The 115,343-nt window shown below is 60.8% G+C and carries 100 protein-coding genes (2 of these 100 cut by a window edge); 42 read left to right on the forward strand and 58 right to left on the reverse strand.

What is annotated here, in order from left to right; all coding sequences use genetic code 11:
- Both diaA and dolP read left to right on the forward strand, forming a co-directional pair.
- Positions 1-389, forward strand: partial view of a DnaA initiator-associating protein DiaA gene (gene diaA, locus ACJ8IL_RS08510; protein ID WP_004937103.1) — the 3' portion only. 202 nt of this gene lie to the left of the window's left edge; only the last 389 of its 591 coding nucleotides appear in the window; its start codon lies beyond the left edge, outside the window; it ends in the stop codon at positions 387-389.
- 9 nt (positions 390-398) lie between these two features.
- Positions 399-974, forward strand: a complete 576-nt coding sequence (gene dolP, locus ACJ8IL_RS08515) for a division/outer membrane stress-associated lipid-binding lipoprotein (protein WP_004937101.1) — start codon at positions 399-401, stop codon at positions 972-974.
- A 39-nt stretch (positions 975-1,013) separates the two neighbouring features.
- Here dolP and mtgA read toward each other — a convergent pair whose 3' ends face one another.
- From mtgA to ACJ8IL_RS08535, 4 genes are all read right to left on the reverse strand, one after another.
- The gene (gene mtgA, locus ACJ8IL_RS08520; protein ID WP_025304358.1) at positions 1,014-1,745 is read right to left on the reverse strand and encodes a monofunctional biosynthetic peptidoglycan transglycosylase; all 732 of its coding nucleotides are present in this window, start codon (positions 1,743-1,745) and stop codon (positions 1,014-1,016) included.
- Positions 1,742-2,395 carry an isoprenoid biosynthesis glyoxalase ElbB gene (elbB, locus tag ACJ8IL_RS08525; RefSeq protein WP_043141979.1) on the reverse strand — a complete coding sequence of 218 codons (654 nt, stop codon included), beginning with the start codon at positions 2,393-2,395 and terminating at the stop codon, positions 1,742-1,744. Before elbB ends, mtgA begins: the two co-directional genes overlap by 4 nt.
- Positions 2,396-2,632: 237 nt before the next feature.
- A complete protein-coding gene (gene arcB / locus ACJ8IL_RS08530; protein ID WP_025304360.1) occupies positions 2,633-4,972 on the reverse strand; it encodes an aerobic respiration two-component sensor histidine kinase ArcB in 2,340 nt (779 codons plus the stop codon).
- Between the two features lie 92 nt (positions 4,973-5,064).
- Positions 5,065-6,003 (reverse strand): TIGR01212 family radical SAM protein, encoded by a 939-nt coding sequence (locus tag ACJ8IL_RS08535; protein ID WP_197811450.1) that lies wholly within the window; start codon positions 6,001-6,003, stop codon positions 5,065-5,067.
- A 691-nt stretch (positions 6,004-6,694) separates the two neighbouring features.
- Here ACJ8IL_RS08535 and gltB point away from each other — a divergent pair.
- From gltB to ACJ8IL_RS08550, 3 genes are all read left to right on the forward strand, one after another.
- Positions 6,695-11,155 (forward strand): glutamate synthase large subunit, encoded by a 4,461-nt coding sequence (gene gltB, locus ACJ8IL_RS08540; protein ID WP_025304362.1) that lies wholly within the window; start codon positions 6,695-6,697, stop codon positions 11,153-11,155.
- 14 nt (positions 11,156-11,169) lie between these two features.
- Positions 11,170-12,588, forward strand: a complete 1,419-nt coding sequence (locus tag ACJ8IL_RS08545; RefSeq protein ID WP_043141970.1) for a glutamate synthase small subunit — start codon at positions 11,170-11,172, stop codon at positions 12,586-12,588.
- Positions 12,589-12,752: 164 nt separating this feature from the next.
- Positions 12,753-13,232: a hypothetical protein gene (locus ACJ8IL_RS08550; protein ID WP_025304364.1), complete on the forward strand. Its 480-nt coding sequence runs from the start codon at positions 12,753-12,755 to the stop codon at positions 13,230-13,232.
- A 62-nt stretch (positions 13,233-13,294) separates the two neighbouring features.
- On the opposite strand, the gene sspB is transcribed toward ACJ8IL_RS08550, so the two are convergent.
- The 5 genes from sspB to zapE form a co-directional block, all read right to left on the reverse strand.
- On the reverse strand, positions 13,295-13,795 hold the full coding sequence (gene sspB, locus ACJ8IL_RS08555; RefSeq protein ID WP_025304365.1) for a ClpXP protease specificity-enhancing factor: 501 nt from the start codon (positions 13,793-13,795) through the stop codon (positions 13,295-13,297).
- 5 nt (positions 13,796-13,800) lie between these two features.
- Positions 13,801-14,442, reverse strand: a complete 642-nt coding sequence (gene sspA / locus ACJ8IL_RS08560) for a stringent starvation protein SspA (RefSeq protein WP_025304366.1) — start codon at positions 14,440-14,442, stop codon at positions 13,801-13,803.
- A 325-nt stretch (positions 14,443-14,767) separates the two neighbouring features.
- Positions 14,768-15,160: a 30S ribosomal protein S9 gene (gene rpsI, locus ACJ8IL_RS08565; RefSeq protein WP_004937080.1), complete on the reverse strand. Its 393-nt coding sequence runs from the start codon at positions 15,158-15,160 to the stop codon at positions 14,768-14,770.
- A gap of 15 nt (positions 15,161-15,175) precedes the next feature.
- Positions 15,176-15,604: a 50S ribosomal protein L13 gene (gene rplM, locus ACJ8IL_RS08570; RefSeq protein ID WP_004937079.1), complete on the reverse strand. Its 429-nt coding sequence runs from the start codon at positions 15,602-15,604 to the stop codon at positions 15,176-15,178.
- A gap of 263 nt (positions 15,605-15,867) precedes the next feature.
- Positions 15,868-16,995: a cell division protein ZapE gene (gene zapE, locus ACJ8IL_RS08575; RefSeq protein WP_442516494.1), complete on the reverse strand. Its 1,128-nt coding sequence runs from the start codon at positions 16,993-16,995 to the stop codon at positions 15,868-15,870.
- Positions 16,996-17,226: 231 nt separating this feature from the next.
- Between zapE and zapG the strand changes: the two genes are divergently transcribed.
- The 3 genes from zapG to degS all read left to right on the forward strand — a co-directional run bounded on the left by zapG (position 17,227) and on the right by degS (position 20,321).
- Complete coding sequence (gene zapG / locus ACJ8IL_RS08580) at positions 17,227-17,628, forward strand: Z-ring associated protein ZapG (protein WP_004937074.1); 402 nt, start codon at positions 17,227-17,229, stop codon at positions 17,626-17,628.
- A 175-nt stretch (positions 17,629-17,803) separates the two neighbouring features.
- A complete protein-coding gene (gene degQ / locus ACJ8IL_RS08585) occupies positions 17,804-19,174 on the forward strand; it encodes a serine endoprotease DegQ (RefSeq protein ID WP_442516495.1) in 1,371 nt (456 codons plus the stop codon).
- An 88-nt stretch (positions 19,175-19,262) separates the two neighbouring features.
- A complete protein-coding gene (degS, locus tag ACJ8IL_RS08590) occupies positions 19,263-20,321 on the forward strand; it encodes an outer membrane-stress sensor serine endopeptidase DegS (RefSeq protein ID WP_442516496.1) in 1,059 nt (352 codons plus the stop codon).
- 71 nt (positions 20,322-20,392) lie between these two features.
- On the opposite strand, the gene murA is transcribed toward degS, so the two are convergent.
- The 7 genes from murA to mlaF all read right to left on the reverse strand — a co-directional run bounded on the left by murA (position 20,393) and on the right by mlaF (position 25,204).
- Positions 20,393-21,652, reverse strand: a complete 1,260-nt coding sequence (gene murA / locus ACJ8IL_RS08595; RefSeq protein WP_004937068.1) for a UDP-N-acetylglucosamine 1-carboxyvinyltransferase — start codon at positions 21,650-21,652, stop codon at positions 20,393-20,395.
- A 55-nt stretch (positions 21,653-21,707) separates the two neighbouring features.
- Complete coding sequence (ibaG, locus tag ACJ8IL_RS08600; RefSeq protein ID WP_025304370.1) at positions 21,708-21,962, reverse strand: BolA family iron metabolism protein IbaG; 255 nt, start codon at positions 21,960-21,962, stop codon at positions 21,708-21,710.
- A gap of 140 nt (positions 21,963-22,102) precedes the next feature.
- The gene (gene mlaB, locus ACJ8IL_RS08605) at positions 22,103-22,405 is read right to left on the reverse strand and encodes a lipid asymmetry maintenance protein MlaB (protein WP_173888535.1); all 303 of its coding nucleotides are present in this window, start codon (positions 22,403-22,405) and stop codon (positions 22,103-22,105) included.
- A complete protein-coding gene (mlaC, locus tag ACJ8IL_RS08610) occupies positions 22,405-23,034 on the reverse strand; it encodes a phospholipid-binding protein MlaC (RefSeq protein ID WP_025304372.1) in 630 nt (209 codons plus the stop codon). Before mlaC ends, mlaB begins: the two co-directional genes overlap by 1 nt.
- A 14-nt stretch (positions 23,035-23,048) precedes the next feature.
- Positions 23,049-23,597: an outer membrane lipid asymmetry maintenance protein MlaD gene (mlaD, locus tag ACJ8IL_RS08615; protein WP_025304373.1), complete on the reverse strand. Its 549-nt coding sequence runs from the start codon at positions 23,595-23,597 to the stop codon at positions 23,049-23,051.
- A gap of 4 nt (positions 23,598-23,601) precedes the next feature.
- Positions 23,602-24,384, reverse strand: coding sequence for a lipid asymmetry maintenance ABC transporter permease subunit MlaE (gene mlaE / locus ACJ8IL_RS08620; protein WP_004937059.1), 783 nt, complete (start codon positions 24,382-24,384; stop codon positions 23,602-23,604).
- A gap of 4 nt (positions 24,385-24,388) precedes the next feature.
- Positions 24,389-25,204: a phospholipid ABC transporter ATP-binding protein MlaF gene (gene mlaF / locus ACJ8IL_RS08625; protein WP_442516497.1), complete on the reverse strand. Its 816-nt coding sequence runs from the start codon at positions 25,202-25,204 to the stop codon at positions 24,389-24,391.
- Between the two features lie 303 nt (positions 25,205-25,507).
- Here mlaF and ACJ8IL_RS08630 point away from each other — a divergent pair, with 303 nt between their 5' ends.
- The 11 genes from ACJ8IL_RS08630 to npr all read left to right on the forward strand — a co-directional run bounded on the left by ACJ8IL_RS08630 (position 25,508) and on the right by npr (position 33,542).
- A complete protein-coding gene (locus ACJ8IL_RS08630; protein ID WP_025160120.1) occupies positions 25,508-26,485 on the forward strand; it encodes a calcium/sodium antiporter in 978 nt (325 codons plus the stop codon).
- Positions 26,486-26,501: 16 nt separating this feature from the next.
- A complete protein-coding gene (gene kdsD, locus ACJ8IL_RS08635; protein ID WP_442516498.1) occupies positions 26,502-27,488 on the forward strand; it encodes an arabinose-5-phosphate isomerase KdsD in 987 nt (328 codons plus the stop codon).
- A 17-nt stretch (positions 27,489-27,505) separates the two neighbouring features.
- Positions 27,506-28,060, forward strand: coding sequence for a 3-deoxy-manno-octulosonate-8-phosphatase KdsC (kdsC, locus tag ACJ8IL_RS08640; protein ID WP_021505108.1), 555 nt, complete (start codon positions 27,506-27,508; stop codon positions 28,058-28,060).
- On the forward strand, positions 28,057-28,635 hold the full coding sequence (gene lptC / locus ACJ8IL_RS08645) for an LPS export ABC transporter periplasmic protein LptC (protein WP_004937047.1): 579 nt from the start codon (positions 28,057-28,059) through the stop codon (positions 28,633-28,635). Before kdsC ends, lptC begins: the two co-directional genes overlap by 4 nt.
- Positions 28,604-29,143: a lipopolysaccharide ABC transporter substrate-binding protein LptA gene (gene lptA / locus ACJ8IL_RS08650; protein WP_025304377.1), complete on the forward strand. Its 540-nt coding sequence runs from the start codon at positions 28,604-28,606 to the stop codon at positions 29,141-29,143. Before lptC ends, lptA begins: the two co-directional genes overlap by 32 nt.
- Positions 29,144-29,149: 6 nt before the next feature.
- Entirely contained in the window at positions 29,150-29,875 is a 726-nt protein-coding gene (gene lptB, locus ACJ8IL_RS08655) for an LPS export ABC transporter ATP-binding protein (RefSeq protein WP_004937040.1), read from the forward strand.
- Positions 29,876-29,927: 52 nt separating this feature from the next.
- Positions 29,928-31,361, forward strand: coding sequence for an RNA polymerase factor sigma-54 (gene rpoN, locus ACJ8IL_RS08660; RefSeq protein WP_043141961.1), 1,434 nt, complete (start codon positions 29,928-29,930; stop codon positions 31,359-31,361).
- A gap of 23 nt (positions 31,362-31,384) precedes the next feature.
- Positions 31,385-31,672 (forward strand): ribosome hibernation promoting factor, encoded by a 288-nt coding sequence (gene hpf, locus ACJ8IL_RS08665; protein WP_004937038.1) that lies wholly within the window; start codon positions 31,385-31,387, stop codon positions 31,670-31,672.
- Positions 31,673-31,827: 155 nt separating this feature from the next.
- Positions 31,828-32,289, forward strand: a complete 462-nt coding sequence (gene ptsN, locus ACJ8IL_RS08670; RefSeq protein WP_016930212.1) for a PTS IIA-like nitrogen regulatory protein PtsN — start codon at positions 31,828-31,830, stop codon at positions 32,287-32,289.
- Positions 32,290-32,418: 129 nt separating this feature from the next.
- Complete coding sequence (rapZ, locus tag ACJ8IL_RS08675) at positions 32,419-33,273, forward strand: RNase adapter RapZ (protein WP_015379177.1); 855 nt, start codon at positions 32,419-32,421, stop codon at positions 33,271-33,273.
- The gene (gene npr, locus ACJ8IL_RS08680) at positions 33,270-33,542 is read left to right on the forward strand and encodes a PTS phosphocarrier protein NPr (RefSeq protein WP_004937034.1); all 273 of its coding nucleotides are present in this window, start codon (positions 33,270-33,272) and stop codon (positions 33,540-33,542) included. Before rapZ ends, npr begins: the two co-directional genes overlap by 4 nt.
- Positions 33,543-33,582: 40 nt before the next feature.
- On the opposite strand, the gene ACJ8IL_RS08685 is transcribed toward npr, so the two are convergent.
- The 10 genes from ACJ8IL_RS08685 to ACJ8IL_RS08730 all read right to left on the reverse strand — a co-directional run bounded on the left by ACJ8IL_RS08685 (position 33,583) and on the right by ACJ8IL_RS08730 (position 42,388).
- Positions 33,583-35,499, reverse strand: a complete 1,917-nt coding sequence (locus ACJ8IL_RS08685; RefSeq protein WP_049208316.1) for a BglG family transcription antiterminator — start codon at positions 35,497-35,499, stop codon at positions 33,583-33,585.
- Between the two features lie 51 nt (positions 35,500-35,550).
- Positions 35,551-36,765, reverse strand: a complete 1,215-nt coding sequence (locus ACJ8IL_RS08690) for a lactonase family protein (protein ID WP_404758768.1) — start codon at positions 36,763-36,765, stop codon at positions 35,551-35,553.
- 87 nt (positions 36,766-36,852) lie between these two features.
- Positions 36,853-37,593, reverse strand: coding sequence for a 2-dehydro-3-deoxy-phosphogluconate aldolase (gene dagF / locus ACJ8IL_RS08695; protein ID WP_016930215.1), 741 nt, complete (start codon positions 37,591-37,593; stop codon positions 36,853-36,855).
- Positions 37,590-38,708, reverse strand: coding sequence for a DgaE family pyridoxal phosphate-dependent ammonia lyase (locus ACJ8IL_RS08700; RefSeq protein ID WP_197769541.1), 1,119 nt, complete (start codon positions 38,706-38,708; stop codon positions 37,590-37,592). The genes dagF and ACJ8IL_RS08700 overlap by 4 nt, the downstream gene beginning before the upstream one ends.
- Positions 38,692-39,831, reverse strand: coding sequence for an amidohydrolase/deacetylase family metallohydrolase (locus ACJ8IL_RS08705; protein ID WP_049204365.1), 1,140 nt, complete (start codon positions 39,829-39,831; stop codon positions 38,692-38,694). Before ACJ8IL_RS08705 ends, ACJ8IL_RS08700 begins: the two co-directional genes overlap by 17 nt.
- A 63-nt stretch (positions 39,832-39,894) precedes the next feature.
- The gene (locus ACJ8IL_RS08710) at positions 39,895-40,545 is read right to left on the reverse strand and encodes a DUF4310 family protein (RefSeq protein WP_004937013.1); all 651 of its coding nucleotides are present in this window, start codon (positions 40,543-40,545) and stop codon (positions 39,895-39,897) included.
- A gap of 11 nt (positions 40,546-40,556) precedes the next feature.
- Entirely contained in the window at positions 40,557-41,333 is a 777-nt protein-coding gene (locus tag ACJ8IL_RS08715) for a DUF4311 domain-containing protein (RefSeq protein WP_004937006.1), read from the reverse strand.
- 30 nt (positions 41,334-41,363) lie between these two features.
- Positions 41,364-41,660, reverse strand: coding sequence for a DUF4312 family protein (locus ACJ8IL_RS08720; RefSeq protein WP_004937003.1), 297 nt, complete (start codon positions 41,658-41,660; stop codon positions 41,364-41,366).
- The gene (locus ACJ8IL_RS08725; RefSeq protein ID WP_004937000.1) at positions 41,660-42,025 is read right to left on the reverse strand and encodes a glycine-rich SFCGS family protein; all 366 of its coding nucleotides are present in this window, start codon (positions 42,023-42,025) and stop codon (positions 41,660-41,662) included. The genes ACJ8IL_RS08720 and ACJ8IL_RS08725 overlap by 1 nt, the downstream gene beginning before the upstream one ends.
- Positions 42,026-42,061: 36 nt before the next feature.
- Complete coding sequence (locus ACJ8IL_RS08730; protein ID WP_089180543.1) at positions 42,062-42,388, reverse strand: glycine dehydrogenase; 327 nt, start codon at positions 42,386-42,388, stop codon at positions 42,062-42,064.
- 444 nt (positions 42,389-42,832) lie between these two features.
- Here ACJ8IL_RS08730 and rnk point away from each other — a divergent pair, with 444 nt between their 5' ends.
- Complete coding sequence (gene rnk / locus ACJ8IL_RS08735; RefSeq protein ID WP_004936993.1) at positions 42,833-43,243, forward strand: nucleoside diphosphate kinase regulator; 411 nt, start codon at positions 42,833-42,835, stop codon at positions 43,241-43,243.
- Positions 43,244-43,280: 37 nt separating this feature from the next.
- Here the strand turns inward: rnk and ACJ8IL_RS08740 are convergent, their stop codons facing one another.
- Genes ACJ8IL_RS08740 through ACJ8IL_RS08750 form a run of 3 tightly spaced genes read right to left on the reverse strand, consistent with a single transcriptional unit; the run spans position 43,281 to position 46,394 of the window.
- Positions 43,281-44,069, reverse strand: coding sequence for a sulfite exporter TauE/SafE family protein (locus ACJ8IL_RS08740; protein WP_442516499.1), 789 nt, complete (start codon positions 44,067-44,069; stop codon positions 43,281-43,283).
- Complete coding sequence (locus ACJ8IL_RS08745) at positions 44,062-44,943, reverse strand: formyltransferase family protein (protein ID WP_230489668.1); 882 nt, start codon at positions 44,941-44,943, stop codon at positions 44,062-44,064. The genes ACJ8IL_RS08740 and ACJ8IL_RS08745 overlap by 8 nt, the downstream gene beginning before the upstream one ends.
- Positions 44,940-46,394, reverse strand: a complete 1,455-nt coding sequence (locus tag ACJ8IL_RS08750; RefSeq protein WP_442516500.1) for an FAD/NAD(P)-binding protein — start codon at positions 46,392-46,394, stop codon at positions 44,940-44,942. Before ACJ8IL_RS08750 ends, ACJ8IL_RS08745 begins: the two co-directional genes overlap by 4 nt.
- A gap of 282 nt (positions 46,395-46,676) precedes the next feature.
- Between ACJ8IL_RS08750 and ACJ8IL_RS08755 the strand changes: the two genes are divergently transcribed.
- Complete coding sequence (locus ACJ8IL_RS08755; RefSeq protein ID WP_025304388.1) at positions 46,677-47,459, forward strand: AraC family transcriptional regulator; 783 nt, start codon at positions 46,677-46,679, stop codon at positions 47,457-47,459.
- Between the two features lie 4 nt (positions 47,460-47,463).
- Here the strand turns inward: ACJ8IL_RS08755 and cybC are convergent, their stop codons facing one another.
- A complete protein-coding gene (cybC, locus tag ACJ8IL_RS08760; RefSeq protein WP_197811455.1) occupies positions 47,464-47,850 on the reverse strand; it encodes a cytochrome b562 in 387 nt (128 codons plus the stop codon).
- 138 nt (positions 47,851-47,988) lie between these two features.
- A complete protein-coding gene (pmbA, locus tag ACJ8IL_RS08765) occupies positions 47,989-49,329 on the reverse strand; it encodes a metalloprotease PmbA (RefSeq protein ID WP_261425094.1) in 1,341 nt (446 codons plus the stop codon).
- A 179-nt stretch (positions 49,330-49,508) separates the two neighbouring features.
- Here pmbA and yjgA point away from each other — a divergent pair, with 179 nt between their 5' ends.
- Complete coding sequence (gene yjgA, locus ACJ8IL_RS08770; protein ID WP_004936968.1) at positions 49,509-50,057, forward strand: ribosome biogenesis factor YjgA; 549 nt, start codon at positions 49,509-49,511, stop codon at positions 50,055-50,057.
- Positions 50,058-50,087: 30 nt separating this feature from the next.
- Here yjgA and ACJ8IL_RS08775 read toward each other — a convergent pair whose 3' ends face one another.
- From ACJ8IL_RS08775 to aaeX, 5 genes are all read right to left on the reverse strand, one after another.
- The gene (locus ACJ8IL_RS08775; RefSeq protein ID WP_004936963.1) at positions 50,088-50,387 is read right to left on the reverse strand and encodes a barstar family protein; all 300 of its coding nucleotides are present in this window, start codon (positions 50,385-50,387) and stop codon (positions 50,088-50,090) included.
- 5 nt (positions 50,388-50,392) lie between these two features.
- A complete protein-coding gene (locus tag ACJ8IL_RS08780; protein ID WP_025304391.1) occupies positions 50,393-50,860 on the reverse strand; it encodes a ribonuclease in 468 nt (155 codons plus the stop codon).
- A gap of 280 nt (positions 50,861-51,140) precedes the next feature.
- Positions 51,141-53,108: a p-hydroxybenzoic acid efflux pump subunit AaeB gene (gene aaeB, locus ACJ8IL_RS08785; RefSeq protein ID WP_197769543.1), complete on the reverse strand. Its 1,968-nt coding sequence runs from the start codon at positions 53,106-53,108 to the stop codon at positions 51,141-51,143.
- Complete coding sequence (gene aaeA, locus ACJ8IL_RS08790) at positions 53,108-54,043, reverse strand: p-hydroxybenzoic acid efflux pump subunit AaeA (RefSeq protein ID WP_033644462.1); 936 nt, start codon at positions 54,041-54,043, stop codon at positions 53,108-53,110. The genes aaeB and aaeA overlap by 1 nt, the downstream gene beginning before the upstream one ends.
- A 7-nt stretch (positions 54,044-54,050) precedes the next feature.
- Positions 54,051-54,254, reverse strand: coding sequence for a p-hydroxybenzoic acid efflux pump operon protein AaeX (gene aaeX, locus ACJ8IL_RS08795; protein WP_004936952.1), 204 nt, complete (start codon positions 54,252-54,254; stop codon positions 54,051-54,053).
- Between the two features lie 314 nt (positions 54,255-54,568).
- On the opposite strand from aaeX, the gene aaeR reads away from it, so the two are divergent.
- A complete protein-coding gene (gene aaeR, locus ACJ8IL_RS08800) occupies positions 54,569-55,480 on the forward strand; it encodes an HTH-type transcriptional activator AaeR (RefSeq protein WP_025304394.1) in 912 nt (303 codons plus the stop codon).
- On the opposite strand, the gene ACJ8IL_RS08805 is transcribed toward aaeR, so the two are convergent.
- Together ACJ8IL_RS08805 and ACJ8IL_RS08810 are read right to left on the reverse strand one after the other, a co-directional pair.
- Positions 55,471-55,815 (reverse strand): hypothetical protein, encoded by a 345-nt coding sequence (locus tag ACJ8IL_RS08805; RefSeq protein ID WP_442516501.1) that lies wholly within the window; start codon positions 55,813-55,815, stop codon positions 55,471-55,473. The two genes, aaeR and ACJ8IL_RS08805, sit on opposite strands and share 10 nt — an antisense overlap.
- Positions 55,812-56,087 (reverse strand): zinc ribbon domain-containing protein, encoded by a 276-nt coding sequence (locus ACJ8IL_RS08810; protein WP_442516502.1) that lies wholly within the window; start codon positions 56,085-56,087, stop codon positions 55,812-55,814. The genes ACJ8IL_RS08805 and ACJ8IL_RS08810 overlap by 4 nt, the downstream gene beginning before the upstream one ends.
- 207 nt (positions 56,088-56,294) lie before the next feature.
- Here ACJ8IL_RS08810 and uriH point away from each other — a divergent pair, with 207 nt between their 5' ends.
- Both uriH and ACJ8IL_RS08820 read left to right on the forward strand, forming a co-directional pair.
- Entirely contained in the window at positions 56,295-57,236 is a 942-nt protein-coding gene (gene uriH, locus ACJ8IL_RS08815; protein WP_060434673.1) for a uridine-preferring nucleoside hydrolase UriH, read from the forward strand.
- A gap of 693 nt (positions 57,237-57,929) precedes the next feature.
- Complete coding sequence (locus ACJ8IL_RS08820) at positions 57,930-59,612, forward strand: PglL family O-oligosaccharyltransferase (RefSeq protein ID WP_265536128.1); 1,683 nt, start codon at positions 57,930-57,932, stop codon at positions 59,610-59,612.
- A gap of 60 nt (positions 59,613-59,672) precedes the next feature.
- Here ACJ8IL_RS08820 and ACJ8IL_RS08825 read toward each other — a convergent pair whose 3' ends face one another.
- The 10 genes from ACJ8IL_RS08825 to csrD all read right to left on the reverse strand — a co-directional run bounded on the left by ACJ8IL_RS08825 (position 59,673) and on the right by csrD (position 73,835).
- Positions 59,673-60,437, reverse strand: coding sequence for a CDP-diacylglycerol diphosphatase (locus ACJ8IL_RS08825; RefSeq protein ID WP_049208419.1), 765 nt, complete (start codon positions 60,435-60,437; stop codon positions 59,673-59,675).
- Positions 60,438-60,542: 105 nt separating this feature from the next.
- Positions 60,543-61,988 carry a metalloprotease TldD gene (gene tldD, locus ACJ8IL_RS08830; RefSeq protein ID WP_442516503.1) on the reverse strand — a complete coding sequence of 482 codons (1,446 nt, stop codon included), beginning with the start codon at positions 61,986-61,988 and terminating at the stop codon, positions 60,543-60,545.
- A gap of 25 nt (positions 61,989-62,013) precedes the next feature.
- Entirely contained in the window at positions 62,014-62,856 is an 843-nt protein-coding gene (gene nit1 / locus ACJ8IL_RS08835) for a deaminated glutathione amidase (protein WP_038629939.1), read from the reverse strand.
- Positions 62,853-66,656, reverse strand: a complete 3,804-nt coding sequence (gene yhdP / locus ACJ8IL_RS08840; RefSeq protein ID WP_442516504.1) for an AsmA2 domain-containing protein YhdP — start codon at positions 66,654-66,656, stop codon at positions 62,853-62,855. The genes nit1 and yhdP overlap by 4 nt, the downstream gene beginning before the upstream one ends.
- A gap of 88 nt (positions 66,657-66,744) precedes the next feature.
- Complete coding sequence (gene rng, locus ACJ8IL_RS08845) at positions 66,745-68,214, reverse strand: ribonuclease G (RefSeq protein WP_025304418.1); 1,470 nt, start codon at positions 68,212-68,214, stop codon at positions 66,745-66,747.
- A 38-nt stretch (positions 68,215-68,252) separates the two neighbouring features.
- Positions 68,253-68,837, reverse strand: a complete 585-nt coding sequence (locus ACJ8IL_RS08850) for a Maf family protein (protein ID WP_004936921.1) — start codon at positions 68,835-68,837, stop codon at positions 68,253-68,255.
- Positions 68,838-68,847: 10 nt separating this feature from the next.
- On the reverse strand, positions 68,848-69,336 hold the full coding sequence (gene mreD, locus ACJ8IL_RS08855; RefSeq protein WP_004936918.1) for a rod shape-determining protein MreD: 489 nt from the start codon (positions 69,334-69,336) through the stop codon (positions 68,848-68,850).
- Positions 69,333-70,349, reverse strand: coding sequence for a rod shape-determining protein MreC (gene mreC, locus ACJ8IL_RS08860; RefSeq protein WP_025304420.1), 1,017 nt, complete (start codon positions 70,347-70,349; stop codon positions 69,333-69,335). Before mreC ends, mreD begins: the two co-directional genes overlap by 4 nt.
- Positions 70,350-70,443: 94 nt before the next feature.
- Positions 70,444-71,487, reverse strand: coding sequence for a rod shape-determining protein MreB (mreB, locus tag ACJ8IL_RS08865; protein ID WP_003855260.1), 1,044 nt, complete (start codon positions 71,485-71,487; stop codon positions 70,444-70,446).
- 413 nt (positions 71,488-71,900) lie between these two features.
- Positions 71,901-73,835 (reverse strand): RNase E specificity factor CsrD, encoded by a 1,935-nt coding sequence (gene csrD, locus ACJ8IL_RS08870; RefSeq protein ID WP_025304421.1) that lies wholly within the window; start codon positions 73,833-73,835, stop codon positions 71,901-71,903.
- 204 nt (positions 73,836-74,039) lie between these two features.
- On the opposite strand from csrD, the gene acuI reads away from it, so the two are divergent.
- The 11 genes from acuI (at position 74,040) to fis (ending at position 83,776) form a co-directional block, all read left to right on the forward strand.
- Positions 74,040-75,017 (forward strand): acrylyl-CoA reductase (NADPH), encoded by a 978-nt coding sequence (acuI, locus tag ACJ8IL_RS08875; RefSeq protein ID WP_260515755.1) that lies wholly within the window; start codon positions 74,040-74,042, stop codon positions 75,015-75,017.
- 156 nt (positions 75,018-75,173) lie between these two features.
- A complete protein-coding gene (gene msrP / locus ACJ8IL_RS08880) occupies positions 75,174-76,175 on the forward strand; it encodes a protein-methionine-sulfoxide reductase catalytic subunit MsrP (protein WP_442516505.1) in 1,002 nt (333 codons plus the stop codon).
- A complete protein-coding gene (gene msrQ, locus ACJ8IL_RS08885; RefSeq protein WP_060434680.1) occupies positions 76,176-76,775 on the forward strand; it encodes a protein-methionine-sulfoxide reductase heme-binding subunit MsrQ in 600 nt (199 codons plus the stop codon). It abuts the gene before it with no gap.
- A gap of 287 nt (positions 76,776-77,062) precedes the next feature.
- Positions 77,063-77,515: a type II 3-dehydroquinate dehydratase gene (gene aroQ, locus ACJ8IL_RS08890; protein ID WP_004936891.1), complete on the forward strand. Its 453-nt coding sequence runs from the start codon at positions 77,063-77,065 to the stop codon at positions 77,513-77,515.
- A gap of 32 nt (positions 77,516-77,547) precedes the next feature.
- Entirely contained in the window at positions 77,548-78,015 is a 468-nt protein-coding gene (gene accB / locus ACJ8IL_RS08895; RefSeq protein ID WP_004936889.1) for an acetyl-CoA carboxylase biotin carboxyl carrier protein, read from the forward strand.
- Positions 78,016-78,027: 12 nt separating this feature from the next.
- Complete coding sequence (gene accC / locus ACJ8IL_RS08900; RefSeq protein WP_019453177.1) at positions 78,028-79,377, forward strand: acetyl-CoA carboxylase biotin carboxylase subunit; 1,350 nt, start codon at positions 78,028-78,030, stop codon at positions 79,375-79,377.
- Positions 79,378-79,529: 152 nt separating this feature from the next.
- Positions 79,530-79,772 (forward strand): YhdT family protein, encoded by a 243-nt coding sequence (locus ACJ8IL_RS08905; RefSeq protein ID WP_025304424.1) that lies wholly within the window; start codon positions 79,530-79,532, stop codon positions 79,770-79,772.
- Complete coding sequence (gene panF, locus ACJ8IL_RS08910) at positions 79,762-81,207, forward strand: sodium/pantothenate symporter (RefSeq protein ID WP_049208301.1); 1,446 nt, start codon at positions 79,762-79,764, stop codon at positions 81,205-81,207. Before ACJ8IL_RS08905 ends, panF begins: the two co-directional genes overlap by 11 nt.
- Before the next feature lie 11 nt (positions 81,208-81,218).
- Positions 81,219-82,100 carry a 50S ribosomal protein L11 methyltransferase gene (gene prmA / locus ACJ8IL_RS08915; protein ID WP_016930246.1) on the forward strand — a complete coding sequence of 294 codons (882 nt, stop codon included), beginning with the start codon at positions 81,219-81,221 and terminating at the stop codon, positions 82,098-82,100.
- Between the two features lie 393 nt (positions 82,101-82,493).
- The gene (gene dusB / locus ACJ8IL_RS08920; RefSeq protein WP_025304426.1) at positions 82,494-83,498 is read left to right on the forward strand and encodes a tRNA dihydrouridine synthase DusB; all 1,005 of its coding nucleotides are present in this window, start codon (positions 82,494-82,496) and stop codon (positions 83,496-83,498) included.
- A complete protein-coding gene (gene fis / locus ACJ8IL_RS08925) occupies positions 83,480-83,776 on the forward strand; it encodes a DNA-binding transcriptional regulator Fis (RefSeq protein ID WP_000462905.1) in 297 nt (98 codons plus the stop codon). Before dusB ends, fis begins: the two co-directional genes overlap by 19 nt.
- Before the next feature lie 451 nt (positions 83,777-84,227).
- On the opposite strand, the gene ACJ8IL_RS08930 is transcribed toward fis, so the two are convergent.
- Entirely contained in the window at positions 84,228-84,569 is a 342-nt protein-coding gene (locus tag ACJ8IL_RS08930; RefSeq protein WP_016930249.1) for a hypothetical protein, read from the reverse strand.
- 249 nt (positions 84,570-84,818) lie between these two features.
- On the opposite strand from ACJ8IL_RS08930, the gene lpxO reads away from it, so the two are divergent.
- The 3 genes from lpxO to ACJ8IL_RS08945 all read left to right on the forward strand — a co-directional run bounded on the left by lpxO (position 84,819) and on the right by ACJ8IL_RS08945 (position 87,759).
- Positions 84,819-85,724, forward strand: a complete 906-nt coding sequence (gene lpxO / locus ACJ8IL_RS08935) for a lipid A hydroxylase LpxO (RefSeq protein ID WP_025304427.1) — start codon at positions 84,819-84,821, stop codon at positions 85,722-85,724.
- A 303-nt stretch (positions 85,725-86,027) separates the two neighbouring features.
- Positions 86,028-86,948, forward strand: a complete 921-nt coding sequence (lpxP, locus tag ACJ8IL_RS08940; protein ID WP_016930250.1) for a kdo(2)-lipid IV(A) palmitoleoyltransferase — start codon at positions 86,028-86,030, stop codon at positions 86,946-86,948.
- A gap of 112 nt (positions 86,949-87,060) precedes the next feature.
- Positions 87,061-87,759 carry a CTP synthase C-terminal region-related (seleno)protein gene (locus ACJ8IL_RS08945; RefSeq protein ID WP_169540440.1) on the forward strand — a complete coding sequence of 233 codons (699 nt, stop codon included), beginning with the start codon at positions 87,061-87,063 and terminating at the stop codon, positions 87,757-87,759.
- 42 nt (positions 87,760-87,801) lie between these two features.
- On the opposite strand, the gene ACJ8IL_RS08950 is transcribed toward ACJ8IL_RS08945, so the two are convergent.
- The 3 genes from ACJ8IL_RS08950 to ACJ8IL_RS08960 form a co-directional block, all read right to left on the reverse strand.
- Complete coding sequence (locus ACJ8IL_RS08950; protein ID WP_442516506.1) at positions 87,802-105,582, reverse strand: amino acid adenylation domain-containing protein; 17,781 nt, start codon at positions 105,580-105,582, stop codon at positions 87,802-87,804.
- 597 nt (positions 105,583-106,179) lie between these two features.
- A complete protein-coding gene (locus tag ACJ8IL_RS08955) occupies positions 106,180-106,869 on the reverse strand; it encodes an LrgB family protein (protein ID WP_004936833.1) in 690 nt (229 codons plus the stop codon).
- Positions 106,862-107,284, reverse strand: a complete 423-nt coding sequence (locus ACJ8IL_RS08960) for a CidA/LrgA family protein (RefSeq protein ID WP_004936830.1) — start codon at positions 107,282-107,284, stop codon at positions 106,862-106,864. The genes ACJ8IL_RS08955 and ACJ8IL_RS08960 overlap by 8 nt, the downstream gene beginning before the upstream one ends.
- Positions 107,285-107,424: 140 nt before the next feature.
- On the opposite strand from ACJ8IL_RS08960, the gene ACJ8IL_RS08965 reads away from it, so the two are divergent.
- Positions 107,425-108,312 carry a LysR family transcriptional regulator gene (locus tag ACJ8IL_RS08965; RefSeq protein WP_141972318.1) on the forward strand — a complete coding sequence of 296 codons (888 nt, stop codon included), beginning with the start codon at positions 107,425-107,427 and terminating at the stop codon, positions 108,310-108,312.
- A 75-nt stretch (positions 108,313-108,387) separates the two neighbouring features.
- Here ACJ8IL_RS08965 and ACJ8IL_RS08970 read toward each other — a convergent pair whose 3' ends face one another.
- The 5 genes from ACJ8IL_RS08970 to ACJ8IL_RS08990 form a co-directional block, all read right to left on the reverse strand.
- Positions 108,388-110,037: a Na+/H+ antiporter gene (locus ACJ8IL_RS08970; RefSeq protein ID WP_141972316.1), complete on the reverse strand. Its 1,650-nt coding sequence runs from the start codon at positions 110,035-110,037 to the stop codon at positions 108,388-108,390.
- Between the two features lie 197 nt (positions 110,038-110,234).
- Positions 110,235-111,596, reverse strand: coding sequence for an NCS2 family permease (locus ACJ8IL_RS08975; protein ID WP_025304431.1), 1,362 nt, complete (start codon positions 111,594-111,596; stop codon positions 110,235-110,237).
- Positions 111,597-111,913: 317 nt separating this feature from the next.
- Positions 111,914-112,321: a VOC family protein gene (locus ACJ8IL_RS08980; protein ID WP_025304432.1), complete on the reverse strand. Its 408-nt coding sequence runs from the start codon at positions 112,319-112,321 to the stop codon at positions 111,914-111,916.
- A gap of 47 nt (positions 112,322-112,368) precedes the next feature.
- Positions 112,369-113,037, reverse strand: a complete 669-nt coding sequence (locus ACJ8IL_RS08985) for a glutathione S-transferase family protein (RefSeq protein ID WP_025304433.1) — start codon at positions 113,035-113,037, stop codon at positions 112,369-112,371.
- Positions 113,034-113,477, reverse strand: a complete 444-nt coding sequence (locus ACJ8IL_RS08990; RefSeq protein WP_142591228.1) for a lipocalin-like domain-containing protein — start codon at positions 113,475-113,477, stop codon at positions 113,034-113,036. Before ACJ8IL_RS08990 ends, ACJ8IL_RS08985 begins: the two co-directional genes overlap by 4 nt.
- 195 nt (positions 113,478-113,672) lie before the next feature.
- On the opposite strand from ACJ8IL_RS08990, the gene bhsA reads away from it, so the two are divergent.
- Both bhsA and ACJ8IL_RS09000 read left to right on the forward strand, forming a co-directional pair.
- Positions 113,673-113,942 carry a multiple stress resistance protein BhsA gene (gene bhsA, locus ACJ8IL_RS08995; protein WP_442516507.1) on the forward strand — a complete coding sequence of 90 codons (270 nt, stop codon included), beginning with the start codon at positions 113,673-113,675 and terminating at the stop codon, positions 113,940-113,942.
- A gap of 149 nt (positions 113,943-114,091) precedes the next feature.
- Complete coding sequence (locus ACJ8IL_RS09000) at positions 114,092-114,841, forward strand: 3-oxoacyl-ACP reductase family protein (RefSeq protein ID WP_173889852.1); 750 nt, start codon at positions 114,092-114,094, stop codon at positions 114,839-114,841.
- Positions 114,842-114,889: 48 nt separating this feature from the next.
- Here ACJ8IL_RS09000 and ACJ8IL_RS09005 read toward each other — a convergent pair whose 3' ends face one another.
- Positions 114,890-115,343, reverse strand: partial view of an Rrf2 family transcriptional regulator gene (locus tag ACJ8IL_RS09005; RefSeq protein ID WP_060434693.1) — the 3' portion only. Its footprint extends 23 nt past the window's final position; the window shows 454 of its 477 coding nt (coding positions 24-477); its start codon lies off the right edge, out of view; its stop codon occupies positions 114,890-114,892.

The raw sequence follows: 115,343 nt of genomic DNA on the forward strand, positions 1-115,343 counted from the left end.
AAACCGAGCGCCCCAGCCTGCCAGCCATCGCCCTCAACGCCGACAACGTGGTGCTGACGGCGATCAGCAACGATCGGTTGCACGACGAAGTGTACGCCAAGCAGGTGCGCGCACTTGGGCACACCGGTGACGTGCTGCTGGCGATTTCCACCCGCGGCAACAGCCGTGATATTGTGAAAGCGGTCGAGGCGGCCGTGACCCGCGATATGACCATCGTCGCGCTCACCGGCTACGACGGTGGCGAACTGGCCGGGTTGCTCGGCCAGCAGGATGTCGAGATCCGCATCCCGTCGCACCGCAGCTCGCGCATTCAGGAAATGCATATGCTGACCGTAAACTGCCTGTGCGACCTGATAGACAATACGTTATTCCCCCACCAGGACGATTAAGGAACTGAGATGAAGCTAAAAGCCACATTTGCAGTGCTGTCCAGCGCCCTGCTGTTGCAAGGCTGTATCGCCGGCGTCGTCGTCGGCAGTGCGGCCGTCGCGACCAAAACCGCCACCGACCCGCGCAGCGTCGGGACCCAGGTGGATGACGGCACGCTGGAAGCCAGGGTCGAAAGCGCCCTGAGCAAAGACCAGCAGTTGAAGAAAGATGCCCGGGTGGTCGCCACCGCCTATCAGGGCAAGGTGCTGTTGACCGGCCAGTCGCCTAACGCCGATCTCACCGCGCGCGCCAAGCAGATCGCCATGGGCGTGGAAGGCACGACCGAAGTGTATAACGAGATCCGTCAGGGCACGCCGGTCAGCCTGAGCACCGCGTCCTCCGACACCTGGATCACCACCAAGGTGCGTTCGCAGCTGCTCACCAGCGATACGGTGAAATCGTCCAACGTGAAGGTTACTACCGAAAACGGCGAAGTGTTCTTGCTGGGCCTGGTCACGCAGCAGGAAGGGCAGTCAGCGGCGCAGATTGCCAGCCAGGTCAGCGGCGTGAAGCACGTCACGACCGCCTTTACCTATGTGAAATAAACCGCTTGGCGGGAGCGGCACCGTGCCGCTCCCGCACGTTTAATCCAGCTTGTTCTCGCGTAAAAACGCTTCCCCGCCCAGTTGCCGCATTTGGCGCATAATCCATTGTTGACGCTGCACCACATAGCCGGACGGCGCATCGGCCCTGAAGCGGTGCGGATTCGGCAATACCGCCGCCAGCAGCGCCGCTTCGGCCGCGCTCAGACGTTTGGCCGGCTTATGGAAAAAGCGCTGTGAAGCCTCTTCCACGCCGAACACCCCGTCGCCGAACTCGACGATGTTCAGATACACCGTCAGAATACGTCGCTTGGTCCACACCAGCTCGATGCCCGACGTCAGCCCGGCCTCCAGCCCTTTGCGCAGCCAGCTGCGGCCATCCCACAGAAACAGGTTTTTAGCGGTCTGCTGCGACAGCGTGGATGCGCCGCGGATGCGCGTCGGGCGTTTCTCGTTGTGGCTGAGCGCCTTTTCAATGGCCGCCACATCGAAGCCCCAATGGTCTGGAAACTTCTGATCCTCCGCCGCCATCACCGCCAGCGCCATTTGCGGCGAGATATCGTCCATCGACACCCAGTCCGAATGGGCGACGTAGCCGAAGTCGCCGCTCAGCCAGGCGCTGACTTGCCTCTCCACCATCACGGCGGAAAACGGCACCGGCAGGAAGGCAAAGAGCACAATGCCCAACACCCACAGGCCGATAATCGCGATGACACCGCGCTTCAGCCAATACCACGGGCGCAGCCGCCGCCATCCGCCGAGCGATTTTCTCATTCAGACAGTTCCAGCACCCGCGCCACCAGCTTATCGATGCCGAGGGCCGCCTGCGCGATCGACGGCGCCAGCATATAGGCTGGCGTAGTCACGATCTTGTGCTCGCTGTCCACCACGATGTCGTCCACCGGACAAATCACCGGCTCGCCGCCCATGGCGTCAATCACTTCCCCCAGGTCCGGATCGTTGCCAATGGTGAGCCGCGCTTGTTGATCCAACAGTTTCGGCAACAGCGCCGGCGCGATGCACATCAGGCCAATTGGTTTGTTGGCCTTATGCATCTCGCGCGTCAGACGCGCCAAATCTTCATCGACCCAACATTCCGCGCCGGCTTCGGCGAAATTGCTGAGATTCTTGGCGGCGCCAAAGCCACCGGGCACGATCAGCGCATCCAACTGGGCGGCTTCCGCCAGCGCCAGCGGCTGCACTGCCCCGCGGGCAATGCGCGCCGATTCAATCAGGACATTGCGCGACTCCGCCATCTCCTCACCCGATAAGTGATTAATAACATGGCATTGTGGTTTATCAGGCGCAAAGCACACCGCCTGGGCGCCGGCACGGTCCAACGCCAGCAGCGTCAGCACCGCTTCATGGATCTCCGTACCGTCATAAACGCCGCTGCCGCTGAGGACTACACCCACCTTTTTCATCACTCTTACTCCTGTCGCTGCTGTCAACTGGTTCGTGCTCTGAGTTGACAAACACTAATCTACATCACACATTTTAATGAATCTTCTAACAAGAGCGCTTACATTTGCTATGTTGTTGGCTGTATGATGTTTAGGAATTCGCAACAACCTGCTCGACCAGAACACTGAAACCAATACGCAGGTTCACAATTTCCCTGGTGTTGGCGCAATATTCGCGCACCCCGGCTTAGGTCGGGGTCATTTTTTTTCAGCGTTCTCAACCCAAGCCCGCAGTACCTGCACATCGTTGCGCCACTCTTGCTTCAACTCATCCACCCAATCCTGCACGTTATCCCACCAGGCCGGCAGCGTCGGCGTTTGAATCTGCTGCGCCAGCTGCTGCAGATGGCGCAGACCGACCGAACCGGCGGCGCCCTTGATCTTGTGCCCTTCCTCGGTGATGCCTTTCTGATCGCGCGCCGTCATGTTGGAGTCCAGCACCGCCAGGTAGCCCGGCATCATCTGTTCGAACATCTCCAGGCTTTGGTGGATCAGCTGCGGGCCAACCAGATCCATGTACTGTTCCAGCATCGCGGTATCGAGTAACGACTCATTAATCTGCATCGCCTTGTGCTCCGTTTTCTTTGAAGTGTGAGAAGGTTGATGATCCCAATAGTGTTTGATGACCTGGGTCAGCGCCGGCACCGACAACGGCTTGCTCAGCACATCGTCCATGCCCGCCTCGAGATACTCTTTTTTGTCTTTCAGCACGTTGGCGGTCAAAGCCACCAGCGGCGGCAGCGCCTGCCCGGCATAGCGTTCGCGCAGCGCCCGGGCGATATCCAGCCCGGTCATGTCCGGCAGTTGGATGTCCAGCAGTACCAGATCGAACTCGTCCGGGTCGAACATCGCCAGCGCATCGTGGCCGTTCATCGCCACATCGACGCTGTTGCCCAATTTCTCCAGCACCGATCGCGCCACGATCACGTTCAGTTCGATATCCTCCACCAGCAGGATGTGCAGCGCCGGCAACGGCAGCTCCTCTTCCTCCGATACCTCGCTGACGGCTTCCTGCACCGCCGGCGCCTGGATGGTCAGAGTGAAGCAAGAACCGTGCCCCTGTTCGCTGCGCACGGTGATGTCACCCCCCATGCTCTGCGCCAGCCGCTTGGAGACCGCCAGCCCGATGCCGGTGCCGGTGGCCGGACGGCCGCCGCGCTGATCTTTCACCTGGTAATACATGGCGAAGATCTTGTCCTGCTCGTCCTGCGGGATGCCCATGCCCGAATCTTCCACCTCGAACACCAACTTCTCCTGCGCCTCGCGCCGCACGCGCACCACGATTTTCCCCTGTTGGGTAAATTTCACCGCGTTGCCGATCAGGTTCCACAAGATCTGCCGCAGGCGCGTGCCGTCGGTCACGATCTGCTGCGGCAGCGGCGTCTGCGGATCCATGATGAACTGCAGCCCTTTCGGCTGCGCCAGCAGGCCGGAGAGGTTCTCCAGATCTGCCAGGAAACCGGTGAAGTCCACCGGCTGGTTGTCGAGCTGCACCTTGCGCCGCTCGAGCTTATCCATTTCGATAATGTCGTTGAAGATATTGCCGAGGGTGATGGCGCTGACGTGAATGGTCTTCAGGTATTTCAACTGCTCGTCATTCAGCTCGGTATCGAGCAAAATGCGGCTCAGGCCGACGATGCCGTTAAGCGGCGTACGCAGCTCGTGGCTGATGGTGGAGATAAAGGTGGTCTTCTCCCTGCTGGCGTTCTCCAGCGCGTCCTGGTAGCGCTTACGCTCGGTAATATCGCGGCCGAAGCCCATCAGCCCGTGGCGTTTGCCCACCCGGTCGTAAAACGGGACCTTGCGCAGCTCGAAACAGGCCTTGCGGCCGTCGGGATACACCAGCCACTGTTCGTAGGTCAGCGAAACGTTGTGGCGGAACACCTTCTCGTCGGTCTCAATGACCTTTTCGGCGATCTCCTGGCCGTAGACGTCGAACGGCGTCAGACCGATCAGCTGCTTCTCGCTTTTGCCGGTCAGCAGCTCCATCGCGCGGTTGCAGCCGGAGAACTCTTTGTCTTCGTTGCGGTAGTAGACCAGATCCGGCGAGGCATCGAGGAAGGAACGCAACAGCGCCGATTGCTGGCCCAGCTCAATCTGCGCCAGCTCGCGCTGTTCCATCTCTTCGGTCAGCTTTTCCATCACCTGCAGGCGCTCTTCTTCCGCCTTGATACGGTCGGCAATCTCCTGATTCAGCTGGCTGATATTGTCTTTGAGCTGCTGATTGAGCTCCAGATCGCGGTGGCGCATCTCTTCGAGCTTGTCCACCAGCCGCGCCAGCCGTTGGCGCGACTCTTCCAACTGTTCCACCACCACCGAGAGAAAATAGACCGCCCACGGGGTGATCAACAGGCCGAAGAAGATCGAACGCACCACGTCGATGCTTTCCACTTCGCCGCGCAGCAGCATGGTCACCGCCATCTGCACCACCATCGCCAGCACCACCAGCGCCGAGGCCAGCAGCAGCGAGAAGCGCACCAACCCCAGTTTCACCATTAAATCAACGTAGTACTGGGCCAACACCCGGATTTGCTTCATAGCGGCTCCCATCAGACACAATCTTTTGAATCATACCGTAAAACCGCGGTGAGATAAGGCGGCAAACGCCGAAGTGTGGCAAAGATTGCACTTCAGAGCGGCATTCCAGGGTGGTAGCGCCACTTTTCATCCAGCGCGCTGCCCTGCCCACCGCGCTGTTGCAGATAAGCGCCGACCGCCTGCATGCCACTCCAGCGGTTTTCGCACCACAGCGGCGCCAGCAGCGTCGGCCGACGGGCGCTGGCGGAAAGACGGTGATACACCACCTCGCCCGGCGTGTGGCGGATCATCTCCCCGGCGCTGACGGCGTAGTCCTCCAACGCCAGTTCGGACAAGCGCCCGGCGCGCCACGCTCGTGCCAGGGTACTGCCGGTCACGACGTGCAGCGGATGCAGTTTGATGCCATCCACGCCAGTCTCCACCACCCGCTGCAGCGTGAGCAGATGATCGCGCTGAGTTTCTCCCGGCAGCCCGACGATCAGATGGCAGCACACCTTCAGCCCGCGCTGCCGGGCCAGCCGCGCCGTCTGCTGATAACAGCGAAAATCATGGCCGCGATTGATGCGCTTCAGCGTTTTATCGTGCGCCGTCTGCAGCCCCAGCTCCAGCCACACTTCATAGCCTTGCTCGCGGTATCCCGCCAGCAGATCCAGCGCGGCGGGCGGCACGCAGTCCGGCCGGGTGCCGACGCACAGGCCGACCATGGCGCTCTGCGCCAACGCCTGCCGATACATCGACGCCAGCCGTTCGATCTGCGCATAGGTGCTGGTATAGGCCTGGAAATAGGCCAGATAGCGCCGCGCCCGATCGACCCGCGCGGCCTGCTGCGCCAGCTGTTCGTCGATGCTCTGGCGCTGCATCGCTTCATCGGCGAACGAGGCGACATTGCAGAACGTACAGCCGCCGCGCCCCAACGTGCCGTCGCGGTTAGGGCAGCTGAATCCGCCGTGCAGCGTGAGTTTATGGATCTTTTCGCCATAGCGGCGCTGGAGATCTGCGCCAAACATATTGACTAATTGCGGCAACTGCATAATCTTGGTGATTCTCTGTGTTCAAAGCCGCGATGCTAATAAGAAACGGCTTTTCCCGCGATGACAGAGATCAACGCTTTCCCCGCAAGGCGCCACCAGGCATAACTATTCATCATAAACGCAAATCAATTCACTATAATTCTGATGAATTATTCTAATCGTCACGCAACCGTTAACGGCAATATGACAACACGGTGAAAAATAGTCATAAACATCAGCCAAGCAATATCTTATAGAATAAAATTCTGGCATTAACCCCCGCACTAGCATGGTGCAGAGATTAAGGGGTTGCACTATAGTGAGACAGCTCACACTTCTGCGGGGATCGGTGTTGCCCCACGACAGTGCAAAAATGCATTAAATTACTTATTTATCAAATAAATAAACATCATTAATTCGATAAGAATCTATCTTAAGCCCACATTTGACCTGCGAATTCTTTCTCGCTAAGTTGGAAGTCCGCTGGAAGCTTTCTGGACGGGCAAACGTCTCGTCATATTTATGCAGTAATTGAAGACTCCCTCTTAAAACAAGTCCTATACCACTTGTGAGACCGTCACGAGAGGCCATTGATGGAGGGCGGAAAAGCAGATTGGCGGGGTTAACTTGCTGATTGGACTTCTGCCTGAAATTGGGAAGCCCCCTCGCAGTAGGTTGTGAGAGTCACGCAGAGCCTGGGGAGGTTCACGATATGTTGTACGATAAATCCCAAGAGAGGGACAACTGTGGTTTCGGCCTGATCGCCCACATAGAAGGCGAACCTAGCCACAAGGTGGTGCGCACCGCCATTCACGCGCTGGCCCGCATGCAGCACCGCGGCGCGATCCTGGCCGACGGCAAGACCGGCGACGGCTGCGGCCTGTTGCTGCAAAAACCCGATCGCTTCTTCCGCATGGTGGCGGAAGAGCGCGGCTGGCGTTTGGCCAAGAACTACGCCGTCGGCATGATGTTCCTCAGCCAGAATGAAGAGGAAGCGCGCCTCAGCCGCCGCATCGTGGAAGAAGAGCTGCAAAACGAAACGCTGTCGATCGTCGGCTGGCGCGAAGTGCCGACCAACCCGGACGTGCTGGGTGAAATCGCCCTCTCCTCCCTGCCGCGCATCGAGCAAATCTTCGTTAACGCCCCGGCCGGCTGGCGCCCGCGCGATATGGAGCGCCGCCTGTTCGTGGCACGTCGCCGCATCGAGAAACGCGTGCAGGACGACAGTTTCTACGTCTGCAGCTTCTCTAACCTGGTGACGATCTATAAAGGCTTGTGCATGCCTGCGGATCTGCCGCGCTTCTATCTCGATCTGGCGGACCTGCGCCTGGAGTCGGCCATTTGCCTGTTCCACCAGCGCTTCTCCACCAACACCGTGCCGCGCTGGCCGCTGGCGCAGCCGTTCCGCTACCTGGCGCACAACGGCGAAATCAATACCATCACCGGCAACCGCCAATGGGCGCGTGCCCGTACCTACAAATTCCAAACGCCGCTGATCCCGGATCTGCAGGCCGCCGCGCCGTTCGTCAACGAAACCGGCTCCGACTCCAGTTCGCTGGACAACATGCTGGAGCTGCTGCTGGCGGGCGGGATGGATCTCATCCGCGCCATGCGCCTGCTGGTGCCGCCGGCCTGGCAAAACAACCCGGACATGGATGGCGATCTGCGCGCCTTCTTCGACTTCAACTCGATGCACATGGAGCCGTGGGACGGCCCGGCCGGCATCGTGATGTCCGACGGCCGCTACGCCGCCTGTAACCTCGATCGCAACGGCCTGCGCCCGGCGCGCTACGTGATCACCAAAGACAAGCTGATCACCTGCGCCTCCGAAGTCGGCATCTGGGATTACCAGCCGGATGAAGTGGTGGAAAAAGGCCGCGTCGGCCCCGGCGAGCTGATGGTGATCGACACCCGCAGCGGCCGTATCCTGCACTCAGCGGAAACCGACAACGATCTGAAAAGCCGCCACCCGTATAAAGAGTGGATGGAGAAAAACGTCAAACGCCTGGTGCCGTTCGAAGATCTGCCGGACGATCAGGTCGGCAGCCGCGAGCTCGACGACGCGCAGCTCGAAACCTACCAGAAACAGTTCGGCTACAGCAGCGAAGAGCTGGATCAGGTGATCCGCGTGCTGGGCGAGATTGGCCAGGAAGCCACCGGTTCGATGGGCGACGATACCCCGTTCGCCGTGCTCTCCAGCCGGCCGCGCATCGTTTACGACTACTTCCGCCAGCAGTTCGCGCAGGTCACCAACCCGCCGATCGATCCGCTGCGCGAAGCGCACGTCATGTCGCTGGCCACCAGCATCGGGCGTGAAATGAACGTGTTCTGCGAAGCCGAAGGCCAGGCGCACCGCCTGAGCTTCAAATCGCCGATCCTGCTGTACTCCGATTTCAAACAGCTCACCACGCTGGAAGGCGAATACTATCGCGCCGAGACGCTCGATCTGACCTTCGATCCGCAGCAGCAGGATCTGGAGCAGACCATTCGCGCCCTGTGCGACGAAGCGGAACGCAAGGTGCGCGAAGGCGCAGTGCTGTTGGTGCTGTCCGACCGCGCCATCGCGCCCGGCCGCCTGCCGGTACCGGCTCCAATGGCCGTGGGCGCCGTGCAAACCCGCCTGGTGGAGAAAAGCCTGCGCTGCGACGCCAACCTGATCGTTGAAACCGCCAGCGCCCGCGATCCGCACCACTTCGCCGTGCTGCTCGGCTTCGGCGCGACCGCCATCTACCCGTATCTGGCCTATGAAACCCTGGCCAAACTGGTGGACAGCCAGGCGATCGACAAGAAATACCGCGACGTGATGCTGAACTACCGCAACGGCATCAATAAAGGCCTGTACAAGATCATGTCCAAGATGGGCATCTCGACCATCGCCTCTTACCGCTGCTCCAAGCTGTTCGAAGCGGTCGGCCTGCACCGCGATCTGGCGGATCTGTGCTTCCAGGGCGTGGTCAGCCGCATCGGCGGTGCCAGCTTCAGCGACTTCCAGCAGGATCTGCAGAACCTCTCCAAGCGCGCCTGGCTGAAACGCAAGCCGCTGGAGCAAGGCGGCCTGCTGAAGTTCGTACACGGCGGCGAATACCACGCCTACAACCCGGACGTGGTGAACTCACTGCAAAAAGCGGTGCACAGCGGCGAGTACAGCGACTACCAGGCCTACGCCAAGCTGGTGAACGAGCGACCGATCGCCATGCTGCGCGATCTGCTGGCCATCACGCCGAAAGGTGAACCGATCCCGGTCGATCAGGTCGAACCGGCGGAGTCGCTGTTCAAACGCTTCGACACCGCGGCGATGTCGATCGGCGCACTGAGCCCGGAAGCGCACGAGTCGCTGGCGATCGCCATGAACGGTCTCGGCGGCTTCTCCAACTCTGGCGAAGGCGGCGAAGATCCGGCGCGCTACCGCACCAACAAGGTGTCGCGCATCAAACAGGTGGCCTCCGGCCGCTTCGGCGTGACGCCGGCCTACCTGGTAAACGCCGACGTGATCCAAATTAAGGTCGCGCAAGGCGCCAAGCCGGGCGAAGGCGGCCAGCTACCGGGCGACAAAGTCACTCCGTACATCGCCAGATTGCGCTATTCAGTGCCGGGCGTGACGCTGATCTCCCCGCCGCCGCACCACGACATCTACTCGATCGAAGATCTGGCGCAGCTGATCTTCGACCTGAAGCAGGTCAACCCGAAGGCGGTGATCTCGGTGAAACTGGTGTCCGAGCCGGGCGTGGGCACCATCGCCACCGGCGTGGCGAAAGCCTATGCCGATCTCATCACCATCGCCGGTTACGACGGCGGCACCGGCGCCAGCCCGCTGTCCTCGGTGAAATATGCCGGCTGTCCGTGGGAACTGGGCCTGGTGGAAACCCAGCAGGCGCTGGTGGCCAACGGCCTGCGCCACAAGATCCGCCTGCAGGTGGACGGCGGCCTGAAAACCGGCGTGGACATCGTCAAAGCGGCGATCCTGGGCGCGGAAAGCTTCGGCTTCGGCACCGGGCCGATGGTGGCGCTGGGCTGCAAATACCTGCGCATCTGCCACCTCAACAACTGCGCGACCGGCGTCGCGACTCAGGACGACAAGCTGCGCCGCGATCACTACCACGGCCTGCCAGAACGCGTGACGAATTACTTCCAGTTTATCGCGCGTGAAACCCGCGAGATCATGGCCCAACTGGGCGTGAGCCAACTGGTGGATCTGATCGGCCGCACCGAGTTCCTGACCGAGCTGGACGGCATCTCCGCCAAGCAGAACAAGCTGGATCTGTCGCCGCTGCTGAAAACCGCCACGCCGCATCCGGGCAAAGCGGTGTACTGCACCGAAAGCAGCAACCCGGCGTTCGACAAGGGCCTGCTGAACAAAGAGCTGCTGGCGCAGGCGCAGCCGTACATCGAAGCGAAGCAGGGTAAAACCTTCTACTTCGACATTCGCAACACCGACCGCTCCGTGGGCGCCATGCTGTCCGGCGCGATCGCCGACGTGCACGGCGATCAGGGCATGGCGGCCGATCCTATTAAGGCGCACTTCTCCGGCACCGCCGGGCAGAGCTTCGGCGTTTGGAACGCCGGCGGCGTCGAGCTGACCCTGACCGGCGATGCCAACGACTATGTCGGCAAAGGCATGGCCGGCGGCAGCATCGCAGTGCGTCCGCCGATCGGCTCCGCCTTCCGCAGCCATGAAGCCAGTATCGTCGGCAACACCTGCCTGTACGGCGCCACCGGCGGCAAGCTGTTCGCTGCCGGCCGCGCGGGCGAACGCTTCGCGGTGCGCAACTCCGGCGCCATCACCGTGGTGGAAGGCATCGGCGACAACGGCTGCGAATACATGACCGGCGGCATCGTCTGTGTGCTGGGTAAAACCGGCATCAACTTCGGTGCCGGCATGACCGGCGGCTTTGCCTACGTGTTGGACGAAGATGGCGAGTTCCGCAAGCGCGTGAATCCGGAGCTGGTGGAAGTGCTGGATGTCGATCAGCTGGCGATCCATGAGGAGCACCTGCGCGGCCTGATCACCGAACACGTGCAGGCGACCGGCTCTTCCCGCGCGGAAGAGATCCTGGCCAACTGGCCGGAGTGGGCGCCAAAGTTCGCCCTGGTCAAACCGAAGTCCAGCGATGTCAAAGCGCTGTTGGGTCACCGTAGCCGCTCCGCAGCCGAGCTGCGGGTGCAGGCGCAGTAAGAGGTAGGTCATTAATGAGCCAGAACGTTTATCAATTTATCGACCTGCAGCGTGTTGATCCGCCAAAGAAACCGCTGAAGATCCGCAAAATCGAGTTCGTCGAGATCTACGAACCGTTTTCGGAAACCCAGGCCAAGGCCCAGGCGGACCGCTGTCTGTCCTGCGGCAACCCGTATTGCGAGTGGAAGTGCCCGGTGCACAACTACATCCCGAACTGGCTGAAACTGGCCAACGAAGGCCGCATCATGGAAGCGGCGGACCTGGCGCATCAGACCAACAGCCTGCCGGAAGTGTGCGGCCGCGTGTGCCCGCAGGATCGCCTGTGCGAAGGCTCCTGCACCCTGAACGACGAGTTCGGTGCGGTCACCATCGGCAATATCGAGCGCTACATCAGCGATAAGGCCATCGAAATGGGCTGGAAGCCGGACATGTCGCACGTGCAACCGACCGGCAAGCGCGTGGCGATCGTCGGTGCCGGCCCTGCCGGGCTGGCCTGCGCCGACGTGCTGACCCGCAACGGCGTCAAAGCGGTGGTGTATGACCGTCATCCTGAGATCGGCGGCCTGCTGACCTTCGGTATCCCGGCCTTCAAGCTGGAAAAGGAAGTGATGGTCAAACGCCGCGGCATCTTCAGCGAGATGGGCATCGAGTTCCAGCTGAACACCGAAGTGGGCAAAGACATCAGCATGGAGACCTTGCTGAGCGAGTACGATGCGGTGTTCCTCGGCGTCGGTACCTATCAGTCGATGCGCGGCGGCCTGGAGAATGAGGAAGCGCAGGGCGTGTACGACGCGCTGCCGTTCCTGATCGCCAACACCAAGCAGCTGATGGGCTATGAAACCGAGCAGCACGAGCCTTACGTCAGCATGGAAGGCAAGCGGGTAGTGGTGCTGGGCGGCGGTGATACCGCCATGGACTGTGTGCGTACCTCGGTGCGTCAGGGCGCGACGCAGGTCGTCTGCGCCTACCGCCGCGACGAGGCCAACATGCCGGGCTCCAAGCGCGAAGTGAAGAACGCGCGGGAAGAAGGGGTGGACTTCCAGTTCAACCTGCAGCCGCTGAGCATCGAACTGAACAGCGCCGGCCGCGTGGCCGGGGTGAAAATGGTGCGCACTCAGCTGGGCGCACCGGATGCCAACGGCCGTCAGGCGGCGGAGCAGGTACCGGGTTCCGAACACGTGATCGACGCCGACGCGGTGGTGATGGCGTTCGGCTTCCGCCCACACCGTATGGACTGGCTGGCGGCGCACGACGTGCAGCTCGATAAACAGGGCCGCATCGTGGCGCCGGAAGGCAGCGACAACGCATTCCAGACCAGCAACCCGAAAATCTTCGCCGGTGGCGACGCGGTCCGCGGCTCCGACCTGGTGGTGACGGCGATCGCCGAAGGCCGCAAAGCGGCAGACGGCATCATGAACTACCTGGAAGTGTAAACCTTCCGTACCGCCAAAGGCCCGGCACGTTGCCGGGCCTTTGTTTTAACCGGCCACGCTTTGTAACAACCGCCCCTCTCCTCACTGCCTCAACGCGCTATAGTATTGAGTTAGCACCATTGCAGGGCGCGGCTGCGCCTGACACCGAGATAAGGATAGCGAACATGAAATGCTCCATTTCCCTGTTGGCCGGCGCGCTGCTGGCCGTCAGTTTCAGCGCCTCAGCCCTGGCGCTGGATTCGCAGGAGGTCGGTTACAATATCGAAGCGCGCGGCGCGCGGCCGGTCGTGGCGCAGTTGGGCAAGGCCGGGCAGTTCAGCGCCGTGGAAAACAGCATCCGGTTGGGGGACGACAACTGGATTGCTCTGGCGCCCAAGCTGGCCGGCGGCGGCAATGCCGGATTTACCGCCGGCATTAAATCTGCCCTCTCCGCGGCCCTGATCTACAACCCGGCGGCGGTATTGCAGGCGCTCAACAAAGGCAACGATCTGCCGCTCAATGACATCTGCACCGCGCCACCGGAAGTGCAAGGCGACACCGCCATCACCAGCTTCCGTGAGCGTGCAGCCCACGCGCTGTCCACCGTGCGCGTAGGCGATCTCAGCGCGCCGCGCGATGCCTGCATTGCCGCCTTGAAAGGCTGATCCGCTTCGTCCGGGCAAAAAAAAGCACCCCACGGGGTGCTTTTTCGTTTGTTCACGCGGGCTTATTTCACCACACGCAGCGCCGGGCGGCCACCGCGCGGCGGCTGCGGCGGTTCGTCGTCCGGGCCGTCATCTTCCGCGGTATCCGGGCGATCGCCGTCGATCACCGACATCAAGGTTTCCGACGGGATCGTCTCATTGTCCAGACCTTCGAACACGCCTTCGCTCTCGTCGTAGGCGGCTTCCGGTTCGAACATCGTGCCGGCGCCGTTTTCACGCGCATAAATCGCCAGTACGGCTGCCATCGGCACCGAAACCTGACGCGGCACGCCGCCGAAACGTGCGTTAAACTGCACGTCTTCGTTGCCCAACGCCAGGTTGCCTACCGCGCGCGGCGCGATATTCAACACGATCTGGCCATCACGCGCGAACTCCATCGGCACCTGAACATCCGGGCGAGTCACGTCGACCACCAGGTGCGGCGTCAGCTGGTTATCCAGCAGCCAGTCGTAGAACGCCCGCAGCAGATACGGGCGACGCGGCGTCATCTGAGACATGTCCATCGCGCTTAGCCCCGGGTTTGCAGGCGCATTTCACGCTCGGCTTCGGTCAGGGAAGCCAGGAAAGCGTCGCGTTCGAAGACGCGGGTCATGTAGCCTTTCAGCTCTTTAGAGCCGGCGCCGCTCAATTCGATGCCCAGCTGCGGCAGACGCCACAACAGCGGTGCCAGGTAGCAATCCACCAGGCTGAACTCTTCGCTCATGAAATACGGCGTCTGGCCGAAGATAGGCGCGATCGCCAACAGCTCTTCACGCAGCTGACGACGGGCGGATTCCGCTTCCTGACCACTGCTCTTCTCGATCTTGTCCATCAGCGAGTACCAGTTCTTCTCGATGCGCAGCATCATCAGACGGCTCTCGCCACGGGCAACCGGGTAAACCGGCATCAGCGGCGGGTGTGGGAAACGCTCATCCAGGTATTCCATGATGATGCGGGATTCATACAGGGTCAGTTCGCGATCGACCAGCGTAGGCACCGTCTGGTAAGGGTTGAGGTCAATCAGATCTTGCGGCAGGTTATCCATTTCGACCTGCTCGATCTCGACGCTGACACCTTTCTCCGCCAGTACGATACGTACTTGATGGCTAAAAATGTCGGTCGGGCCAGAGAACAGCGTCATTACCGAACGTTTGTTGGCAGCGACAGCCATGAAAACCTCCAAGTTATCTAGAAAATACTGCGAATAGCCAACTGACAGGCTGCTATCCTGAATAATCTTGCCGCAGGCCGGCAGCACGCAGCGCGACCCGAGCCCATGAAAAACCGGCCCAGGAGGTCAACTGCACGGCGAACAGGCGCAAAAGTGGGTGATAGTTTACCAGATTTTGCTTGTTTTGTGGGGACGGTGCGGTGAATTCATGTTGAATTGTCTGATATGCCACAGATTTTAGTCGGGGACGGCGGATTTCAGGCATAAAAAAACCCGGTGAAGCACCGGGTTTTTTGCGTAAATCGCACTGCCGAAGCAGCGAAAATTAACGCTTGGAGAACTGCGGACGACGACGTGCTTTACGCAGGCCGACTTTCTTACGTTCAACCTGACGAGCGTCACGGGTGACGAAGCCAGCTTTACGCAGTTCAGAACGCAGAGTCTCATCGTACTCCATCAGTGCACGGGTGATACCGTGACGGATAGCGCCAGCTTGACCGGAGATACCACCACCTTTAACGGTGATGTACAGGTCCAGTTTGCCAACCATGTCGACCAGCTCCAGCGGCTGACGAACTACCATGCGGGCAGTTTCGCGACCGAAGTACTGTTCCAGGCTGCGCTGGTTGATAACGATGTTACCGTTGCCCGGCTTGATGAAGACGCGAGCGGCGGAGCTTTTGCGGCGACCAGTGCCGTAGTATTGATTTTCAGCCATTGCCATTAATCCCGATTAAATGTCCAGAACTTGCGGTTGCTGTGCCGCGTGATTGTGCTCGGTGCCCGCGTAAACTTTCAGTTTACGGAACATAGCACGACCCAGCGGGCCCTTTGGCAGCATGCCTTTAACCGCGATTTCAATCACGCGCTCAGGACGGCGGGCAATCATCTCTTCAAAGGTCGCTTGCTTGATACCACCGATGTGGCCGGTGTGGTGGTAGTACACTTTGTCTGTACGCTTGTTGCCGGTTACAGCAACTTTGTCAGCGTTCAGAACGATGATGTAATCACCGGTATCCACGTGCGGGGTGTATTCCGCTTTATGCTTGCCGCGCAGGCGACGAGCCAGTTCAGTAGCGAGACGGCCTAAAGTTTTACCATCTGCATCAACAACGTACCAGTCGCGTTTTACGGTTTCTGGTTTAGCTGTAAAAGTTTTCATTAGAAAGCTTACCCAATAATTAGTTACACGTTGGTGAACACCCAAACGCTCGAAAACAGTTGAGGCTCACACGACCATACAAGTCCAGCAAACCTACCCCTTCGAATAGCCATTGCCGGCACTATAAAGTTTTTGGGAAAAAAACTTTGTTGTAACGTGGGGTCGCAAGATTATAGAGAAGTCGCTCACAAAGATCGAACGGTTTTTGAATGGAAAATAAATTTATCGCCGGCGGCGGGCAACCGGCGATAGACCCGACGGGCTCAGGGCAGATGCGGCAGCTTGAGGTACTCTTCGCTCTGCATTTCCTGCAGGCGCGACAGACAGCGCTGATACTCGAACTTCAGCCGCTCCCCCTGGTAGATCTCGAACATCGACACCTCGGCACCGATCACCAGCTTGACGTGACGCTCATAGAATTCGTCCACCAGCGCCAGGAAACGGCGCGCGGTATTCTCTTTCAGCGGCCCCATCACCCGCACATTATACAGGATCACGCTGTGATACAGCCGCGACAGCGCAATGTAGTCCAGTTGGCTGCGCGCCTCTTCGCACAGCGTGTGGAAATCCACCGCCAGCACGCCGTCCACCGAACGAATCGCCTGCAGCGGCCGATGGTTGATCTGCAGCATCGGCGCCTCCTCCCCCGCCTTGCCCGCCAGCTTGACGAACATCCGGTCCAGCGTTTCGCGCGTCTGGTCGCTCAGCGGCGTCAGGTAGAGGTGCGCCTGGGTCAGAGTACGCAGACGATAATCGATACCGGCGTCGACGTTCATCACGTCGCAGTACTCATTGATCAGATCGATGGCCGGCAGGAAACGCGCCCGCTGCAGACCGTTGTGGTACAGATCGTCCGGCGGGATGTTCGACGTGGCCACCAGCGTGATGCCGCGCGCGAACAGCGCCTGCAGCAGCGTGGCCAGCAGCATGGCGTCGGTGATGTCGGACACGAAGAATTCGTCGAAGCACAACACATCGGTCTCGGCCTTGAAGCCGTCGGCGACGATTTCCAGCGGGTTTTCCCGCCCTTGCAACTCGGTCAGCTCTTCATGCACCCGCAGCATGAAGCGATGGAAGTGCAGACGCATTTTGCGATCGCCCGGCAGGCTGTGGAAGAACATGTCCATCAACCAGGTTTTGCCGCGCCCGACGCCGCCCCACATATACAGCCCCTGCACCGGACGCTGCGGCGCCGTTTCGCCGCCCTTGCCCAGCAAGCGATTGAGCTTGCCGCGCAGCCCGCCGGTCGGCGCGCTCGCCGCAGGCTTTTGCAGCAGGGCCTGATAAATGCGATCCAGTTGAGTAACGGCCCGACGTTGAACCTCATCGGCCTGATATTCCCCCGCGTCCAGCGCCTGCTGGTAGCGAGATAACGGTGATAGTGCCTGCATTTGTTCGATGTTCCCTAAGAACGCTTAGAAATTATTTAGCCAACGTTGGCGGCAAGTTGATGCCGATTCGCACCGTTATCGCCACAAATGCCCGCTGCGGGCGCCGCTGAAAACCCTGTAAAAATTAGGTGGAAGCGCATCAGGATTCCACTCGGACAAGGTTAACGGTTATAGTGGATATTATTAAGTGAAAAATCCCTGCGGAACAACGAAGTCAAAATAGGAGTCATCATGACCTGGGAGTATGCGCTGATTGGTTTGGTCGTCGGTATCGTGATTGGTGCGGTGGCGATGCGTTTTGGCAACCGTAAATTACGTCAACAACAAGTCCTGCAGAACGAATTGGACAAGAGCAAAACCGAGCTGGAAGAGTACCGTCAGGAGCTGGTCGGCCACTTTGCCCGCAGCGCCGAGCTGCTGGACAACATGGCACGCGATTATCGTCAGCTGTATCAGCACATGGCGAAAAGCTCCAACAACCTGCTGCCGGACCTGCCGATGCAGGAAAATCCGTTCCGCTATCGCCTGACCGAAGCGGAAGCAGACAACGATCAGGCGCCGGTGGAAATGCCGCGCGACTATTCGGAAGGCGCCTCCGGCCTGCTGCGCGGCCAAAGCGCGCGCCGCGACTGATATCCCTTCGCCCGCGGGGCCACCCGCGGGTTTTCCCCCGTTTACCGTCTTGACCTTCCCTCGTATTACCTTTACTGAACTTTGCACGCAAATTCACGGTCTTACCCTTCACTATGACAAGGTGATTGCCTTATCATCAAATTTTCATCGGCAGGTCTTGAGAGAGTTATCATCAATGAAGAAAAAGTCTTTAATTCTTAGTGCATTGGCAATTAGCCTCGGCCTGACGCTCAGCTCCGTACCGGTGGCCAACGCGGCCCTGCCCGTCGCCGTTCAGGGGCAGCCGCTGCCGAGCCTGGCACCGATGCTGGAAAAAGTCCTGCCCGCCGTAGTGAGCGTGCATGTCGCTGGCACTCAGGTGCAGCGTCAACAGTTGCCGGAAGAGTTCAAACGCTTCTTCGGCCCTAACTTCCCCGGTCAACAGCAGAGCTCCCGCCCGTTTGAAGGGCTGGGTTCCGGCGTCATCATCGACGCCACCAAAGGCTATGTGCTGACCAACAACCACGTCATCAACAACGCCGATAAAATCCGCGTGCAGTTGAACGACGGGCGCGAGCTGGACGCCAAGCTGGTTGGCCGCGATGAGCAATCCGATATCGCCTTGCTGCAGCTCAGCGACACCAAAAACCTGACCGCCATCAAGATGGCCGACTCCGATCAGCTGCGCGTCGGCGACTTTGCCGTCGCGGTCGGCAACCCGTTCGGCCTGGGCCAAACCGCTACCTCCGGCATTATCTCGGCGTTGGGGCGTTCCGGCCTGAATCTGGAAGGGCTGGAAAACTTCATTCAGACCGACGCCTCGATCAACCGCGGTAACTCCGGCGGCGCGCTGGTTAATCTGAATGGTGAGCTGATCGGCATCAATACCGCCATTTTGGCGCCGAGCGGCGGCAACGTCGGCATCGGCTTCGCTATTCCGAGCAATATGGCGCAGAACCTGAGCCAGCAGCTGATTGAATTCGGCGAAGTGAAACGCGGCCTGCTGGGCATCAAGGGCAGCGAAATGACTCCGGATATGGCCAAAGCCTTCAACACCGACGCACAGCGCGGCGCCTTCGTCAGCGAAGTGTTGCCGAAATCCGCCGCCGCCAAGGCCGGCATCAAGGCTGGGGATATCCTGGTCTCCGTCGACGGTAAACCGGTGAGCAGCTTCGCCGAACTGCGCGCCAAGGTGGGCACCACCGCGCCGGGCAAAACCCTCAAGGTGGGCCTGCTGCGCGATGGCAAACCGCAGGAAGTCTCGGTCACGCTGGATAACAGCGAGAGCGCCTCGACCAATGCCGAAACGCTGTCGCCGGCGCTGCAGGGCGTCTCCCTCAGTAACGGCGCGTTGCCGAGCGGTGACAAGGGTGTGAAGGTGGAGAACGTGGATAAAGGGTCAACGGCGGCGCAAATCGGCCTGCAAAAAGGCGACGTGATCATCGGCGTCAACCGTCAGCGCGTGGACAGCATCACCGCGCTGCGCAAGGTGCTGGAAGCCAAACCACCGGTGATGGCGCTCAATATCGTACGCGGTAACGAAACCATTTATCTGCTGCTGCGTTAATTTGTGCAAAAACCGGGCTCGGTGACATACTGCGCCCGGTTAACTCATGCTATCCTCCGAGCATCGTTCACCACACCACGAAAACTCCATGTTTGCTAAGCTCTTGCGTTCTGTCGTTATCGGTCTCATCGTTGCCGGCCTGCTGTTGGCTGTCCTGCCCATGCTGCGCTCTTCCAACGGCCTGTTTGCAGAGAAAACCGAGAATACCAGCGACGAAACGCCTGTGAGCTACAACAAGGCAGTGCGCCGCGCCGCGCCCGCCGTGGTGAACATCTACAACCGCAACCTGAACGGCGCCGCCAACGTGCTGTCGCTCGGTTCCGGCGTGATCATGAACGAACGCGGCTATATCATCACCAACCGCCACGTGATCAAAGACGCTCAGCAGATCACCGTGGTATTGCAGGATGGCCGCCGCTACGAAGCGCTGCTGGTCGGCTCCGACGGCCTGACCGATTTGGCGGTGCTGAAGATCGATCCCGGCAATTTACCGGTGATCCCGACCAATAAAAATCGCGTTGCCCACGTCGGCGACGTGGTGCTGGCAATCGGCAACCCGTATAACCTGGGGCAGACCGTCACTCAGGGCATCCTCAGCGCCACCGGGCGCATCAGTATGAGCACCACCGGCCGCCAGACGTTCCTGCAGACTGACGCCTCAATCAACCGCGGCAACTCCGGCGGCGCGCTGGTCAACTCGCTGGGCGAGCTGATCGGCATCAATACCCTGACCTATGACAAAATCACCGACGGTGAAACGCCGGAGGGTCTCGGCTTTGCCATTCCGATTGAACTGGCCACCAAAATCATGGACAAGCTGATCCGCGACGGCCGCGTTATCCGTGGCTATTTCGGCATTCAGGGCAAGGAGATCATTCCGCTGCGCTCCTCCAATTCCGGCATCGATCGCCTGCAGGGCATCATCGTGACCGAAATTACGCCGAACGGCCCGGCGAGCAGCGCCGGTTTCCAGATCAATGACATCATCATCAACGTGGATAACAAACCGGCGGTATCCGTGCTGGAAACCATGGACCAGGTCGCGGAGATCAGGCCGGGCACCGAGATACCGGTTATCGTACTGCGCGACGGCAAACGCATTACGCTGAAAATGACGGTGGGTGAATTCCCGGATGACAGTAATTAAAAAAGGGCCGGCATTGATAGCCGGCCCTTTGATTTTCATCCTGCCGACGCAGCCGCGCCGGCGCTAATGACTTACTCGCCTTTCACGCGTTCGATGTTCGCACCCAGCGCGCGCAGCTTGTCTTCAATACGCTCATAGCCGCGATCGATGTGATAGATGCGATCGACGACGGTCACGCCGTCGGCGATGCAGCCGGCGATCACCAGGCTGGCGGAAGCGCGCAGATCGGTCGCCATCACCTGAGCGCCGGACAGCTGCTCAACGCCGTGGCAGATCACGGTGTTGCTCTCGATTTCCGCGTGCGCGCCCATGCGGATCAGTTCCGGCACGTGCATGAAGCGGTTTTCGAAGATAGTCTCGGTGATGACGCCGGTGCCTTCCGCCACCAGGTTCAGCAGGCTGAACTGGGCCTGCATGTCGGTCGGGAAGCCCGGGTGCGGCGCGGTGCGCACGGTGACCGCTTTCGGGCGTTTACCGTGCATGTCCAGGCTGATCCAGTCTTCACCCACTTCGATATCGGCACCGGCTTCGCGCAGCTTGGCCAGCACCGCATCCAGCGTATCCGGGCGGGTGTTGCGGCACATCACTTTGCCACCGGAAACCGCGGCGGCGATCAGGAAGGTCCCGGTCTCGATGCGGTCAGGCAGCACGCGATACACGCCGCCGCCCAGACGCTCGACGCCTTCGATGGTGATCTTGTCGCTACCGGCGCCGCTGATCTTCGCGCCCAGCGTATTGAGGAAGTTGGCGGTATCGACAATTTCCGGCTCACGTGCGGCGTTCTCGATAACGGTGGTGCCGGTCGCCAGAGTCGCGGCGCTCATGATGGTTACGGTCGCGCCCACGCTCACCTTATCCATGACGATGTGCGCACCCTTCAGACGGCCCTCGACGGACGCCTTAACGTATCCTTCTTCCAGCTTGATCTCGGCACCCAGTTGCTCCAGGCCGGTGATGTGCAGATCGACCGGACGCGCGCCGATCGCGCAGCCCCCCGGCAGGGAAACCTGACCGCGGCCGAAGCGCGCCACCAGCGGCCCCAGCGCCCAGATGGAAGCGCGCATGGTTTTCACCAGATCGTAAGGGGCGCAGAACTCGTTCACGCCGCTGGCGTCCACGAAGACCGAACCGTTACGCTCAATCTTGGTACCCAACTGGTTGAGTAGTTTAATGGTGGTGTCGATGTCCTTCAGCTTCGGGACATTCTGCAGCTCGACCGGCTCTTCCGCCAACAGGGCGGCGAACAGGATCGGCAGGGCGGCGTTTTTGGCCCCGGAAATAGACACTTCACCGCTCAGGCGGGTCCGACCCTGCACACGAAATTTATCCATCTGACTACTCTCTGTTATCTAATCTGAAGCTGCCCGCCCAGCAGGGCAAACAGCCTTAAAATCCGTTGAGTTTGCGGTCTCGCTGCCACTCTTCAGGGGTGTACGCCTTGATAGACAAGGCATGAATGCGGTTGTCAGCAATGTATTCCATCAGCGGTGCGTAAACCGTCTGCTGTTTTTTGACGCGGCTCATACCGGCGAACAGTTCACCGACCACGATCGCTTGAAAATGGCTGCCGTCGCCCGTCACATGTGCTTCATCCAGTGCCAATGCCTGCATCAGCACGTCTTTAATCTCGTTGGTTTCCATAGTATCCAGTTCTGCCGCTAAAGGATCATAAACAGCCTAGTATCTTAGTGGAATACGATGTTTTCTTAAACTAAAGAAAAAGCCCCTGCATAACAGGGGCTTTGTATCGTTTTACCACGCAATGGCGGCGTAAAACGCCGCTAACCGACGGTATCGACAGGCATTATCGCCTGCAGGTTGTAGAGCGCGATCAGCGTTTTCAGGCGCTCGGTGGCGCCGAAAATTTTCAGCGCTACGCCGCGTTGGCGCTGCTCTTCCTGCAGATGCAGCAACAGCGCCAGCCCGGCGGAGTCCACGCGCTGCAGTTGCGCCACGTCGATCGCGGTTTTATCCGCCATCAGCGCGTCGCGCTGCCGCCACAGCCGCTGCAGCGTTTCCCGATCCAGTTCACCGCGCAGGATCAGCGTCTGCTGCTCTGATTCGAAGCTGAGCGCTGCCGACATCAGTTTTTCTTGTCCAGCGTGATAGGCTGCGCGGCGGCGGCCTGCAGCTGTTTGGTCAGGCCGTCGATGCCCTGAGTACGCAGCGTAGACGCCCACTCGTTCTGCTTGGTAGTGATCATGCTGACGCCTTCGGCGATCATGTCATACGCCTGCCAGTAGCCGGTTTTGCTGTTCTTGCGCCATTGGAAATCCAGACGCACCGGCGGACGGCCGCCGTTGTCGATGATGGTGACGCGAATAGCCACGATGTCGGCATTGCCCAGCGGTTGTTCAGGCGCGATCTGGTAAGTCTGGCCGTGATACATCGCCAGCGCCTGGCCGTAAGCCTGCTCCAGGTAAGCCTGGAAGGCGGTGAAGTAAGCTTCGCGCTGCGCAGGCGTTGCCTCTTTGTAGTAACGCCCCAGCACCAGCGCGCCGGCGTATTTCACCTGCACGAACGGCATCAGTTCCTGATGCACGATGGCACGCAGGTAGTTCGGGTCCTGCTTGATCTTCGGCTGTTCGTTCTTCAAACGGCTGAAAGTCTTCTGCGCCGCGTCTTGCATCATGCTGTAAGGATTGGTTTGGTCGGCTGCGCTCGCCAGCGGTGCAACCACCAGCAGAGCCACCATCAGTAAACGTTTAAACATGCAGGTATCCTCTCTTAATGATTTGGAACAGCGGGTTGCGGTGCGGCGCCGGCAGCCGGCTCAGCGGCCGCGTCTCCCGATTTGGCGCTGTCCTGACCGCCGCTTTTATACAGGAACTGGCCGATCAGGTCTTCCAGAACCATGGCTGATTTGGTGTCCTGAATGGTACCCCCGTCTTTCAGGATGGTGGTACCCATCTCAGGATCTTCAAAGCCCACGTTAAGCGCCAGGTATTGCTCGCCCAGCAGGCCGGAGGTGCGGATCGCCAGCGAGCTGGTATCTGGGATTTGGTCGTACTTTTTCTGGATATCCAGCGCCACGCGCGGCGTGTAGGTTTTCGAATCGAGTTCGATGTCAGCCACGCGGCCGATCACCACGCCGCCAATCTTCACCGGCGAACGCGGTTTCAGGCCGCCGATGTTGTCGAACGTTGCGTAAATGCGGTAGGTCGGCTCGCTGCCGATCGATTTAAGGTTCGCCACCTGCAGGCAGATAAACACGATGGCGCACAGCGCGATCAGCATAAATGCCCCAACCCAGATTTCACTCTTCTTCGTTTGCATCGAATCAATTCCCAAACATCAGTGCTGTCAGCACGAAATCCAATCCCAACACCGCCAGTGACGAATGCACCACGGTACGCGTCGTCGCCCGGCTAATCCCTTCAGAGGTAGGCACGGCGTCGTACCCGTTGAAAATGGCAATCCAGGTTACGGTAATGGCGAATACCACGCTCTTGATCAGGCAGTTGAGCAGATCTTTTTTCCACTCCACGGCGCCCTGCATCGCCGACCAGAAGAAGCCGCTGTCGATGCCTTTCCAGTCCACGCCGACCACCGAGCCGCCCCAAATGCCGATCGCCACGAAAATGATGGTCAACAGCGGCATGCTGATCAGCCCCGCCCAGAAGCGCGGCGCCACGATGCGCCGCAGCGGATCGACCGCCATCATTTCCAGGCTGGAGATCTGCTCCGTCGCCTTCATCAGGCCGATTTCCGCCGTGAGCGCGGAACCGGCGCGGCCGGCGAACAGCAGCGCCGTGACCACCGGCCCCAGTTCGCGCAGCAGCGACAGCGCCACCATCATGCCGAGGCTGGCCTCGGCGCTGTAGGTGGTGAGCACGATATAGCCCTGCAGGCCCAGCACCATGCCGATAAACAGCCCGGAAACCATGATGATCAGCAGCGACTGCACGCCGACGCTGTAGAGCTGTTTCAACAACAGCGGCCACTGCTTGCCGGGTTCCGGCCGGCCAATCAACGCGTTGAACAGCATCAACCCGGCGCGGCCGAAGCTGGCGCTGGTGTTGATGCCACTGCGCCCCAACGACGCTAACGCTCTTAATAACATGAGCTTATTTACTCCCTAAGCCTAGCAGTTCGGCCTGATAATCCCCGGCCGGATAGCGGAACGGCACCGGCCCATCCGCTATACCATCCAGGAACTGGCGCACGCGCGCATCAGGATTGTTCTGCAATTGCTGCGTGGTGCCTTCAGCGATCACCCGGTGATCGGCCACGATGTAAGCGTAGTCAGCGATGCTCAGCACCTCCGGTACGTCGTGCGACACCACGATGCAGGTAATGCCCAGCGCATGGTTCAGCTCGTCGATCAGCTTGACCAGCACCCCCATGGTGATCGGATCCTGGCCGACGAAAGGTTCGTCGAACATGATCATCTCCGGGTCCAGCGCGATCGCGCGCGCCAACGCCGCCCGGCGCGCCATGCCGCCGGAAAGCTCATTGGGCATCAGCTGAGCCGCGCCGCGCAGCCCCACCGCTTCCAGCTTCATCAGCACCGTACTGCGCAACAAAGGCTCCGGCAGGTTGCTGTGCTCGCGCAGCGGGTAGGCCACGTTTTCGAATACGGTCAAATCGGTGAACAGCGCGCCCGACTGGAACAGCATGCTCATCTTTTTGCGCGCATCGTATAACTGACGGCGGGACAACGCGGGAATGTTGTCGCCGTCAAACCAAATTTCCCCGCGGTCCGGGGCCAGCTGACCACCGATCAGGCGCAGCAGCGTGGTTTTGCCGATGCCCGATGGCCCCATGATCGCCGTGACCTTACCGCGAGGCACCGTCAGGTTGATGTCTTCAAATATCCGTCGGTCGCCGCGCGAGAAGCTCATGTCGCGCACTTCGACCAAATTATCTGCCTTTTGGAGCATGTTAATGGACCCTTTACGACTCATCTTTTGCTGAATCTACCCGTGATGTTAAAGCAATGGGCACAATCCGTCTCATCTTTACAAAAACTTACTGCCATTTCGCAACCAATGGTGCCATTGGTTTTACTTTTTCGCGCCACCCGGTCAAAATTGGCGCCATAACGAAAAAAAACGAAAGTGTTCAACTATTAGCCGGGAAAAACCGTTGCTGTGGCTCTCACGCGCGCAACGGAGGGCAAGCAATACCGCCGCATTGACGGCTTTAACCAACGAACCGGGATAATACCCGACAAAGGACCCTGCATGTTTCTCGCGATAGCATTATTAATCGTTGGTTTATTTCTACTGGTGTACGGTGCAGATCGCTTAGTTTATGGTGCTGCCGTGATTTCCCGCTCGCTTGGCGTGCCGCCGTTGATCATCGGCATGACCATCGTCGGTATCGGCACGTCGCTGCCGGAGCTGATCGTGTCCACCACCGCCGCGTTGAACGGGCAGATAGATATGGCCGTCGGCAACGTATTAGGTTCCAACATCACCAACATTTTATTGATCCTGGGCGTGGCGGCGCTGATCCACCCGCTGGCTGCGCGCTCCGAGATACTGCGGCGCGAACTGCCGCTGATGTTAGCGGTCACAGTATTGTGCGGTTTCGTGTTGATGGACGGTACCCTGAGCAGGCTGGACGGCGTGCTGCTGCTGGCCGCCGCCGCGGGCTTCATCTTGTTGATGCTGAAAATCGCGCGGCTGGCGCAGCGCGAGGGCAGCGACAGCCTGACCATGGAGCAGATCGCCGAACTGCCGCAGGACAGCAGCAATACCGTGGCGGTGCTGTGGCTGGTGCTGGCGTTTATCATTCTGCCGCTCTCTTCCAGAATGGTGGTCGATAACGCGACGGTGATTGCACACTATTTCGGCCTGAGCGAACTGGTGGTCGGCTTGACCATTATCGCCATCGGCACCAGCCTGCCCGAACTGGCCACCTCCATCGCCGGGGCGCTGAAGGGCGAGGATGATATGGCGATTGGTAATATCATCGGCTCCAATATTTTCAACACGGTGATCGTGCTGGGCGTACCCGCCCTGCTGTCGCCGGGTAGCGTGGATGCCGCCGCCTTCCAGCGCGATTACTGGGTGATGCTGGCGGCCAGCGTCCTGCTGAGCGTACTGTGCATCGGCCGCAAGCATCGCATCGGCCACCTGGCGGGCGCGCTGTTATTATGCGGCTTTATTGCGTATCTTGCGGTGCTGTTCTTTAACCCTTTCAGTACTTTCGGCTAAACCGACGGGAATGAGTATGTCGAACATTGAGTTGCAACCGGGCTTCGATTTTCAACAGGCCGGCAAAGAAGTGCTTCAGATAGAGCGTGAAGGGCTGGCTCAGCTCGACAGCTACATCAACGCAGACTTCACTCGCGCCTGCGAAGCGATCGCCGCCTGCGGCGGCAAAGTGGTGGTGATGGGCATGGGCAAATCCGGCCATATCGGCTGCAAGATCGCCGCGACCTTCGCCAGCACCGGCACCCCCTCATTTTTCGTTCATCCGGCGGAGGCCAGCCATGGCGATTTGGGCATGGTCACCCCGCAGGACATTGTGCTCGCCATCTCCAACTCCGGTGAGTCCAGCGAGATCCTGGCGCTGATCCCGGTGTTGAAACGTCAGCAGATCACCCTCATCTGTATGACCAACAATCCAGAAAGCTCGATGGGCAAGGCGGCGGATATCCACCTGTGCATCAAGGTGCCGCAGGAAGCCTGCCCGCTGGGGCTGGCGCCGACCACCAGCACCACCGCCACGCTGGTGATGGGCGATGCGCTGGCCGTCGCGCTGCTGAAAGCGCGCGGTTTCACGCCGGAAGATTTCGCGCTGTCGCATCCGGGCGGCGCACTCGGCCGCAAACTGCTGCTGCGGGTGAGCGATATCATGCACAGCGGCGACGAAATGCCCCACGTCAGCGCCGACGCCTCGTTGCGCGATGCGCTGCTGGAAATTACCCGAAAAAATCTGGGCCTGACGGTGATTTGCGACAATCTGATGAAAATCGCCGGCATCTTCACCGACGGTGACCTTCGCCGGGTGTTCGACATGGGCATCAACCTGCACGAGGCGAAGATCGCCGACGTCATGACGCCGGGCGGCGTGCGGGTGCGCCCCAATATTCTGGCGGTCGATGCATTGAACCTGATGCAACAACGCCACATCACCGCGCTGCTGGTTGCCGATGGCGACCAACTGCTGGGTGTGGTACATATGCATGACATGCTGCGCGCCGGCGTCGTTTAATTAAGGAATAGAACGGAATGGGTATGGTAGAAACCTGCTACGGGCCGGTAGAACAAGAGGTTATGGCGCGTGCCGGTAACATCCGCCTGTTGATTTGCGACGTTGACGGCGTGCTGTCGGACGGCCTGATCTTCATGGGCAACAACGGTGAAGAACTGAAGGCGTTCAACGTGCGCGATGGCTACGGCATCCGCTGCTTGAAAACCTCGGACATCGAGGTGGCGATCATTACCGGACGCTCCGCCAAGCTGCTGGAAGACCGTGCGCAAACGCTCGGTATCACCCATCTGTATCAGGGGCAGTCCGATAAGCTTTTGGCCTTCCGTGAACTGTTGGATAAACTGTCGTTAACGGCGGATCAGGTCGCCTATATCGGCGATGACCTGATCGACTGGCCGGTGATGGCGCAGGTCGGCCTGGCGGTCGCGGTGGCGGACGCCCACCCGCTGCTGACGCCGCGCGCCCACTACGTCACCCGCATTGCCGGCGGCCGCGGTGCGGTACGCGAACTGTGCGACATCATTCTTTTGGCTCAAAATAAGCTGGAGGACGCCAAAGGGCTGTCGATATGAGTAAAACCAAACTGTGGATCACCATCCTGTTGACGGTGATCGTTCTGGCGCTGATCGGCTGGAACATGACGGACTTCAGCGACGACACGGCCCCGGGCCCGGTCAACGATCAGGATCCGACTTACCAGAGCCAGCACACGGTCACCGTGGTGTACAACCCAGCCGGCAAGCTGAATTATAAACTGGTGGCGGAAGACGCGAAGTATTACACCGCCGGCGAGCTGAGCTGGTTCACCCAGCCGGTGATGACGCTGTTCGATGAGAATGCGGTGGCCACCTGGTCAGTTCGCGCCGATCGCGCCAAACTGACTAAAGACCGGATGCTGTATCTGTATGGTCACGTCGAGGTGAACAGCCTGACCACCACCTCGCAGCTGGAAAAAATTAAGACGGACAACGCTCAGGTAAACCTGGTCACCCAGGACGTCACCTCCGATGACGAAGTCACGCTTTACGGGACCAATTTTACCTCTAACGGCATGAAAATGCGTGGGAACCTGCGGACCAAAACCGCTGAGCTGATTGATAAGGTTAAGACCAACTATGAAATTCAGAACCAAAAACCAACTCCGTAACCTGTTGCTCGGCAGCTTAGTTTTGGCCGCCAGCGCCCCCGCTCTGGCGCTGAAATCCGACTCCAGCCAGCCGGTCAGCATCGACTCGCTCAAGCAGTCGTTGGACATGCAAAGCAACGTCAGCACCTTCACTGACAACGTGGTGATCAAACAGGGCACCATCGATATTCGTGCCGACAAGGTGGTCGTCACCCGCCCGGGCGGAGATCAGAATAAGACCTATATTGAAGCGTTCGGCAACCCGGTAACCTTCTACCAGATGCAGGACAGCGGCAAGCCGGTCAAAGGCCACGCGCAAAAAGTGCGCTACGACGTGGCGACCCAGCTGGTGACCCTGACGGGCAACGCCTATCTGGAGCAGCTCGACAGCAACGTGAAAGGCGATCGCATCACCTATCTGGTGCAACAGCAGCAAATGCAGGCGTTTAGCGACAAAGGCAAACGCGTGACAACGGTTCTGGTACCGTCGCAGTTGCAAGACAAAAACGGGCAAAAAAAGAGTAACTAATCACTTATGGCAACACTCATCGCAGAAAACCTGGCGAAAGCCTACAAGGGCCGTAAAGTTGTCGAAGACGTCAGCCTGAAAGTGAAATCCGGCGAGATCGTCGGCCTGCTCGGGCCGAACGGCGCCGGTAAAACCACCACCTTCTACATGGTGGTCGGCATCGTGCCGCGCGACGCCGGGCGCATCGTGATCGACGAAGAAGACATCAGCCTGCTGCCGCTGCACGCCCGCGCGCGCCGCGGCATCGGCTATCTGCCGCAGGAAGCGTCGATCTTCCGCCGCCTGAGCGTGTACGACAACCTGATGGCGGTGCTGGAGATCCGTCCCGATCTCACCAGCGAACAGCGCGAAGACCGCGCCAAAGAGCTGATGGAAGAGTTCCATATCTCCCATCTGCGCGACAGCCTCGGCCAGGCGCTGTCCGGCGGCGAACGCCGCCGCGTCGAAATCGCCCGCGCGCTGGCGGCCAACCCGAAATTCATTCTGCTGGACGAACCCTTTGCCGGGGTGGATCCGATTTCCGTTATCGATATCAAGAAAATCATCGAGCACCTGCGTGACAGCGGCCTGGGCGTGCTGATCACCGACCACAACGTGCGCGAGACGCTGGACGTGTGTGAACGCGCCTACATCGTCAGCCAGGGCAAACTGATTGCCCACGGCACGCCGGATGCTATTCTGGCCGACGAGCAGGTTAAACGCGTTTATCTGGGCGAAGAGTTCCGCCTCTAAGCGCCGGCGCGCCCTGTGGGGCGACACCGTTAACGGAAGTAGACAGAAAACTATGAAGCAAGGTTTGCAACTCAGGCTCAGCCAACAGCTGGCCATGACACCTCAGCTCCAGCAGGCGATCCGCCTGCTGCAGTTGTCCACGCTTGAGCTTCAGCAAGAGATCCAGCTGGCGCTGGAGAGCAATCCGCTGCTTGAACAGACCGATCTGCACGACGAAATCGACGCCAAAGAAACCCAGGAGACCGAGGGGCTCGATACCCGCGAGGCGCTGGAACAGAAAGACATGCCGGAAGAGCTGCCGCTGGACGCCACCTGGGATGAGATCTACACCGCCGGCACACCGTCCGGCACCGGCACCGACTACAGCGACGACGAGCTGCCGGTCTATCAGGGCGAAACCACCCAAACGCTGCAGGACTATCTGATGTGGCAGGTGGATCTGACGCCGTTTTCCGATACCGATGCCGCCATCGCCACCTCCATCGTCGACGCGGTGGATGACACCGGCTATCTCACCGTGCCGCTGGAAGACATCCTGGAAAGCCTGGGCGACGAGAACGTGACCCTCGAGGAAGTCGAGGCGGTGCTGAAGCGCGTGCAGCGTTTTGATCCGATCGGCGTCGCCGCGCGCGATCTGCGCGATTGCCTGCTGGTGCAGCTCTCCCAATACGCCAAAGATACGCCTTATCTGGCCGAAGCGCGGCTGATCATCAGCGAGCATCTGGATCTGTTGGCCAACCATGACTTTCGCAGCCTGATGCGATCAACCCGGCTAAAAGAAGATACACTGAAAGAAGCGATGCTGCTGATTCAGTCGCTCGATCCGCGCCCGGGGCAGTCGATCAATACCGGCGAATCGGAATACGTGATCCCGGACGTGCTGGTGCGCAAGACGCAGAACAAATGGACGGTCGAGCTCAACGGCGACAGCGTGCCGCGTTTGAAGATCAATCAGCAGTACGCCGCGCTGGGCAACAGCGCCCGCAGCGAAGCCGACGGCCAGTTTATCCGCAGCAACCTGCAGGAAGCCAAGTGGTTGATTAAAAGCCTGGAGAGCCGCAACGAAACGCTGCTGAAGGTCACCCGCTGCATCGTCAGCCAGCAGCAGGCGTTCTTCGAGCAAGGCGAAGAGTTTATGAAACCCATGGTGCTGGCGGATATCGCCCAGGCTGTGGAGATGCATGAATCGACGATCTCGCGCGTTACCACGCAGAAGTTTCTGCACAGCCCGCGCGGCATTTTCGAATTGAAATATTTCTTCTCCAGCCACGTGAATACCGACAGCGGCGGTGAAGCCTCCTCGACGGCGATCCGCGCGTTGGTGAAGAAATTGATTGCGGCGGAAAACCCCGCCAAACCACTCAGCGACAGCAAGCTGGCCACCCTGCTCGCCGATCAGGGGATCATCGTGGCCCGGCGCACCGTCGCCAAGTACCGAGAGTCTTTGTCCATCCCGCCGTCGAACCAGCGTAAACAGTTGGTTTGACCTCTATTGAGAAGGAAGACACTATGCAGCTCAACATTACCGGACACCACATCGAAATCACCGATCCGTTGCGCGAGTTCGTGAACAACAAGTTCGCCAAACTCGAACAGTATTTTGATCGCATCAATCAGGTGTATGTTGTATTAAGTGTGGAAAAAGTGCAGCAAATTGCGGAAGCAACGGTGCACGTGAATGGAGGCGAGTTGCACGCCACCTCGGAAGACGAGAATATGTATGCCGCAATTGATACGCTGATCGATAAATTGGCACGTCAATTGAACAAACATAAAGACAAATTGAAGCAACACTGACACCCTAACCCATTCCGTGAGGTTGCCTCCGTCGCCGCCTCGCCCTTCGGCGCGTGACCCGCATGGGTGACGCGCCGAACGGTAATCAGGGTTAAAACCGACGAAAAACCGCCTTGCCGGGTGCGCCCGGCGGCGCGGTTTTAAGTGAAGATGAGATGAACAACGAATATATGCAATTAAGCTCGGTGTTAAACATCGAGTGCACCAAAAGCTCGGTACACTGCACCAGCAAGAAGCGGGCTTTGGAAATTATCAGCGAACTGGCCGCCAAACAGCTCAATCTGCCTTCGCAGGTGGTGTTTGACGCGGTTCTCACCCGGGAACGCATGGGCAGCACCGGTATCGGCAACGGTATCGCCATTCCCCACGGCAAACTGGAAGAGGACACACTGCGGGCCGTTGGCGTGTTTATCCGTCTCGACCAACCCATCGCTTTCGACGCTATCGACAACCAGCCGGTCGACCTGCTGTTCGCGCTGCTGGTGCCTGCCGATCAGTGCAAAACCCATTTGCATACCCTGTCGCTGGTCGCCAAACGCCTGGCCGACAAAACCGTATGCCGCCGCCTGCGCGCCGCGCAAAGCGACGAAGAACTTTACCAAATCATCACCGAGTGATACCCGGTCGGCGTGACTTCCAGCCCGGATAACGTTACTGTTTCACGATGATGGATCCGGCCTCGGCCGGAATAACAAAGTTTACACCGGTGGCGATGAACGCCGCCGCGATGCCAGGGGAGTTGCCACATGGTGCTGATGATTGTCAGCGGCCGTTCCGGTTCCGGAAAATCCGTCGCCTTGCGGGCGCTGGAAGACATGGGTTTTTACTGCGTTGACAACCTGCCGGTGGTTCTGCTGCCGCAGCTCGCCAATACGCTGGCGGAACGCAATATCTCCGCGGCGGTCAGCATCGACGTGCGCAACATGCCGGAATCGCCGGAAGTGTTCGAATACGCGATGACTCAACTGCCGGACAGCTTCTCGCCGCAGCTGCTGTTCCTCGACGCCGATCGCAACACGCTGATCCGCCGTTACAGCGACACCCGCCGCCTGCACCCGCTCTCCAGCAAAAACCTGTCGCTAGAAAGCGCCATTGACGAAGAGAGCGATCTCCTCGAACCGCTGCGCTCCCGGGCCGACCTGATTATCGACACCTCGGAAATGTCGGTGCACGAACTGGCCGAAATGCTGCGCACCCGCCTGCTCGGCAAGCGCGAGCGCGAACTGACGATGGTGTTCGAATCCTTCGGCTTCAAGCACGGTATTCCGATCGACGCCGACTACGTGTTCGACGTGCGCTTCCTGCCGAACCCGCACTGGGATCCGAAGCTGCGGCCGATGACCGGTCTGGACAAGCCGGTGGCGTCGTTCCTCGATCGCCATACCGAAGTGCACAACTTCATCTACCAGACCCGCAGCTACCTGGAACAATGGCTGCCGATGCTGGAAACCAACAACCGCAGCTACCTGACGGTCGCCATCGGCTGTACCGGCGGCAAACACCGTTCGGTGTACGTGGCGGAACAGCTGGCCGATTACTTCCGCTCGCGCGGCAAGAACGTGCAATCGCGCCACCGCACGCTGGAAAAGCGCAAGCAATGACGGTCAAACAGACGGTTGAAATCAAAAACAAGCTGGGCATGCACGCGCGCCCGGCGATGAAACTGTTCGAACTGGTGCAAAGCTTCGACGCCGAAGTGATGCTGCGCAACGAAAGCGGCACCGAAGCCGAAGCCAGCAGCGTCATCGCGCTGCTGATGCTGGACTCCGCCCAAGGTCGGCACATCGAAGTCGAAGCGACCGGCCCCGATGAAGTCAACGCGCTGGCGGCGGTGGTCGAGCTGTTCAACTCCGGGTTTGATGAAGATTAGTCGCTGAGGGCACTTCTGCGCCCAATCACTCACATGCCCCTCAACTCCGGCTCAGGCAGTCCAGCGCCACCGCTTTGAAGCTGTCGAAGCTGTCGCTGCCCAGCAGGCGGCTCATTGAGCGTTCACGCACGAAGGTGACGAACAGCTCGTAGATCGCCATCGCCTCTTCATAGTCGCTCTTGCTGATCGCCAGCAGGAAAATCACGTGCGCGATCTCACCTTCCCCCCAGGCGACCCCCTGCGGCGCTAGCAGCGTCACTACCACGGTCTTTTTCGCCAGCAGCCCCAGCGAGTGCGGCAGCGCGATGCCTTCACCCAGCAGCGTGGAGACGATCGCCTCACGTTCGACCAGCGACGGATAAAAGTCCGCGCCGACGTACCCTTCCTGCTCCAGCTGGCCGCACACCCGGCTGAACAGCTCCGCCTGCGTCAGCGGCTCGTTGAGCACCATGAAATGCTCGGCGTCGAAAAACTTCTCCAGCATGTACGGTTTGGTGCGATCCACCAGCACCAGCTTGCCCAGTTGCTCCAGCTGATAATCGGTCGGGAACGGCGACATTACCACCACCGGCTTGTTCTTTTCGCCGATGCGGGCGTTGGAAATCACGAAGTCTTCGTCGATGTGCGCAAGCATCTCGTAATCGCGCAGCGAGACGATGCGCGTCATCACCAGCTGCGGGTACTTGCGCGCAATCTGCGCCTGGATCATCCGCACCGTTGAGTTGCCGGTATCGCACACCAGCATCACCTGCGGGTGGCGTTCATAACCGATGTTGTAATGCCGCTCCAGCCCCACGCCAATATGTAACACCAGATAGCCTATCTCGTTCTCGCTCAGGGTATAGGGGGTGTATTTGCCCCAGCTGGAGACCGCCGCCAGCGTCACGTCGTAAGCCATCGGATAGTGCTGCTTGATATTGGCCAATAGCGGATTGGGGATATTGATCTGGTATTTCACCCGCGTAATCATGGTTTTGATATGGGTAAGCAGATCGGCCCGCAGCTGCTCGTCGCCCTGCAGGTTGTAGTTATAGTGTGCATTGATGTAGGACAGGATGTAGTCCACCAACGCTTCTTCATCGTCGGCATTGATCTCGGTCGGTTGCACGTCCTGCACGCGGCGCGCGGCGATGTTGACCCGCAGATAGGCCTCTTCGGCCATCGAGATCTCTTTGCCGGAGGCCGCACGCAGCTCCGCCGCCAGGCGGGTCGACACCTGGCGCACCGCGTCGTCGCCGTCCTCCACCTCGAAGTCCGGCAGCGGATAGCCGTCGTTGATGCGCCGCAGCGCCACCGCGCAGTAGAAAATCAGGTACTGTTCGCCCTCATCGGTCAGGCGAATGGCATATTGCGACAACAGCGGATGCAGCAATCCGGCGAACGCCGCTACCTGCGGCTGCAGCAGGATCTCGTTGTTGAGCAGCGGGTTCTCGGCATCGGCCAGCTGCAGCTGGAACAGCAGATCGGTGAGGCAGGCGCGGATCGCCATCTCGGCGCCGAACAGCTTCATGCCGTAGCGCGGTTTGGTTTCGATCGTCAATTGATAGTGCGCCAGACGTTCCCTCACCTCAGCCATGTCGTTTTGCAACGTACCGCGGCTGACGAACCATTCGTCGGCCAGATCTTCCAGTTTAAGGGAGAAGGCTGAGGTCAAAAAACGCACCAGCAGATAATGCACCCGCTCTTGCGCGCTGCGCGGGGTAGCATGCTTGCGGCGCTCCTGATGCTGCAGGGCGCTGAATAGCGCGGCGTTATCGACCTGCAGGCGATAGCCGGCCCCACGGCTATGCACGAAACGCGCGCCGTACTTGTCCAGGATCTCGTTCAGCGCGGTGATATCCGCCCGCACCGTGCGGGTTGACACGGCGAAACGCTTCGCCAGCTCATCCTGCGGCAAAGTCTCGGTTTGCAAAGCATCGAACAAGTAAGCCAAACGCGGGTAAGGAAATCGCACCATTCTGTATCCGTCAATCAGGCGGCCCACCCGGCGAACCGGGCGGGCCACGGGTTACTTCGCCGGCGGCAGAAACGCCATTTGCGAGGGGCTGCCGATCGGCAGATAGCCGCCCACAAAGCTGAGCTTGCCGTCCGTCGGGTTGACGCTGAAGCGAGTGACGTTATCGCTGCGCTGGTTCAACGCATACAGATAGCGGCCATCCAAGCTCAGCGCCAGCGAACGCGGGTAATCGCCGCGGGTCCAGGTTTCCGCCACCGGTTTCAACTCGCCGCCGGCGCCCACGCTGAACTGGGCAATGCTGTTATGCAGCCGGTTGGCGACGTACAACGTGTCGCCGTTCTTGCTGAGCGCCAGCCCCGAAGCGAAGCTGGTACCCTGATAGTCGGCGGGCAGCGCGGAAACTGCATGCAGTTGTTTCAGAGTACCTTTTTGGCGATCAAAACGGTAGCTGGTCAACGTCGAGGCCTCTTCGTTCACCAGCAGCACGTTTTCGCCGTCCGGATGGAACACAAAGTGACGCGGCCCCGCGCCGGCGGAAGAGGCGGCGATCCACGGCGGATCGTTCGGCGTCAGCCGGCCGCTCGTGGCGTCAAAACGCCATTGGTAGATGCGATCCAACCCCAGATCGGTGGAGAACACGAACTTGCCGCTCGGATCGCTGGCGATCATATGGGCATGCGGGCCGTTGTGATCGCTGATGGCAAAGCTGCCGTTCACCGCCGCCGCCGGTTTGGCCGCGCCCGCCGGGCCCTGCTGTTGCTGCACCGAGCTGGCGGCGCCCAGGCTGCCGTCCGCTTCGATCGGGAAAGCCGCCACGCTGCCGCTGACGTAGTTGGCTACCAGCAAATGCCGCCCGTCCGGCGTCGAGGAGAGATACACCGGCCCCGCCCCCTGCGAATCCACCTGGTTGAGCTGCGTCAGGCCGCCGTCGGCCGGGTTGACCCGGTAAGCGGTGATGCCGCCGTGTTTGCCGCCGTTGAAATCTGCCACTTCGCTGGCGACATACAGCGTCTTGCCATCGGCGCCCAGCGTCAGCTGCGCCGGATTCGGCACGTTGCTGACCAGCGTAGTGTGGCTCAGCGCGCCGCTGGCCGGATCGACCTGCACCCGGTAAACGCCTTCGCCGTTGGGATTGTAGGTGCCGATATAGGCAAAATGAGATGACGTGGAGTTCATTGCATCCTCAGCATGCAGCGCCGGGCCGGTCACGGCCAGCAGCGCCAGGAACAACGCGGTGCGTCGGGTTGGAGCCTGCCAGTTTCGCATAGTAGTCCTCTGTATAGGTAACGGCGCGGCATGCCGCGCCACGGGAAAACCTTCGCCTCCCAGCGTTTACCTCATCCCATTGTGCGTTCAGCCCACCAGCGTTTTGGTCATCGCCAGTAGGGTTTTCACGTCCTGCGGGCGCGTGTCGCCGCTGGCGGCGTCGATGATCGAACTGTAGATATGCGGGATCACGCGTTTCACGCCGGCCGCCAGCGCGATCTCGACGATCGGCTCAAAGTTCTCCAGATCGATGCCGCCGGTCGGCTCCAGCATGAAGTCATGCTCGGCGCAGGCCTTGGCTACGTACTGGTATTCGTCCTTGCACTTCAGGCCGCCCATCGGGAAATACTTGATGGAGCTGCCGCCCATGTCTTTCAGCAGGGCGATGGCGGTTTCCACCGGCACGATGCCGTCCGGCGCCGCGGCGCTCAAGGGGCCGGTAGAGATCTTCACCCAACCGACGCGGCCGGTCGGCGACACCAGGCCGTTGACCACGCTGTCGTTCTGGCCCAGCAGCGCGCGGCTGGCGCCGACGCCGGTAAACACCTGGTTAACGTGCTGCGGCTGCACCTGCTGAGCGATCAGGCTAACCATCGCCGACTGCTTCGGATCGCCGGCGCCCAGGCCGACCGAGAGCGCGTTTTCAATCAGGCGCGCATAGCGCAGCATGTCGGTCACCGCGCTGTCGACGTCCGGGTAGTTCTTGGAGAGCACGCCCACCAGCACATGGCCTTCCGCCGCGGCGTAGATGTCCTGCGCGTTGGCTTTGGAGCCGGCCAGCACGTTCAGGCAGACGCGGTCGCGATAGTAGTTAGGCTGCAGCTTCATGCTTGTTTCTCCGTAAACAGGTTTTTGATACAGCTAAAGACGGTCATCAGCTGTTGCTCGTCGACGCTGCGCACGTCGACCTCAATCTTACCCTCGTTGGCCTTATAGCCGCGGAAGTAGATGGCGATGTCGCCGGTTTTCAGCGCCTGGACGATGTCATAGGTCGACCGTCCCAGCACCGCCTCATCAAAGGTGATCTCGGCGCGGGCGATATCGCGGCCGGCGCTGTCCCAGACGGTCTTGGCGCTGACGCCGGTCAGGGTGTTGAGGCTGTTGAGGAATGGCGTCATCCGCGCCACCATCTGTTGCCCGGTGGTTTTCTCAAGCGTCAGATAGCTTTCAATCGCCTGCGTCAGGCCGAGGATGCCCTCTTTACCGACCTTCATCGCCCGGCCTATGCCGCCGGATTGCAACTTCACCCACTCGACGTACTGTTTCTTGCCGACAACCAGACCGCTGGTCGGCCCCTCGATGGCTTTGGCGCCGCTGTAGATCACCAGATCGGCCCCCATCTGGTAGTAACACATCAGATCTTCTTCCGCCGCGGCGTCGACGATCAGCGGCAGGTTATGCTTGCGCGCCACCACCGCCGCCTGTTCGACGGACAAAATGCTTTTCTGCACGCAGTGGTGCGATTTGACGTACAGGATCGCCGCAGTCTGCGGCGTGATGCAGGCTTCAATCTGCTCCGGCGAACATTCGTTGGCGTACCCCGCCTCCACCACCTTGCCGCCGCCCAGCGCCACCATGGTGTCCACCGGCGCGCCGAAGTTGACGTTGTGGCCGCGCGGCAGCACGATCTCGCGCGGCACGGTCACCGGCATCGAGTGCAGGTTCACCAGCAGATTGGCGTTATCTTTGACGATCACGGCAGCCACCGACTGGGCGATGCCCGCCGAGGCGCAGGAAACGATCACCGCGTCCTCCACATTGAGCAGATCGGCGATGTAGGCGCCGGTCTTGTTGACCAGATCCTTGATTTCGAAATAGTGGTTCAGACCGTAATCAACGGCGTCGATCACGTCCTGGCGCGGCGTAGAAACGCCGAGAATGGTCATGCGGCCGGAGGTGTTGATCACCTGCTTCAAACCGTATTTTTCATAAATCGAAGACATGGCTTGCCTCCCCTTGTTCGGTTAATAGGATTTCCCCGGCCACCACGGCGGCCAGCGGCACCAACAGCTGTTCGCCCTCGGCGGTTTGCCCTTCGGCGTCGGCGAACACCTGCGGTTCCCGGCGCAGTTCAAACAGCGTGAAGTCGGCGTCATAGCCCGGCTCCAGCCGCCCTTTGCCGCTCAGCTGCAGCGCCGACGCAGCGTTCTCCGTCACGCAGGCGATCACCTGCGGCAGCGTCAGGCCGACGCTGAAGAATTTGGACATCACCGTCGCCAGGCTATGCACCGGCCCGTTCATGCGGTTGCGGCAGTAAATATCGGAGCTGATGGTGTGCGGCAAAATACCCAGCGTGATCGCCTGGCGCGCCACCTCGAAGCTGAAGCTGGCGGTGCCGTGCCCCACGTCGAGCAGCACGCCGCGCCGCAGCGCGCGCTGGATAGACTCGCGCAGCGTGCCCGCCGGCGTCAGAATGCGGTTCGGTTTGCCGTTGTAGCAGTGGGTGATGATGTCGCCGCGGGTCAGCAGATCGGCGATCTCGTCCAGATCCGGCGGGTTATTGCCGATATGCACCATCAGCGGCAGCTGGCGGTTTTCCTGCTGGATCTCTTTGGCCAACACCAGCGGGCGAGTGCCGTTCTTGCCCACCACGCTGCTGCTCATGCGCGCCTTGATGCCGATGATGAAACCGGGATGGTTGGCGATGGCCTGGCCGGCCTCGCGCTTGTCGATGTCCGTCATCTCCGCCAGCTCGTTCTGCCGCAGCAGGCCGATGCGCGAGATATTGAGGAAGGCGAAAACGTTGGTTTTAGCGCTGCGCGTCAGCTGATAAAAAGCGTCGATATCGTCGGCGCCGGTGCTGCCGGCATCGACCACGCTGGTGACGCCGCTGGCGACGCCGACCCGATCCGGCTCGTCATGGTAGATCGGCGATTCGGGATAGCAGTGCACGTGCGCATCGATCCAACCGGCGCTCAGGCGGCAGTTGCCCGCCAGATCCAGCTGGCGAACGGCGCGGACATCCGCCGCCAGCCGCCCCACCGAGGCTATTTTGCCGTCTTTCACCGCCAGATCGATCAGCGTATCGTCCGCCAGTCTGGCGCCTCTGATTACTAAGTCATACATACCGCATTGCTCCTGTTAGCCCGGGCGCCGCCGCAGCCTCGGGCGGCGCCTGGCGCAGGCCTCTTAAGAAATGGCTACCGGGAAGATCGCCCCCAGGATCATCGCGCCGAGGATCGCTCCGCCGGTGATCGGTTTACCCCAGATATAGAACAGCAGCGCGCCGAGCAGCGAACCGATGCCGATCGGGATCGAGGCGGTCATCGCCGACAGGATGATCAACGGCCCGAGGAAGCGGCCCGAGGAGTTGCCCGCGCCCATCATCACGTCAGCCCCGTAGGTGGAGTTGCTCTGATTGATGGTGAATTTGCGCGCCAGAATGATCACATAACCGATCGCCAGGCCGATGATCAGGCCGGTGGCCAGCGAAGCGGCGAAGTTGGCGACCGGGAACACGATGCCGGCCCCCAAAAGCAGCGCCGGTACACCCAGCCCGACGCCGGTCTGGATCGCACCGCCGATGTCCAGGATGCCCACCAGCGAGCCTTCGATGATGCGCGCGAACAGGAAGCTGGCGCCGAACGCCGCCACCGCGCCATACACACCGGTATCCATCCCCGCCCGCAGCATGGAGACGAAGGCCACTTCGTTAAAGGCGCCGATGCCGTACAGGTAGTACATGTGCGTCCCGGCGAACACGCCGGAGGACAGCAGGCCAACAAAAATCGGGAATGACCAGTCGGCGTACCAGAAGCCCTTTTGGGTTTGCTCTTCCATCATCCCGCTCCTTATTTACCGCTCAGGGTATTGTGAATGGCGTCCAGCCAGCCCGGCACGCCGAGGCTGAAGGACTCGAGAACTTTCATGTCGAAGCCGCGGAAGAAGCCGCTCAGCACGAACAGCAGCACGATCACCGCCATCATGATCTTGGTGATCTTGTTCCAGCCGCTCTCTTCCACGCCTTTGCCGATCAGAATGCCCAGCACCAGGCCCGGTACGGCGTTGCCCATAATCAGCTGCGCCAGGCCGCCGAAGATGGTGCCCCAGAAGCCGGAACGGCGCCCGGCGTCGATCGCCGCCAGCCAGAAGATCACCGGCATCACGGTATTCACCAGCAGGTTGGCCGCCGGCACCAGCACCTTGATCGCGGTGACCTGCAGCGCGGCAGGCACGGCGGAAGCGGTGGTATTGAGGAAGGCCACCACCAGCATGCCGATGATGCCGCAGGCGATGGCCATTTTTTTCGGATCGTGCAGCGTTTGCGCCAGATTGCGGTTCTTGACCATCAGGGCCGCCGCGCCCCAGTGCGGGATGATGCGGTGATCGACGTCCTGCGTGAAGGAACCCGCCGCTACGGAAGACGCCCAGGCGTTGAAGAAGAAGCCCAGACCGAATGAGAAGTGGGAAGCCGGATCGCCCTCGCAGGAGTTCAGCTCGCCCAGGGTACGAAACGCCCCCATGCCCTGTGTTGTCGGTGCGTGGAACATGCGTGCGGCGCCGGCCCCTACGCCGACTCCCACCAGCCCACCGATAATTATCGATTTAAATAAGATGATTAAAAACATCAGTATACCCTTTCATTTATGCTAACGTTTTTATTTCGTGACGAAGACAACCTTCTCGGTATTGATAATGGTTACGTTCACGGTTATTTCCAGAGAAACGGCATAGCTCTTTCTTTCACGCGGCAAAAAGAAGAAAAGAAATTTCTCTTTAGTTATTTTCTCTTCCGCTTTCACTACGCTGACGTCCTGCGGCTCGATGCGCAGCAGAATATTGTTGGTGGACTTTAATACCGCGCCCTGCACATTAGCCAAGGCGGAAGCAAAAGCTTTCGCTTTGCTGTCGCCTTTACCCTCCACCTTTACCGATGTGGTATATTGCTCTTTCATTATGGGTTGCCATGTTTTTTGACGTAGGCTTCCACCAGTTTCTGGCCCAGCTCTTCTTTATCCATAAAGCCGAAACCCAGCACGTTGCAGCCTTCATTAATTGCCGTCACGCCCTCTTCCACCGAACGCATGCCGTATTTGGCTTTGTAGCCGTATTTGGTTTGCGCGGTAATTGCGCCGGCGCCACCGCTACCGCAAAAAGAGATGCCCAGCTGCGCGTTTTCCGCTTTCATGACGTCGCCCAGCTTCATGTCCGCCGCCACGCCGGGGATAACCACCGCTTTTCCGCCTGCGTTTTCAACACCCTGGCCGACTTTTTGCCCTTTGCCCAAACGATCGCCGATCACTACGGTAATTTGACCCATGTTATATTCTCCTGATTTAAATCGATGCATTAACCGCTATGCGTTATTATCTTTCGCCACTTCGAAGTGCACTGACAATAAATAGGCTTCTTCGATAGGCAATGTGTCAAACTGATCCACCACGCGCTCCGCCATTTGCATGGATTCGGCGGAGATTTCGTCGAACAATGATTTATCTACCTCCGGCAACGGCTCGCCGGTTATTGAACGCAGCACCATGGCACGAATATGCGATTCCAGCATCTGTTGCTGCACCGCATTGGTATAAATATTTTCAGCATTCAGCATCGCGGTAATATCCGCCAACACCCGAGCGGTGATCGCCCCGGCTTCGCTGACATCGGATTGTTCAATTTCTTTTATCGAAGCAGATCCATCATTCACTTTTCAGTACCCCTAGATCCCACATTAATCAGTAAGCCGTAAAGCGCATCACCTGAATAACCCGCTTTCTGTGATGTCTTTACCCTACTCCCGGTAGGATTTTCTGTGTAGACCGGTTTTTTCCAGTTCGAAGTGGAAATCGAATGACACGCGGAGATCCATTTCGCAAAACGGCGCTGCGGCGAAAAAGTGAATGAGATAACAATTACATAACCCGGCTAACGGTTTTTTTTGCCTCGATTGACGATAAAAGCCTTCGTGATCGGGATCTCTTTCTTTTCTTGCCCCAACCGCCTACTATCACTAGGACAAATCGACATTACCCACACCCCCGCTCCTCTGGCGCGGGGGTGTTGCTTTGTGTTGTTTTTCCGAATTTATGGGCGCACAGACTGGCGCCCTTTGATTTGACTGGAGAGTGGAATGACCAAACCCATCATTACTATTAATGAGCTGGATGCGGAACGCCTGGATGCGCTATTGGAACAACCGGCCTTTGCCAATACCGACGTCGCCGCCGCGCTGAACGACGAATTGGATCGCGCGGAAATCCTGCCGCCGGAGAAAATGCCGGCCAACGTGGTGACCATGAACAGCCGCGTGCGTTTTCGCGATCTGCACACCGATGAAGAGCACGTGCGCACGCTGGTTTACCCGGCATCGCTGAAAGACAGCCACGATCAGCTGTCGGTGATGGCGCCGCTGGGCGCAGCGCTGCTTGGCATGCACGTCGGCAAGCAGATCTCCTGGCAATTGCCGAACGGTGAAGAAGCGCGGATTGAAGTGCTGGAGTTGTTGTACCAGCCGGAAGCGGCGGGCGAATACCACCGTTAAGCGGTTTTCAGGGCGGCATCCGGCCGCCCTTTCTGTCTCAGAGGTAGATAGCGATCAGCACGGCGATCAGCAGCAGCACGTAGATTTTGGCATGCAGCGCATCGCTCACCTTCGGCAAACAGCGCCTGGCAAACACGATCCCCGCAATCCCCGCGACCACCAACAACCCCAGAATGTTCAGATTGACGTAGCCCAGATACTGCGGCCCGCTCATCTCGTGCCACCCCAACACGATATACATCAGCGCCCCGATCACCGCCACCGGGATCGACAGCGGGTTGGCGGCGCTGACGCAATATTTCATGTCGTAGCCGTGGCGGCGCAGCAGCGGTACGGTCATCACGCTGCCGCCCACCCCCAGCAGCGTGGCGATGCCGCCGATCAGCGGCCCCCCGCCCCACAGCGTGACGGGGGACAGCTCGGCGCGCGCCGGTTTGATCAAAAAACCCCGGCGGAACAGACAATCGGCGATGGTCACCGCCATATAGACCACAAACAGCCCGCGGATCACGCCGTCCGCCAGCAGCGAAGAGGCGAACGCACCCAGCGCCGCGCCGATGCCGATGAAAAAGATCAGCGGCACGATGGTTTCACGCAGCAGGTTGCCGCTGCGCCAGTTGGTCAGCGTGGCGTAACTCGCGTTGAGGATCATCACCGCCGTCGAGGTCGCCACCGCGATATGCATCGCCTGGCCGGGCTGCTCGCCCGAGGCGGAGATCAGGTGGTAGACGAAAGGCACCACCACAAAGCCTCCGCCGAAGCCGAACAGAATGGTGGTGATGCCGGTCAGAAAACCGGCACCCAGTACAATCAAGGTTTCAATCATGGCCGTGCGCCCGCACGAAGTCGTCGAATCCGGCGCAGAACTGCCCCGCCAACGGGTGGAAACGATCGCCGACGAACAGCCCCAGATACTGCTCGCGCACGGCGTCATGGTCCACCAGCTCAATGCCCGCCTGTTCTGCCTGCGCCAGCGTCTGCGCGTCCGGGAAGCCCCAGTAGCGCGAATCGCCCTGCTTTTCCGCCGCTATCGCTTCGCTGTGCTCCGCCCGCATCAGCTGACGCGCCAGGAAAGCGCCGCTCTGTACGCCCAACAGCATCATGTTTTCCAGGAACGACAGGTCGTGACGCAGCTCGGCAGGCAGACGGGCGATCACCGGGCCGGCGTCCCAGTGCTCATCCATTTCATGCAGCGTTACCGCGCAGTCCCTGTCACCGTTCATCATCGCGCGGAACAGCGTCATCACCCCGCGATAGCGCGGCAAATCTCCCGGGTGCAGGTTCCACAGCAGCTTGCCGCGTCGGCTGAAGGCGCGCACATAGTCGGCGGAGAATTTCTGATAACAGCGCAGGGAGATCACCCCATCCATATGCCCCAGGCTGCTGATAAACGCGGTGTCGTTGATGTCGAGAACGCGATGTGCTTTTACCCCGGCGGCGGCCAGGAACAGGGCCGGCGACTGATAGGCGCCGTCGCAGGCGGCGGCGTTGCGGCCCACGAACGGGAACACGAAATCGTTCAGCACTTCGCGCTCATACAGCCCCAGGCGGCGAACCGCCGGCTCCAGCGTGCGCCCGGCGCTCTTCGCCAAGGGGAAATACACCGTAAAGGCACACTCGTCCTTCAGAGCGGCGATCAGATCCTGACACACCAGCCAGGAGAAAATGTCGTTGCCGACAAAGAGCGCTACGTTTTTCATACTTCAGCCTTCTTTGCGTTGAAAATAGGGTTGTTAAACACGATCTTGCTGATATCCCGCGTGATGGATTCCATCGCCGAGGTGTAAAACAGATCGCCCTTGGCGGGCGCGCCGAGCGAGTAGAGATGCTGCTCACGGCCGCGTCGGTCGGCGATTTTCAGCGTGTGCGGGTTGCACTTCACACCGCCGAACAGGTTCTCTTGCACCAACCCGTCTTGCAGCAGCTGATGGCTCAGGCGGTTGGGCGGCAGTTGATAGGAAGGCGTGGTGCAGTTGAACAGATACTGCGCATGCACCCGCGTCTCATGGCAACGAAGAATAAACCCGTCCGTCCCCTTACTGATATCCACCAGGCCGCCGCAGGCACGCAGGCGTTGGCTCTCCAGCGCCGCCACGATCTTGCTGGCGTTCTTGAGCGGCATGGCATGCCGATTGCGCATCCAGGAGGAGTTGTAAAAGCGCATGAAGACCTGCCGGTTGTTGGCATCCATCTTGACCCAGGCGGCGCACACCGCCGGGTGGATCGCCGCCAGATAGCTGCAGATATGCTCCCGAGCAAAACGCGCGCGATCGAGACTGTCTGCCAGATCGCGATAGCAATCGCGCCTTTCCCCCAGCGCCGAGAGCACCGTCAGCCGCTCCGGCCCCGGATAGTGGCGCGCCAGCGCGGCATTGATCGCATGCACCAGCTGATGCGCGTCAATAAAATCGCTGCCGGCGACAAAGCGCCGTAGCGCCTCAACAAACGCCTCCGGCGGCGGACGCATCAGCGCCGGCTGCACGCTGGGGAACAGGCCCGAGCGCGACAGGGCGCAGATATCGGTCGCCCCCAGGCGCTCCATCAGCTCAACGATGGCATCGATCGCCGTCAGGCTGCAGCCGATTACGCCGATGCTCGAATAAGGGTTGATCGGCGGCAGATCCTGGTGGGCCTGATAAGCGATCACGCCATCCACCGGATAGAGACACTCCGGCGGGTTGTGCCCCGAACACAGCACCAGCGCATTCATCTGTTCGGCGCCGCCACAGGTGGTGGTCAGCCGGTAGCCGGCTTCGAGCGGCGCGATGGCATTCACTTCGGCGGTCACGAAATTCAGCGCGACGTTACTGTCCGCCGCCATATAAATCGTCATGTCGCGAATAAAATCGAGATATTCCCGATACAGCCAGCGCGGCGGATAACGATCCTGGCAAAACTGCGGGAAATGCATGGCGATCCAATCAACGAAGTGCGTGTCGTCGAAAATATCCGCCGACATATTTTCCGGCGTCATATTTAATATATGGCTGTCAAAATCGCTGCTGTATGCCATTCCGCCCTTGAAGCCCTGCTTGTCGAACACCGTCAGGGAAAGCGGCCTTTTGCAATGATTAACCGACTTATTTTTTATAAAGTTATACGCAAAAGCGATCCCGGCGGCTCCGCCGCCAACCACACCGAACTTATACATGAAATATCACCTTATAGTCATTGAACTGCGCTAAGAACTATTGCTTCAGGTGTTGGAATAAATGACGCTTTATTCCTTATTAACTTCTTGTATTGCGAGAACGAAAACCTTCGTCCCACCCCGGTGTGAAAACTTGCACGGGCTTTATGGCCGATAAAATAACGGCACCGCGAACAAGCATTATTTTTCTGCCCCGATAGTAGGGCGGCGGCCGCTGGCTTGCTTTATATGAAAGGCCAACTATCATTGCGTTTCGGCCAATGTGCCCGCCAAAGGAAACACATGCGCAACGTCCGCATTGATGACATCGACCACGTAACGCGCGCGGTGATCGCCATCGGCACCGATTATCCGCCGGGACACCTGCTGCCGATGCACAGCCACCGGCGCGCGCAGTTGCTGTACGGCGCCACCGGCGTCATGCACGTTTTCACGCAGCAAGGCAATTGGGTCGTCCCGCCGCAGCACGCGGTATGGCTGCCGCCGCAGATGCCGCACGCGGTGAGGATGGTCGGCGTCACTACCCGCAGCCTATACCTCGAACCCGGCGCGTTGCCCGCCGAACGGCCGCAGGTATGCCAGGTGGTCAGCGTCACTCCGCTGATGCGTCAGCTGTTGATGGCGGCGGTGGATATGCCGCTGGAGTATGAACAAGAGGGGCGCGACGGAGCGCTGGCAACACTGCTGCTGCATGAGCTGGCCAGGCTGCAGCCCTTGCCGTTGCACATCCCGCTGCCCGCCGATCCTCGGTTAGGCGAGCTGTGCCGCGCCTTTTTGCAGCACCCCGACGCCCACGACTCCGCGCAGCGGTGGGCGCCTCGTCTGTACATGAGCATTCGCACCTTCAGCCGCTTCTTTCGCGCGCAGACCGGCCTGCCGTTTTCGCAATGGCGCCAGCGCGCCTGCGTGGTGCTGGCGTTGGCGCTGCTGGCCGAAGGGCGCAGCGTGACGCAGGTGGCCATGGAGATGGGATATGACAGCAGCGCGGCGTTTTCAACCATGTTTCGCCGCGTGCTGGGGCAGGCGCCCTCCTCCTATCTGACGGAAGACGGGCGCGACGGTTGACGGGTTAGCGGAATTTCTTGTGGTTGGCGTCGCGGGTTTGCTTGAAGCCCTGCGCCAGCTGCTTGGCATCGGCGACTTTGCCCTGATTGGCCAGCACCAGCGCCTGATCGATCTGGCCGATCAGGGTATCCAACCCGCTGCGGAAATCTTTCATCTCCGGGCTGTCGGCGGCTTTGTCTTCCAGCTTCGGCGGAGTACCCTGCTTGGCATCCTGCGCGGCGGCGCGCATGTTCTGCAGGCTCTGTTTGAGGGTGGCGGCGGAGTCGGTATTCAGCACCGTTTTGTAGTTTTCCGCCAGGGTGTCCATATCGTCGCCCAGATCGGCGGCGGCCGCCAGCGAACTGGCCGCCAGCAGCGTCAACGCCGCCAGCGCTTTCAGGGTATTCTGCATGTTTGCTCACCTTCCAGTTATTGTTTTAGTTAACCCACCGCTACCATAGGCAAGGCCGGGCAAAACCGAAACCGGAGATTTGTAAGCAAGGTTGAGGCGGGATAACGCGCGGCCGGCGGGCGCCGGCCGCACAGAGGATCACTGGCCGGCGATCTTCATTTCCGGCAGCAGCACCGAACCGCACTGGATATTGCTGCGGGTTTCGATATCGCTGCCGACGCTGACGATGTTGCGCAGCATGTCTTTCAGGTTGCCGGCGATGGTGATCTCGCTGACCGGGTACTGGATCTCGCCATTTTCCACCCAAAAACCGGCGGCGCCGCGAGAATAATCGCCGGTGACGCCGCTGACGCCCTGGCCCATCAATTCGGTGACCACCAGGCCGGTGCCAAGCTGTTTCAGCATGCCGGCGAAGTCTGCGCCCTGCCCGGCAATGCGCCAGTTATGGATGCCGCCGGCATGGCCGGTGCTGTGCAGGCCCAGCTTGCGCGCCGAGTAGCTGGTCATCAGCCAGGTTTGCAGCACGCCATCCTTGACGATATCGCGCCGTTGGGTGCGCACGCCCTCGCTGTCGAACGGCGTTGACGCCAGCCCTTTCAGCAGATGGGGATGTTCCTCGACGGTCAGCCACGACGGCAGGATCTGTTTGCCGAGCGCGTCCAGCAGGAAAGTGGATTTGCGGTAGACGCTGCTGCCGCTGATGGCCCCCACCAGATGGCCGAACAGCCCGGTGGCCACTTCGGAGGCGAACAGCACCGGCGCCTTCATGGTCGACAGCTTACGCGGCGCGAGACGCGCCAGCGTGCGGCGAGCGCACTCCTGCCCCACCCACTCGGGGCTGTGCAGATCGCCCATCGCACGGCCGATGGTGTAAGCGTAATCCCGCTCCATGTCGCCGTCCTGCTCCGCAATGACGCAGCTGGACAGCGAATGACGGCTGGAACAGTAGCTTTGCAGCATGCCGTGGCTGTTGCCGAACACCTTGATGCCGTAGTGGCTGTTGAAGCTGCCGCCTTCGGTGTTGGTAATGCATTTGTCCGCCGCCAGCGAAGCCTGCTCGGCGCGCGCCGCCAGCTCGATGCCGCGCTCGGCGTCCAGCTCGGTCGGGTGGAACAGATCGAGATCCGGCGCCTCGAACGCCAGCAGATCTTTCTCCGCCGGGCCGGCGCAGGGATCTTCAGAGGTGTAGCGCGCGATGTCCAGCGCCGCCTGTACGGTGCGGGCGATGGCATCCGGGCTGAGATCGGTGGAAGAGGCGCTGCCTTTGCGCTGGCGGTGATACACGGTGATGCCCAGCGCGCCATCGCTGTTGAACTCGACGTTTTCCACCTCGCCGAAGCGGGTGCTGACGCTGATGCCGGTCGATTTGGTGACCGCGACTTCCGCCGCGTCGGAACCGGCGCGGGCCAGCTCCAGCGCCTGAGAAACGGCCTGTTCCAGCGCCTTGCGCTGTTCTGCAACTTGAGTGACTACTTTCATCAATCTGCCATAATTAATCAGAAAATCGTTGAGAAAAGTGCCGGAGCGGCGTAGTTGTGCACGCGGGGCGGCGCGCAAAAATCCTGAGATCTCTGCCGTTGAGTCTAACAGGAACCGCGTTGAATTTCGCATAAAGCCGGCAACCTGTTAGGATTAGCCTCTTTTTAACGGAGCCTACCATGAACAAACAGCCTGAAGACTGGCTCGACGATGTCCCGGAGAATGAAAACGAGGACGATGACGAGATTATCTGGGTCAGTAAAAGTGAAATTAAACGTGATGCCGAAGCGCTGAAAGACCTGGGGGCCGAAATGGTCGATCTGGGCAAAAACGCGCTGGATCGCATTCCGTTGGATGAAGATTTGCGCGCCGCCATCGAACTGGCGCAGAAGATCAAGAAAGAGGGCCGTCGCCGTCAGCTGCAGCTGATCGGCAAGATGCTGCGCGCCCGCGATATCGAGCCGATTCAGACCGCGCTCGACAAGCTGAAAAACCGCCACAACCAGCAGGTTTCGCTGTTCCATAAGCTGGAAGCGCTGCGCGACCGCCTGGTGGAAGAAGGCGATGACGTCATTCCGTCGATCCTGGATCTGTATCCAGCAGCCGATCGTCAACAGCTGCGTTCACTGGTGCGCAACGCGCAGAAAGAGAAGGCCGCCAACAAGCCGCCTAAGGCTTACCGCCAGATCTTCCAATACCTGCGCGAGCTGGCCGAAGCGGCTGACTAAGCGCCGCCGCCGTCCCGGGATGAACCCGTTTCATCCCCGGTGATGCGCCGGTTCGCCGCTGCTTTCGCGGATATTGAAGCGCAGGCTGCCTTCCAGCTCTTCTTCCGCTTCTTCAAACAGCAGAATGATTGCGCCGAAACGACGCTTGCTGCGGGCATTGAGGTGGGTGAACTCGATTTCCACCGGCAGACCGATATCGCCGGTCACCACGTCCCACAGCGCGTCGAGGTTGGCGCCAAACCCCTCGTCCAGCGCAAACTTGTGCGCGAAATCGCGGTAGAAGGTTGGCACGTCCTGGATCTGCTCAAAATCAAACTCTACTTTTGCCATCAAACTCACTCCACACGAATGAAGTTTTTGTAATGGTCGCGCGTAACGAAGATCAGACCGTCGCTCGAATACAACAGGCGATCGGCGCCGCGCCGGCCACACTGGTAATTGATGTCCGCTTCGCGCCAGACCCGGCCGCCGGCGCTCGGCAGTTGCCCTTCACGGTTAGAGAATCGATCGCCGCCAATCGCCTTGCCCGGCAATACTGCACAGAGGTTGCCTGAACGCGGATCCCAGCCCTGCTCGCGCGCCTGCTTCTTGGTGACGTAATAGTCCGGCAGCCGCTGATGCTGCTGCAGGTAGCTCACCACCGTTTGCTGCTGCGTGAGCCGGTCGATGCTCTGCTGCTGGCCCGCCGGTGCCGGCACCCTCGCCGGATTGCCGTCGATCGCACGGTGCTCGTTGCCGCGCAGCGCGCTGAAGACGGCGATGACCACGGCGATGACAATCGCCAACAGAATCCGCTTGTTCATGACATTCCCTGAAATTATGCCGCCGAAGGTGCCGCAGCCCCCCCAGGCTAGTTAGGTATATAGTCGACCTGGATGAAACTAAGATGACCGGCACGTCACGTTTTCGCGGCGGTAAGCGTTTCATCCATTCATGACAATGATGCCACTTTCCAGCCGTTCTGGCACTCGGAGTCTCTCTGAAAACGGGCCGCCTCTTATGAGACGGCCCGCCAGATCGGGCACTGCTTTCAGTATAGTCAGGGAAGACGCCGCACAACGCGGCGCAACAGGAGGGAACGCATCAATCGATCAAGGCGTGACGATAGCGATGCAGCATATCGGCCAGGCGTTTCACGGGCCCGGTGACGCTGAGCGGTGCCTGATTGTCCACCAGCTTCTGCTGGTACTCGTTCATCTCACCCAGCAAGCGATCGTAGTAATAGGCGCGCTTGACGTCGTTCTTGGCGGAGACTACCCGATCGGCGGTGCTGCGGATCTGGCGGTGGAAGGCCGACAGCTCTTCGCTGGCCGGAATTTCCGCTCGCTGCATGCGCTGGTGGGCGATGATCAGGTTCAGCGCCAGACGATACTTGGCGATGTCGTTCGGGAACATCATCAGCAGCTGATTAAGCTGCTGATACAGCGCAGGCAGGTGGTTTTGCCGACGGCGCGCCGCCTTGGTGGTCAGCGCCGACACCGCGCTGCTGACGAACTGGTTGAGCAACGTGCGGCCGGTGCGTTCGCGCGAATTATCGCGGATCAGCAGCAGCACCATCAGCCCAACGCAGCTGCCGAGGAACTGGCCCAGCGCCCCATCGAGAAACTGGGTCACGTTGAACTCCATCGGGTTGCTCAGCACCAGAATGTTGATGGTCCCCGCCAGCAGCCCCAGCGAACCGAGCCGCCGCTTCTGCACCTCGATGCCGATGAAAAACGCCAGCAGGCCGAGGCTGAGACACAGCAGCAAAATGCTCTGCTGGGTCGCCGGCAGGATCACCATGAAGAACAGGGAACCGACCGGGATCGCCGCCAGCATGCCCAGCACGAAATCCATCGCCACCATGCGCGGCGCCGGGGTGCGCATCGCCAGCGAGGTGATCACCGCGATGATCACCATAAAACCGCTGCCGGACGTCCAGCCGGTCCACAGCCACAGCAGGCTGCCGAAGGCCGTCGCCACAAAGGTACGCAAGCCGTTGATCATCGCGTGATGCCCTTCCGCCGAGGTCGGTTTGACCACGGTTTCGTTGCTCAGCACCCCTTCTTCCACCGCGCTGATGCTGCAGTTGGCGTGCACGCCTTTCGACAGCAACAGGTAGCGAGTCGCCGCGCCGACCCAGCCGGTGATGGTCGGCAGCGTTTCCTCGGAACGATGCGTGGTCAGCACCTGGCGCAACAGCTTCATGCGCTTGTGGATCTCCTGCGGGGTTTCCGCCGGGACCATCAGTTGCTCCCGCAGGCTGTCTTTCAGTGCCTCCGGGTGATTCAACAAGATCAGATAGGTTTCGCAGGCCTGGGTGATCAGCGTCAGCGACAGTGTATGCAGCGCCTTCACCCGTCGATTGACCTTCTGCCAGCGCGAGGACTCCATCATCAGGTTGTTGCGCATGCCGTCCAGGGCCGTGGTGCTCTTGACCAGATTGCTCCAGGCGCGATCGATCTCTTCTTTGTCGGCGTTGCTGATGCACATCTGCATCAGGCGGTATTGAGCCACCAGCAGCTGATCCACCGCCCGATCGATGTCCTGTTTGATCGAACGCGGCGAGAACAGCAGATCCGCCAACACGGCGCTGACGATCCCCAGCACGATCTCGCTGCAACGCTCGATGGCGAACTGCGGCGCTTCCAGCAGATGAGACTCGCTGGTAGCGACCGTCACGATGATGATCAGCGCGGTATATCCGGCCAGCCCCCAGGCATAGGAGTTCTCCACCTTGATGAGTGAAGAAAGCCAGGTGCAGAAACCGGCCCAGATGCAGCACAGCAGCAGCATCACCACCGGCGCGCGGGCGGTGGTGATGATAATGATCAGGCCGACGAAGCAGCCGATAAAGGTGCCGATGATACGCAGCCAGCCGCGGTGGCGGATGGCGCCGGAGAAGGGTTCACCGCCGGCGGCAAAGGCCGGGCCGGCGGCGACGATGGCGGCGGTCATCGCCGACCAGCGCGGGGTTTCCAGATTGAGATGGAAGCCGACGAACAGCGCAAACACAATCGCGAAGCTGAGTTTGAAGGCGAATCTCAGCCGGATAAAGGTTGGGCTGCTCATTAGCCGAACTCACGCAGCCGGTGCATCAGGCGCACAAAAGGTGAGCCGCTGTCGGCATTGCGATCGTTTTTGCCAACGATCACCACGGTGGCAGTGGTGCCGGCCGGGTACGGATGCTGTTGATCCTTGGCGTCCAGCAGGATTTTCACCGGCACGCGCTGCGCCAGGCGTACCCACTCCAGGTTGCTGTCGATCGAGGCCAACCCTTTGTTGTTCACCGTGCTGCTGCTGTTGTTCACCGCCGCCGCCACGCTGTCGACGGTGCCGTGCATGATGCGGTTACTGCCGAGCGGAGTGATCTCCGCGCGATCGCCCTTATTCAGGCCGTTCAGCTTGGTCTCTTCCAGGTACGCCAGGATGTAGAAGGAATCTTTCTTCACCAGCGCCACCGCCACCGACCCACGGGTGATGTATTCACCGGCGTGTACGTTGAGGTTGGTGATCCAGCCATCGGCCGGGGCGCGCACCGTGGTGCGCTCCAGATCCAGCTGCGCCAGCTCGCGCGCCGCAATGGCCTTCGCCAGCTGGTGCTGCACGGTCTGCAGCGAGTTGTTCGACTGGTCAATCTCTTCCTGCGACATCGCCTGCACGCCCAACTTCACGCGGCGGCCGGCCTCACGCCGTTTCTCCGCCGCCAACGTCTGATAGTAGGCGACGTCGGCGCCGGCTTCCGCCAAGGCCTGCTCATAACGCGGCCGATCGACCACGAACAGCACCTGACCTTTCTTCACCAGCTGGTTGTCCACCACCGGCACGTCGGTCAGCAGGCCGCTGACGTCCGGCGCGATCGCCACCACGTCGGCGGTGAACTTGGCATCACGCGTCCACGGCGACTCGGTGTAGAACACCCAGGCCTTGAATACCGCGGCAATGCCCAGCAGCACAAGAATCAAAGTGATCGCGATTCGGGTTATTTTTATTGAAAAATTTTTCACAGCGACCTCAAACAAAAAGACACGAAATCAGATAAAACAAGCAGCAATACAGCGCGGTATTAAACAGCGCCGGATGCCAGACAAAATCGTAAATCCCCGTCGGCTGCAGCAGGCGGCGCAAGAGAAAAAATAGCGCCAGCGATACCAGCAGCTCGAAAAACACCGGCGGAAACGACAGTCCGAAGATGACCATAACCGGAAGCAAACTCATCACTTTTTCCTTATTGTTCACTGCGCCGGGGAAAGACACATCTCGCCATTCACATTCTCTTTACATTTTAGCGTGCGCGCGCCACAAATCTTGACCAGACAGCTTGTCCAGGTCACGAACCCGAAAAAAGGTTAAACTTTGGGGCAGACGTCCACGACAGGGATTGCGAGGGTGCCGGAGGAGCGGCAGGATTACGTCGCCGATCGCTCTCGCACGTTGGTAAGGTCTATTCACCCGACCACGTTATATTAGCCTGCTTACTATCAAGGCATCAACAATCTGTGATCTAAATCACTTTTAAGCCAGAGTGAATAATGGAAAGATTAAAACGGATGTCGGTATTCGCCAAAGTGGTTGAGTTCGGGTCGTTTACCGCGGCCGCGCGCCAACTCGGCATGAGCGTTTCATCGATCAGCCAAACCGTCTCGAAACTGGAAAATGAGCTGCAGGTCAAGCTGTTGAACCGCAGCACGCGCAGCATCGGCCTGACCGAGGCCGGCAAAATCTACTATCAGGGCTGCCGACGCATGCTGCAGGAAGTCAGCGAAGTGCATGAGCAACTGTATGCGTTTAACAATACGCCCGCCGGTACGCTGCGTATCGGCAGCTCATCCACCATGGCGCAAAACGTGCTGGCGAACATGACCGCCGAGATGATGAAAGAGTATCCGGGTCTGACGGTCAACCTGGTGACCGGCATTCCGGCACCGGACCTGATCACCGACGGGCTGGATCTGGTGATCCGCACCGGCGCGCTGCAGGACTCCAGCCTGTTCTCCCGCCGCCTGGGGCAGATGCCGATGGTGGTGTGCGCCGCCAAAAGCTACCTGAGCCAGCATGGCACGCCGCAGAAGCCGAGCGACATGGTCAACTTCTCCTGGCTGGAGTACAGCGTGCGGCCCGACAGCGAATTCGAACTGATGTCGCCGGAAGGCATCACCACGCGCATTTCCCCGCAGGGGCGCTTCGTCACCAACGACTCCTCCACCATGATCCGTTGGCTGAAAAACGGCGCCGGCATCGCCTACGCCCCGCTGATGTGGGTGATCGAAGAGATCAAACGCGGCGAGATCGAGATCCTGTTCAAAAGCTACCATTCGGATCCGCGGCCGATCTACGCGCTCTATACCGAGAAGGACAAACTGCCGCTGAAGGTGCAGGTGTGTATCAACTACCTAACCGACTATTTCGAACGCGTGGCGGCGGTCTATCAGGGCTATCGCTGAGCGCCGCTCAAATAACGGTGCGCCAGCGCGCCCAGCAGCACCAGCGCCAGCATGCCGAGGCCCCATAGCAGCCAGACGGCGTAGCCCGCCCAGGTCAGCAGCAGAGGAAAATAGCTCGCCAGCCCGCTGGCCAGCTGTTTCAGCCACGGTAGCCAGACGTCCAACACCGCCTGCGGCACCAGGTTCAGCGCACCGTTCACCGGCAACGATGCTTTCCCGGCTGCCTCCGCCAACGCCGGGAGCCAGGCCAGCACCCCGGCGACGCCCCAGGCCAGCAGCGTCCACAGCACCATGGCGCCCAGCAGCAGCGCGAGTGTCCAACCGCCCCGGTTCACGGCACACCGCCGCCGCACTGCGGGCAAAAGCGGCTGCCCGACGGCAGCGGCGCGGCGCACTGGCCGTAGGTGGCGCTCACCGCGGCAAACGGCTGACCGCAGCGGTGGCAATAACGCGCGCCCGATTTATTCACCGCCCGGCATTCCGGGCACTGCGGCCCCGGCTCGCCATGCTGGTTATAGCGGTTACCATGATGGCCCCCGCCGTGGCCCGCACGCTGATGACCACCGTTAACACCGCCTTGCCCCAACAACCGTTTCAGTAAGCTCATCCCACCTCTCCTCTGTGCATTGACGCTGAAGCTCACTGTAAACCCTGGAGTAAACTCCAGGGTAAAGCCCGACGATGAGGATTTACGTTTCATTACATCGTAAAAGTGGCAAGGCTTTGATGCCGTTAACAAAAGCATCATCGGCATTATCCCACGTCGCCGCGCTGCGCTATGCTGCGGGAACCTCTCCCTGTATCAGGAATAACCATGAAAAAAATCATACTGGACTGTGACCCGGGGCATGACGACGCGATTGCCCTGCTGCTGGCCTGGGGCAATCCGCAGATCGACCTACTGGCGGTCACCACCGTGGTGGGTAACCAAACGCTGGACAAAGTGACGCGCAACGCGCTGGCGGTGGCCCGCATCGCCAATATCACCGGCGTGCCCTTCGCCGCCGGCTGCCCGCGCCCGCTGGTGCGCAATATCGAAGTGGCGCCCGACATTCACGGCGATTCCGGCCTCGATGGCCCGGTGCTGCCGGAACCCCACCTGCAGCTGGACTCGCGCCACGCGGTGGATCTGATCATCGATACCGTGATGGCCCACCCGCCCGGCAGCGTGACGCTGGTGCCTACCGGCGGCCTGACCAATATCGCCATGGCGGTGCGTAAAGAGCCGCGCATTGCCGAGCGGGTCAAGGAAGTGGTGCTGATGGGCGGCGGCTACCATGTGGGCAACTGGAGCGCGGTGGCGGAGTTCAATATCAAAATCGATCCCGAAGCGGCGCACATTGTATTTAACGAAAAATGGCCGCTGACCATGGTCGGGCTGGATCTCACTCACCAGGCTTTGGCCACGCCGGCAGTCTGCGAACGCATCGCCGCCCTGGGCACCCGGCCGGCCGCCTTCGTCGGCGAACTGCTGGCATTCTTTGGCCGTATGTACCGGCAGGCGCAGGGCTTCAGTGCCCCGCCGGTGCACGATCCTTGCGCGGTGGCCTATGTGATCGATCCGAGCGTCATGTCGGTGCGCAAAGCGCCGGTGGATATCGAGTTGACCGGCACCCTGACGTTGGGCATGACGGTCGCGGACTTCCGCGCGCCGCCGCCGCCGGACTGCCACACCCAGGTCGCGGTCAAACTGGATCAGGATAAATTCTGGGATCTGGTGGTGGATGCGCTGGAACGGATCGGCGACGTGGAGTAAGCGCACAAGAGACGAGACTAACGCGCTTGGGCAGGCGCGTTAGTCTGTATTCTGCCGCGGCAACGGGGAGGCTCAAGTCATAACTGCTTTTATTTCCAATGCAGCAGAACAATCCTAATAATAAATCATTTCATGAAAATTTAAAAAAACAGATAAAGAAAAGAAGAATCCTAATAAAAATAATAAAATGAAAATCACATTGAATTTAAAAATCAGCAATGAGAAACGATGAGGTAAATTTCCGCCGTCGCGCCGACACTGACGACATCAATTAAAAAAGCAGATACCTCTTTTATTCTTCACAGGGCCTGCCAATATAGGCCATTGCCGGGATACTCCACGATATTCACGCACGCAGGAATCACAATCAACCATTTGATTTCAATTGATAAAAACAAGAATTAGATTATGAATTGACTGAATCACAATAGATTTGAGAAAATGACGCGTCTGTTTTGCAAACAACAAACATACCTTTTGCGGGTGAAAAATACGGCTTAACCTTTCTTTGGGTACACAGCCTCGCGCATTCTCAGGGCAAACATTATTTATCGCTTCACCATAAAGACGGTTTAAATTTTCCGTGAGACATTTGCGAATTGAACATTACACGCATTTCAATATCAGGACAAAGGAAAGGGAATAATAAAAACATGCATTCAATAAACGCTATCAGGCCATGGCAGGTTAACCATGGCCGATAAATCTTCCGCTAACGCAGCGACCATCGCCGTGCTGCCCCTGCTGCTGATCTGGATGACGGTGATCCTGCCGATTTATTACCCCAATATGGGCGGCGACGGTCTGGCGCTGCCGCAAAACATTCTGGCCTGGGCCGTCATGGCGCTCACCACGCTGATAGTGACGTTCACCGTTTGCCTTGGCCGTACCCGTCTTTCGCTGACCCCCACCGCACGCCTGTTGCTGCTCGGCATCGCCGTGCTGGCGCTGCCGCTGCTGTATACTCGCTCCGAGTGGCGCGAAGACGCCCTGTGGCGCTGCGCCGGTCTGCTCGGTGGTTGGCTTTTCTATGTCGCCTGCCTGCAGCTGCGCCTAACCCCCAGGCAGCGCAACCTGTTGCTGTACGGTCTGCTGTTCGCCGTCGGCGTTCAGGCACTGCTGGCGGCTCTGCAACTGTTCGCCCCCGCGCTGGCTTGGGTATCCCCTAACGGCAGCCGGGTCTACGGCGTCTTTCAGCAACCGAACGTGCTGGGCAGCTTTATCGCCACCGGGTTGGCTTTGGCGCTCTGGCAGCTGCTGGCTCCCCTCTCTGCGCCAACGCGGCGGCGGCAAATCCCGCTGCTCGCGCTGCTGGCCGCTTTCTCAGCCCTGCTGGTGCTGATCCAGTCGCGCGCCGCCTGGTTGGGGGCCGCATTGGCGGCGCTGCTACTGCTGTGGCGCTTTGCCCGCCACCGCACGCTCGAAAGCCGCTGGGCGGGTGGCGCGCTGCTGCTGGGCGCCGCGATCGGTCTGACGGTGCTGTTCACCGGCTTTGGCCTGGATGGCCGCGCAGGTCTCATCGCACGCGAAGGCTCTAATTATTCACGTCTGGCCATGCTGCAAGACACCGTCGCCATGATTTTCGCCAAACCGCTGCTGGGCTGGGGCTATGGCGGCTTTGAATACAGCTTCGCGCACTTCCGCCTGCAGACAATGCCCTGGCGAGAAGTGCTGGAAGTCGCCGGGCATCCGCACAATGAAATCCTGCTGTGGTGGGTTGAGGGCGGCCTGCCGGCGCTGGCAGGTATCGCTATCGTCATCGTCGCCGGCGCGCTGCTGCTGAAACGCGCCTGGCAACAGGATCGCGAAGCGCCGGCCGGTGCGCGCGTCGGGCTGTTTCTGGTGCTGCTGCCAATGTTGATACACACCCAACTGGAATACCCTTTCTATCTGTCTGCGCCGCATTGGCTGGCGTTTCTGCTGCTGCTGGCACTGTTGGACGGCCAAACCGGCGCCCCACGCCCGCTGCCGTTAGCCAAAGCCCTGAGTCTGCCTGTAGCAATGGCGGCGCTCGGCGTGTTAGTGATGGCGGTCTTCGCCTGGCAAGGGCGCATGGCGCTCACCCAATCGGAGCGCACGATGCTGGCCACCATCGACAGCATCGAGCAGATGCCGCCGCCGGCCGCCTGGATCTATCGGGAGCGCAAAACGTTCGACGAGCAATCTCACTCGCTGCTGGTCTATAACCAAACGCGCGATGATGCCCTGTTGACCGGCTATCGGCAGTGGGCCAATGCCTATCTGCAGCGCCGCATCGACGCCAACGTCTACGCCACGCTGATCATGATCTTGCGCTATCAGGGGGATCAGGCACAAGCCGACGCTCGCCAGCGGGAAGCCGCTTTTCTGTTTTCTCGGGATGCGCGGTTTAGGTAGGGACAACAAGGTGAGAGCGAGACCTCGTCGCTCTCACCTGTGTCATTTTATGTAGCAAAATCAACGCGGCAATATCGCGCACTCTTTATCCAGCAGCGATTCTACCGACGCGCGATTGCCGACGTCCCAGCCGCGCTTCGAGGCCAGCAAGATAAAACCCCGTTGGCCGGCAAACGTGGTGGGCACTAACGCCACGCCATATTCCGCCAGCTGCGGCGGCGACAGATGGAAATAACCCGCCAAATCCTTAATCGGGTAGATGCCCATCGCGGTCGGCTGCATCACGCGGCGAGCATAATAGGTGTGGCGCAACAGCTTATCCGGCAAAGGCCGCCATTGTTCCTGTATGTAGGGGCGTTCCGCCTGCAATTGACGCCGAACATCTTCGCGCAGACAGGTCAGGTGAATATGCAATTGGTTCTGGCTACGGCCGTAAGCGGAGTTGATCGCCATGCCCAACATATCATCCGGCACCGGCCCGCCATACTCGGCGGCCAACCGGTAACGCATCAGCCATGCATAGCCAAAATAGTCCGTCCGTTCCCCGGCCAGCAGCTGCGGGCTTTCGATGCCGGAGAGCGGCGCCGTCGGCACCAGGATGAAGTGATAGGGATAACGCGGGTTTTGCAGCACGCTGAAGCCCTGCGCTTTCCCCTGCGGCATATAAATCTGCTCACACGGGGCCGGATCGCGCTTTTGTTGATAGTTGGCCATGCAGAGCTTATCGACCACGCCCCACAGCGCATCGGAACGGGCGCACCCCGTCAAGGAGAGAACCCCCAGCACCAGCAGCCAACGCCGGGTAGACACACCAAAGCACGCCATCGTCATCTTTCTCGGCATCATCGCCGCACAGCACTCTTTGCGCGGGCGAGAGAAAACTCAAAATGGGGAATGAACAAGGGGCCAATGCGGCCCCTTGAGGAAAAATTACGCCGTGCCGCCGACGGTCAGCGTGTCCAGTTTCAGCGTCGGTTGGCCGACGCCCACCGGCACACTCTGGCCTTCCTTGCCGCACACACCCACGCCTTTATCAAGCGCCAGATCGTTGCCGACCATCGAAATCTGCTGCATCGCCTCGATGCCGGAGCCGATCAGCGTCGCCCCCTTCACCGGCTTGGTGATACGCCCTTTCTCGATCAGATAGGCTTCGGTGGTGGAGAACACGAACTTGCCGGAGGTGATGTCCACCTGGCCGCCGCCAAAGTTCGGCGCGTACAGGCCGTACTCGACGCTGGCGATGATCTCTTCCGGCGTCGATTGGCCCGCCAGCATGTAGGTGTTGGTCATGCGCGGCATCGGCAGATGCGCATAGGACTCGCGGCGGCCGTTGCCGGTCGGGGCGACGCCCATCAGCCGCGCGTTGAGCTTGTCCTGCATGTAGCCTTTCAGCACGCCGTTTTCGATCAGTACGTTGTACTGGCCCGGCACGCCTTCGTCGTCGATCGCCAGCGAGCCGCGGCGCCCTTGCAGGGTGCCGTCATCCACCACGGTGCACAGCTCGGACGCCACCAGCTCGCCCATATGGCCGCTGAACACCGAGGTGCCGCGCCGGTTGAAGTCGCCTTCCAGGCCGTGGCCCACCGCCTCGTGCAGCAGTACGCCTGGCCAACCGGCCCCCAGCACCACCGGCATATTGCCGGCCGGCGCCGCCACTGCGCCAAGATTGACCAGCGCCATGCGCACCGCCTCTTGGGCATAGATATCGGCGCGCACCTCGCCGTCGACGGCTTCCAGGAAGTAGTCATAGCCGAAACGGCCGCCGCCGCCGCTGGAGCCGCGCTCACGCTTGCCGTCCTGCTCCACCAGCACGCTGACGGAAAGGCGCACCAGCGGGCGAACGTCCGCCGCCAGCGTGCCGTCGGTGGCGGCCACCAACACCTGCTCGTAAACGCCGGTGATGCTGGCGTTCACTTCCTGCACCCGCGCATCGGCGGCGCGCGCCACCTTGTCGACGCGGTGCAACAGGGCGATTTTCTCTTCGCGCGGCAGGCTTTGCAGCGGATCGAGCAGCGGGTACAGCGCTCGATAACCGATTTCGCCCAGGGTATGCGCCCGCCCGTCGCCCTGCTCGCGCACGATGCTGCGCGCCGCCTGGGCGCTCTGCTGCAGCGCATTCAGAGTGATCTGATCGGCATAGGCGAACCCGGTCTTCTCACCGCTGACGGCGCGCACGCCGACGCCCTGGTCAATATTGTAAGAGCCATCCTTGATGATGCCGTCCTCGATCACCCAGGCTTCGTGATAGCTGGACTGAAAATAGAGATCGGCGTAGTCGATACGGCGTTCTGCCAGTTGACCCAGTACCCTGTACAGGTCTTGATGACTCAGCTTGTTGGTAGCGAGTAACTGCTCACTGACAAACGTCAGGCTCATAATGGTTTCACTCTTGATTGGAGGATTACTTGTCAGACGGCGCCGTCAGCGACGTCTGGAATCGGTTGTGCTGCAGCACCGGCATCTGCGCACGAATATTTTTCAGGCTTGCGGCGTCCACACGCACCTTCAGTGCCGCCACGGCGTCCGCGTTCTCGGCCAACACCTTGCCCCAGCCGTCGACAGCCATCGAGTGGCCCCAGGTGCGGCGGGTCGGCCCGTGGCGCCCCACCTGCGCCGGCGCCAGGATCATGCACTGGTTTTCGATCGCCCGGGCGCGCAGCAGGATTTCCCAATGCGCCTCGCCGGTTACCCGGGTAAAGGCCGCCGGCACCGAAATCAGTTCGGCGCCCTGCGCCCGCAGCGCCTGGAACAGCGCAGGGAAGCGCAGATCGTAACATATGGTCATGCCCAAACGCCCGACCGGCGTATCCACCACCGTCAGGTGCTGCCCGTGCTGGTAGGTATCCGACTCGCGGTAATGGCCGTGCGCGTCGTTGATGTCCACATCGAACATGTGCAGCTTGTCGTAGCGGGCGCGGATCTCGCCCTGCTCGTCGAACAACAGGCTGCTGGTGGTGATAAGCTCCGGGTTCTCACGGCTGACGAGCGGCATCGAGCCCACCAGCAACCACACGCCATAACGGCGCGCCAGTTCGCGCACCGCGTTCTGCAGCGGACCATCGCCCTGTTTTTCCGCCTGTTGGCGATAGGCCGCGGAGTTGGCGAACAACAACGCGTTCTCCGGCGTCATGACCAGTTTTACCCCGGCATTGAGCTGCTTGATCTGCTGTTCAATCTGGGCCAGGTTATCGCGCACCTGATCGCCACTGCACAACTGCAACAACGCAACGTTAGCATTCCTCATGACGCCTTATCCTCCTTTGCCTTACGAAGTACCTCATTGATCTTCGGCTGGTCGAGATCGCCGCTGATATGGTAGCGAATCAGCGAAATCTTGCTCCACAGCGGCCCCAGCACCTGCGAGGCGGCAAATACCGCCGCGCCGACGATCGGGTTGACGACAAACGCCGTGGCCACGCCGACCGTCGCCGAAATCGCCGGCGCCACCACCGCCTCCATATCGATGCGACGGCGCGCCAGATCGATCTGGCCGCTCATGGCGATATCCGCCGCCAGGCCGTCGATCAATAGATTATCTGTATGCATTATGCCATCTTTCAGCCAGGCGGTACTGCGGATGGAATCAAAGTAGAAGCCTTTGCCGAAGGTATCGCTGAAATCGAACTGCAGCTTGCGCAGCAGGGCATCGAAACTGACCAGCCGCAGCAGCTGACTGGCACGGCCACCGCCCATACTGTCGATTTCACCCTTGCCCATCTTGACCTGCAGCGCACCGCTCAGCGTATCGACCCGTGGCTGCCACGGCGTGCCATGCCAGTACAGATCGAAATCCACGTCATAAGGCGCGCCCTTAAGCGGAATGGTGATGCCGAAGAAGGCGGCGGTTTCATCGATCTTGCCGCCAAGCAGCTTGCCTTTCAGCGAGCTGCGCTCTTCCTGCGCATTTTGTTTCCACAGGCCGGTGGCGGTCATGCGCCCTTGGCCGGTATCGACCAGGCCGTGATCCAGCGTCAGGGTATCGCCCCGATTGGTCAGATCCGCCTCGACCCTGCCGAGGTTCTGCCCCAGCACCCAGCACGATTTGCAGCGCAGCATCAACGAAGGCCAGTCGCGGAAGGAAACGTTCTCGGTCGACGGCGGCGGCGTGCCCGCCGCGTTTTTCGTCTCTGCGAACTGCGGGTTGTAATACAGGTAGTTGATATCGGCGCGCCACGGCCCGCGATCGGCCACCCGCAGGCTACCATCCACTTCGTCGCTCTTGGCGCTCACCAGGGTAGCGCCAAGCTGTTTCTCGGCCGACAGCGTCAGCTTATGCCAGGCCTGGCCGCCCAACAGCAGCTGCGGCGTGGTCAGCGCCACGGTGGTGGGGAAGCTGAAACCGCCCACCTGACCGCTGCCGCCGCCCTGTTTCAGCGCCGGTGCCAGCAGCGCCAGCCACTGCTCGCCGTCCAGCGCCGGCAGGTTCAACGTCATCGACTTGCCGGCCGGCAGAGGCGGGGTGCCGCCCCCGTTGGTTTGCCAGGCGGCGCGCGCCAGGTTCACCTGTTTTTTATCGAAGTTCCATTCGCTGTTGAAGCGGTTCTGTTTGCCCGCGCTGCCGGTCAACATAAAGCCGTTCAAACCGCCTTTGACCTTGACGTTCACCGGCAGCGCCTCTCCCGACGCCTTGTCCAGTGGCGAAGGTAAGTGACTGCTCACTTTCTTCAGGTCTGCGTCAAGGCCGATATCGTAGCTGGCCGAGCCCTGATGCGGCAGCGTGATGGCCACCTGGCTCTGCCAGGGCGCACTGCCGCTGAGCGCATCGGCGGCCTCTTTTGGCAGGCCGGGGAACTTGCCCGGCTGCCAGTCTCCTTTCAGACCGACGTTGACCTTGTAGTCACGCTCGCCTTCCTGCGTAGTGAAGTTGACCGCCACCGGTTGCCCGAACCAGTTGGCCGACAGGGTGTCGCTCTCCAGATTGCCATTGTCGAAGCGGAACTTGCCGCTGAGCTTCTGCAGCTCGCTTTCCAGCGGTTTTATCAGCAACGAATTGTTGTTCAGCGCCACTTCACCGGTGGCTCTGACCTGCTCGCCGTCCAGGGGGATATCGAGATGTAAGCGCCCACTGACATCACCGCCAATCTGCAACTGATCCAGCGCCGCCCCCAGCGAATCGTGCAACGGTGTCTGCATGAAGTAGTCATGTACGTCGCTGCCCGCACCCGCGACTTCGGCGTCGATCAGCAACCGCTCTTTCAGGTAATCCGGGATCACCGCGCTGATATTTTTGCCCGCCACCTTGCCCAAGCGGGTTTGCGGCGCATGCATCCACAGCCCCTCGTTGGCGAAATCGAGATCGATCGCCAAATCGGTCAGCGCCGGCCAGCCCGGTTGGAACTGGAAGGTGGCGTGACGCAGCGGTACGAAGACTTCGAACTGCCCTTCGTTTTTGCGGTACGGGAAATGCTGCGGATCGCCGGAATAAATCAGCGTGGCGTTATCCACCTGGCCGCCCTGAATGGCGCCGCCCAGGTAGTCCACCAGATGCTTGCCCATCAGCGGTTCCGGGAAATAGCGCCAGGCGTCGGCGCCGTCATACAGGCGGATGCCCGCCAGGATATTCAGCCACGGATCGCCCTTGGCCGGCTGCTGATAGCGGAAATCGCCGTTGACCCACAGCGACTTCGCCTTGACGTCCAGCCCCTGACTCGCCAGCTCCCAGCCTTGATCGTTGTAACGCCAGGTCAGCGCGCCACGCGCGCTGCTGATTTCAAGCGGGGCGCGGAACATGTCGCCGTAAGGCAGGGTGCTGTCGGTGAGCCCCAGCGTCAGGCGGCCGTTCTCCACCCCGCCACTCAACGCGCCGGAGAAGTGGTTGACGCCCGGCAGCAGTTCCCAACGCTGCCAGCTGACATCGCGCCACAGCGCCTGAAAACGGCTCTTTTCCGGCTGCTTGAGCGGGATGTCCAGCGCCAGCGCTTCCATCTGCCCCTGCGGCTGCAGATCGTTCCAGCGATCGAGCACGTCCGGGCTGAGGAACGAGAAGGTCGGCAGCAACGCCGATAGACGCTCCAACTGAAGATGGGTCGCGCGCACCCGCAGCTCTTCATTCTGCGCCGGCCCCATAAATTCGGTGTTTTCCGGCAGCCACAGCGCAGAAAGCGCGCCCTGCGGCCAGGCCTGGCCGTCGGTGCTCAACCGCAGCTGCGGCACGTCGAGCTGCCAGCCGGTGCCCTGGCGGCGCAGCGACAGCGCCAGATTGTCTACGTCCAGCCGGTGCTGCGCGGCGCCGGTATTCCAGTTGGCCGCCCCCTGCTTGAGCAACGCATGGCCGCCGGCGATCTCGCCGTTTTGCACCTGCAGCCAGGCTGCCAGGCTGAAGTCTGCGCTTTCCAGCCCGGTGTTGGCGCGCAGCCAGCGGGTAAACCAGGGTTTCATGTCGATGTTATCGGCCTGCAGATAGACCGTGCCGGTGTCCAGCAGGCCCTGATTATCGCGCAGGTCCATGCGCAGCTGCACCACACCGTGCTGGCCGTTCAGCGTCGACAGGCTGATCTGCCCCTCGGCGCGGTGGCGATCGCGGCCGTTGAGCCAGGTCAGTTGGGGAATGTCGAATTCGGCGCGCGCGCCGGCGGGCGTCAGGAACGAGATACGGCTGTCGCGCAGATCGAAGTGGTCGAGCTGGCGCAGCATCAGATCGCTGATTTTACCGGGCTCAAGGCCGTCGCCCTCACGATCGCCGCCCAGCGTGGCGTTCAGATCGAGGCGGAATTGATAGAAGGTCAGATCGCGGAACTGCCAGCGCCAGTGCAGCAGCGATTGCCACACGTCCAGCGCCAGCGTCACGCGTTCGATATGCACATCGCTTTTGGGCAGCGTAACGCTCAGGTTGCGCACTTCAAGCTGTGGGCCGAACGTTTCCCAACTGCCCTGCAGGAAATCCATCTGCACAGGCACACCGGATAGCTTCTCCACCTGCGCCAGCAGTTGGGGACGATAGTCGTTCAGCTTCGGCAGCATCAGGCGCAGCCCGCTGATCAGCAGCGCCACAATCACGATTAGGGTGGCGCCTGTTGCTAACAGAATCCCAGGCAGTCGCCTCACGCAGTTCTCCTTGCTCCGCTGCCTGGCAACGGGAATATCTATGCACTGACGGGCCCGGCGTGCCGGGCCCCTACCGATGTCGGGCGGGCTACATCATGACGACGTCGAACTGCTCCTGGCTGTACAACGGTTCGATCTGCACCTTCACCTGTTTGCCGACGAAGATCTCCACTTCGGCCAGCGCATGCGACTCTTCGCTCTTCAGCGCTTCGCCAACCGCCGCGGAGGCGTACACCAGGAAGCGATCGGAATCGTAAGCATGGTGCACGCGTACAATCTCGCGCAGGATCTCGTAGCACACGGTTTCCACCGTTTTCACGGTGCCGCGCCCATTGCAAGTAGGACAATCGTGACAGAGCACATGTTCAATGCTTTCACGCGTGCGTTTACGCGTCATTTCAACTAAGCCTAGCTGAGAGAAGCCGTTGATCGTGGTTTTTACCCGATCTTTACTCAATGCCTGCTCCAGCGAGTGCAGCACCCGGCGGCGATGCTCTTCGTTGTTCATATCGATAAAGTCGATGATGATAATGCCGCCCAGGTTGCGCAGCCGCAGCTGGCGCGCGATGGCCTGCGTCGCCTCGATGTTGGTATTGAAGATGGTTTCATCGAGGTTGCGGTGGCCGACGAAGGCACCGGTGTTGATGTCAACGGTGGTCATCGCCTCGGTCTGATCGATGATCAGATAGCCACCGGACTTTAGCTCAACCTTGCGCTCCAGCGCGCGCTGGATTTCGTTTTCCACGTCGTACAGATCGAAAATTGGCTGGCTGCCGGTGTAGAGTTCGAGCTTGTTGGTAATGTCCGGGATGTACTCGCCGGTAAACTCCACCAACAGATCGTGCGTCAGCCGCGAATCGACGCGAATGCGATCCAGCGCCGCGCCGGCGAAATCGCGCAGGATGCGCTGCGCCAGCGCCAGCTCGCCGTACAGCTTGTATTTGGTCTGGTTGCGCTTCTTGCGCTCCATCACCTTGGTCCACAGGCGTTTGAGGAACGCGGCATCCTGCGCCAGCTCTTCCTCGCCGATGCCTTCCGCCGCGGTGCGGATAATAAAGCCGCCCAGCTCGTCGCAGTGCGGCGCAACGATGGACTTCAGGCGCTCGCGCTCGGCTTCGCTGTCGATGCGCTGCGAAACGCCGACGTGCGCCGCGCCCGGCATGAAGACCAGATAGCGCGAAGGCAGCGTAATGTCGGTAGTCAGACGCGCGCCCTTGGTCCCGAGCGGATCTTTCACCACCTGCACCATCAGGTCTTGCCCCTGGCGCACCAGCTCGGCGATGTCGCGCACATGAAAGTTTTTCCGCTCGTCGCCGGCGACGCATTCGGTATGCGGCATGATGTCGGAGGCGTGCAGGAAGGCGGCCTTGTCCAGGCCGATGTCGACGAACGCCGCCTGCATCCCCGGCAGGACGCGGCTGACGCGCCCTTTATAGATATTGCCGACGATGCCGCGTTTGGATTCGCGTTCGATATGAATCTCTTGCAGAATGCCGCCATCGATATAGGCGACCCGCGTTTCAGACGGTGTGATATTAACCAGTAGCTCAGCTGTCATGCCTTCTCCTCAGAGCCGGTCGATAATGGCAGCGCCCATCAACCGGTTCTTACATCACGTAATGCGACAAAATTACTGAGCAGCTCATGTGTTTCGACCAGCGGCAGACCGACCACCGCGTGATAACTCCCGGTTATCGTTCTGACGAAACAACCACCCTTTCCTTGAATTCCATAGGCGCCCGCTTTATCCATCGGTTCGCCCGTAGCAATATAGTCGCGGATATCCTGTTGTGACAGGCTGCGGAACGTCACGTCGGTCACCACCAGCTGGCAGCGCACGTCGTGGCGATCGGCGATCGCCACCGCCGTCATCACCTGATGCTGTTTGCCCGACAGAGCCGCCAGCATGTCCGCCGCATGGGCTTCGTCGCGCGGCTTCTCCAGCACCCGGCCGTTGAGCACCACGATGGTGTCTGCGCCCAGCACCGGCCGATCTTCCTGCGCCAGCGCCACGCCCGCCTTGGCCTTGTCCTGCGCCAGACGGCGCACATAGGCCTCTGCGGCTTCGCCTTCCCGGCGCTGCTCTTCGGTATGCGTCAGCAGAATGTCAAACGACACGCCCAACAGGGTCAACAGTTCACGTCGACGTGGGGAGCCGGAGGCCAGATAAAGCGAAGTCATTGATATACCCTTACTGTACGGCGAACTGACGGCGGATTTTGCGCATCAACAGGAATAACCACGGCCACAAAATGCCGTTTACCACACTACTCCAGAATACCTCTGGGCGGAAAGAGACGTTGATCACTAAAAACTCAGCCCAGAACACCACCACATCCATCGACAGCGACAGCAGCACGACGATCAGCGCCTGTTGCCACAGCGCCATATTGCGGAACAGTTGGAATTTGAACGCCACCAGATAGGCGATGATGCCCAGCGCCAGCGCGCGTACGCCCAGCGTAGAGCCGAGGATCAGATCCATAATCAACCCCAGCACGAAGCCGGTACCGACGTTGACACGATGCGGCAAGGCCATTACCCAGTAGATCAGGATCAGCACCAGCCAGGAAGGCCGGAACATGTAGATCTGCTCCGGCCACGGCATGATTTGCAGCACCAACGCCACCAGGAACGACAGCCAGATGATCCAGCGCCCGTGGCTGCGGTAACTGTTCATTGCACCACTCCCGCCGCGGCAGGCTGAGCCGATGGCGTAGCGCCGGCGGGTTGCGGCGCCACGCCGGTGGCCGGTGCGGGCAGCTGCGGCCCAACGGAACCGGCAGGCGGCAGCACCTGCGGCATCATCTGCATCAGGCGCTCATTGGCCACGCGGTGCACTTCGTCCGGCGGCAGCGGCATGTCGCCGTTGCGATCGGCGCCCCACAGCAGCAGCAGGTAGCGCAAGCGCTGCAGACCGGCGGTCGGCCGCGCCTGAATCACGGTGTAAGCGCGCTGGTTGTCGACCTTGACCGAGGAGACCACCGCCACCGGATAGCCTTCCGGGAAACGGCCGCCGAGGCCGGAGGTCACCAGCACGTCGCCAACGCGGATATCGGTGTTGTTCGGCAGGTGTTCCAGCTGCAGATCGTCGGCGCAGCCGCTGCCTGCGGCGATCACCCGAATATCGTTGCGCAGCACCTGGATCGGCAGCGCGTGCGAGGCATCGCAGATCAGCAGCACGCGGCTGGTGACTTTCGCCACCGCCACCACCTGACCGACCACGCCCTTGTCGCTGATCACCGGCTGGCCTTCATAGACGCCGTTGTCCGACCCTTTGTCGATAACGACCTGGTCGCTATACGGATCGGAACCGGTGGAGATCACCTGGGTGACCATCTTGTGTTCGTCCTGGCGCAGCGGAGAACCCAGCAGCTCGCGCAAGCGGGCGTTTTCCTGCTTGAATTGGCCAAGAAGAAGAATATCGCTGTTTTTCAGCAGCAGTTCCTGCCGCAGAGCGCGGTTTTCCAGCTCCAGCTGTTGGCGGGTGGCCAGCGTCTCTGACACGCTGTCCAAAACTTTACGTGGCCCGTTGGCCAGAAAATAGAAAGGGCTGACTGCGGTGTCCATGTAGTTGCGTATCTTCACGAACGTGCCGAGCCGGCTGTCGGCAACGATCAGGCCAATGGCCGCAATCACCGCCAAAAAAAGTCGCAGTTGCAGGGAAGGCCCCCTGCTAAAAATCGGCTTCATAAATTATGCGAGTTCCTCGACAACAGAAAGAGGAACCGTACCCGATTTTCGCTGTGCGCATTCATCCGATACGATTCCTCCTTCCTGGGGCTGACTATTCTTCGCTGAACAAATCGCCGCCGTGCATGTCGATCATTTCCAACGCCTTGCCGCCACCGCGCGCCACGCAGGTCAGCGGATCTTCCGCCACCACGACCGGAATGCCGGTTTCTTCCATCAGCAGGCGATCGAGGTTGCGCAGCAGCGCGCCGCCGCCGGTCAATACCATGCCGCGTTCGGAAATGTCGGAGGCCAATTCTGGCGGGCACTGCTCCAGCGCAACCATCACCGCGCTGACGATACCGGTCAGCGGCTCTTGCAGGGCTTCGAGGATTTCATTGGAATTCAGGGTAAAGCCGCGCGGTACGCCTTCAGCCAGGTTACGGCCGCGCACTTCGATTTCGCGCACTTCGTCGCCCGGATAGGCAGAACCGATTTCGTGCTTGATGCGCTCTGCGGTGGCTTCGCCGATCAGCGAGCCGTAGTTGCGGCGCACATAATTGATGATGGCTTCATCGAAGCGGTCACCGCCGATGCGCACGGAAGAAGAGTACACCACGCCGTTCAGCGAGATCACCGCCACTTCAGTGGTACCGCCACCGATATCCACCACCATGGAGCCGGTCGCTTCGGAGACCGGCAGACCTGCGCCGATCGCCGCCGCCATCGGCTCTTCAATCAGGAACACTTCACGCGCGCCGGCCCCTTGGGCGGACTCGCGGATAGCGCGGCGTTCAACCTGGGTCGCGCCGACCGGCACACAGACCAGCACGCGCGGGCTTGGGCGCATAAAGCTGTTGCTGTGAACCTGTTTGATAAAGTGCTGCAGCATTTTTTCAGTCACGAAGAAATCGGCGATCACGCCGTCTTTCATCGGGCGAATAGCCGCGATGTTGCCGGGGGTGCGGCCCAGCATCTGTTTGGCGTCATGACCGACGGCCGCGACGCTCTTTGGGGAGCCGGCACGATCCTGACGAATGGCAACCACCGAAGGTTCATTCAGTACGATGCCTTGCCCTTTAACATAAATCAGGGTATTGGCGGTACCCAAGTCGATGGACAAGTCGTTGGAAAACATGCCACGAAATTTCTTAAACATAACGAAAGGATAATCCTGCAAGCTGGGGGCGGAAAATAAAATCCGCCTACTTTACCAACCACACGAAGCAGCGACAAGGCGCAAAAACGTTCTACTTCGGTGAAAAATAGTCTGTATTGTTTCTGCTCGAATGCACGGAAATTGGATGAGGCCTGAATTCCCTGAACAAAGGCTCAGTTTACCACCCTGTCAACGCACGAAACGGCGTAACACAGCTCATAAAATCTAACATATTCCCTGATTGCCGCCGATGGTAAGCACCTACCAACGCCAACCAGATAAAAGCTGACAAGAGCCTATCTCAAATAGGCGTCGTTGTCGCAGGCAGATTGGAGAAAACTCCAAAATGACGGGTGACATGGCCCAGATGGATCCGGCGCTCATTCTACGTCAATTTTTGTCCGGCAATCAGCTTAAACACGATAACGACGTGAATATTTTTTACGCCCCGCGTCGATAGGTTCCGGCGATGCGAAAAAGTCGCCCTGCCCGCCGTGGATCCCCCGCTCTTTCAGCGTCTGCCATTCGTTGCGCGTACGTACGCTGGCGGCGAACACCTGAGCACGCGTGCCCGCGCAGGCGCCGGTCAGGCTCTGCACGAACAGCTGGTTTTCGTCCCGCTTATCGATGCTCCGCACCAGCCCCGGGTGGAGCTTGACGATCTCCACCTGCAGCGACTTGATATAGGACGTACTGACCACGGTTAAACCCGCTTTGGACACCGCGAGACGGCAGCCCAGCCCTGACAACAGCCTCAGCACCGGACGCAAACGGTCGATATGTTGACACACATCTGCCTCCGCAAGTTCAATCAGAATTCGCCGACGTTGGCTTTTTTCGCATTGCAACAGCGTATCGCGCAGCCAGCGCTGGAAAGAGCGCTGCAAAATCGAGTCCACGCACAGCGGAAACGCCAGCGTTTCCTCGGGCCACTGCGCCAACAAGGGAATGATGCGGCTCACCTGTTGGCGATCGTAACTCTCCGCCAACCCCAACTGCTGCACCAGCGGCATATATTCCGCCGGCAGCAATTCCTGGGTGCCGTCATAGATCCGGCTCATGATCTCACGATGGTGCACCTCGCCTTCCACGGTCACCGCCGGTTTCTGATACAGCCGCGGGCCGCCGCGCGCCAGCACCTGTTCCAGCAGCGTGCGCCACTTGACGCTGCCGCGCCCCTTTTCCGGCACCTGGCTGTCGTACACATACCACCCGTTTTCGCCCTGCAGCGTAGCGTGGCGCGTCGCCTGCTCCGCATAGTCGATTACCTGCTCGGTGGTTTGACCGCTGCGGTACGCCACGATGCCGATGTGCAGGAAGGCCTCGCGATCGATCAGCGCCGTGGAAGGCAAGGCATCGATGGCGTTGACCAGCTGTGAAGCGATGCCGTCGGCTTCCTTCAGGGTTCGATGCGGCAACAGCACGGTAAAATCGCTGTGGAAGTAGCGCGCCAGCAGCGCCGACGGGTAGCGCATCACGAAGGTAGACAGCAGGTTGACCAGCGAATACATCAGCTCTTGCACCGCCATGCTGCCGTGCGTCTCGCGCAGGGTCTCGAAGTCGGGCAGCCGCACCATCATCACGATGCCGTGCGAGCCTTCATCTTCCAACTGAGTGGTCAATTGATTATCGAAAAACAGGCGATTATTCAGCCCGGTTTTGGCATCCTGCGCGGCGAAGGCGCGGATCAGCGTATCGACCCGGCTGCGCTCTTCCCGCGCTTCCGCCAGATCGGCCAGCAGGCGGTCGAGCGCGCCGCTGACGTTGGCTGGCCACTCACGCACGTCGCCCTGCATGACGTTTTCACGCTCGCCGTTCAGAATGCGCCGCGCACGGCGTTCCAGACGATCTTCGCCGTCGGCCTGCTCACGCAGCCAGCGCAGGCTGAACAGCAAAACCACCACCATGACGACGATCGACAGCGTGACGGCGGCGGTGGATTGCAGCGTGCGCACGTCGCTGGCGAAGGGATCGAGGTAGGTGATGTGCAGCGTACTGCCCGGGTGCTGCAACAGAGTTCGCGAGACCTGACGATAGCCGTTCAGCGCATCCCAGGGCTCTTTTTTCAGCGTCGGCAATTTATAGTCGAGGAGCTTGCTGGTACCGGCCTCTACGCGGATCGACACAATGCCGAGCGGACGCATGACAATCGGCAACCATTTCTCCTGATCGCGCGGCGATTCCTGCAACATGGCTTGATCGAGAGAGGTGACCAGCGAATCAAAGCGGCGCTCCTGGCGATCCTGGGTAACGTAAAAGAAGCTGTATGAGCATCCCATCAGCATCAAAAACATCGCCAGCGCGACCAACAGAGTGATCAATGCAGAGAGTTTGGTGGTAAATCGCATCCCTGTGCCTTGTCCGCTATGGTTAAGTGAGTGTTCACCCTTTAGCTAAAAGGGGCCGTCCAACCCTAACAAGCCTTGCCGAGGAATTAAACCTGCAAGCGCCGTTTTTGTCCTTTATCAGGACTTGGGCCGCTTATTATGCATATAGTCAAATAAATGTGATTCAGCCATTGATAGAAAAGTGTAAACGAGAGGAAGAGTGACATGCGTGCACTGTTATTGGAACAACAAGACGACCAAACTCTGGCTCATATCAAAGATATCGGCAGCGATCGGTTGCCGGAAGGCGATGTCACCGTCGACATCAACTGGTCAAGCCTGAACTATAAAGATGCGCTGGCGATCACCGGCAAAGGCAAGATCGTGCGCAACTTCCCGATGGTGCCGGGCATCGACTTCGCCGGCACCGTGCGCCACAGCCGCGACGATCGCTTCAAAGAGGGGCAAAGCGTGGTGCTCACCGGCTGGGGCGTGGGCGAACACCATTGGGGCGGCCTGGCCGAGCAGGCGCGCGTCTCCGGTGAGTGGCTGGTGCCGCTGCCGAACGGCCTGGATGAGCGCAAGGCGATGATCATCGGCACCGCCGGCTTTACCGCCATGCTGTGCGTGATGGCGCTGGAAGAAGGCGGCGTGCACCCGGACGACGGCGATATCCTGGTCACCGGCGCCAGCGGCGGCGTGGGCAGCACCGCCATCGCCCTGCTGGCGGCGCTGGGGTACCGGGTGACCGCCATCAGCGGCCGCGGCAGCAATACCGAGTACCTGAAAGCGCTTGGCGCCAAAGAGGTCATGTCGCGCGATGGCTATATCGACACGCCGCGTCCGCTGGAGAAACAGCTGTGGGCCGGCGCAGTGGACACCGTCGGCGACAAACTGCTGGCGCGGGTGCTGGCGCAGATGAACTATAACGGCACCGTCGCCGCCTGCGGCCTGGCGGGCGGTTATCAACTGCCGACCACCGTGATGCCGTTCATTCTGCGCAACGTGCGCCTGCAGGGCGTGGATTCGGTGCATACGCCGCTGCACCGCCGCCAAACCGCCTGGGAACGGCTGGCCGGCATTCTGCCGGACAGCTTCTATCAGCAGGCCACGCATGAAATCGCCCTCGAGCAGGCGCCGGCCACCGCCGCCGCACTGCTGAACAACCAAATCACCGGCCGCACCCTGGTGAAAATCCGCTGACCTTCTCCCCCCGGCAACGGGGGGTTCGCCCGCATCTGCGAAATTTCATATTTTCCCGCGCCCCCTCGCTTCCGGCCGGCTTTAACGCCATGCTTATTTCATGAAGACCCGTCAGCCGCTCGCGGACGGCGGGCATCAGTCGCGGAGAGCATAAGCATGAACAAACACCCGAAATTAACCGAGGCCGACGTCACGCCGGAAAGCGTGTTCCACCAGCGGCGCAAGGTGCTGCAGGCGCTCGGCATCACCGCCGCCACGCTGGCGCTGCCTACCGGCGCGCAGGCGGACCTGCTGTCGTGGTTCAAGGGCAACGATCGCCCCAAGGCGCCGCCGGGCAAAGCGCTGGAATTCAGCAAACCGGCCGCCTGGCAGGCGCAGCTGGCGATGACGCCGGAAGACAAGGTCACCGGCTACAACAACTTCTATGAGTTCGGTCTCGACAAAGCCGATCCGGCCGCCAACGCCGGCGGGCTCAAGACCGAAGGCTGGAAAGTGCGCATCGACGGCGAAGTGGCGAAACCGATCACGCTGGATATCGACGATCTGATGAAGCGTTTCCCGCTGGAACAGCGCATTTACCGCATGCGCTGCGTCGAGGCCTGGTCGATGGTGGTGCCGTGGATCGGTTTCGAACTGGGCAAGCTGCTCAAGCTGGCTGAACCGAACAGCAACGCGCGCTACGTGGCCTTCCAGACGCTGTACGATCCGGAGCAGATGCCCGGCCAGAAAGATCGCTTTATCGGCGGCGGCCTGAAATATCCCTACGTCGAAGGGCTGCGGCTGGACGAGGCGATGCATCCGCTGGCGCTGCTGACCGTCGGCGTGTACGGCAAAACTCTGCCGCCGCAAAACGGCGCGCCGCTGCGGCTGATCACGCCGTGGAAATACGGTTTCAAAGGCATCAAATCGATCGTGCATATCCGTTTGGTACGCGATCAGCCGCCGACCACCTGGAACCAATCTGCGCCGAACGAGTACGGTTTTTACGCCAACGTGAATCCGCACGTCGATCATCCGCGCTGGTCGCAGGCCACCGAGCGTTTTATCGGCTCCGGCGGCATTCTCGACGTCAAACGGCAGCCGACGTTGCTGTTCAAAGGCTATGCCGATCAGGTAGCGTCGCTGTATCGCGGCATGGATCTGCGGGAGAATTTCTAAGTGCGCCTGACGCCTGTTCATATCCAATGGCTGAAAGCCGCCCTGCATCTGGCGGCGTTTTTGCCCTTTCTCTGGCTGGTGTTGGCGGTGGATCAAGGCTGGTTCAGCGCCGATCCGTCCAAGGACATTCAGCATTTTACCGGCAGGATGACGCTGAAACTGCTGCTGGCCACGCTGATGATCGCCCCGCTGGCGCGCTATGCCCGTCAGCCGCTGCTGATCCGCTGTCGCCGTCTGGTGGGGCTGTGGTGCTTTGCCTGGGGCACGCTGCACCTGATAAGCTACTCCACGCTGGAACTGGGGCTGAGCAACCTCGGCCTGCTGGGCAGCGAGCTGGTGAACCGCCCTTATCTGACGCTCGGCATCCTCACCTGGCTGATCCTGCTGGCGCTGGCGGCCACGTCAACGCTGTGGGCAATGCGCAAGCTGGGGGCCAAATGGCAAACGTTGCACAACTTCGTCTATCTGGCGGCGATCCTCGCCCCCATCCACTACCTGTGGTCGGTCAAAACATTCTCCCCCCAGCCGTTCATTTACGCGCTGTTGGCGGTGGCGCTGTTGGGCCTGCGTTACAAGAAGTTCCGCGCCTGGTGGCGCTGAATCGCGCGGCGGCGCGCGTTATTGGCGCTGAAAAACGCGCGCCGCCGGCGGGAACTTTTTCTGTGTTCCAGCGCTCATATTCCTGTCACGGATCCCCCAGTTCCTCGATTTGGGGTTGAATATCTTCGCTGATAAGACCAGTATTTAGCTGCGAATTGCTACGATATCGTTATAATGCCCGACCTTGTTTCTGTTCTCAGGGTGAATTTGCCCCTTAACAGGTGACAAATCGGTAACATCGGGTTATTTTCTACGATGATGGTTTTATTGCCGGAGATACCAGCACAATGGCGGATAAGTTTCACATTTTGCTTCTGAACGGCCCCAATCTCAATCTGCTGGGGACGCGTGAGCCGGAGAAGTACGGCAGCACGACGCTGACAGAGATTGTTAACGGATTGGAAAACCAGGCATCCGCATTGGATATTACCCTGAGCCATCTGCAATCCAACGCCGAGCATCAGCTGATCGATCGCATTCATCAGGCGCGCGGCAACACCGATTTCATTCTGATAAACCCGGCGGCGTTCACGCATACCAGCGTGGCGCTGCGCGATGCGTTGCTGGCGGTGCAGATCCCGTTCATCGAGATCCACCTGTCCAACGTGCACGCCCGCGAACCTTTCCGCCATCACTCTTATCTCTCAGACGTAGCGGTAGGCGTGATTTGCGGCCTCGGCGCGGATGGCTACGCTTTCGCTTTACAGGCAGCGGTTAACCGTCTGTCGAAAACCCACTAATTGCTCCACAAAAAGAGTACGGAATCACACTCATGGATATTCGTAAAATCAAGAAACTGATCGAACTGGTTGAAGAATCAGGTATTTCTGAACTGGAAATCTCTGAAGGCGAAGAATCGGTTCGCATCAGCCGTGCCGCACCGGCGCAGGCTTATCCCGTCATGCAGCAGGCTTACGCGATGCCGGCACAGCAGCAGCCAGCCCTGGCTACCGCCGTTGCCACCGCGCCTGCGGCAGAAACCCCTGCAGCACCGGCGGCCGTGAGTGGCCATGTCGTTCGTTCCCCAATGGTAGGCACCTTCTACCGCACCCCAAGCCCGGACGCGAAAGCCTTCGTGGAAGTGGGCCAGAAAGTGAACGCCGGCGATACCCTGTGCATCGTTGAAGCCATGAAAATGATGAACCAGATCGAAGCGGACAAGTCCGGCGTCGTGAAAGCCATCCTGGTGGAAAACGGCCAGCCGGTCGAATATGACGAGCCGCTGGTCGTCATCGAATAACGAGGCGCCCCCATGCTTGATAAAATTGTTATCGCCAACCGCGGCGAGATCGCGCTTCGCATCCTGCGTGCCTGTAAAGAATTGGGCATCAAGACCGTTGCGGTTCACTCCGCGGCCGACCGCGATCTGAAACACGTTCTGCTGGCCGACGAGACCGTCTGCATCGGTCCTGCGCCATCGGTAAAAAGCTACCTGAACATCCCGGCCATCATCTCGGCGGCGGAAATCACCGGCGCCGTGGCGATCCACCCGGGCTACGGCTTCCTGTCGGAGAACGCCGACTTCGCCGAGCAGGTTGAACGCTCCGGCTTCATCTTCATCGGCCCGAGAGCCGAAACCATCCGCCTGATGGGCGACAAGGTTTCCGCGATCAACGCCATGAAAAAAGCCGGCGTGCCGTGCGTACCGGGCTCCGACGGCCCGCTGACCGACGACATGGATAAAAACCGTGCCTTCGCCAAGCGCATCGGTTATCCGGTGATCATCAAGGCCTCCGGCGGCGGCGGCGGTCGCGGCATGCGCGTCGTGCGCAGCGACAAAGACCTTGAGCAGTCCATCAACATGACGAAAGCGGAAGCCAAAGCGGCTTTCAACAACGACATGGTGTACATGGAAAAATACCTGGAGAATCCGCGCCACATCGAGATTCAGGTATTGGCCGACGGCCAGGGCAACGCCATCTATCTGGCCGAGCGCGACTGCTCCATGCAGCGCCGCCACCAGAAAGTGGTCGAAGAGGCGCCGGCGCCGGGCATCACCAGCGAAATGCGTCGCTACATCGGCGAGCGCTGCTCGAAAGCCTGTGTGGAAATCGGCTATCGCGGTGCGGGCACCTTCGAGTTCCTGTATGAAAACGGCGAGTTCTATTTCATCGAAATGAACACCCGTATTCAGGTAGAACACCCGGTTACCGAAATGATCACCGGCGTGGATCTGATCAAAGAGCAGCTGCGCATCGCTGCCGGTCAGCCGCTGTCGATCAAACAGGAAGAAGTGAAGATCCACGGCCACGCGGTAGAATGCCGCATCAACGCCGAAGATCCGAACACCTTCCTGCCGAGCCCGGGCAAGATCACCCGCTTCCACGCGCCAGGCGGTTTCGGCGTGCGTTGGGAATCTCATATCTACGCCGGTTATACCGTACCGCCGTACTATGACTCCATGATCGGCAAGCTGATCACCTTCGGCGAAAACCGTGACGTGGCGATTGCCCGCATGAAGAACGCCCTGGCTGAACTGATCATCGATGGCATCAAAACCAACGTTGAGCTGCAGCAGAAGATCATGAACGACGAAAACTTCCAGCACGGTGGCACCAACATCCACTATCTGGAGAAGAAGCTGGGTCTGCAGGAAACCTAAGGCAGCCACGCAGCATCGTCTGACGAAAGGCCGGTTAATCACCGGCCTTTTTCTTTGGCGCTGCCGCCAGTAACGGCTTGGCAAAACGCCGTCATGCCGTAAAATTCCCTACCTTTGATGAATCCATCACCGTAAACCTATGGGAGACACGGATGGACAAACGCTTTATTCAGGCGCACCGCGAAGCGCGCTGGGCGCTGGGGCTGACGCTGCTCTACCTGCTGGCCTGGGGGCTGGCGGCCTACCTGCCGGACAGCGCCATCGGCGTCACCGGCCTGCCGCACTGGTTCGAAATGGCCTGCCTGCTGGTCCCGCTGCTGTTCACCGGCCTGTGCTGGCTGATGGTGCGCACGGTGTTCCGCGACATTTCGCTGGAGGACAGCGATGCAAACTGAAGTGATCCTGCCGCTGGTCGCCTACCTGTTGCTGGTATTCGGCCTGTCGGTGTATGCCTACAGCCGCCGCCAGAGCGGGAATTTCCTCAGCGAATACTTTCTCGGCAACCGCTCGATGGGCGGCTTTGTGCTGGCGATGACCTTGACCGCCACCTACATCAGCGCCAGTTCGTTTATAGGCGGCCCCGGCGCCGCCTATAAATACGGCCTGGGCTGGGTGCTGCTGGCGATGATCCAGCTACCGGCGGTGTGGCTGTCGCTCGGCGTGCTGGGCAAGAAATTCGCCATCCTGGCGCGGCGCTACAACGCCATCACCCTCAATGACATGCTGTATGGCCGCTACCAGAGCCGCCTGCTGGTGTGGCTGGCCAGCCTCAGTCTGCTGGTAGCGTTCCTCGGCGCCATGACGGTGCAGTTTATCGGTGGCGCCCGCCTGCTGGAGACCGCCGCCGGCATTCCCTACGACACCGGCCTGCTGATCTTCGGCATCAGCATCGCGCTGTACACCGCCTTCGGCGGCTTCCGCGCCAGCGTGCTGAACGACGCCATGCAGGGGCTGGTGATGCTGCTCGGCACCGTACTGCTGCTGGTGGCGGTGATCCACGCCGCCGGTGGGTTGCACAGCGCGGTGGACAAGCTGCAGCAGATCGATCCGGCGCTGGTATCGCCGCAGGGCGGCGATCAAATCCTCAGCCTGCCGTTTATGGCGTCGTTCTGGATCCTGGTGTGCTTTGGGGTGATCGGCCTGCCGCACACCGCCGTGCGCTGTATCTCCTATAAGGACAGCAAGGCGGTGCATCGCGGCATTCTGCTCGGCACCGTGGTGGTGGCGGTGCTGATGTTCGGCATGCACCTGGCCGGCGCGCTCGGCCGCGCGGTCTTGCCGGACCTCAAGATCCCCGATCAGGTGATCCCGACGCTGATGATCACCGTGCTGCCGCCGTACGCCGCCGGGATCTTTTTGGCGGCGCCGATGGCGGCGATCATGTCGACCATCAACGCCCAGCTGCTGCAATCCTCCGCCACCATCATCAAGGATCTCTATCTGGGCGTACGCCCACAGCAGATCCACAACGAGCGGTTGATCAAGCGCTTCTCCAGCCTGACCACGCTGATCCTCGGTCTGCTGGTGCTGCTGGCGGCCTGGCGGCCGCCAGAGATGATCATCTGGCTCAACCTGCTGGCTTTCGGCGGGTTGGAGGCGGTCTTCCTGTGGCCGCTGGTGCTGGGCCTGTATTGGGAACGCGCCAATGCTCAGGGAGCGCTTAGCTCAATGGTGTCGGGTGCGGTATGCTATACGCTATTGGCCAGCTTCAACCTGCAACCGGCGGGGCTGCATCCTATCGTGCCTTCGCTGTTGCTCAGCCTGTTGGCGTTTTATCTCGGTAACGTCGTCGGCGAAAAGCGCCGGGCGGCGTCATCATTACCCTCTTAAAGAGAATTGCTATGCCTTGGATCCAACTCAAACTGAACACCACCGGCAGCCAGGCGGAAGACCTGAGCGACGCGCTGGTGGAAAGCGGCGCCGTGTCGGTGACCTTCCAGGACACCCACGACAACCCGGTGTTCGAACCGCTGCCGGGTGAAACCCTGCTGTGGGGCGATACCGACGTGATCGGCCTGTACGACGCCGAAACCGATATGGCCGAGGTGGTGGCGATGCTGGAACAGCACCCGCTGCTGGGCGCCGGTTTCCGCCACAAGATAGAACAGCTGGAAGACAAGGACTGGGAGCGCGAGTGGATGGACAACTTCCACCCGATGCGCTTCGGTGAGCGCTTGTGGATCTGCCCGAGCTGGCGCGACGTTCCCGATCCCGACGCGGTTAACGTGATGCTCGATCCGGGCCTGGCGTTCGGCACCGGCACCCACCCGACCACCGCGCTGTGTCTGCAGTGGCTGGACGGCCTCGATTTGGCGGGCAAAACCGTCATCGACTTCGGCTGCGGTTCCGGCATCCTGGCAATCGCCGCGCTGAAGCTGGGTGCGGCGCGCGCTATCGGCATCGACATCGATCCCCAGGCCATTCAGGCCAGCCGCGACAACGCACAGCGTAACGGCGTTTCAGAGCGTCTGGAGCTGTATCTGCCGAAAGACCAGCCGGCGGACCTGCTGGCGGACGTGGTGGTCGCCAACATCCTCGCCGGCCCGCTGCGCGAGCTGGCGCCGCTGATTGGTTGCCTGCCGAAGGCCGGCGGTCATCTGGGGCTGTCCGGCGTGTTGGCCAGCCAGGCGAGCAGCGTAGCGGAAGCCTACGAAGAGAAGTTCACGCTCGATCCGGTCGCCGAGCGCGAAGAGTGGTGCCGTATCACCGGCCGCCGCAAGTAAGCGTCACGGTCTATTGCCCCCTCATCCACCGGCCCTGCGCCGGTGGATTTTTTTTGTCCGGCGATCGCCAGACGGACGAGACAAAATTTTATGCAATTTTTTGCCGTTCAACGACGGATCGCCCTGACAATGCGCCTTCCAGACAGGCTATACCAGCAAAAATAGCGGGCGAATGCAGATAATATTCTGCACAAAGGCGAATATTTTGCCGCACACAAAATAAGCACTTTTCGTCAACTTATTGTAAAATATATATAATATTTTTATGAATCGCCGCGTAGCGCATTTTTCGCCCTAATACAGGGCCAATTGGTTAAAGTTTGGCCTTTCATCTCGACGCAAAAATGCGTAATATACGCGCCCTTGCGGACACAGTATGGTCACTCTTTGTCTATGCGCATTGGACACCACCAGCTTACTAATTGCCTGATTGCGGCCCCGATGGCCGGTATTACAGATCGCCCGTTCAGAACCCTCTGTCATGCAATGGGTGCTGGGATGGCTGTATCCGAAATGCTCTCCTCCAACCCGGAGGTGTGGCGGACGGATAAGTCGCGTCTGCGTATGGTGCATAGCGATGAACCAGGGATCCGCTCCGTGCAGATTGCCGGATGCGATCCTGATGATATGGCCGCCGCCGCGCGTATCAACGTGGCCAGCGGCGCGCAGATCATCGATATCAATATGGGATGCCCGGCCAAAAAAGTGAACCGGAAGCTTGCCGGGTCCGCTTTGTTGCAGTACCCGGATCTGGTTAAACGGATCCTCCACGCGGTGGTTGACGCAGTGGATGTGCCGGTAACGCTGAAGATTCGCACCGGCTGGGCGCCAGAGCATCGTAACTGTGTAGAGATTGCCCAACTGGCCGAAGACTGTGGTATTCAGGCCCTGACGATTCACGGCCGAACCCGCGCCTGTCTGTTTAACGGCAACGCGGAATACGACAGCATTCGGGCAGTTAAGCAGAGTGTTTCCATTCCGATTATCGCGAATGGGGATATTACTGACCCGCATAAAGCCAGAGCAGTGCTCGACTACACCGGGGCCGATGCCCTGATGATAGGCCGCGCTGCTCAGGGGAGACCCTGGATCTTCCGGGAAATCCAGCATTATCTGGACACTGGGGAGTTGCTGCCGCCGCTGCCGCTTGGCGAGGTGAAGCGCTTGTTGATTGGGCACATTCGGGAATTGCACGGCTTTTATGGCCAAGGCAAGGGATTCCGGATTGCTCGTAAGCACGTGTCCTGGTATCTCCAGGAACACGCTCCGAATGACCAGTTTCGGCGCACATTCAACGCCATAGAGGATGCCAGCGAACAGCTGGAGGCGTTGGAGGCATATTTCGAAAATCTTAGCGTAAAAAAAGAGCTGACAGAACTATGTTCGAACAACGCGTAAATTCTGACGTACTGACCGTTTCTACCGTTAACTCACAAGATCAGGTGACTCAAAAGCCTCTGCGTGACTCGGTTAAACAAGCACTGAAGAACTATTTTGCTCAACTGAACGGTCAAGACGTAAATGACCTGTATGAGCTGGTACTGGCTGAAGTTGAACAGCCACTGTTGGACATGGTGATGCAATACACCCGTGGCAACCAGACCCGCGCAGCCCTGATGATGGGCATCAACCGCGGCACGCTGCGCAAGAAGCTGAAAAAATACGGCATGAACTGATACTAGTCAGTTAACGTGTTGAAAAGGCGCTTTATCTCATTTGATAAGCGCCTTTTTCTTTGTCTGATTTATGCCTACATTGGCGGGGCTTTGCGCGGAATGCGCTTATCAATATATCCGGCAATGAAATAGCAAATACCCGCCACGGCCGCGACCATCACGGAGCGCTTCCACCCGTCCAACTCCACACCCAGGCTATCCAGCCCGCTCAACACCCCAAACACCAGCAGACCCAAGATAACCGATGCTCTGCCTGTCCAGGTTGGTGAGGGTGTCAATAAACGCCTTACCCAGTGGGATCTCATAGAGCTTCCTCCTTGCTTACGATTGAGTCGCCAATCGATGAAGAATACTCTCACGTTTTACTCGGGGCGACAAAGCGGGGGCATAGGCTCTGGTTTGCGGGCAATAAAAAAGGCCGCAGCGCGGCCCTTGGGGTAAAGCGGAGACCTTATTCGGTCGCTTTGTTCTTGAGGCTTTCCGCCCCTTGCTTGGTCTTGTCCCAAGCCTTCTCCGTACCCTGTTTGGTGGAGTGCCAGGCCTTTTGCGAGCCTTCGCTCACTTTGCTGCCGACGCTGTCGCTCTTGCCTTCGGCGGCGTGCTTGGCTTTCAGCTTCAGCTCTTCACCCTTGTCCTGAGACTGGTGCAGCTTTTCTTTGGCGGTATCCGCCCCTTTATGCGCCTCAGCGACGACCTCGTTGCTGGCGTGAGCGGCGGTGTCGGTCGCAGTTTCAGCAGCGAACACCGGGGAAGCGAGCAGCAGTGCAGACAAGGCAATGATTGATTTCTTCATAAGTCCCTCTTTTCTCAGATACGTGCCATTCGTCATGAAACAAGATGGCATGAAATGCCCCTTGAACGATTTAAGAATAGGACTAAAACCAAAAAAATCGATACAAAATTTTATTACCAACGGTTTTATTGATTTTTTATGCCACCAAGCAGTATGAGCGGGGGAAAGCGCACGAAAAAGTTAAATTTTTCCTGTCACAAAACTATAATTTGTACGAATTTTTAACAAGCACCAACAGGGATGGATTCTATGGTTGCCGCGATCATTATCGGCATTTTTATCATCAGCTTCCTCTACGCACACTCCCGCGGCAAAGAGAAACAAAAGCTTACCCGCCAACTGTTCGATCACTCCACCTTTATGGGGCCGATCAACATGTTTATGACCGGCTTCTCCCGTTTGCCCGCCAAACAGCCCTATTTCGACGAAAAAGGCTTCCCGGAGCTGCAGACGCTGACCGACAACTGGCAGGTGATCCGCGAGGAAGCCGTGCGCTTGCAGGATCACATCAAAAAGGCGCAGTCGCACAACGACGCCGGATTCAACACCTTCTTCAAGCGCGGCTGGAAACGTTTTTATCTGAAGTGGTACAGCGACAGCCACCCTTCGGCGCAAACGCTGTGCCCGAAAACCGTCGAGCTGCTCAACCGCATCCCGTCGGTCAAGGCCGCGATGTTCGCCGAGCTGCCGCCCGGCAGCCATTTAGGTAAACACCGCGATCCTTACGCCGGCTCGGTGCGCTACCATCTGGGGCTGATGACGCCCAACGACGATCGCTGCTTCATCGAGGTCGATGGCGAGCAGCACAGTTGGCGTGACGGCGAGGCGGTGATCTTTGATGAAACCTACGTGCACTGGGCGCAGAACGCCACCGATCAGACGCGCATCATTCTGTTTTGCGACGTCGAACGGCCGATGAAATGGCGCTGGGCGCAGGCGGTCAACCACTGGGTCGGCGCCACGCTGATGTCGGCAGCCAGCTCGCCGAACGACGATCAGGACCGCACCGGCGGCATCAACCGCATCTTCAAGTACGTCAACGCAGTGCGCGATGCCGGCCAACGCCTGAAAGCGCGCAACCGCCGTGGTTACTACCTGCTGAAGTGGCTGGTGATCGTCGCTATTTTCGCCGCCATCATCCTCCCCAGCCTGTAAACCGTCGCCAATCGTCAACACAGGGGCAACGCGAATGAGAATATTCGCATGCCCCTCTTCCGCCACACCCCGTACCCTGTGTTAACATACACGTTCCTAGAGCCGCCTCCGCTGGCCAACAGCTATCCCTCCGAAGCCTGATAGCAGCGCAAACCGCCCTTCGAATGTAAATGTTTAGTCAATTATGGAATTCCGACTAAACCCTGGCCGTACCTGGGTGTCTGAGTAGTCGTATCGCTATCGAGTGGAACCTTTATATGCGTTACAGCTTGCTGCCCCTTTTAACGTATAAAAAGAGTTTCTATGAAATCAGCCAAAGCATTTCAACTGGCCTTGCTGCACCCGCGCTACTGGTTAACCTGGTTCGGCCTCGCCCTGCTGTTCCTGCTGGTCCAGCTCCCCTACCCGTTGCTCAATCGGCTGGGAGTGTGGATGGGGCGTACCTCGATGCGATTTCTCAAACGCCGCGTCACCATCACTCGTCGCAACCTCGAGCTGTGTTTCCCCGAGATGGACGAAGCGCAGCGCGAGCGCAAGGTGGTGGGCAACTTCGAATCGCTCGGCATGGGCCTGTTGGAAACCGGCATGGCCTGGTTCTGGTCGGATAAACGCGTCAAACGCTGGTTCAACGTCTCCGGCATCAACCACCTCAAAATGGCGCAGCGCGACGATCGCGGCGTGCTGGTGATCGGCGTGCACTTCATGTCGCTGGAGCTGGGCGGCCGGGCAATGGGCCTGTGCCAGCCGATGATGGCGATGTACCGTCCGCACAACAATAAAGCGATGGAGTGGGCGCAGACCAAAGGCCGCATGCGTTCCAACAAGGCGATGATCGACCGCAAAGATCTGCGTGGCATGGTGCACGCGCTCAAGCGCGGCGAGGCGGTATGGTTCGCGCCGGATCAGGACTACGGCCCGCGCGGCAGCGTATTCGCCCCGCTGTTCGCCGTCGATCAGGCCGCTACCACCAGCGGCACCTTTATGCTGGCGCGCATGGCCAACCCGGCGCTGGTGCCGGTGGTGCTGATCCGCCGCGAAGGCGGCCGCGGCTACGACCTGCTGATCCAGCCGGCCCTGGAAGACTATCCACTCAGCGACGAACAGGCGGCGGCGGCTTACATGAACAAAGTGATCGAGAAAGAGATCATGCGAGCGCCGGAGCAATACATGTGGCTGCACCGCCGTTTCAAAACCCGACCGGCTGGTGCGCCCTCGCTGTACTGACTTTTTTTTCAGCCCGGCCAATGCCGGGCTTTTTTGTGCGCCACCTTTAAAAAACGGCGGCTCGACACTCTACTTTCCTGTAATCTCCTTCTTTACCCGCACAGGAACGGAAATGATGAAAGCTCAAGTTCGCATTGCTCTGGTCGGTGATTACAACCCGCAAGCCGTGGCCCATCAGGCCATCCCCGTGGCGCTCCAGCTCACCGCCGCCCATCTCGATATTGACGTGCAGCCCCAGTGGCTACCGACCGAAACCTTGATCTCCCCCGAAACGCTGCAAAATTTCGACGCCATCTGGGTGGTGCCAGGCAGCCCGTATCGTTACGACGACGGCGCCTTTATGGCGATCCGTCATGCGCGGGAAAACGACGTGCCGTTCCTCGGCTCCTGCGGTGGTTTTCAATACGCCATCGTCGAATACGCCCGCAACGTGATGGGCTGGCACGACGCCGGCCATGCGGAAACCGACAGCGGTGGCCGGCTGGTGATCGCCCCGCTGAGTTGCTCGCTGGTGGAAAAAACCGGCGACATCGTTTTTCAGCCCGACACCCGCGTCGCACAGGCCTACGGCAGCCTGAACACCCATGAAGGCTACCACTGCAACTTCGGCGTGAATCCGGAATTCGTCGCCGATCTTGAGCGCTTCCCGCTGATCATCAGCGGCCACGACAGCGAAGGCGACGTGCGCGCCATCGAACTGCCGGGCCGGCGTTTTTACGTCGCCACGCTGTTCCAGTCGGAACGCGCCGCGCTGCGCGGCGAGCTTTCACCGCTGGTGGTGGAACTCGTCAAAACAGCCGCCAACGGGTAAAAAAAAGCCCTCCTGCGAGGGCTTCATTGACAAGCAACGCGGTCAGCGTCGGACGAGCGAATTCAGCACGGCGCTGATGCGCTCCCCTAAGCCGCGCCGGTTCACGGCTTCCGACATCATGGTGACATGATCGCCATCAACCAGGTTGACCGTCACCGCCGACGCCGGCAAATGCCCCTCCCAGCCGAGTGCCGAGCCGTCGCGGCGGTTGTAACCCGCCGGCTTGATGCGCTGCCAGTAGGCTTCCAGATCGTCGTTCAGCAAGCCGGGCATCTCCTCCACCGCTTTAAACAGGTGCAGATTAAGGCCGAGCGGCCGGATGACGCTGGCGCCGACCAGGGTCGCATAGTGATAACGCTTGCGCCATAACGCGGCTTCCTTCAGCGGATCGTCGAGGTAAGTGCTGATGCCCTGGCCGTGCAGCACGGCCAACGCCTCCTCCACCGACAGCGGCTGCAGGCGGGAGAACAGCGGCGCCTCCAGCGTCGGATGTTCCACCTCCAGCCAACTGAGGAATAGCTGTGTCGCATCGCGCATCGCCTGCTGCGGCCGCAGGGTGTCGAGCAGGCCCACCAGCGCCACCTCTTCCCCCTCCGCCTGCAGCCGTTCCGCCACCATGTAGGTCAAGATCCCGCCCGAAGAGTAACCGAACAGGTGATACGGCCCGCTGGTTTGCACCTGCCGGATGACGCCGGCAACGATCTCCGCCATCGCCTCCATCGTTGCCGGCGGCGTGTCGGTCATCTCTGGCCACGGCACGGCATAAATCGGGAAGTCCGCATCGATCTCTTTGGCTATCTCATAAACATAGGAGTGATCGCCATAACCGGTCGGCATGAAGAAGACCGGCGGGCGCTGGCCGCTGCGGCGCGCCGGCAATGCCCTGAGCGGCTGTCCGCCCGTGCGCTGCTCGACATGCGCCGCCAGATCCGCCAGCACCGGGTGGTCAAAGATCGCCTGTACCTGCAGTGCGATCCCCCACTGCTGCGCCAGGCTGGCCTGACGGACCGCCAGCAGCGAATGGCCGCCCAGTTCGAAGAAGTTGTCGTGTCTGCCGATCTGCGGCAGCCCCAGCAACTCCGCCCACGCCTGCGCCAACAGCGTCTCGGTATCGCCGCGCGGCGCTTCGTAGGCTTCGCCTGCGGCGGCGGCCATCTCCGGCGCCGGCAGAGCCCGCCGATCAATCTTGCCGTTTGGCGTCAGCGGCATCGCCGCCAGCCAGACAAAGGCCGCAGGCAGCATATAGTCCGGCAGCTGCGCCGCCAGGTGCTGACGCAGCTCACCGGCCAACCCGTCGCTCGCCACGTTCTCACGCACGCTGATCCAGGCGATCAACCGCGTATCCGCACCGACGCAGCAGGCATCGACCACCGCTTCGTTCACCGCCGGGTGCGCCGCCAGGCGCGCCTCTATCTCTCCCATCTCGATACGGAAGCCGCGAATTTTCACCTGACGATCGTTGCGTCGCTGATACTCGAGGTTGCCGTCCGCCCGGTAACGCACCAGATCGCCGGTACGATACATGCGCCCGCCCGGGTTAAACGGATCGTTCAGAAAACGTTCCGCGGTCAGTTCCGGCCGGTTGAGGTACCCCAGCGCCACGCCGACGCCGCCGATATACAGCTCGCCAATCACGCCCAGCGGCGCCGGTCGGCCGCGCGCATCCAGCACATAGGCGCGGGTGTTGCCGATCGGTTTACCGATCGGCAAACGCATGGCGCCTTGCACCTCGGCAATCGCCGCCGTCGTGGCGAAGGTCGTCGCTTCCGTCGGCCCATAGGCATGGATCAGCTGTACCGGCCCCGCTTCCTGCAGCAGGCGTTCGAAGGCGCTCGGCTCCTCCTTTTCCCCACCGCAGATCAGATAGCGCAGCTGGGCGAGCGTCGCGCCCATGCTGTACACATACTGATTGAACAACGCGGTCGTCAGGAACAGCGTCGTCACGCGATGCTGCGTCAATGCGGCGCTCAAGCGCGCCGCATCCATCACGGTTTCCGCCGGGATCACCACCAGTTCGCCGCCGTTCAACAACGCCGCCCACACCTCCATCGTCGCGGCGTCGAAGGCCGGGTTAGCGGCATAAGCCACCCGTTCGGTCGCATCGAACGCCGCATAACGGTTGTTGATCACCAACCGAGTGATGCCCTGGTGCGGCGTCATCACGCCTTTAGGCAGCCCTGTGGAGCCGGACGTGTACATGATGTATGCCACCTCAGCGCTCGACAGCGACAGCGCCGGGTCGTTCTCGTCACCGCCGGAGATTGCCGGCCGCAGCAGCGGCAAGGTATCCCCGTCCGTCGCTTCACCGACGATAAGGCGCGCGCCGCTGTCCTCCAGGATCCACTGCTGACGCGCCGCTGGCAGCTGCGGGTCGATAGGTACATACACCGCGCCGGCCTTGAAGATCGCCAGTTGCGTCGCCACCAGATCGATGCTGCGCGTCAGACGCGTCGCCACGCGCTCGCCCGGTTGAATGCCGTGGGCGATCAGAGCATGCGCCAGCCGGTTAGCCTGGGCATTCAACGCCGCATAGCCGATCCGACGGTCGCCTTGCACGATCGCGACAGCCTGCGGCGCACGCTGCGCCTGGCGTTCAAACAGCTGATGCACGCAAAGCTCTGCCGGATAAGGCGCCGTCGTCTGATTCCATTCCTCCAGCAGCAGCCGGCGCTCAGACGGCGGCAGGATCTCCAGCTCGCTCGCCGGCAGGGTCGGCTGGCTTTCCAACGCCTGCGCCAATGAGGCCAGCGCCTGTTGCATATAGCCGCAGATCCTCGCCGCCGGCACCGGTTCGCTGACCTGCGCCGTCAGCCCCAGAGAGTCGCCGCCGTCTTCCACCGACAGGACGAACGGATAGTTGGTGCGCTCCTGCGCGCTCAACAGCGTCATGCCTTCCGGCAACACCAGCTCGCTGCCGTTGTTGTGGCGATAGTTGAGCAACGCGCTGAACAGCGGCATCCCCGCCGCCACGCCGCTGCAGCGCTGCGCCAGCGCCAGCGGCGCGTGCTCATGCTGCAGCAACCCGCTCAGCCGCGCGTGGGCCTGGCGCGCCGCCGTCGCCACATCGTCATCGCCGATGTCGAGGCGCAGCGGCAAGGTATTGATAAACAGCCCCATCGCTCGCTCGGCGCCTTCCCCCACCTGCATGCGTCCCAGCAGCACGGTACCGAACACCACGCGGTCGTGGCCGCTGGTGCGGGCCAAGACCTGCGCCCAGGCCAAATGGCACAGGCTGGCCAGGCTCACGCCCAACCGTTTGGCCTGATGCCGCAGACGTTCGTTCAGCGCCTTGTCGATAGGCTGGTGCGCCGTGGTGACGCCCTTGCCATCGCCGCGCACGTTGCCGAGCCCGAACGGCAGCACCGGCTCTTCGATGTCCGCCAGCATGGCGCGGAAGAAGGTTTCATGTTCTTGCGCGCTGACGCTCAAACGCGCCTGCGCCACCGCATTGCGGAACGGCGGCGCGGCGCCCAGCTCGGCGCCTTTGCCGGCGAGGATCGCGGCGATCTCTTCTTCGATCAATGCCGCCGTGGAATGATCCCCCACCAAATGATGCCATTGCTGCAGCATCCACCAGCCGCCATCGCTATCTTGCGCCACCACGACGTTCAGCAGCGGCGCACGGCTGAGATCCAGACGCGCATGCTGCGGATCGAAGCGCGCCAGCAGTTGATCGCCAATCGCCCCCTGCGCCGGATCGAGCGTCAGCTCAGTCCACGGCAGCGCGGCGGCGCGCCAAACGACCTGTACCGGCTCGCGGATCGCCTCACTGATGAACGCCGTGCGCAGAATGTCGTGGCGATCGATCACCTGTTGCATCGCGGCCCGCCAACGATCCAGACGCTCGCGGTTCTCAAAGCGCAACAGCGTAGACAGCAGGTACGGATCGCCCCGTTCCGCCAACAGGTGGTGGAACAGAATCCCCTCCTGCAACGGTGACAACGCATAGATATCCTGCACGTTGGCCACCCCGCCCGGCACGCGCGCCACGATGCTGTCGATCTCAACCTGGTTCAGCGAGGCCAGCGGCAGCAACTCAGGCGTGATGCGCGCGCTATCAGGCCGCAGCAGGTTCTCGGGGATCTCGATTTCGCAGCGCGCCTCCAGCGCCTCCGCCAGCGAGGCCAGCGTCGGGGCGGTAAACAGCGTTTGCACGTTCGCCGTCAGGCCGCAGCGACGCAGCTCCGCGATCAGTTTCACCGCCAGCAGCGAATGCCCGCCCAACTCGAAGAAATTGTCATGTCGGCCGACATTCGGCAGACCGAGCAATTCACCCCAGATCGCCGCCAACAGGGTTTCCGTGTCGCCCTGAGGCGCTTCATGGCCCACGCGCGCAAAGTCGCCGGCCTGTGGCGTCGGCAACGCGCGGCGATCCACTTTACCATTCGGGGTCAACGGCAAGTCGGCAAGCATCAGACAGGCCGCCGGCACCATATAGTCCGGCAGCTGCGCCGCCAAATGACGCCGCAGCTCGTCGGTCAGATCGCGGCCCTCGGCCTCGGCTTGCGGCACGATCCAGGCGATCAACGCAGGATGCGCACCGCGCACGTCAACCACCGCTTCGCGCACCGCCGGGTGCGTTTCCAGCAGGACTTCAATCTCGCTGCACTCGATGCGGAAGCCGCGGATCTTCACCTGCTGATCGTTGCGTCCGCAGTAATCGAGGTTGCCGTCCGGCAGATAGCGCGCTAAATCGCCGGTGCGATACATGCGGCCTCCCTCGTTAAACGGATCCGCCAGGAAACGCTCGGCCGTGAGGTCTTCGCGATTAAGGTAACCCAGCGCCACGCCCACGCCGCCGATATACAGCTCGCCGATCGCGCCCAGCGGCACCGGCTGGCGATGTTCGTCCAGCAGATACACCCGCGTATTACCGATCGGCCGGCCAATCGGCAAACGGTGCCGCCCCGCCGCCACGGTGATGTGCGCCGAGGTAGCGGCAGTGGTGGCTTCCGTCGGGCCGTATCCGTTGATCAGCTGCACCCGGCCCCCCTCCTTCAGCACCCGGGTATAGGCATGAGGATCCGCCGCTTCGCCGCCGCTGATCAGGTATTTCAGCCCCGCTAACGTCGCGGGAATGCTGTGCGCATGCTGATTGAACAGCGAGGTCGGCAGCACCAGCACCGTAATCGCCTGGCGCGTCAGCAAATCGGCGAACGCCGAGGCATCCAGCAAGACCGCCGGCGGCACTACCACCAGCGCGGCGCCGTTCAGCAAGGCTCCCCAAACTTCCAGCGTCGCCGGATCGAACGCCGGGTTGATGGCGAAAGCGATACGATCCGAGTCGCTGAACTCCGCATAACCGTTATTGATCACCAGTCGGTTGATCCCCTGATGCGGCACCATCACGCCTTTCGGCTTACCGGTTGAGCCGGAGGTGTACATGATGTAGGCCAGATCCAGACTGTTGTTCGCCAATATCGGCGCATCGGACGGCAGGTCCGCGTCATCGCTTTGAGGCAGACGAGCGACGCCGACGCCGATCTGCGCGTCGTCCTCGCCGCCATTCAGCAACAGTACTGCACCGCTGTCGGCGATGATCCAGTTCTGGCGGCCGGCCGGCAGCTGCGGATCAACCGGCACATAGGCAGCACCGGCCTTAAGGATCGCCAATTGGGCGATCACCAGGGCGGCGCTGCGCTCAAACCGGACCGCCACGCGCTGGCCGGGCTCCACGCCCGCCTTAATCAGGCGCCAGGCCAGCCGATTGGCGTGCTCCGCCAACTGCGCGTAGCAGATAAGCTGCTCGCCATCGACCAACGCCGTCGCCTGCGGCGTGCGCCGCGCCTGCTCGTCGAACAGTTGATGCACGCACGCCTGGGCCGGATACGCCCGCTCGGTGCGGTTCCACTCGTGCAGCAGCAGCTGGCGTTCAGCCGCAGGCAGCAGATCGACGCGCGCCGCCGGCTGGTCAAGATCCGCCGCCATCGCTCGCAGCGCCTGCTGCAGATACGCGCCGAAGCGCACCGCCGTGTCGCGATCGAACAAGGCGCTGGCGTAGTTCAACGAGCCGACAATGCCGCTGCCGCTTTCCGCCAACTCGAGCGTCATGTCGAATTTCGCGACGTCATAGCTCAGCCCGGCATCCGTCGTTTGCAGGCCCGGCAATGCGATATCGCGCACCGAGCCGTCCTGCCAGGCCAGCATCACCTGGAACAGCGGCGTCGCGTCCAGCTGGCGCGGCGGATTGACCACCTCCACCACCTGTTCAAACGGCAGATCGCCGTTTTCCCGCGCCGCCAATACCGTCTCGCGCACGCGTTCGAGCAAGATTTTCAGCGTCGGCTCACCGCGCAGATCGACATGCATCGCCAGCGTGCTAACGAAGAAGCCGGCCAGCGGTTCGATTTCCAGCCTGCTGCGGTTGGCCTCCGGGGTGCCAATCACCACCTGCGGTTGGCCGGCCATGCGGGACAACACCAAACTCCAGGCGGCCAGCACCGTCATGAACAGCGTGCCGCCGTATTGGCGGCTCAACCGCCGCAGCGCGTCGGTGAGCGCCGCGTCGATAACCAGAGGCACCTCACCGCCGGCGAACGACTGCATCGCCGGACGCGGCCGATCGGTCGGCAGCGTCAGCAGCGCCGGCGCATCGCCCAGCGTCTGGCGCCAGAACGCCGCCTGCTCGGCCAACCGTTCCTGCGTCAGCCACTGGCGCTGCCAAACGGCATAATCGACATAGTGCACCGCCAGCGGCGGCAGCGGAGACGGTTCACCGCGTTGGAAGGCGCCATACAATGCGCTCAACTCCCGCATCAGGATCCCGGTAGACCAGCCGTCGGAAACGATATGGTGGCAGGTCAGCAGGAACAGATGCCGCCGCTCGCTCACTTGCAGTAAGCAAGCCCGCACCAGCGGCCCCCTTTCCAGATCGAACGGCGCTTTCATCGCCGTTTCGGCTAGCGCGTGCAAACGTTGCTCCGCATGACGCTCGCCGCGCAAGTCGTGATGCGCCAGCGGCATGGCCGCCTCCGGCAAGATCCGCACCTGAGGTTGCCCATCCTGACAAACAAACACGCTGCGCAAGGCTTCGTGGCGGGCATACAGCGCGTCGAGGCTGCGTTGGAACGCCGGCGCATCCAGGTCGCCGTCAAGGCGCAACGCCAGAGGGATATGGTAAGTCTCGCCGATCCCGCCCATTTGGCTCAGGAACCACAGCCGCTGCTGGGCAAACGACAACGGCAATGCGTCGTGACGTGGGGTCGGCACGATGGCCGTCGGCTGCGCCGCCCCCTCCCGTTCCAGCCACTGCGCCAGCGCCTGCAACACCGGCGCAGCGAACAGCGCCGACAGCGGCAGCCGCCAGCCGGCCTGCTGTACCCGATTGGCCAACTGTACCGCCAGCAGCGAATGTCCGCCCAGAGCGAAGAAATCATCATGACGACCTACGCGTTCAACATTCAGCAACTGACGCCAGATGGACGCCAGCAGGCGTTCTCGTTCATTGGCCGGCGCTTCATAAACGGCGCGCGCGGCGGCCCCCAGCTCAGGCGCCGGCAGCGCGCGTTTGTCCAGTTTGCCGTTGGTGGTCAGCGGCAACGCGTCCAGCCACACAAAGGCCGTCGGCACCATATAGTCCGGCAGACGGCCGGCCAGATGCTGGCGCAGCCGCAGCGCCAGCGTTTCCCGATCTCCCTCTTCGCCCGGCACCGCCCAGGCCACCAAACGTTTGTCGCCGCCGTTGTCCTGCCAGGCGTCAACCGCCACGCTGCGGACCTCAGGATGGTCCAGCAGCGCCGCCTCCACCTCACCGCACTCAATGCGGAAACCGCGAATTTTCACCTGCTGGTCGTTGCGCCCCAGGTACTCCAGCTCACCGTTCGGCAGATAGCGCGCCAGATCGCCGGCACGATACATCCGTTCTCCCGCCACGAAAGGATCGTCGAGGAAACGTTGCGCATTCAGCTCCGGCCGATTCAGGTAGCCGCGCGCCACGCCCAGCCCGCCGACATACAGCTCACCCACTGCGCCCTGCGCCACCGGCTGACCGTGTTCGTCAAGCAGATACAGGCGCAGATCCGGGATGCGGCGGCCGATCGGGCTGCCGCTGCCGGTGATGTCCGCAGGAGACATTTCCCGGTAGGTGACGTGCACCGTCGTTTCCGTTATGCCGTACATATTGATTAACCGCGGCGCGTCCGGCCGATTACGGGCATACCACGGCGCCAGATCGGCCGGATTCAGCATTTCGCCGCCGAAGACGATGTAGCGCAGCCGATGCGGCGTGTCGTCCTGAGCTTGAATGAACGCTTTAAAGGCGCTTGGCGTCTGATTCAGCACCGTCACGCCCTGGTGACAAACCAACTGATAGAACGCGGGGGCAGAGCGCGCCGTTTCCTGCGGCACGATCACCAACCGGCCGCCGTGGCGCCACGCGCCCCAGATTTCCCATACCGAGAAATCGAAGGCGAACGAGTGGAACAGACACCAGACATCCCCGGCGTCAAAGCCGAAACCGGCGTCGGTCGCGGTAAACAGGCGCTCAACCTGACGGTGTTCCACCATCACGCCTTTCGGCTTACCGGTCGATCCGGAGGTATAGATCACATAGGCCAGATTGGCCGCCGTCAGCCCCGCAACCTGCGGATTGGCGGCCTCGGTGCCCCAGTCTTCCTCCAGCGCCATCGTCGGCACATCAGCCCCGCTCAGCGCCGAACGCCCTGCGGCGTCGGCCAGCAGCAACACCGGCCGGGCATCGTGTAAAATGTACTCCAGACGTTCGCCGGTATAAGCCGGATCGAGCGGCACATAGGCGCCGCCCGCTTTCAGGATCGCCAGCAACCCGACCAGCATCGGCGTGCTGCGCTCCGCACACAGCGCCACCAGACGATCGGGCCCGACGCCGCGCGCGATCAACACCTGCGCCAACGCGTTGGCTCGTTCATTGAGCGCCCGATAGCTGAGGCGTTCTTCTCCGCACACCACGGCGATCGCCTCTGGCGTGCGCAGCGCCAGCCGCTCCAGGTGATGGTGCGGGCAGAGATCCGCCCGCGGTTCGTCCGGCGTCCGGTTCCAGCCATGCAACAACCGCTGCCGTTCGTTCTGCGGCAACAGCGCAAGCTGCGAAACCGGCTGCGGCGCCGCCAACGCGATGCTCTGCAACACCTGGCGCAGATAGATCCCGTAGCGCTCGGCGGTTTCACGATCGAACAGCGCGGTGGCGTAATACAGCGAACCGGCGATCTCTTCGCCGATCTCGGTCAGATCCAGCGTCATGTCATATTTCGCCGCGGCATAGCCGGCATCGATCGCTTCCGCCTGCAGCCCCGGCAGGCCGATGTCGTGCACCGAACCGTCCTGCCAGCTCAGCATCACCTGGAACAACGGAGTATGGCCACGATGACGCGGCGGGTTCACCTGTTCAACCACCTGCTCGAAAGGCAGATCGCCATGATCGCGCGCCGCCAGCAGCGTATCGCGCACGCGCAGCGCCAACGTCGACAAATCCGGATCGTCGGACAGATCGATGCGCAGCGCCAAGGTGCTGACGAAGAAGCCGATCATCGGCTCCGTTTCCAGCCGGCGACGGTTGGCCTCCGGCGTGCCGATCACCAGATCGCGCTGCCCCGACAAACGGGACAGCACGACGCTCCACGCCGTCAACAGCGTGATGAACAGCGTGCATCCCTGACGCAGGCTGAATTGCCTCAGCGCTGCAGTCAGTTCGGCATCGAGCGAGACGGCCACCCGATCCCCGGCGAATGACTGCACCGCCGGGCGCGGACGGTCGGTCGGCAGCGTCAACAGCGCTGGCGCATCGCCCAACGTCTGGCGCCAATAATCGGCCTGCTTCGACAACCGCGCCGGCTGCAGCCATTGCCGCTGCCAGTGGGCGTAATCCGCGTATTGCAACGCCAGCGGCGGCAGCGGCGATGGTTCGCCGCGACACAACGCGCCATACAACGCACCCAGCTCCCGCAGCAATATGCCGTTCGACCAACCATCGGAAATGATGTGGTGGCAGGTCAACGTGAACAGCTGTTCCTCGTCGCTCAGCCGGATAAGGCTGGCGCGCAACAGCGGGCCCCCGGCCAGATCAAAGGGCGCCGCAGCCTCTTCCCGTATCAGCATGGCGGCACGCGCCTGCGCATCCGCGTCACCGCGCAGATCGTGGATCGTCAGCGGCAAACCGGCGATCGGCAAAATGAGCGCCTGCGGCTGGCCGTCGCGGCTGATAAAGACGGTACGCAACGCGTCGTGGCGCGCATAAAGCGCGTCGAGGCTGCTCTGCCAGGCGGCCAGATTCAGCGGCCCACGCAGCCGCAGCGCCAGCGGCATGTGGTAAATTTCGCTCATGCCGTCCAGTTGGGTCAGGAACCACAGGCGCTGCTGAGCGAACGACAGCGGTAAGGCCGCATCGCGCGGCGCAGGCAGAATCGGCGGCAGGCTTTCCGCCTGCGTGATCTGGCGCGCCAGCGCCTGCAGGACCGGGTTGGCGAACAGCGCCTGCAGCGACAGCGGCAACCCGCTTTGCTGCAGGCGGTTGGCCAAACGCACCGCCAACAACGAATGGCCGCCCAGGGCGAAGAAGCTGTCGTTGCGGCCAACCTGATCCACGCCCAGCAGTTCTTCCCACAGCGCAGCCAGACGCTGCTCGACGTCCCCCAGCGGCGCCTCGTAGGCTTCACGACGATAGGCCTCGCCCGACGGGTCGGGCAATGCGCGGCGATCGAGCTTGCCGTTTGGTGACAGCGGCAGCGCCTCCAGCAGCACGCAAGCGGCCGGCACCATGTAATCCGGCAGTTTGTCGGCCAAATGCCGGCGCAGCACCTCCGCCAGCGACGCCTCATCGGCACCTGGCTGCGGCACCACCCAGGCGATCAGGCGTTTCTCGCCGCCGTCGCCGCCGCGCGCATCCACCACGGCTTCGCGCACCTGCGGATGCGCGGCCAGCGCCGCCTCTATCTCGCCGCATTCGATACGGAAACCGCGGATCTTCACCTGCTGATCGTTGCGGCCCAGATACTCGATATTGCCGTCCGGCAGGTAGCGGGCCACGTCGCCGGTGCGGTACATGCGGCCGCCGTGGCCGGCATCGAACGGATCGACCAGGAAGCGCTCCGCTGTCAGTTCAGGCCGGTTGAAATAGCCGCGCGCTACCTGGATGCCGCCGATATACAGCTCGCCAACCGCCCCCAGCGGCACCGGCTGCCCTTGTTCATCAAGCAGATAGATCCGCGTATTGGCCACCGGCCGCCCAATGGGCACCGACACCAGCCCGGGTTGGCGGGTGCAGTGCCAGGCGGTCACGTCCACCGCCGCTTCGGTCGGACCATAGAGGTTATGCAACTCGACATGCGGCATCTGGCGGTAGAACTCCGCCACCAGCGAGGCGGGCAGCGCCTCGCCGCTGCACATGACGCGCACCACCTGCCCACAACGGCGGCTCGCGCCTTCATACAGCAGGAAGCTTTGCAGCATCGACGGCACAAAGTGCAGCGTTGTCACGCCATACTGTTCAATGGCGCGGCTCAGGTACTCCGGATCCTTGTGGCCTTCCGGGCGCGCCATCACCAGGCGCGCGCCATACATCAACGGCCAGAAGAATTCCCACACCGAGACGTCGAAGCCGAACGGCGTTTTCTGCAGCACCGTATCCGCCGGCGTCAACCCATAAGCCTGCTGCATCCAGATCAGGCGGTTAACGATGCCGCGATGCTCATTCATCGCGCCTTTCGGTTTTCCGGTCGAGCCGGAGGTATAAATCACGTAGGCCAAATGATTGGGCTGCGCGCGCGGCGCCGGGTTATCGGCGTTCAGATCGTCCGGCAACGGTTCATCCAGCGCCAGCAGCGGCACCGCGTGTTCGCCCAGCGCCGCGCGGCCGGCGGCGTCCGCCAGCAGCAGCACCGGATCGGCGTCCTGCAGGATATAGTGCAGACGTTCGCCCGGATAAGCCGGATCCAGAGGCACATAGGCGCCGCCGGCCTTGAGGATGCCGAACAATGCCGTCACCATCGCCAGGCTGCGCTCGGCGCACACCGCCACCCGGCAATCCGGCCCGACGCCGCGCTGCATCAGCGCGTGCGCCAGGCGATTGGCCTGCGCGTTCAGTTGGGCGTAGCTCAGTTCGGCGTCGCCGCAAACCAGCGCCACGGCGTCCGGCGTGCGGCGCACCTGCGCTTCAAATAGCCCATGCAGGCAAACGTCCTGCGGATAAGGCTGTGCCGTTGCGTTCCAACCATTGATCAGCAAGGCGTACTCGTCGTCCGGCAGAATCGACAGTTCACGCACCGGCATTTCCGGCGTGTGTTCCAGCGCATTCACCAGAGCGGTCAACGCCTGTTGCATATAGCGGCACACCCGCGAGGCTTCAATGGGGTCGATGACCTGCGCCGTCAACGCCAGCGAATCCATGCCGTCGTCCACCGACAGCACGAACGGGTAGTTGGTGCGTTCGTCCGCGCCGATCAGGCTGACCCCTTCCGGCAGCGCCAAGGCTTCCCCGTCGTTGTGGCGGTAGTTCAGCAGCGCACTGAACAGCGGCGCACCGCTTTTCACGCCGCTGCAGCGCTGCGCCAACGCCAGCGAGGCGTGCTCATGCGCCAGCAAGCCGCTCAGGCGCGCATGCGCCTGCCGCACCGACGCCTCAACGCTGCGCCCGTCCATATCCAGCCGCAGCGGCAGCGTATTGATGAATAGCCCCAGCGCCCGGTCGGCGCCTTCGCCCGATTCCATGCGGCCCAGCAGCACCGTGCCGAACACCACGGCATCACGCCCGCTGGTGCGCGCCAGCACCTGCGCCCAGGCCAGATGACACAGGCTGGCCAGGCTGACGCCCAATCGCTTCGCCTGTCGACGCAGGCCGGCATTCAGCGTAGGCGCCAGCGCCAGACGGCCGGTATTGGCGCACTGTCCGTCGCCGTGTACGTTGCCGAGCCCGAACGGCAGCACCGGTTCGTCGATATCCGCCAGCATGCCGCGGAAGAAACGCTCATGTTCCTGTTCGCTGAGCCCCAAACGCGCTTGCGCCACCGCATTGCGGAACGGCTGCGCGCAGCCCAGCGTATCGCCGCGCCCGGCCAGAATGGCGTTGACTTCTTCTCCCATCATCGCCAGCGTCGAGTGGTCGCCAATCAGGTGGTGCCACTGCTGCAAGACGTACCAGCTGCCGTCGCTCTCTTCGGCGATAACGTAATACAGCAGCGGTGCCCGCGTCAGATCCTGCCGGATCCGTCGGGGGTCGAAGCGCGCTTCCAGCTGACGGCCGACCGGCCCCTCGGCCGGATCCAGCGCCAGCTCGATCACCGCTAAACGCGCCCGACGCCAGACGACCTGTACCGGTTCGGACAGCCCCGCACCGACAAAGGCCGTGCGCAAAATGTCATGACGCTCCACCACCTGCTGCATCGCCGCCAGCCAGCGATCGAAACGCGCCCGGCTGTCGAAACGCAGCAGTGCCGACAGCAGGTAGGGGTCGCCCTCTTCCGCCAGCATGTGGTGGAACAAGATCCCTTCCTGCAACGGGGAAAGGGCGTAGATATCCTGTACGTTGTCGATGCCCCCCTCCACACCGTCGACGATCTGATCGATCTCCGCCTGAGTCAGATCGGCCAGCGGCAGCATCTGCGGCGTGATTGCACGGCAGCCCGGCGCAATCACGTTTTCCGGCACCTGAATCCGCTGCTGCGACACCAGCGTTTGCGCCAGAGCCGACAGCGTTGGCGTGGAGAACAGCGCCTGAACGCTCGCCGACAGCCCGGCCTGGCGCAGCTGCGCCATCAGCTTCACCGCCAGCAGCGAATGGCCGCCCAACTCGAAGAAGTTGTCGTGACGCCCCACGCGTTCAACGCTCAGCAACCCCTGCCAAATCTGAGCCAGCAGCGTTTCGGTTTCCCCCTGTGGCTCGACATAGGCTTCGCGCATGGCGGCATCCGGCGCCGGTACCGGCAACGCGCGCCGATCCAGTTTGCCGTTCGGCGACAGCGGCAGCGCCTCCAGCCACACAAAGGCCGTCGGCACCATATAATCCGGCAACGTTGTAGCGAGTGCCCGGCGCAACGTCTGCGCCAGCGCCTCACGCTCCGCCTCCGGCTGCGGCACGACCCAGGCCACCAGACGTTTGTCGCCTTCGCCATCCGTGAGCGCATCCACCACCGCGTCGCGCACGGCGGCATGCATAGCCAGCTGCGACTCGATTTCACCGCATTCAATGCGGAAGCCGCGAATTTTTACCTGCAGATCGTTGCGGCCCAGATACTCCAGGCTGCCATCCGGCATATAGCGCGCCAGATCGCCGGTGCGGTACATGCGGCCGCCCGGCGCGAAAGGATCGGCCAGGAAACGCTCCGCCGTCAGCGCCGGCTGGTTCAGGTAACCGCGCGCCACCTGCGCGCCGCCGATATACAGTTCACCCACGGCGCCCAGCGGTACCGGCTGGCCATCGTCATCCAGCAAGTACGCCCGGCCGTTGGCGATAGGCCGGCCGATAGACGGCATCGCCGTACCGACCGCCGGCTCGCCCGAAGTCGCTACCACGGTCGTCTCCGTCGGCCCATAGTTATTCACAATGGTTACACCAGGCGGCGCCGGCAGCGGCCAGCGGCGAATGCTGTCGCCGCCGATCAGCAGCATCCGCAGATCGGCAGGCATCTCGCCCATCAGTGCGATCTCAGCCAGCGGCGTCACCATAAACCCGACCTGCACACCGCTGCCACGCCACCATTGCAGCAGCGCTTCGCCATTGCCCGCCGCCTCTGCCGGCGGCAGCAGCAGCGTCGCCCCCTGCGTCAACGTCGGCCAGATTTCCCAAACGCTGGCGTCAAAACCCAACCCGGCCATGCTGGTCGTTCGCTCGCCAGCCTGCAAACCGGTCGCTTCGCAGTGCCACATGATCAGGTTGATCAGGTGCGCCTGCTCCACCATTACCCCTTTCGGTTTGCCGGTCGAGCCCGAGGTGTAAACCACATACGCCAGGCTGCCTGGCTGCGCGCGCGGCGGCAGGTCGTGATCCTGCTCTGGCAGCGCGTCTTCCAGCGCCAACAACGGCGCTGCTACCGCCCCCAGCGCGGCGCGGCCGGTACTATCCGCCAACAGCAGCGCCGGCGCGCAGTCCTGCACGATATAGTGCAGACGCTCAGCGGGATAAGCCGGATCCAGCGGCACATAGGCGCCGCCGGCTTTCAGGATCGCCAGCAGTGCGACGATCATCTCCGGGCTGCGCGCGGCGCAGACCGCTACGCGGCTTTCCGGCCCTACGCCGCGTGCCGTCAGGTAATGCGCCAGCCGGTTGGCGCGCGCGTTCAATTCCGCATAGCTCAGCGACATCGCCCCCTGAGACAGCGCCGGCACCGTCGGCGTACGCCGCGCCTGCGCTTCAAACAGGGCCGACACGCTCGACGCCTGCGGGAAAGCCCGGTGCGTGCGGTTGCGCACGTTGAGCAATAGCTCTCGCTCCGCCTGGCTCAGTAAACGATCGCCTCGCACCGGCGCATTCGGCGCCGCAGCGGCCTGCCGGAGCAGCAATAGCAGATGCTGCGCGGCACGCAGCATCTGCTCGTCCCCCACCGCGGCGCTGTCGTACACCCAACGGAAAGCGGCGTTGCTTTCACAGATTTGCAGCACTGCCCGAGCGCCGGAGCGTTTCACCGCCGCTGCGCCCTCCTGACTGTCGTCGAATCCCGGCGAGGTGTCGCGGCGCAATAGCGTCACGACGGTTGACCAGGCGCGCGAACGCGTGTCCAGGCCGAGCAATGCCGGATGGTAGGCGCGACGCGCGCGCGCCTGCTGCCATTCGCGTCGCATCTGCACCTGCGCCTCGGCGAAACCCAGCGTCGGATTCAGCGAGATCTGCAGCGGCAGTGTCCAAACCTGGCCCGGTTCGCCGATGACGTCGTCCGTCGCGTTCAGCCAGCCAAGTTGGAAATCACTTTCGCCGCCCATCAATCCCAGATACAGCGCCAGCCCGGTCAACACCGCTTCAACCTCGATCTTGCCCGCGTGTTGCCAGGCCGTAGCCTGCCATGCCGGCCGGGCTTCGCGCTGCCAGGCCACCGGGAACGCCGCCGGGGCAAACTGCGCCAATCGCGGTTGCCAGAAGGCCGCATGATGCCCACCGGCCGCCTGTCGCTCCTCCAATCGTTTCGCCTGCGAAGGATCAAGCAACGGTAACGGCTCGCCCACCGTCAAACCGTGCAGCTGCGCCAGCGCTTCCCCCGCCGTCAGCTCGCCTTCGGCGGTGAACCAGCCCCCGATCCGCACCGCCCCTTCCGCCGTGGCGATATTCCAACCCGCATCGTCGACGCTAAGCAGCGTACCGGGTGGCGCATTGTCGGCGTCAGGCAGCATTTCCAGGTGCCCAACGCCCAGCGCACGGTCGGCCAACAGGATTTTCAGCGGGCAATCCCCCGCAGGATGGCCAAGTGACGTCGCGAGGCGCACCAGCTCAGCAGCAGGGCGATCCCAGCGGATGAAGCCGGCGGCCGGCGGCAGTCGACGGAGATCATAGAAACTGCCGCTGACGTCCGCTTCAGGCTGCGCAGAGATCTGTTGCATCACCTGGGCAATGCTGCCTTCAGGTTGTTCAGAGAGGAGCCGCAGAATAAATTGGAAACGCCGTTGTAAACTCTCAAGCTGGCTTAATGAATGGGCATGCGGCGCATCGGCAAACATGACGTCCAACTCTTGCGCCTGCTGATCTTCGTAAAATAGAATTTGCATATCGCTGACGGCGATGTTGCCACCGTAGTACCAACGTGTCTTACATCCCCAAAACGGATCGCCATGATCGAAGGAAACGATATTGATGGCGGGACCAAACCAGGATGAACTCATGGTGCTGCGATCGCGACGAATATCCTCACCGCGATATAATTGCCGACGAACCACTTTGGCTATTTCCGCAGCGACCTGTTGTGCAAAATCAGCCAGACGACTTTCAGGGTTAATAGCTAAAATCAGTGGCACCACATTCGCAGTCATACCAATACTGTTTCGCTCTCGCGTACCGGTCACCGGCAGGCTGAAATTCAATAAGGTCTGACCAGTAATACTATGGAAACATAATGCGACGGCCGCCGCCAATATATGAGCGCGATGTACGCCGGCTTTTTCCGCCCCCCGATCAATCGCCGCTATCTCATTTATTTTTAATGTGTGATTGCTGATTTGCATGGACGAATAAGGGACGAGTTTCTCCTGACGCGTCAGGCTATGAGGCGCGGCGAGCGTATAGCCTTGCCAGAACTGTTTATCGGTGGCGAAGCGGGAAGAATCGCGGTACTGCAGGTCGTGTTCATAGAGCCGGGTAAAACTGCAATTACTGAATTCAGGAATGTTTTTTTTCTCAGCCAATGCGTTGTAATACAGCGCGATACGACGCATAAACTCTTCGGCGCTGCGGCCATCCACCAGCATGTGGTGAAAACGTCGGTAGAGGATATAGTTGCCCGGCGCCAACGTCAGTAAGGCAAAACCGAACAGGTCCTGATCCAGCGCGGAGATCACGCGATCGGCATCTTGCCGCATCCAGCGCTGCGCCGCCAGCTCAGGGTATTCCTGGCTGCTGAAGTCATGCACGGAAAGCGGGTCATGACTGCGCGCCGCACGGTATTGATAAAGCTCGCCGTCTTGTTCGGTGAAATGGGCCTGCATCGCCGGCGTTTCTTCAATGATCGCGTCTATCGCCTGGCGCAGCAGGGCTATCTGCAACGGCCCTTGTATCGTGCCGTATCCCCACATATTGAATGGCAAGCCTTCAGACATGCTGGCGCTCAGCCAAAGCTCGCGCTGAGCGGTGGTAATTTCATGCAGTTCGACTTTTTCCAACGAAATATGAGCACCCGTACGGAATTCCCCACTCTTCACATCAGTTTGTTTGTTCATAATATTCTCTAGCACGTTTTCATTACGTTAATGAAAGGGACCGTACGGATTTAGGCAAAGCCTGGCCGTCCGACAGTTCAAGTCAGAATAAAAAACCGTAGAAAAGCTGGGTCTCCCCCAACTAAGAAAGAATGAAATAGTTAATCCAGAGGTTCCCCCCTGTGCCTCAATTTGTAGAGCTGTGAAGTATAGGAGAGGATATTTTTTTTGGCGAAATGTGCGAAAGGGAATAAATGACCATTTTATTTCCCCGATATTACTCAGGGATGACGAGCGAATTCCTCTTGTATTAATCCGATATAATTAGAGAGAAATTCATATTCTTTTGTATTATTCACCACAGTTAATGTGCAACAATACTTACGATAAGAGCCTCTCCATATCAATAAGTTATACTTTATTGTTTCAATAAAAATAATTTACCTATTAATTAATTCATTGTCATTTAAAATGGGCGGCGATTTTGCCTGCGGCGCATCTATCGTTTTTTGTTATAACGATGGGAAAAATTATGCTGAAAAATTTCTTCGTTTTTTCTGGCGTCCATCAACGGCACCGTTCCCAAAAATGGGGCGGCAGAGCCCGCCCCGAGAGGTCTTACCACATCAGCCGACCGATCAACGGCGCGGCCACCACCGTGATAATGCCGGCCAGCATCATCACCAGGCTCGACACCACGCCTTCCTGTGGCCCCAACTCATAAGCGCGAGCGGTGCCGGCGCCGTGCGACGATGCGCCAAATCCGGCCCCCTTGGCCAGGCGGCTACGCACCGCCAACCGCAGAAACAGAATATCGCCTACCGCCATGCCGAATACCCCGGTGATCACCACGAACAGCGCCACCAGGTCCGGTTGCCCGCCCATCTGTTTGGCGGCCTCCAGCGCGAACGGCGTAGTGATCGAACGCACCGCCAGGCTGCGCTGCACCTCTTCCGGCAGCGTCAGCAGGCGCGCCAGCCATACCGAGCTGTATACCGCTACCAGCACCGCCGTCGTTACGCCGGCGGTCAGCGACAGCCAGTGGCGGCGGATGATATGCAGGTTCTCATACACCGGTACCGCGAAAGCGATGGTTGCCGGCCCCAGCAGCCACAGCAGCCAGTGGGTTTCACCGATATAGTCCTGATAGGAGATGTGGGTGACCACCAGCAGCAGCACCAGGATCATCGGCGTCAGTACCAACGGCATCAGCAGTAACGTGCGGCGGCGGCGATACAGCTTCTTGTTGGCGAAGTACAGCGCCAGCGTCGCCAGAAAACAGGCCAGGCTAAGGATAAAATCATTCATGGCGCTGCTTCCGTCGCTGCAGCCAAATCTCCAGCCGATACACCCTGTCCACCACCAGCCCGGTGGCGCCCAGCGTCAGCATGGTGCTGACCGCGATCACCAGAAAGATCTTCCAGCCCTCGACCATCAGCAACTGGGCATAGTTGACCACCGCCACCACCGCCGGCACGAAGAACAGCAGCATTTCCGCCAGCAGCCAGCGGGAGCCGGCCTTGACCCAGCTCAGCGGCAGAATGCGCAGCAGGATCAGCGCCAGCAGCATCAGCATGCCGACGATATTGGCGGGGAGCGGCAGGTGGAATTGTTGCACCAGGCGATCGGCGATCAGGAACAGCGCCGCATACAACGCCACCTGAATCGGCACCTGCAGGCGGGTCAGCAGGGAGGGGGCAACGCGGCGTAACGCCAGAGACATGAAAAATGACCTCAAACAATAAATTAACGGCCTACAGTATACGCAGCCGGGAAACCACGCCTGAAATGAATTAAAATTATCAACATCATGCCGTCCGGGAATAGTTTCCCGCCGGTAGCGTCCCCAAGGAGAACCCTAACGTGGATGTCCGCACCCTGCGCTACTTCGTTGAAGTGGTGCGCCAGCAAAGCTTCACCCGCGCCGCGGAAAAACTGTTCGTCACCCAGCCCACCATCAGCAAGATGCTGCGGCATCTGGAGGAAGAGCTGGAGTGCACGCTGCTGATCCGCGAAGGCCGCAAGCTGCGCCTGACCGACAGCGGCCAGGCGGTGTATCAGCGCGGCCTGACGATCCTCGACGAATTCCGGCAACTGGAGGCGGAGCTGGAAGACATCAGCTCGGTGAAAAAGGGCGTGCTGCGGCTGGGCATTCCGCCCATGGTGGGCAGGCAGATCGCCGATTTGATCCGCCGCTTTCGCCAAACCTACCCCGGCATCGAATTGAAGATTTCCGAGCTGGGCGGGCTGTCGGTCGAACAGGCGGTGATGTCCGGCGAACTGGATCTGGCGATGACGGTGTTACCCTTCGATTCGGAACAGCCGCTGACCTTTCTGCCGCTGCTGGGCCATCCGATGTGCGTGGTGGCACCGCGCACGCCGCAGTGGCTCAACCGCACCAGCATCAATATCACCGAATTGGCCGACAGCCCGATCCTGATTTATAACGAAGACTTTGCGCTGTACAAGATGCTGATGAAGGCGTTTCGCCAGGCCGGTTTTGAACCGCAAATCGCGGTGCGCAGCGGCCAGTGGGATTTCCTCGCCTCGATGGTGCAGGCCGGCGTGGGCATCGCCATGCTGCCGGAGCCGGTCTGCCGCTGGCTGGACAAGGAAAACCTGGTCTGGCTGCCGCTGGAGCCGCGCATGGAGTGGAAAATCGGGCTGATCTGGCGCCAGGGCAGCTACCTGTCGCACAGCGCGCAGGCTTGGATCGCCTGCTGCCGTGACTACTGGCCGCCGCTCAAGTAGCCAAAAAACAAGGGCCGCACAGGCGGCCCTTCAGAACAGGTATAAAGAGGAAAACGTTAATTCCTCCTCTGAGGTTTAGCCTTCGCGCTCGATCAACAGCGCTTCGAGCAGGTCGAGATCGTGCAGCAGTTTTTGCAGCGTCTCGTTGCTGATTTTCTGCGTGGCGCGCAGATGGTACAGCTCGCCGCGCTCGGCGCGCAGCGCCGTCAGGCGGAAACGCCGCTCGAGGTTTTCCATCGCCAACGCATTCTCGATATCGTCTTTTGACGCGATGCGCCGCCGCAGCATGCCCGTCACCCGCGAGCTGACCTCTTTCAACACCTGCGGGTCGAGGTTTTCTTCGGTATCGGCAACCAGGCGCTCTTCCATTTTATTCACGCTTTCGATCGCCACCTCGGCCGCCATGGCGATCGCCATGCGCTCTTCCTGCTTGCTGGCGCTCTTGTCGGCCACCTGCACGCCGCGCAGCAGCAGCGGCAACGCCAGCACGCCGACGATCAGCGACAGCAGGATCACCCCGGCGGCGATAAACACCAGCTGATAGCGCGCCGGGAAGGCGGTGCCGTCACTCAGCAACAGCGGTATCGACAGCACGCCGGCCAGGGTTATCGCCCCGCGCACCCCGGCGAACGACGCTACCCACAGCTCACGCGTGCTGTAATCGCCGAACTGCAGCGGGCGCTTTTTCATAAAGCGGTTGCTGGTCTTCTTCATTATCCACAGCCAGGTGAAACGCAGCACCAGCAGCGCGGCGTAAATAGTGGCCACGTCCGCGAACAGGTACCAGGTCTGGATGGTCGGATCCAGCTCCGCCTGCAGGATAGAGGTTTCAAGAATGCCCGGCAGCTGCAGGCCCAACATGATGAACACCATGCCGTTGAACACGAACTCCAGCATCGCCCATACGCTGTTGGCGCGCAGACGCATCGCCAGCGGCGCGTTGCGGATCACGCCGGATTGGCTGATGGTCATCCCCGCCGCCACCGCCGCCAGGATGCCGGAGACGCCGATGTGTTCGGCAATCAGGTAAGAAGCGAACGGCAGCAGCAGCAGGAACACGATCTGGGTCGCCGGATCGTCGCCGCTCCAGCGGCTCATCACCCGCAGCGATTTACTGTAGGTCCAGGTGACCGCCACGCCGGCCAACAGGCCGCCGATCGCCACTTTGAGGAATTCAAGGGTCGCGCCGCCCACGGTGAACACCATGGTGCCCATCGCCACCGCGATGGCGAACTTGAGCGATACCAGGCCGGACGCGTCGTTCATCAGCGCCTCGCCCTCGAGCACGCCCATGATCGGCTTGGGAATCCGCCCTTTGCCGACGATGCCGGACAGCGCCACGGCATCGGTCGGCGACAGCACCGCCGCCAGCGCGAAGGCCGCCACCAGCGGAATGCCCGGCACCATGGCGTAGATCAGATAACCGACGCCGACCACGGTGATCAGCACCAGCACCAGCGCCAGGCCGAGAATTTCACGCCCGTGATGCAGGAACTCGCGCGTCGGCGTTTTCCAGCCGTCGGCGAACAGCAGCGGCGGGATGAACAGCACCAGGAACAGTTCGGGATCAAAGTCGACGTGCAGCCCGAAATGCGGCCAGGCCAACAGGGCCCCGATGGCGATTTGCATCAGCGGCAGCGGCACCTGGAACGGCAACATGCGCGTCACCACCCCGGACAGGGAGACCACCAGGATCAAAATGAGGATTGTAAAAAAGATTTCCATGCTTTCCTTAGACTCTACGATTCAGACGACATCGGCTCAGGGCCTGCGTTGGTCCCGATAGTAGATCACTTTTTTTACAGCCGTTAAAGCTTGTTGTGCCTTTCAAAACGCGGTGCAGAGCAGAAGAAGACTTATCTTAAGAAGGGAATTGCCGTCACAGGCTCCCCCGCCCGATGGGCGAGGGAAACCCAAGAGGCTTAAATCGCCCAGCCGCCGGCGTAGAACGCCACCAGCGCCACGGCGATCAGCACGGTGCCGATGTTCAACTTGCGCCATTCGCCGGAGAAGATGCGGCCGATGACCAGCGAGCTGAAGCCCAGCATGATGCCGGTGACGATGTTGCAGGTCAGCACGATGAACACCGCGCACAGCAGGCCGGCCATTGCGTCGACGAAGTCGTTGAAGTCCAGCTTGGTGACGTTGCTCAGCATCAGCAGGCCGACGTACATCAGCGCCGGCGCGGTGGCGTAGACCGGCACCAGATAGGCCAGCGGCGACAGGAACAGGATCAGCAGGAACAGGATGCCGACCACGGTGGCGGTCAGGCCGGTTTTGCCGCCCGCGGCGGTGCCGGCAGCGGACTCGATGTAGACCGCGGCGGGCGCGGCGCCCACCAGGCCGGAGAAGATGCTGCTCAGGGAATCCGAGGTCAGCGCCTTGCCGCCGTTGATGATCTGCCCGTCTTTATCCAGCAGGTTGGCCTGCCCGGCCACCGCGCGGATGGTGCCGGTGGCGTCGAACACCGCAGTCATCACCAGCGCCAGCACGCTCGGCAACACCACCGGCTGCAACGCGCCCATGATATCCAGGCTGAAGATCAACGATTTGCCGTCAGCGTCCGCCAGGCTCGGCATGGCGAACAGCCCTTGGTATTTCACCGCCGGATCGACGATCAGGCCGATGATGGAAATGGCGATGATCACCAGCAGAATGCCGCCGGGCACGCGCAGCTTCTCCAGGCCGAAGATCACCGCCAGGCCGACCAGCGTCATCACCACCGGGAAGGAGGTGAAGGCGCCAAGCGCCACCGGCAGGCCATCCAGCGGGTTCTTCACCACCAGGCCGACACCGTTGGCGGCGATCAGCAGCAGGAACAGACCGATGCCGATGCCGGTGCCGTGCGCCACGCCCATCGGCAGGTTACGCAGGATCCAGGCGCGGATGCCGGTGACCGAGATGACGGTAAACAGCACGCCCATCACGAACACCGCGCCCAGCGCCACCGGAATGCTGATGTGCTGACCCAGCACCAGGCTGAAGGCGGTGAAAGCGGTCAATGAGATCGCACAGCCGATGGCCATCGGCAGGTTAGCCCACAGCCCCATCAGCAGCGAGCCCAGCCCGGCCACCAGGCAGGTAGAGACAAACACCGCCGCCGGCGGGAAGCCCGCTTTGCCCAGCATGCTCGGCACCACGATCACCGAGTACACCATCGCCAGGAAGGTGGTCAGCCCCGCCACCACTTCCTGTCGCACGCTGCTGCCGCGCGCGGAAATTTTAAAATAGCCATCAAGCCCGCCGGTTGGTTTTGCGGCGTGGTTCGCTTGAGAGTTCGACATAGGTTACTTCCCCTGTGTTTCATTAATCGGCCCGTCACAGCAGGCCTGTCATCTCGCCCGCGCCCGATCGCCACGTAATCGTTTACGTCACGTTCCGCTTCCTTGCCCTTCCGTCGCATCGCCAACGGCAATGCGCACCAAGGCAAACGTTTAACTCGCAGCGCGCGGTACGGGTAATTTATGGTGGTTTATTCAAGGCAAACGATTATCCTGCCTTCCATGGCGTCTAATCAACTAAAGATCGCGGCAATTTATGCAGAAAGTGGCGGGAATGGCGTCTGCACGATAAAACCGGGGCGACGGACGCCCCGGCGAGATTATTGCGCCTGTACCGCAGCGGGATCCATATACATCAATTCCCAGATATGGCCGTCCAGGTCCTGAAAGCCATGGCCGTACATCATGCCGTAGTCGCGTGGCTGATGATAAGTGTTGCCGCCGCCGGCGATCGCCTTGCGCACCAGTTCGTCCACCGCCGCCCGGCTGGGTTGCGACAGGCACACCAGCACCTCGGTGGCCTGTTTGGCGTCGCCGATCGGGTTCGGGGTAAACATCCTGAATTTGTCATGGGTCAGCAGCATCACGTAAATCGTGTCGCTGACCACCATGCACGCGGCGGTATCGTCGGTAAATTGCGGGTTGAAAGCGAACCCCAGGTGGGTGAAAAACGCCATCGAGGCGGGCAGATCGCGTACGGGTAGGTTAACGAAGATTTGCGTAGCCATGGGCTACCTCCGATGAAGAATGACCCCATCGAGTATAGCCCATCCGCTTAACTCAGCAGGTCGTAAGGGCCGCCCTGCTCCAATGCCCGCTGGTAGGCGGGCCGGGCATGAATGCGCTGCAGGAAGCCGCGCAGTTTCGGGCAATTGTCCAACGCGCCGCGCGCCGCCATCGCCTCCAGCGGAAAGCTCATCTGAATATCCGCCGCGCTGAAATCGTTGCCGACAAACCAGCTGCCCTTGTTCAGGTGCTGTTCGAGGTATTCGCAGTGCGGCGCGATCTGTTTGTCGAGGTATTCGCGCTGCACGCCCTTGCCGATCGCGCCGGCCACCGGCCGCAGCAGCCAGGGGATCGGCGGCTGGCCAAGGCGGCTGAACACCAGCTTCATCACCAACAGCGGCATCAGCGATCCTTCGGCGTAGTGCAGCCAATAGCGATACTGCTGGCGCGCGTGGAAGTCGGTCGGCATGAACATGCCCTGCGCGTCATAGGCTTCCTGCAAGTATTCGATGATGGCGCCGGATTCCGCCAGCGTCAGATCGCCGTCGACGATCACCGGCGATTTGCCCAGCGGATGGATCTTTTTCAGCGCCGCCGGCGCCAGCAGGGTCTGCGGATCGCGCTCGTAGCGTTGCACCTGATAGGGCACGCCCAGCTCTTCCAAAAACCACAGAATGCGCTGCGATCGCGAGTGGTTGAGATGATGAACAATGATCATGACGAAGCCCCTGTCCGCTGCCACACCAGTTCGCCAACCTGCACGCCGTTGCCGAGCTGCAAGGGCACCGTGCGCAACGTCAGCCGATCGCCGCTGAAAGCGTAAAAACGCACCTGACGGCTGCCTACCCAATTGGGGAACGAACAGCCTTCGACCTGATGCACCACCCGCTGTTCGCTTTCCTCCACCTGATAGTGGCCGAAGTAGCAAATCATATTGATGAAGGCGGCGCGGATCTCCCGCTCAGACCCCTGCGTCAAATCGTCGGCGGCGAAACGCGGCCGCACGGCGCTATACAGCTGCGCCGCCATCGTGCCGTTGGCCTCATAGTGGATGCGCCCCAACACCTGCTCGCCCAGCGGGTAATTCAGCTCGCCGTTCTGGTTTTTGAACACCGACGACACCAGCGCCCAGCTGCCGATAAACGCGTTTACCGTCATTACGCTTCTCCGGTTAAAGATCCTCTGTAAAGGGTAGTGGCGATTTTTACCGCGCGCCAGCGGGTGAAAAACAATCAGTTTATTTGACAGAGATACTCAAAACTCTCCGATTTTTTATTCACACCCGGTGCACTACTATTTAACACATCGAGAGGCAACGGGCTCTCACCTAACAAATACTCTGAGGAACACATCATGAAAAACGTCAAAATTTTTGCTACCGCTGCGCTGCTGGCTACCGCTTCTTTCGCTTCTTTCGCTACCTTCGCCGCTGACCTGCCTTCCAGCCAACCCGCTGCAGACGCCCAAAAAATCGGCGTAGTCTCCGTTAGCGGCGCCACCAACCTGAGCGCGCTGGAAAGCGAACTGGCCAGCAAAGCCGCCGCGTCGGGCGCCAGTTCCTACCGCATCGTCGCCGCCGGCGGCCAGAACAAACTGTACGGCACCGCAGAAATCTTCAACTGATCGTCGAACAGCCAACCGACGGAAGAAAGAAGCCCCGCAAGGGGCTTTTCTCGTTGTGGGCAGGCAAAGCTCTTTGTGAACAGTGGCCGCCGGACATTTCACCGATACTGAGAATAACGCCTTACCCTCACCCACTTTGGAGAAATAACATGACCACAGCACATCCTCTGCAAGGCAAAGTCGCATTCGTCCAGGGCGGCTCACGCGGCATCGGCGCCGCCATCGTGAAACGGTTGGCGAGTGAAGGGGCCGCGGTCGCCTTTACCTACGCCGCCTCGGCCGATCGCGCCGAAGCGGTGGCAAGCGCCGTTACCGCCGCCGGCGGCAAAGCCCTCGCCATCAGGGCCGACAGCGCCGATGCGGCGGCGCTGCAGCAGGCGGTGCGTCAGGCCGTCAGCCACTTCGGCAACCTGGATATTCTGGTGAACAACGCCGGGGTGTTTACACTGGGCGGCACCGAAGCGCTGGCGCTGGACGATCTGGATCGCATGCTAGCGGTCAACGTGCGCAGCGTGTTCGTCGCCAGCCAGGAAGCGGCGCGCCACATGAATGAGGGCGGGCGCATCATCCACATCGGCAGCACCAACGCCGAGCGCGTGCCGTTCGGCGGCGCGGCGGTGTATGCGATGAGCAAATCGGCACTGATCGGCCTGACCAAAGGCATGGCGCGCGATCTCGGCCCGCGCGGCATCACCGTCAATAACGTGCAGCCCGGCCCGGTAGACACCGAGATGAACCCGGACGCCGGCGAATTCGCCGATCAACTCAAGCAGCTGATGGCGATCGGCCGCTACGGCAAAGATGAAGAGATCGCCAGCTTCGTCGCCTACCTCGCCGGCCCGCAGGCGGGTTACATCACCGGCGCCAGCCTGAGCATAGACGGCGGCTTCTCGGCGTAACCATTCTTCGATGCAAAAAGCCCCGCAAGGGGCTTTTTTAATGGCGAATTACGCTTCGGTACCGTCGCCGTCAATGCAGACCACCGCGCTTTCGTTCGTCCCCACAGGGAAATGGCGGTCAAAGCGATCCTTCAGATCCTCCAGGGTGATTTCGGCAAAGCGCGCCAGCAGCGCCTGCTCGGCCTCATCCAGCACGTTGCCCAGCGCCTGATTTACCGCCGCCTCCACCGCACATTCCGGATGCTGTTCCCCACCGCCGATGGCGAACAACTGCTTAACGCCCACCGCCCGGTAGATATCGAGCAGGCTGATGTTCCGCAGATCGTCGGCGATACGCCACCCTCCGTGATGGCCCTTTTCCGACGCAACGAAACCGGCATCACGCAGGCCGGCCAAGGTGCGTCTGACGACGGCGCTGTTGGTGCCCAGCATCGCGGCGATCTGTTCCGAGGTGTAAACCCCCTTGTGGCGCGCCATATGCAGTAACACGTGCAGCATGCGC

Source organism: Serratia sp. CY47444 (genome assembly GCF_052168635.1).
Lineage (GTDB): Bacteria > Pseudomonadota > Gammaproteobacteria > Enterobacterales > Enterobacteriaceae > Serratia > Serratia bockelmannii.

What these genes read in the sequence shown, in the direction of transcription:
- ACJ8IL_RS08685 (WP_049208316.1), bottom strand. Translation starts at nt 35,499, where the DNA reads ATGGTGCGATTTCCTTACCCGCGTTTGGCTTACTTGTTCGATGCTTTG.
- ACJ8IL_RS08535 (WP_197811450.1), bottom strand. Translation starts at nt 6,003, where the DNA reads ATGCAGTTGCCGCAATTAGTCAATATGTTTGGCGCAGATCTCCAGCGC.
- sspB (WP_025304365.1), bottom strand. Translation starts at nt 13,795, where the DNA reads ATGGACATGTCTCAGATGACGCCGCGTCGCCCGTATCTGCTGCGGGCG.
- aaeR (WP_025304394.1), top strand. Translation starts at nt 54,569, where the DNA reads ATGGAAAGATTAAAACGGATGTCGGTATTCGCCAAAGTGGTTGAGTTC.
- ACJ8IL_RS08725 (WP_004937000.1), bottom strand. Translation starts at nt 42,025, where the DNA reads ATGGGTCAAATTACCGTAGTGATCGGCGATCGTTTGGGCAAAGGGCAA.
- mlaF (WP_442516497.1), bottom strand. Translation starts at nt 25,204, where the DNA reads ATGCTCCAAAAGGCAGATAATTTGGTCGAAGTGCGCGACATGAGCTTC.
- ACJ8IL_RS09000 (WP_173889852.1), top strand. Translation starts at nt 114,092, where the DNA reads ATGACCACAGCACATCCTCTGCAAGGCAAAGTCGCATTCGTCCAGGGC.
- tldD (WP_442516503.1), bottom strand. Translation starts at nt 61,988, where the DNA reads ATGAGCCTGACGTTTGTCAGTGAGCAGTTACTCGCTACCAACAAGCTG.
- nit1 (WP_038629939.1), bottom strand. Translation starts at nt 62,856, where the DNA reads ATGAGGAATGCTAACGTTGCGTTGTTGCAGTTGTGCAGTGGCGATCAG.
- mlaB (WP_173888535.1), bottom strand. Translation starts at nt 22,405, where the DNA reads ATGTCGGCAGCGCTCAGCTTCGAATCAGAGCAGCAGACGCTGATCCTG.
- csrD (WP_025304421.1), bottom strand. Translation starts at nt 73,835, where the DNA reads ATGCGATTTACCACCAAACTCTCTGCATTGATCACTCTGTTGGTCGCG.
- ACJ8IL_RS08945 (WP_169540440.1), top strand. Translation starts at nt 87,061, where the DNA reads ATGATGAAAGCTCAAGTTCGCATTGCTCTGGTCGGTGATTACAACCCG.
- mtgA (WP_025304358.1), bottom strand. Translation starts at nt 1,745, where the DNA reads ATGAGAAAATCGCTCGGCGGATGGCGGCGGCTGCGCCCGTGGTATTGG.
- ACJ8IL_RS08630 (WP_025160120.1), top strand. Translation starts at nt 25,508, where the DNA reads ATGTTTCTCGCGATAGCATTATTAATCGTTGGTTTATTTCTACTGGTG.
- aroQ (WP_004936891.1), top strand. Translation starts at nt 77,063, where the DNA reads ATGGCGGATAAGTTTCACATTTTGCTTCTGAACGGCCCCAATCTCAAT.
- ACJ8IL_RS08740 (WP_442516499.1), bottom strand. Translation starts at nt 44,069, where the DNA reads ATGATTGAAACCTTGATTGTACTGGGTGCCGGTTTTCTGACCGGCATC.
- ACJ8IL_RS08905 (WP_025304424.1), top strand. Translation starts at nt 79,530, where the DNA reads ATGGACAAACGCTTTATTCAGGCGCACCGCGAAGCGCGCTGGGCGCTG.
- dolP (WP_004937101.1), top strand. Translation starts at nt 399, where the DNA reads ATGAAGCTAAAAGCCACATTTGCAGTGCTGTCCAGCGCCCTGCTGTTG.
- elbB (WP_043141979.1), bottom strand. Translation starts at nt 2,395, where the DNA reads ATGAAAAAGGTGGGTGTAGTCCTCAGCGGCAGCGGCGTTTATGACGGT.
- ACJ8IL_RS08550 (WP_025304364.1), top strand. Translation starts at nt 12,753, where the DNA reads ATGAAATGCTCCATTTCCCTGTTGGCCGGCGCGCTGCTGGCCGTCAGT.
- ACJ8IL_RS08930 (WP_016930249.1), bottom strand. Translation starts at nt 84,569, where the DNA reads ATGAAGAAATCAATCATTGCCTTGTCTGCACTGCTGCTCGCTTCCCCG.
- rapZ (WP_015379177.1), top strand. Translation starts at nt 32,419, where the DNA reads ATGGTGCTGATGATTGTCAGCGGCCGTTCCGGTTCCGGAAAATCCGTC.
- prmA (WP_016930246.1), top strand. Translation starts at nt 81,219, where the DNA reads ATGCCTTGGATCCAACTCAAACTGAACACCACCGGCAGCCAGGCGGAA.
- cybC (WP_197811455.1), bottom strand. Translation starts at nt 47,850, where the DNA reads ATGCAGAATACCCTGAAAGCGCTGGCGGCGTTGACGCTGCTGGCGGCC.
- lpxP (WP_016930250.1), top strand. Translation starts at nt 86,028, where the DNA reads ATGAAATCAGCCAAAGCATTTCAACTGGCCTTGCTGCACCCGCGCTAC.
- npr (WP_004937034.1), top strand. Translation starts at nt 33,270, where the DNA reads ATGACGGTCAAACAGACGGTTGAAATCAAAAACAAGCTGGGCATGCAC.
- gltB (WP_025304362.1), top strand. Translation starts at nt 6,695, where the DNA reads ATGTTGTACGATAAATCCCAAGAGAGGGACAACTGTGGTTTCGGCCTG.
- sspA (WP_025304366.1), bottom strand. Translation starts at nt 14,442, where the DNA reads ATGGCTGTCGCTGCCAACAAACGTTCGGTAATGACGCTGTTCTCTGGC.
- rnk (WP_004936993.1), top strand. Translation starts at nt 42,833, where the DNA reads ATGACCAAACCCATCATTACTATTAATGAGCTGGATGCGGAACGCCTG.
- rpoN (WP_043141961.1), top strand. Translation starts at nt 29,928, where the DNA reads ATGAAGCAAGGTTTGCAACTCAGGCTCAGCCAACAGCTGGCCATGACA.
- ACJ8IL_RS08755 (WP_025304388.1), top strand. Translation starts at nt 46,677, where the DNA reads ATGCGCAACGTCCGCATTGATGACATCGACCACGTAACGCGCGCGGTG.
- ibaG (WP_025304370.1), bottom strand. Translation starts at nt 21,962, where the DNA reads ATGGAAACCAACGAGATTAAAGACGTGCTGATGCAGGCATTGGCACTG.
- ACJ8IL_RS08850 (WP_004936921.1), bottom strand. Translation starts at nt 68,837, where the DNA reads ATGACTTCGCTTTATCTGGCCTCCGGCTCCCCACGTCGACGTGAACTG.
- rng (WP_025304418.1), bottom strand. Translation starts at nt 68,214, where the DNA reads ATGACAGCTGAGCTACTGGTTAATATCACACCGTCTGAAACGCGGGTC.
- ACJ8IL_RS08810 (WP_442516502.1), bottom strand. Translation starts at nt 56,087, where the DNA reads ATGAGCTTACTGAAACGGTTGTTGGGGCAAGGCGGTGTTAACGGTGGT.
- ACJ8IL_RS08775 (WP_004936963.1), bottom strand. Translation starts at nt 50,387, where the DNA reads ATGGCAAAAGTAGAGTTTGATTTTGAGCAGATCCAGGACGTGCCAACC.
- ACJ8IL_RS08985 (WP_025304433.1), bottom strand. Translation starts at nt 113,037, where the DNA reads ATGATCATTGTTCATCATCTCAACCACTCGCGATCGCAGCGCATTCTG.
- ACJ8IL_RS08750 (WP_442516500.1), bottom strand. Translation starts at nt 46,394, where the DNA reads ATGTATAAGTTCGGTGTGGTTGGCGGCGGAGCCGCCGGGATCGCTTTT.
- murA (WP_004937068.1), bottom strand. Translation starts at nt 21,652, where the DNA reads ATGGATAAATTTCGTGTGCAGGGTCGGACCCGCCTGAGCGGTGAAGTG.
- kdsC (WP_021505108.1), top strand. Translation starts at nt 27,506, where the DNA reads ATGGGTATGGTAGAAACCTGCTACGGGCCGGTAGAACAAGAGGTTATG.
- dusB (WP_025304426.1), top strand. Translation starts at nt 82,494, where the DNA reads ATGCGCATTGGACACCACCAGCTTACTAATTGCCTGATTGCGGCCCCG.
- zapE (WP_442516494.1), bottom strand. Translation starts at nt 16,995, where the DNA reads ATGCAGGCACTATCACCGTTATCTCGCTACCAGCAGGCGCTGGACGCG.
- aaeB (WP_197769543.1), bottom strand. Translation starts at nt 53,108, where the DNA reads ATGAGCAGCCCAACCTTTATCCGGCTGAGATTCGCCTTCAAACTCAGC.
- ACJ8IL_RS08975 (WP_025304431.1), bottom strand. Translation starts at nt 111,596, where the DNA reads ATGTCGAACTCTCAAGCGAACCACGCCGCAAAACCAACCGGCGGGCTT.
- mlaE (WP_004937059.1), bottom strand. Translation starts at nt 24,384, where the DNA reads ATGTTATTAAGAGCGTTAGCGTCGTTGGGGCGCAGTGGCATCAACACC.
- dagF (WP_016930215.1), bottom strand. Translation starts at nt 37,593, where the DNA reads ATGAAGCTGCAGCCTAACTACTATCGCGACCGCGTCTGCCTGAACGTG.
- ACJ8IL_RS08955 (WP_004936833.1), bottom strand. Translation starts at nt 106,869, where the DNA reads ATGAATGATTTTATCCTTAGCCTGGCCTGTTTTCTGGCGACGCTGGCG.
- ACJ8IL_RS08990 (WP_142591228.1), bottom strand. Translation starts at nt 113,477, where the DNA reads ATGACGGTAAACGCGTTTATCGGCAGCTGGGCGCTGGTGTCGTCGGTG.
- ACJ8IL_RS08980 (WP_025304432.1), bottom strand. Translation starts at nt 112,321, where the DNA reads ATGGCTACGCAAATCTTCGTTAACCTACCCGTACGCGATCTGCCCGCC.
- ACJ8IL_RS08745 (WP_230489668.1), bottom strand. Translation starts at nt 44,943, where the DNA reads ATGAAAAACGTAGCGCTCTTTGTCGGCAACGACATTTTCTCCTGGCTG.
- rplM (WP_004937079.1), bottom strand. Translation starts at nt 15,604, where the DNA reads ATGAAAACTTTTACAGCTAAACCAGAAACCGTAAAACGCGACTGGTAC.
- ACJ8IL_RS08970 (WP_141972316.1), bottom strand. Translation starts at nt 110,037, where the DNA reads ATGGAAATCTTTTTTACAATCCTCATTTTGATCCTGGTGGTCTCCCTG.
- uriH (WP_060434673.1), top strand. Translation starts at nt 56,295, where the DNA reads ATGAAAAAAATCATACTGGACTGTGACCCGGGGCATGACGACGCGATT.
- zapG (WP_004937074.1), top strand. Translation starts at nt 17,227, where the DNA reads ATGACCTGGGAGTATGCGCTGATTGGTTTGGTCGTCGGTATCGTGATT.
- mlaD (WP_025304373.1), bottom strand. Translation starts at nt 23,597, where the DNA reads ATGCAAACGAAGAAGAGTGAAATCTGGGTTGGGGCATTTATGCTGATC.
- mreC (WP_025304420.1), bottom strand. Translation starts at nt 70,349, where the DNA reads ATGAAGCCGATTTTTAGCAGGGGGCCTTCCCTGCAACTGCGACTTTTT.
- mreD (WP_004936918.1), bottom strand. Translation starts at nt 69,336, where the DNA reads ATGAACAGTTACCGCAGCCACGGGCGCTGGATCATCTGGCTGTCGTTC.
- ACJ8IL_RS08820 (WP_265536128.1), top strand. Translation starts at nt 57,930, where the DNA reads ATGGCCGATAAATCTTCCGCTAACGCAGCGACCATCGCCGTGCTGCCC.
- rpsI (WP_004937080.1), bottom strand. Translation starts at nt 15,160, where the DNA reads ATGGCTGAAAATCAATACTACGGCACTGGTCGCCGCAAAAGCTCCGCC.
- hpf (WP_004937038.1), top strand. Translation starts at nt 31,385, where the DNA reads ATGCAGCTCAACATTACCGGACACCACATCGAAATCACCGATCCGTTG.
- panF (WP_049208301.1), top strand. Translation starts at nt 79,762, where the DNA reads ATGCAAACTGAAGTGATCCTGCCGCTGGTCGCCTACCTGTTGCTGGTA.
- fis (WP_000462905.1), top strand. Translation starts at nt 83,480, where the DNA reads ATGTTCGAACAACGCGTAAATTCTGACGTACTGACCGTTTCTACCGTT.
- ACJ8IL_RS08825 (WP_049208419.1), bottom strand. Translation starts at nt 60,437, where the DNA reads ATGGCGTGCTTTGGTGTGTCTACCCGGCGTTGGCTGCTGGTGCTGGGG.
- msrP (WP_442516505.1), top strand. Translation starts at nt 75,174, where the DNA reads ATGAACAAACACCCGAAATTAACCGAGGCCGACGTCACGCCGGAAAGC.
- ptsN (WP_016930212.1), top strand. Translation starts at nt 31,828, where the DNA reads ATGAACAACGAATATATGCAATTAAGCTCGGTGTTAAACATCGAGTGC.
- ACJ8IL_RS08690 (WP_404758768.1), bottom strand. Translation starts at nt 36,765, where the DNA reads ATGCGAAACTGGCAGGCTCCAACCCGACGCACCGCGTTGTTCCTGGCG.
- kdsD (WP_442516498.1), top strand. Translation starts at nt 26,502, where the DNA reads ATGTCGAACATTGAGTTGCAACCGGGCTTCGATTTTCAACAGGCCGGC.
- lpxO (WP_025304427.1), top strand. Translation starts at nt 84,819, where the DNA reads ATGGTTGCCGCGATCATTATCGGCATTTTTATCATCAGCTTCCTCTAC.
- degS (WP_442516496.1), top strand. Translation starts at nt 19,263, where the DNA reads ATGTTTGCTAAGCTCTTGCGTTCTGTCGTTATCGGTCTCATCGTTGCC.
- ACJ8IL_RS08710 (WP_004937013.1), bottom strand. Translation starts at nt 40,545, where the DNA reads ATGGAAGAGCAAACCCAAAAGGGCTTCTGGTACGCCGACTGGTCATTC.
- mlaC (WP_025304372.1), bottom strand. Translation starts at nt 23,034, where the DNA reads ATGTTTAAACGTTTACTGATGGTGGCTCTGCTGGTGGTTGCACCGCTG.
- yjgA (WP_004936968.1), top strand. Translation starts at nt 49,509, where the DNA reads ATGAACAAACAGCCTGAAGACTGGCTCGACGATGTCCCGGAGAATGAA.
- lptB (WP_004937040.1), top strand. Translation starts at nt 29,150, where the DNA reads ATGGCAACACTCATCGCAGAAAACCTGGCGAAAGCCTACAAGGGCCGT.
- ACJ8IL_RS08950 (WP_442516506.1), bottom strand. Translation starts at nt 105,582, where the DNA reads ATGAACAAACAAACTGATGTGAAGAGTGGGGAATTCCGTACGGGTGCT.
- degQ (WP_442516495.1), top strand. Translation starts at nt 17,804, where the DNA reads ATGAAGAAAAAGTCTTTAATTCTTAGTGCATTGGCAATTAGCCTCGGC.
- lptA (WP_025304377.1), top strand. Translation starts at nt 28,604, where the DNA reads ATGAAATTCAGAACCAAAAACCAACTCCGTAACCTGTTGCTCGGCAGC.
- ACJ8IL_RS08960 (WP_004936830.1), bottom strand. Translation starts at nt 107,284, where the DNA reads ATGTCTCTGGCGTTACGCCGCGTTGCCCCCTCCCTGCTGACCCGCCTG.
- ACJ8IL_RS08720 (WP_004937003.1), bottom strand. Translation starts at nt 41,660, where the DNA reads ATGAAAGAGCAATATACCACATCGGTAAAGGTGGAGGGTAAAGGCGAC.
- accC (WP_019453177.1), top strand. Translation starts at nt 78,028, where the DNA reads ATGCTTGATAAAATTGTTATCGCCAACCGCGGCGAGATCGCGCTTCGC.
- accB (WP_004936889.1), top strand. Translation starts at nt 77,548, where the DNA reads ATGGATATTCGTAAAATCAAGAAACTGATCGAACTGGTTGAAGAATCA.
- ACJ8IL_RS08715 (WP_004937006.1), bottom strand. Translation starts at nt 41,333, where the DNA reads ATGTTTTTAATCATCTTATTTAAATCGATAATTATCGGTGGGCTGGTG.
- lptC (WP_004937047.1), top strand. Translation starts at nt 28,057, where the DNA reads ATGAGTAAAACCAAACTGTGGATCACCATCCTGTTGACGGTGATCGTT.
- mreB (WP_003855260.1), bottom strand. Translation starts at nt 71,487, where the DNA reads ATGTTTAAGAAATTTCGTGGCATGTTTTCCAACGACTTGTCCATCGAC.
- ACJ8IL_RS08700 (WP_197769541.1), bottom strand. Translation starts at nt 38,708, where the DNA reads ATGTCTTCGATTTATGAAAAATACGGTTTGAAGCAGGTGATCAACACC.
- pmbA (WP_261425094.1), bottom strand. Translation starts at nt 49,329, where the DNA reads ATGAAAGTAGTCACTCAAGTTGCAGAACAGCGCAAGGCGCTGGAACAG.
- ACJ8IL_RS08780 (WP_025304391.1), bottom strand. Translation starts at nt 50,860, where the DNA reads ATGAACAAGCGGATTCTGTTGGCGATTGTCATCGCCGTGGTCATCGCC.
- arcB (WP_025304360.1), bottom strand. Translation starts at nt 4,972, where the DNA reads ATGAAGCAAATCCGGGTGTTGGCCCAGTACTACGTTGATTTAATGGTG.
- ACJ8IL_RS08705 (WP_049204365.1), bottom strand. Translation starts at nt 39,831, where the DNA reads ATGTATGACTTAGTAATCAGAGGCGCCAGACTGGCGGACGATACGCTG.
- acuI (WP_260515755.1), top strand. Translation starts at nt 74,040, where the DNA reads ATGCGTGCACTGTTATTGGAACAACAAGACGACCAAACTCTGGCTCAT.
- bhsA (WP_442516507.1), top strand. Translation starts at nt 113,673, where the DNA reads ATGAAAAACGTCAAAATTTTTGCTACCGCTGCGCTGCTGGCTACCGCT.
- aaeX (WP_004936952.1), bottom strand. Translation starts at nt 54,254, where the DNA reads ATGAGTTTGCTTCCGGTTATGGTCATCTTCGGACTGTCGTTTCCGCCG.
- ACJ8IL_RS08545 (WP_043141970.1), top strand. Translation starts at nt 11,170, where the DNA reads ATGAGCCAGAACGTTTATCAATTTATCGACCTGCAGCGTGTTGATCCG.